The sequence below is a fragment of the Kribbella sp. NPDC059898 genome (genome assembly GCF_042730855.1).
Taxonomy (GTDB): Bacteria; Actinomycetota; Actinomycetes; order Propionibacteriales; family Kribbellaceae; genus Kribbella.
The window spans coordinates 1-112,309 of sequence record NZ_JBHWKR010000012.1 but is presented as its reverse complement, the minus strand read 5'-3'; the positions used below and the strand labels follow the sequence as shown (position 1 = coordinate 112,309).

The window sequence follows — 112,309 nt, the reverse complement described above, 5'->3', positions numbered from 1 at the left end:
CTCGCCGACGGTCGCGCCGTACGGCGATCCGTCCGGGGCCACGTCGTACGCCCAGTCCTCGATGCCGTCGAGGTCCTGGAGTACTTCCGGGAGCCGGTCGAGCGCGACGTCGGAGGCTGCGGCGACGCCGAGGGTGCTGAGCACTCCCACGGCCTCCAACGCGTCCTGCCCGTACCGCTCCACCAACTCCGCCGCCACCGGCGAAACCTCCGCCGGGTCGAGAATCTGCTGCGCTGCTGACCCCTCGATCACCAGGGCGTTCGCGGGCACGAGTTCACCGGCCGCATCCGGCAACACCAGATCCGACAACCACCACAACCCCTCAGCCTGCCCCACATCCCCACCAACCAACGCAAGCACCGCCTGCGCCACCGGAAGCGTCCCTTCGCCACCTGCGGCCACACCAGCCCCCACCGCGCCGCGCGCGTCCTCGGGAGCATCCGTAGGCAGTGCGTGGGGTGCGGGGTCGGGGGTTTGCCAGTCGTCGGTGGAGTGTTCGACGGCGGTGCGGACGGCGGGGTCTTCGAGGAGGGAGCGGGCGGTGGCGGGGAGGGCGCCGAGGCGTTCGAGGGTTGGGGACACGGCGTCGGGGTGGACGACGCGGACGCCGTACCGGCTGAAGGCTTCGAGGGTGGTGAGCGGGAGTTCGGGGCCGGGGAGGAGCAGGCCGCGGGCGCCCCGGACCAGGCGGCCGTCGGCGAGCGGGACGGGGAGGGTGCCGAGGGACTCGCGGACGAGCGGGTCGGTGACCATGTTCTCGAGGGACGTGTAGAGATTGCGCCACCAGGACGGCGGTTCCGCTCCCCCGAGCTGGTCGACGACCTCGGAGAGCTCGAGGCGTCGTACCTGCAGGGCATCCAGGGCTTGGCGGTACTCGCGACGGACGTGGATCAGACCTGGTACGAGCGGGGCGAGGACCTCGGCGAACAACTCGTCGGCACCCTCCACGACGACGGCACCGTCCGGCCGGACGACTGATCCGTCGACGGCTCGGAGAAGCGGCACGCAGGGCAGCACGGCGCGGATCGCGTCACGGAGCATCCGGTCGACCGCGCCTGCGGCGAGACCGGTCGGGACCAGGCGCAGTACGTCGTCACCTTCGTCGAACCGGCGGCGCAGGAGCTCGCCGTACGCCGTTGCCGCTTCCTGTACGAGGCGATCCGTCAGCGGGCCTTTCGCTACGTGCCGGCGAGTCGAGTCGAGCGGGAAGGTTGCCAAGAGCAACGCCGGCAGGGAGAGCGGTTCGTCGGTCGGGGTCGGTGCGTGGACCACCCCGGGTGCTGTTGCGGTGGTGTTCGGGAGGGCCCAGACGATCGACCAGGCGGGGCGGGTGCGTTCCTCGGTGGGGCGGTCGGCGAGGAGGGACTGGCGTTCGGCGGGGGTGAAGATGCCGGTGGTGCGGTGGATGTGCCAGCGGGACTCGGCGTTCTCGAGGGTCCGGTGGGTGTCCTCGGTCTCGATCTCGATGCGTTCCAGACCGGGGAGGGCGAGCAGGAGCGCGTCGTCGGCCTCGGCGAGGAGGCGGCGGACGAGCGCGACCGCGGCCTCGTCGCGGAGCGGCAGCAGTACGGCGGTGTCGTACCCGGCCGGCGGTTCACCCTCGGCGTCGAACGGAAGCCGCAGTACGGGAACCTGCCCGTCCCGCCGCCGTACCTCCGTCTCCAGCGAGGCCAGCTCCCCCACCGCCGCGGCGGTATCCGCCTTCGAGAACCGCACACCACCGGTCCGCGACAGAACGACGGGCTCATCCGTCACCGCCAGCACCGCCGAAAACCCCACCCCAAACCGCCCCACCACCCCGCCCCCCGCGCCCTCCGTGCCCACCGCCCTGGGCGGTTGGGGAGCATTTCCGCCCGATTCGGGACGAAAATCCTCCCCAACCGGGGCATCCGGCGGGGTGGCGTGGTGTTTGGCGGAGGCTCGGAGGGTTGCCAGGGACTGGACGCCTTCGGTGTCGAGGGGTGCGCCTGTGTTGGCTACTACGAGCGTGTTGTTGCGGAGCTCGTACAGCACCCGGCCGCGCACACCCTCCCGCAGCGCCGCGTCAGCCGCGTTCTGGGCAAGTTCGATCACCACGCGATCGGCGTACCCGCCGAGGGCCAGCTCCTCCTCGGCGTTCGCATCCTCCCGGAAGCGCACCGGCGCCGCCGCCCACCCCGCCAGTACCTTCTCGCGAATACCCGCCGTACCGAACACGTCGTCAGTCACGGCGGCAGGCTACTGGAACGGGCACCCCGGGTTCGGCGCGTCCTCCGACAACGGGCTGCCGGCCGGCAGCACATACAGCACATCCAGTACGAGCGGCTTCGTCCCGAGGTTGCGTCCGACGTGCACGTGATCCGATCCGCTCGGCTCGGTGAACGCCGCGCCGGTCCGGTACACCCCGTCCGTCGTGCAGTTCGACCCCGAGTGCGTCAGCGTCCCGGCCTTCACGAACGCGTACAGCGTCCCGTCGTGGAAGTGCCACCCGGTCGTACCGCCCGGCTGGATCGTGATCTCCCGCAGTACGTAGTCCGTCCGGCCGATCGTCGACTTGGAGATGATCGTCGCGGTCACGTCCGAGCTCGGCGTCGCCTCGGCGGCGGCGGGGATCAGCCCGATCGCCAGCCCACCGGTGGCCACGGCGGCCAGTACTCCCCGAGTGAACATGCTGTCCCCTTCGTTCTATTGTGATCCGGTGATCGCATCCGGCAGTCGGTACGTCGCGCTGGGCAGCTCGTTCGCGGCCGGGCCGGGGATCAGCCCGATCGTAGATCCGCCCGCGGGTCGTTCGGGCAACAACTACGCGCACCTGGTCGCCTCCGAGCTGGGCCTCGACCTGGTCGACGTCTCGTACTCCGGCGCCACCACCGCGCACCTGCTCGACACCCGCCAGAACGACGCACCGCCGCAGCTCGACGCGCTCACCCCGGACACCGCGCTGATCACGGTCACCTGCGGCGGGAACGACCTCGAGTACGTCGGTACGTTCCTGCGCGGCAGCTTCCTGAACACGATCGCCAAGCCCGCCACGATCCTCGGCCGCCGGGTCGCGAACCGGATCCGCGCGCGGGTCAGCTACCTCAAGGACGACGCGTCGTACCAGGCCGTCACCGACTCGCTGACCACCGTCGTCGAGCGCGCCCGCGAACGGTCGCCGGAGGCGCGGATCCTGCTCGTCGACTACCTCAGCCTGGTCGGTCCGGCGACCCGTCCGCGGCTCGACGTACCGCTCAACGAGGAGCAACTGCCGAGTATCGCGATGATGGCCGACGGACTCGCGGGCGCGTTCGCGAAGGCGGCCGCCGCGACCGGCGCGGACCTGATCGCCGCCTCCGCCGCGAGCCGCGATCACGCGATCGGCTCCGCGGAGCCGTGGACCACCGGGTTCACGCTGCTGCCGCCGAACCTCGGCGGTTTCGTCCCGTACCACCCGAACGCCGCCGGGATGCGCGCGGTCGCCGACCTGATCGTGGCGGCGCTGCGGACATGACGGGTACAAAGGTGCGCGAGGCAACGAACGCGGACGTCGAGGCGGCGGTCGACACGTTGACGCAGGGCTTGCTGGACTATCCGATGAGCCGCGCGTGCTTCGACCCGGACGGGTACGTCGACCGGCTCACGCGGTACCACCGGCTGTTCGTCGAGGCGATCGGGATCCCGCACGGCCGCGTCTGGGTGACCGACGACGTCCGCGCCGTCGCGATCTGGCTGCCGCCGGACCTGCCGGCCGAGGCCTTCGCCCCACACGCCGCCGAGTTCAAGGCACTCGCGGGCTCCAAAGCAGATCTCACCGCTGAGTACGGGCAGGCGATCGCGCTCTTCCACCCGCGCACCCCGTCGTGGCTGCTGGCGCTCGCCGCCGTCCACCCCGACCACCAACGCCAGGGCCTCGGCCACGCCGTCATCGAACCCGGCCTGGCCGCCGCCGACGCGGCCCACTCCCCCACCTTCGTCGAAACCCAGGACCCGGCAAACGTCGGCTTCTACGAGTCGTTCGGCTTCACAGTCATCGCCGAACTGGAACTCCCCCACAACGGCCCCATGCACTACGCCCTCTACCGCCCACCCCAACCATGAACACCCACGCGGCGCTTGGTACGTCGGACGAGCTGGTGCCCTGGTACGGCCGGTTCGGGTTCGCCGAGGTTGGGCGGGAGCGCAGCGCGGTGCTTACGAGCTGATCGTCCGCCAGCCAAGGATCCGGAAGCGCCAGACGCGCCGCCCATGGACCGGTGTCGGGCGATCGGCCCGGCGGCCGGCGGGCTGGCTGAGGCCGTGGGGGTGTTCGCGGCCGTCCTTCGCGAAGTGGCTGAGCGACACCATCAGGTTGAGGGGTTCCATCGGTCTGTCCTTTCTTGACGCCTACACAGGTACGTCGGACACGACCACCGGAACTTGACATCGTCCGGCTAGGAATCTTCCGCGCTCGCGATCACCAGCAGCCGAAGGAGCTCGTTCAGCTGCGTGCGCCGGGTCGGCGCCAGCTGGTGGATCAGCTCGTTCTCGACCCGCAGCATGTCGTCGATCCCCCGCTCCCACAGCTCGCGCCCGGCGGGTGTCAGCGTCGCCATCACCTTGCGCCGATCGTCGCGATCATGCGTGCGTTCGACGTACCCGCGCCGCTCGAGCGCATCGAGCCGGTTCGTCAGCGCCGCCGGCGACATCCTCAGCTGCCGCGCGAGTTCCCCGGGCGTCGCGCGGTACGGCGTACCGCCGCGACGCAGCATGTGCAGCGTCTTGAACTCCCACAGCTGCAGTCCGTACTCCGCCAGCACCGCCTCCCGCCGCCGCTCGAGGTACCGCGTCACCACTTGCAGGCGGACCGTGATCCCTTCGACGTCCCGGTCGAGGCCGGCCAGCTCCCCCGCCCAGAGCTCGACGTGCGTATCCACAAAGTCCTTCACCCGAAGAACTTTTCAGCAGCTGAAGGTTAGTTGTCAAATGTTTCGATGTCGAAATACCTTCGGACCATGAACCCCGTCGAAGCCGTCGTCACCGCCGCCACCAAACTGACGCTGGCCGGCCACTGGGCCGCCGCGACCGACCTCCTCGCCGCCACCACCTCCGACGATCCCGCCGAGCGGCAGGCCCTCGCGCTCGCTCGCGCCGCGGTCGCCGTCGACCACGACTTCGGGCAGCAGTCCGACCACGCCACGGCCGCACTGGCCGCCGTACCCGAGGACTCGTGGGATCTCGACCTGCTCAAGCTCCGCAAGGACTACGCGGACGCGCTCTTCCGTTCAGGTGACGGCGACCTCCGCGACCGCATGCTCACGTCGGTCAAGGACGCCCCCGACGACACCCGTCGCGCCGCCGCGAGCTTCTGGGCCGGCGCGATCGCCGACAACGTGTACGAGCAGCCCGTAGAGGCCATCGAGCACTACAACCTGGCGCTGGAACTGGGTGACGAGTTGACCAAGGCCCAGGCCCTGCGACACCTCGGCCACCACTCGCATGCGAGCGGCGACCTGAAGCTCGCCCGCGAACAGTGGGAGCAGTCAACCGAACTCCTGCAGAAGAACGGCCACCTGCGCCCGGCCCTCGCCCAGCAGGCCCACATGGCGATCCTGCTCCGCGACGAGGGCGACCTCGACGGATCGGCCGCGCTAGCGACCGAGGTGAACCGCTGGGCCCGTCAGCTCGGCGTCGGGTTCATCGTCGATCAGACCGAGGAGCTGATCGGGGAGCTGATGGTACGGCGAACTCCGCAGGAACGCCCGCGCTGAACGCAACCTGATCCGGCGAGCGATCGGGCGGCTCCAGCCCCACCGACCGCAACAGGCTGTCGGCGTCGAGGTCGGTCAACGTCGCGTCATGCAGGATCCACGGCGGATGCTCGTTCGGCAGGTACCAGGTGCGGCCGGCCCGGTGCACATGGAGACCCCACCGAGCGGTGAGGAAGTCCTCGAGCGGGCCGACCGGGATCCGTTCGCCCATGTCCACGCCGACGCTCACCTCTGCGTCGGCGCCGCGGACGGTCGAGCTGTAGTCGTGGTGGTTGCCGTCACGTACGTGCGACATCCGCGCCCAGCGGTACGGCAGCCCGAAGACGGTCCGCGCCGTCGCCACCACCGCGAGCCGGTCGGCGTCCAGGCTCAGGAACACGACACCACGCCGACCGGTCTCGTCGACGGAGTACAGCCGGATGTTCGTCTCCAGGAACGACCCGAAGTACGGAACGCCCGGACCGCGCAGCAGTCCGGTGCCGACCATCCGGAACGGGACCAGCCCGACGTACGTGCGTCCCTCGAAGGTGTCCGGGCGCGTCCCCGGCGGGAAGAAGTGCGCAACTGCCGCAGGCTCGAAAGCCCAATGCACAAAGGTCAGATCGAGCCACCGCTGCCGCAGGATCCGCGGTCGCGGCAACGGCGGTGCGTCCGGCCAGCTCACTCTGCGCTTGACCGGACCTCACAGCGCGGCCGCCCGTCGTTCAGCTCGCACACCATGAACCCGGCGGTGCCCGGCTTCCACGGCATGATCGCGTCGCCGCCGATCAGCGCGTCCAGCGTCTGCAGCTCGGGGTCCCGCTGCTCCGCATGATGCCGGTAGCCGGCCGCGCCCAGGGCGAGCGCGATCGCCATCCCGAGGAGGTTCACCTCGGTCGGCTGCTCCGGGACCGTGGTCCCGTCGACGGGCTCCAGCTTGATGCCGTGCTCCGGCACCTCGACGATCCGTGCAACGTACTTCATGACGTCGAGCGTAGCGGTCAGTCCGTGTCCGGTACTGCTTCTAGCGTCGAAGTATGGAGTTTCGAGCAGAGGTACCGCAGGCGGAGTTGGACGAGTTGCAGCGCCGGCTGGACGCGGCGCGCTGGCCGGATCAGTTGCCGGACGCGGGGTCGTCGTACGGCGTGGAGCTCGGACGGCTGCGGGAGGCGACCGAGTACTGGCGCACGTCGTACGACTGGCGGCGGTTCGAGAAGCGGATGAATACGTATCCACAGCACGTGACCGAGATCGACGGTCAACGGGTGCACTACACGCGGGCCGGCACCGGTACGCCCTTGTTGCTGCTGCACGGCTGGCCGGGAGCCGCCTCCGACTATCTGGAGGTGATCGACGCGCTCTCCCAGGACTTCACCGTGGTCGTGCCGACGATGCCCGGCTTCGGGTTCAGCGGCGTGACGACCACCAGCGGCTGGGGCGTCGACCGGATGGCGCGCGCCTGGATCACGTTGATGGAACAGCTCGGCTTCGAGCGGTACGGCGTCCACGGGTACGACTGGGGCGCCCGCATCGGCCCCGCCCTGGCGCGGCTCGTGCCGGAGCGGGTGATCGGCCTGCACCTCGACGGGTACTTCGTGTTTCCGCAGGGCGAGGAGCTGACCGAGGCCGAGCAGCAACGGCTCGGCGGCCTGGACCGCTGGCAGAACGAGCGGTCCGGGTACGCCGCGATCCAGGGCACCCGCCCGCAGACGCTCGCCTATTCGTTGCTCGACTCCCCCGTCGGGCAACTCGCCTGGAACCTCGAGTGGTACGACGACTACGGCCATCGGGAAGGTGCCATCGGCAACGACCACATCCTCGACACCGTGACGCTGACCTGGTTGACGCGGACCGCCGGCTCCCAGGCGCGCCTCTACCGCGAAGCGCAGTCGGCGTGGGGCGCGCAGGTCTCGTTCTGCCCGGTGCCCACCGGGCTCGCGGTGTTCCCGAACGACAGCACGGTCCGCAAACTCGTCGAGCGCGAGTTCGACGTCGTGCACTACACCGAGTTCGACCGCGGCGGCCACTTCGCGGCGCTGGAGGTCCCCGAACTCGTCATCGAGGACCTCCGCGCCTTCTTCGGCAAGCTGTAGTTACCGGACGCCGAGCAGGTGCTCCATCGCGAGCTGGTCCAGCTTCTCGAAGCCCAGACCGCGCTCGGCCAGCGCCTCCCGGTCGTACGTCGCGTTGCGGAGCTCGTCCAGCGACTCGCCCTCGCCCAGCGTCGGCTCGGACAGCTCCGCGACCCGCGCCGCGGCCAGCGCCTCGGCGACCTCCGGGTCCGCCCGGAACGCGAGCGCCTTCTCGCGCAGGATGAGGTAGTTCCGCATGCACGCGCGGGCCGTCTCCCAGACGCCTTCCTCGTCCTCGGTCCGCGGCGGCTTGTAGTCGAAGTGGATGTGACCCTCGTACGCCGGGTAGCTCCCGGACCCCTGGAGCGCGTCGACCGTCCAGAACGCCCCGCGCAGGTTCCCGGCCCCGAACCGCAGGTCCTGGTCGAACCGCGGACCGTGCTGCCCGTTGAGGTCGATGTGGTACAGCTTCCCGTGCCACAACGCCTGCGCGATCCCGTGCGCGTAGTTCAGCCCGGCCATCTCCTCGTGCCCGACCTCGGGGTTGATCCCGACCAGCTCCGGGTCGGCGAGATCGTTGATAAAGGCAATCGCATGGCCGATCGACGGCAGCAGGATGTCGCCGCGTGGCTCGTTCGGCTTCGGCTCCAGCGCGAACCGGATGTCGTACCCCTGCTCCCGGACATACGCGCAGAGCAGGTCCATCGACTCCTTGTAACGGTCCAGCGCCGCGCGGACGTCCTTCGACCCACCCGACTCGGCGCCCTCACGACCGCCCCACAGAACGTAGGTCGTGGCGCCGAGCTCGGCCGCCAGGTCGACGTTCCGCAGCACCTTGGCCAGCGCGTACCGCCGTACCTGGCGATCGTTCGCGGTCAGGCCGCCGTCCTTGAAGACCGGGTGGCTGAACAGATCGGTCGTCATCATCTCGACGCCCAGGCCCGTCTCGGCGAGCGCCTTCTTGAACCGCTCGAGCACCTGATCCCGGGTGCTGTCGTCCGGTACGACGTCCTGGTCGTGGAACGTCACCGCGGCGGCGCCGAGCTCCGCCAGCTTCTCGACCGTGTGGACCGGGTCCATCGCCGGGCGGACCGCCGTACCGAAGACGTCGACGCCCTGCCAGCCGACGGTCCACAGCCCGAAGGAGAACTTGTCGTCCTTGGACGGCGTGTAGTCGTTCATTGCGCAATCTCCTGCCATTGACGTGAGTTCGAACTGGCCTCGACCGCGGCCAGCACGCGCTGGACCTGCAGCCCGTCCGCGAACGACGGCGCCGGGTCGGTGCCTTCGGCGATCGCGGTGACCAGGTCGACTGCCTGATGGGTGAACCCGTGCTCGTAGCCGAGCAGGTGGCCCGGCGGCCACCACGCGGCGACGTACGGGTGGTCGGGTTCGGTGGCGAGGATCCGGCGGAAGCCCGCCGTCCTCGCGTCGTCCGCTGCGTCGTAGTAGTGCAGCAGGTTCATGTCCTCGAAGTCGAACGCGAGACTGCCGAGGCTGCCGTTGATCTCGATCCGGATCGCGTTCTTCCGCCCGGTCGCGAACCGCGTCGCCTCGAAGACGCCGAGCGCGCCGCCGCGGAACGTCGCCAGGAACACCGCGGCGTCGTCGACCGTGACCGGGCCGCGTTCGGTACCCGCCGTACCGGCCAGGCCCGAGTGCTCGGCCGCGACCGGACGCTCTCTCACGAACGTCTCGAGCCGCGCGGAGACCTCGCCGATCGTGTCGCCGGTGATGTACTGCGTCATGTCGACGATGTGCGCGCCGATGTCGCCGAGCGCGCCGGAGCCGGCCTTGGTCTTGTCCAGCCGCCAGGACAGCGGCGCCTCGGGGTCCGCGATCCAGTCCTGCAGGTACTGCGCGCGGACGTGCCGGATCGTCCCGAGCTTGCCCTCGGCAACGAACTGCCTCGCCAGCGCGATGGCCGGGACCCTTCGGTAGGTGAACCCGACCATCGACCGGATCCCCTTGGCCTTGGCCGCTTCGGCCGCGGCCGTCATCGCCTCGGCCTCCTCGACGGTGTTCGCGAGCGGCTTCTCACACAGCACGTGCTTGCCGGCCTCGAGCGCGGCGATCGCGATCTCGGCGTGGCTGTCGCCCGGCGTACAGACGTCGACCAGCTGGACGTCGTCGCGCTCGATCGCCTTGCGCCAGTCGGTCTCGGTCGCCTTCCAGCCGAGCTTGGCCGCGGCCGCCTGGACGGCGTCGGCGTTGCGGCCGCAGAGGACGTTCATCTCGGGTTCCAGCGGCAGGTCGAAGAAGCGCGGCGCGCTCCGCCAGGCCTGCGAATGGGCCGCGCCCATGAACGCGTAGCCGATCAGGCCGATGCCCAGGTTCGTCATGACTCTCCTAGCTGTGTCGGGTCGGCGAATACTTGGTCGAGACAGATCTGCGCGCCACCGCGCACCGCGGCCCCGAAGCCCAGGTCCGACCGGACGACCCGGCAGCCGCCGCCGTCCGGTGCGAGCACACGCTCGCGGAGCGCCTTCGCCAGCGGCGCTTCCAGCCACGGGCCGAGGACAGCGAAGTACCCGCCGAGCACCAGCACGGCCGGGTTGAGGATGTTCACCAGGATCGCGCCGCCGATCCCCAGCCAGGTGCCGACGTCGTTCAACGCGTCGAGGGTCCGTACGTCGCCCGCTTCGGCGCGCTCCACGATCGCGGCCAGCCGGCGCTCGACGTCCAGCTCCGGATCCCGGACCGGGTCGTCGGCGTCCGTTGCCTGGCGCAACAGTGCGGTCAGGCCGACGACGGTCTCCCAGCAGCCGGTCCGCCCGCAGCCGCAGGGCTGCCCGGCCGGGGCGACCGGCATGTGGCCGACCTCCCCGCTGTACCCGTGCGCGCCGCGGAGCAGGTGCCCGCCGGACACCACGCCGCCACCGACGCCCACAGCACCGGTCAGCAGGACGAGATCGTGCTCGCGCAGTTCAGCGTACGCCGCCAGCGTGGCGAGGTTCGCCTCGTTGTCGACCTGCAGCGGGTACGTCGGTTCGCCGAGGCGGGCGCGCATCTCCTTCGCCACGGAAAGGTCGTTCCAGCCGAGGTTCGGGGCGAGCTTCAGCTCACCGGTCTCACCTTCGACCAGCCCCGGTACGGCGAGCGTGACGCCGGCCAGTCGCCCGTCGCGGGCGTCCACCGCGTCGACGGCTTCCCGGACGAGGTCGGCGAACCGGTCGAGCGTCGTACCCGGACCGAGGTGCGCGACGTCCACCGGGACGCGCTTCTCGTGGACGACGTTGCCCTTCAGGTCGAGCGCGACGACGGCGAGGTACTCGACGTTGATCTCGGCGCCGATCCCGCAGACGCCCGTACCGTCGAGCTCGACCAGCTGGCCCGGGCGGCCGAGCGCGCGGCTGGAGTCGGCGGAGCCCTCGCGGAGCAGGCCGCGTTCGACGAGCTCGGCGACCAGGCTGCTGACGGTCGCCTTGTTCAGCCCGGTCTCCTCGGCGATCCGGGCGCGCGAGCGCGGGCCGAGCTCGTGCACGTGCCGCAGTACCACCGAGAGGTTGTTCCGCCGGAGCGCCACGTGGTCGGCGGCAACACCCCGGATCACCATCGCGCACACCCTCTCGGACTTTGTCTGTTGATCCAACAAACTAAGTTCAGCCAGACCGATCGTCAAGAGTTCCGGAACCGTGGACTTCTTGCAGGATTTTGTTGAGATTCGTACGCTCGCGGCACTCACTCTCCTGCCCGCCCCCTCCAGGAGCACACATGAAACTCACTCGCCGTACGTTCCTCGCCGGCACCACTGCCGCCGTCCTCGCCCCCTCCAGCACTGCATCAGCCGCCAGTTCGCCGGGCGATGTCGTCGGGAAGATCACGGTCGGCTACCAGGGCTGGTTCACCTGCGCCGGGGACGGGGCGCCGATCAACGGGTGGTGGCATTGGAGCCACGACTGGGGCCAGCCGCCGTCGCCGACGAACACCGCGCTCGTCAGCTGGCCGGACGTGCGCGACTTCGCGTCGACGTACCAGACCGCCTACCCGAACCTCGGGAACGGGCAGGGCGCCCGGCTGTTCTCGTCGTACGACCAGCAGACCGTGAACACGCACTTCCAGTGGATGCAGGAGAACGGCTGCGACACGGCCGCCCTGCAGCGGTTCAACCCGACGGGCGGCGAAGGCCCGACGCGGGACGCGATGGCAGTGAAGGTCCGGCAGGCGGCGGAACAGTACGGCCGGAAGTTCTACATCATGTACGACGCCAGCGGCTGGACGTCGATGCAGTCGGAGATGAAGGCCGACTGGACGTCGAAGATGAGCGCCTACACGGCGTCACCGGCGTACGCGCGGCAGAACGGGAAGCCGGTGGTGTGCATCTGGGGTTTCGGGTTCGACGACCCGAACCACACCTGGCCGCCGGACGTGTGCCTCGACGTCGTGAACTGGTTCAAAGGGCAGGGCTGCTACGTGATCGGCGGCGTACCGACCCATTGGCTGCCGGGGAACGAGGACTCGCGGCCCGGGTACCTCGACGTCTACCACGCGTTCAACATGCTGTCGCCGTGGATGGTCGGGCGGATCAGCGACCTGGCCGGCGCGGACCACTTCTACAACAACGTGAACCCGCAGGACCAGGCGGACTGCGACGCCCACGGGATCGACTACCAGCCGTGCGTGATCCCCGGGGACCTGCAGTCCGGGCACCGGCTGCACGGGGACCTGATGTGGCGGCAGTTCTACAACCTGACGCGGGTCGGCGTCCAAGGCCTGTACATCTCGATGTTCGACGAGTTCAACGAGGGCAACCAGATCGCGAAGACCGCCGAGACGTCGGCCTTCGTGCCGACCGGCTCCGGGATCCGCGCACTGGACGAGGACGGTACGGCGTGCTCCGCGGACTACTACCTGCGGCTGACCGCCGACGGCGGCCGGATGTTCAAGGGACAGGCGCCGGTGACCTCGATCCGCCCGACACCGCCGCAGGTCTAGAAGAGCTCCATGCTGTCGGCGGTGGCGGTGATGACCGGGTTGTCGAAGTACAGGCGGCAGGCGACCGCGTGGCCGGCGCAGGTGAGGAGTGCCGGGCCGGCCGCGTCGACGACCCGGTACGCGACCGGGTGACTGCAGCGCTCGACGTCGCCGACGTTCTCGCGGTGGCAGCCGAGGACGTGGCAGGTGATCGTGTCGCCGAGGTTCATCAGCGTCAGCCCGTGCTCGGGGCAGACGCCCCAGCCGACGCCGCACGCCTGGCCTTCGTTCGCGGCCAGCCGGACGAGCTTGCCCGCGGTCGCCTCCAGCCGGCTCGCCAGATCCCGGAACGTGGTCACCGCGTGGTCCAGGTCGCGCCGGAACCGTCGCAGCTCGACGGACTCCGGCATCGTCTGGGTCGCGGCCTGCAGGTCCTCGGCGAGCGTCATCGCCGCGACCGCGATCTCGTCGACCCGGACGGGCGTGTTGAACTGGCGCAGCGTCGTACCGTTCGGGTCCCGGGGCCGGTCGCGGACCTCCGACAGCCACTCGGACCGCTGTACGGCGTCCTCCGGCTGGCTGAGGTGGACCTCGCCGACACGCTGCCCGGACTGCCACTCGCCGGGCGGCTCGAGGTGAGTACTTGGTTGCGGAGCGTGACCGTTACCGGATCCGTTCGCCGGCACGGTCCCGTTCGCCGGGATCCGACTGTCCTCCGCTGTCCGCCCGTTCATACAGCCTCACTCGTCCCAGTCCCCTGTGATACCTCGGTGGCCGATCGTGCCATGGTTCCGGCACTCAAAACCAGAGGGAGAACAGCGGCGTCACGCACCGCGCCCCCGTCCTTGCGGACAGCAACGAACGACCCCCGATTACCGACATTCTTCCCGGTGAAGGGGCATCGAATCACCGCGACGGGGTTACACAACGCGATCTTTGCATTTCCGAACGGACGGTCGTCACGCTGTCGCTGTCAGCTGCTCGCGGAGGAACTCCACCGCCCGGTCGCGGGCGCGGTACGCCGAGTTCGGCGGGTTCTCGCGCAGGTCGCGGGTGAGCACCGAGTGTGCGCTCCGGGTGTATCCGTCGGCGTTCCCGGGCCCCGAGTCGAGCTCGATCACCTCGAGCGCGTCGCCCAGTTGCTCACGCAGCGTCGCGAACCGCTCGGCCGGCGCCATCCGGTCCCGGCTGAACCGGAGCCCGAGCACGCACAGCCCGTCGGTGCGTGTCCGTTCCTTGATCCTGTCGAGTTCTTGCTCCGACAGGCCGGGGTCGCGACGCAGTTTCGGGCTGACAGCGAACGGCGTCGACGGCTGGCTCAGCACCGGCGCCGTCACCACGTCCTCCACCGCGGTGGCCAGCGCGAACCCGCCGGTGAAACACATCCCGATCACCCCGACCCCGCGGCCCGGCGTCCGTCCGGCCAGGTCCGTCGCGACGGCCCGCAGGTACTTCGTGATCGGCCGCTCGGCGTTCGCCGCGAAGCACCGGAACTCCTTCGACACGCACAGCCGCGCGATCACTCCGAGGGTGTACGTCGCCGTCTCCGGGCGTCCCGGCGTACCGAACGGGGACGGGATCACGACCGTGAAACCGTTGGTGACGAGGTGTTCGCCGAACCCGGCGACCTCGGGCGTGAGACCGGGGATCTCGGGGATCAGGACGACGCCCGGGCCGTCGCCCTTCTCGAAACAGTCGAACGTCAGGCCGCCGCCGGTGAACGGCGCGCGCTTCCAGGAGGACAGCATGCCGAGGACTTTAGGGGTTGTAGTGCTGGATCGCGCCGCCCGCGGACAGGTCGACGAGGGTGTGCGCGAGGGCCTTCGCGTCCGCGAGGACTTCCTGGAGGTCCATCGTGGTGAGTTCACGAGCGCGTACGACGACCTGGCCGGCGACGAGGACCGTGACGACATCGGCGGCGCGGACGGAGTACACGAGGGCGGCGCGCGGGTCGTGGAGTGGCTGGTTGTGCGGCGCCCTGAGGTCGACGAGCGTGATGTCGGCCTGGTAGCCGGGTTCGAGTACGCCGGCCTTGCCTTCGAGACCGGCCGCGGCGGCACTTCCCCGGGTCGCGAGCCGGAGGGTGTCGGAGAGAGTCATCCATTCGGCGTCGTGCTCGCGTTGCTTCTGGGTGAGCGCGACCATCCGGATCGCCTCCCAGACGTCGAGCGTGTTGTGCACGGCGGCGCCGTCGGTACCGACCCCTACCGGCACGCCCGCCGCGAGCAGTCCTTTGATCGGCGTGACCTCGCCCATCGCGAGCTTCAGGTAGACCTTCGGGCAGGACGCCACCGCCGTACGGTCGGCGTACCGCTCCAGGATCGCCAGGTCTGGCTCGCGGATCCCGCAACCGTGGGCGATCAGCGCCCCGGCGTCGAGTACGTCCGTACGTTCCAGGACCTGGATCGGCGTCACCCCGTGCTTGTCGATCGACGCCTGCGTCTGCTCATCGGTCTCCGCCGCGTGCAGGTGGATGCGGAGGCCCTCGGCTCGCGCGACCTCCGCCGTACGCCGAAGATCGTCGTCGTTGACCGTGTACGTCGCGTGCGGTCCGAGGCTCGCGGTGATCCGCGGGTGCAACTCCCGCAGCTCCCGGGTGACGTCCAACGCCGCGTCCATGTCCTGCTTGGTGGACGAGAAGTACGTCGGCGCGAGGTCCGCGCGGATGCCCGCTTCGACCGCGGCCGCGGCGATCTGATCCGCGTGGAAGTAGTGATCCACGAACGTCGTCACGCCGCCCAGCAACATCTCCGCACACGCCAACCGGGCTCCCACCCGCACCCGCTCCGGCGTCAGATTCACCTCCATCGGCCAAACCCGCCGGTTGAACCAGTCCTCGATCGCCAGATCCTCCGCGGCGCCCCGCATCATCACCATCGGGCTGTGCGTATGCGAGTTGATCAGCCCCGCCACCGCCAACAGCCCACCACCATCCACCACCTCCGCGCCGACCACCTCACCACCCGTCGGCACGATCGCGACAATCAGGTCGTCCTCCACCCAAACGTCCCGCCCCTCCTCAACCCGGCACTCCCCCACCTCCGGCACCACCAGCACCGCCACATCCCGAACCACCAACCGCCCCATACCAACCTCCAGCCCATGAACCACCAGTCTCCCGAACCCACAGGTCCACCCGCGGCCGGCGGACCGTTCGGCAGCTACGGTCGTGCGGGTGGATGTGGACTGGAACGCTGAGGTTGTCGATCAGGTTGATGCGCATTGGCGGGAGCGGCTTCGGCCTCGGTTGGCGGGGCTGAGTGACGACGAGTACTTCTGGCAGCCGGTTGCCGGCTGCTGGACGCTGAGTCGTCGGGGCGAGAGTTCTGCGCCGATCTCCTTCGGGGGCGGTGAGTTCACGATGGACTACGCCGAACCGCCGCACGAGCAGGAACCGGTCACGACGATCGCCTGGCGGCTGGCGCACCTCATCGGAGGGTTGGCGTCGACGAACGACATCGACACCTACTGTTACGCAGGCACGGCCAGCGAAGCGCTGCGGCAGCTCGACGACGAGTACGCAAGCTGGCTGGACGGCGTACGTCGCCTCGGCATCGCCGGACTCGCCGCTCCGCAAGGTAAGCCGCCCGCCTTCGCCCACGCACCGATGGCGAAGAAGATCCTCTATGAGAACGTCGAACTCATCCACCACGGCGCCGAGATCTGCCTGCTCCGCGACCTGTACCTCCGGCTGGGTCCCGCTCAGTAGTCGGCGGCCTCCAGCGCCGCGGCGATCGGCTCGAGGAGCGCGATCAGTTCGTCGAGCTCGGCCGGCGTGAGTACGTCGTACGCGGGCGCCGCGAGTTCGTCTGTGAGCGCCTCGATCCGGCCTTTGAGATCACGCCCGGCCTCGGTGGAGCTGCCGGCGGGGTTCACCAGCCCGCGGTCGCGGAGACCGTCGACGACTCCGGCGAGCTGCGCCTTCGGCAGGTGATGGACCCGGCCGAACTCCTCCGCCCGCATCCCGGCGCCGAGCGCGGCCAGTACATGCGCCTCGGTCCCGCCGATCCCGTGCGCGACCAGCGCGATGTTGTGGCCGTCGCCCCGGTGCTCCCGCAGCAGCGTCGCCGCATGCCAGAGCTTCGCGACCGGCTCCTCCGGTACGTCGAGCGCCCGCAGACCGGCGTACAGCACACGGCCCTCGGTCGGCGCGCTGTATGCCGCCCGAGTCGCCAGCTCGGCGGCCCGCACCAGACCGGGTGAGCCGGCGAGTTCGTCTCCGATCAGCTGCCGTAGCGCCTTCGCGCTCCCCTGTTCGCGTACGGCGAGCGCGTCCTCGGGGGTGATCTTCCCCCAGACCCACGGAATGTGCCGCGCCACCTCGCCGTCGGCGAAGTTGTAGAACACCGAGTGCACCACCTCAGCCGGCGCCAGCCCCAGCGGCGCGGCCCGCCCCGCGAAGTACCCGTCCCAGTAGTTCCGCATGCCCACAGCCAGGAACTCCTCGTTCGGCACGTCCGAGAACGTGACGGTCCCGATCGGCTCGACGAACTCGAACATACGATGAACCTTCGCCTGCGGATGCGCCATCGCCACCATCTCCTTCACTCGCCCGGGCGCCCCCGCGGACACCCTCTCGCCCATGCGACGAACGCTCCACCCCGAATTCGACACCGGACGCGGAACCAGCACTCAGCCCGCACAGAACGGCCGGGCGAGCATCAGGTCGGCGTCCACCCGCCGCAACCCGGCGAACCCCCATGTGTTGACGCCCTCCAGGTCGACCTCCTCGCAGATGCGAACCGCCAGGTCGCGCAGAGACCGGGCGAGCCGTGCGTACTCGAGATGCGTGAGGTCGAGCCCCTCCGCGCCGTAGGCCTGCAGGAAGCGCACGGTGCCGGGCTCGCACAGGGCCGCGAACAGGTCGTGCTCACGGGGAGCCAGCGCCGCGTGCCCCCAGTCGAGCAACGCCGCGACTCGACCGTCGCGATCGATGAGGACGTTGTGAGGAAACAGGTCGTGGTGGCACACGACGTACGGAACGTCGACAGCGCGCGCCCGTTCGATGGCCGCTTCGAGCCGGTCGACCGCCGCTAGAACCTCGTCGCGACGACCAGCCAGCCAGGGGTGGTCGTGGCGATCACGCAGCGCCTCGATGCACCACTCGTGCAGCTCAGCCCGAGGCAGTGCGAGATCTGCGCTGTCGTGCACGGTGCGCATCGCGCGCGCGATGGCCTCGAGGTCGTCCCCGACGCGGGGCGCCCCTCGACGTACGGAAACAAGGCATAGTGTCGGCCGAGATGCTCGGCCGAGTACGAACCGTCGAGCGCCCGCTGAGCAGCCGGAACGGGCAAACCCCGCGCCGCCAACTCGGCCGTAAGAGCCAGTGCGGCATCACTGTCAGGCTCCTGACGCCATAGCTTCAAGAGCCAGCGCCCGTCGGTGAACACATCCGCCTCGAACCCACCCGGACGCGCCCGCAGCTCGCCCAACTCGTGACCGAACGCCTCACCGACCTGACCCGCCGCGGGCGGCGGCACCTGACTCCACATCGCTCCAGAACATCACCGCTCAGGGGTCAGCGTTGTCGGGGACAATGCTGGGATGCGTGTGGTTGTCGACGACGTGTCGCTCTACTTCGATGTCGAAGGCTGTGGCCTGACTGCTCAGGGAGACGCGATGCTCCCGCGACCGACGCTCCTCCTGCTGCACGGCGGACCAGGTGCGGATCACAGCCTGTTCAAGCCGGAGTTCTCGATCCTCGCCGACGTCGCTCAGGTGATCTACCTCGATCAGCGCGGTTCGGGCCGCTCCGACCACAGCAAGCCGGCGACGTGGACGTGGACGCGCTGGGCCGACGACGTCGCGGCGTTCTGCACTGCCCTCGATATCCGTGCCCCGGTGCTGGTGGGTTCCTCGAGCGGCGGCAGAGTCGCGATCGAGTGCGCCGCCCGGCATCCGGACCTGGTCGCCGGCCTAGTCCTGGAGAGCACGCTCGGCGTGCCCACCTCGCTCGAAGAAAGCCTCGAAGTCTTCGAGCGCCGCGGAGGGCAGGCAGCCCGCGACGCTGCCTCTAGATACCTCGGCGGCGACACCAGCCCTTCAGCAGCTCAGGCGTGGGCAGATCACGGATTGCCGTTGTACGCCGGCGCCTCTGACGGCGACATGACCTCGCGCAGGGCACGAGCGCTGATCAACGACGACGTTCAGGCACATTTCCGGGCGGGCGGATGCGGGCCTGCCGAAATCTCTGAAACTCTCGCAACCGCGGTGACCTGCCCGACTCTGGTCCTGGCGGGCGAAGACGATCCCGTATCACCCGCAGCAGCGGCCAGGCGTCTGCCGGCAATACTCACCAACACCGTCACCCAAGTAGAAGTACTGGCGGACGTCGGCCACGGAGTATTCCGCCAAGCACCACAGCAGGCCTTCAACGCCGTACGCACGTTCCTCCACAACCTCCCGACCACACCCCCCGCCGCCGAGGCCACAGCCCACACACGAGATCCGCAGGCATAGCACGCGCTCTGAAGCCTTTACGGCGATCCCCGCAGCGGCGCGGCCCGTCACCATTTCGGGGTGTGTGTGGCGATCAGTCGGTGCCCGATTCGTACCAGCTCGGCGCGTACGGACGCGGGTTCGAGGACTTGTACGCCTTCGCCGAGGTCGATCAGCTCACAAGCCGCCTCATGCACCGAACTGAAGGTCGCCCTGAACCGGCGTGCCGTGGGGTGCTGCCGTCGACCGGGCGGAGTTGAGTGTCTTCCGAAAGCGCTGTGATGACGCGGCCGAGATCCGCTGGGCGAACCTGAAACTCGACCTCGACGCGATTGCTCGAGCAGGGCATTGCAGATCGTTCGGCCTGCTCATATCGATCGGTCCTGCTCCGATCGTGTGCGCATCACGTTGGTTCGTCCGGCTCGCGCATCGGCCATTCGAGCGGCAGGGCCGCGAACCACATCACATCGATGCGCTTGCCCTGCCAGACGCTGTGTGCGCGCATCGTTCCTTCGTGCACGAACCCCGCTCGGCGGGCCACGGCGGCCGACGCTGCGTTGTCTGCCTCGACTGTCAGGAAGGCGCGAGCTGCACCGAGCTCGAACAACCACCGGGCGAGCAGAACCACCGCGCGAGTCGCGTACCCACGCCCTCGCACGCTCGGCCCAATCCAGTAGCCGAACTGCGCTACATCTTCCTTCGACCAGTCATCGACGCCGCAGCAACCGAGCAGGCCGCCAGAAGCTGCGTCCGTGATCGCGAACGCAACACCAGAGGGTGGCTCAGCCGCGCCGAACGCCCGCCACCTCGACGCGAACTCGTTGATGATCGCTTCGGCGTCCACGATCGAGAGCGGCGGAGCGGGCCGTCCGAGTCGATCGTGAGCCCCGTTGTAGCGCCGGATCGCTGGATCGGCGAATGCTTCCACCATGAACCCGGCGTCATCCCTCGACCACGCCCGGAGGGTGACTACGCCATCCGAGAGCGACACCACCGGAAGGTCAGCATCCGCTTCACACACGTCTGTCAGCTCCATCCATTCAGGTTTGACTCTTCACAGGTCGACCCTGGGACATTACGCCGAGCCTTCTCTGGACCAACCGCCGCCAGCCTCGGGTCCGCGTCAACGACACTCCGGACAACAACTCGCGGTCGACGGCGGCTACACACAGCGGATCCTCATGGGCAGACATCGTTACGGAAGGTCAAGGGAACATATGTTCGAGTCTCCGGTATGGTGGGGGTATGGGAGCTGATCTTCAGGGGTCCTTGTTCGGTGGGGTTGAGGAGCCGGCGCTTGGGTCGTTGGGTGGGGTGCGGCGGACCGAGTTGGGGCGTGGCGCTTGGGTTGATGTGTTGCCGGGGTGGCTTGCGGGGGCCGATGAGGTTTATGGGCGGTTGGCGAGTGAGGTGCCTTGGCAGGCTGAGCGGCGGCAAATGTATGACCGGGTGGTTGATGTGCCGCGGTTGTTGTGTTTTTACGGGGAGGATGCGGCGCTTCCGTTGGGCGTCCTGGATGAGGCTCGGGACGCGTTGAGTGCGTACTACGCGGACGAGCTGGGGGAACCGTTCCGTACGGCGGGGCTTTGTTTCTACAGGGATGGGAAGGACAGCGTCGCCTGGCACGGGGATCGGATCGGGCGGGGTGATCGCGAGGACACGATGGTGGCGATCCTTTCGGTTGGGGAGCCGCGGGTGCTGGCGTTGCGGCCTCGGCCGGGGAGTGGGCAGGCGGTCGGGTCGACCGTGCGGTATCCGCTCGGTCATGGTGACCTGATCGTCATGGGTGGTTCCTGTCAGCGCACGTGGGAGCACGCGATTCCCAAGGCGGCCGGGCATGTCGGGCCGCGGATCAGCATCCAGTTCCGGCCCAGAGGCGTCAGGTGAGGGCTGGGATGGGTGGTTCGTAGACGCCGTCTCTGGTGGCTACGTAGAAGCCGAGGAGGCGGATGCCGGCGGTTGTGCAGGTGTCCGTGGCGGCGGTGGCCCACTGGTCGTCGGCGTCGGTCGGACTGCCGGAGCCGGAGCGTCCGAGGGCGAGGACGATGGCGGTGCCGGGGGCTGTGCGGACGGCTTCGATGATGGGGCCGAGGGCGGTTTCGCAGAGGTCGGCCGGGGTCGGGCCGGGTGACGGGAGCTCGACGATCACGGTCGATCGGAAGCGGGCGTCGGAGCCGCAGAGGAGGACGGTGAGGGTGCCGCGGGCGCGGTCGCCGAAGCTGACCATCAGGTCTACGACGTTGGCGGTGAGCGCGGGGTCGGTGAGTGGTTGTTCGGGCCAGGTGGAGGGCAGCTGTTCGAAGCTCATGCCAGAAAAGATGCCGCGAATCGCACCCCGGATCCGAGTTATCCACAGACCAAAAGTGGCCCATCAACTGGACCCGGCAATGGACCGGAAGATTGGGCCGCACCGAGCCTAGGCTCAGGGTCATGAGCAGCAGACTTCTTCCCCCGGCCGGAGCGTCGCGGGACCTCGCGATGGCGCAACTGGCGAACTCGGTCGGCGACGGCGCGTTCGTCGTCACCTCGGCGTTGTACTTCACCCGCGTGGTCGGGCTCTCCACCGCGGAGGTCGGGCTCGGCCTGACGATCGCCTGGCTGGCCGGATTCCTGGCCGGCGTACCGCTCGGCAGCCTCGCCGACCGGCGCGGAGCCCGCGGTACTGCCGTCCTGCTCGCCCTCAGCACCGCGGCCGCCGTCGCCTCCTTCCTGGTCGTCAGGAGCTTCGCCGGATTCCTCGTCGCGGCGATCGTCTACGCCTGCAGCCAGACCGGCCTCACCGCGGCACGGCAGGCCTTGCTCGCCGGTCTCGTACAGCCGGAAGAACGGACCAGGATCCGCGCGTTCCTCCAGTCCACGGTGAACGCCGGGCTCGCGGTCGGCGCGCTCCTCGGCGGCGTAGCGCTGCGCTTCGACACGACAGCGGCGTACCTGATCGTCCTCGGGATCGACGCGCTGAGCTTCCTGGTCGCGGCCGCGCTGATCCGTCGGGTGCCGTCGATCCCCACCTCGATCCGTACCAAGGGTGAGCCCAGGCTCGCGGTGCTGCAGGACCGTCCGTACGCCGTACTCGCGCTGCTCAACGCGGTGATGCTGCTGTTCATGCCGCTGATCAGCCTGGTCGGCCCGCTCTGGATCGTCACCCGGACGCACGCTCCGAGCTGGGCCGTCGCGTCGCTGATGATCGTGAACACGCTCGGCGTCGCGTTCTTCCAGGTGCGGATCGCCAAGGCGGTAAGGGATCTGAGCACAGCCGCCCGTTCGGTCCGGTACGCCGGGATCGCGATGCTCGCCGCCTGCGCCGTGTTCGCGACCACCGCGGCCGACCTCGGCCCGGCGACGACCGCCGCCGTACTCGTGGCGGCCGCCGCACTGCTCACCGTCGGCGAGATGAAGCTCGCCTCCGGAGCCTGGGAGATCAGCTTCGGGCTCGCCCCGGCGGACAAGCAGGGGCAGTACCAGGGGTTCTTCGGCACCGGCCCCGCGATCGCCCGGATGCTCGGCCCGGCGCTGCTCACCACGGTGATCCTCGGGTGGGGTCCGATCGGCTGGATCGCGGTCGGCGCACTGTTCCTGGGGACCAGTTGCGCAACTGGTCCCGCCGTACGATGGGCTGCGCGGACGAGGGCCGTCACCGAGGACGCCACGCCGTCGCTGGTAGAGGAGAGCGCCGCCTGATGGAGATTCCCGGACTGGTCGAGATCACCACCCACGACGAGCTGCGCGAGGTCGTCCCGGCCCCGATCGGCGCTGCGGTCGCCAAGGAGCGCACGGAGCTGCACGACCTGGACCTGCTGTGGCTCGGCAACTCCCCGTTCTGCCTGATCGCGACGTCCGACGCCGACGGCACCTGCGACGTCTCCCCCAAGGGCGACCCGGCCGGCTTCACCAAGGTGCTGGACCGGAACACGATCGCGATCCCGGACCGGGCCGGCAACCGCCGCATCGACGGCTTCACGAACCTGCTCAGCAACCCGCACGTCGGGCTGATCTACTTCGTCCCCGGCCGCACCGACACGCTCCGGATCAACGGCCGCGCGCGGATCGTCAAGGAGGCGCCGTTCTTCGACGACATGGTGGTCAAGGGCAACCGCCCGCAGCTCGCGCTGCTGGTCGAGATCGAGCAGATCTTCCACCACTGCTCGAAGTCGTTCCTGCGCTCGCAGCTGTGGAAGCCCGAGACCTGGAACCCGGAGGCGATCCCGCGCCGGGCGGTGCTGTCGAAGACCTTCGAGCGCCCTGACGACGACCTGACGAACCTCGACGAGTACTACGGCCAGAGGTACGAGGAGTCGATCTACAAGGTCAAATACTGAAGTACTTCGGCGGGCGCAGGCCGAAGTACTCCGTGGCGACGATGACACCCGCCCCGGCGGCCGTCTACGGTTCATTGGTGTGACCGAACCTCTCGACGTCCCGGACCTCGGGGCACGGATCCGCCGCTACACGGTGCCGATCGGGCTGTCCGTGTTCCTGGTGATCGGGACGTTCGGCGCCGCCCGCGGCCAGACCGACCGGCACCAGCCGGACGCGTTCATGGTCGTACTGCTGCTGATCGCCGCACTGTCCCTGTTCTGGCGGAACACCCGGCCGGTGCCGGTGCTGTGGGTGATCGTCGGCGCGACGCTCGTCTACATGCTCCGCGAGTACCCGTGGGGACCGGTCGTGATCCCGTTCGTGATCGCGGTCTTCACCACGATCCGCCTGGGCCACCGAGTGGCCGGCTGGGCCGGGCTGATCTCGTTGTACGTCGGCCACGTCGGCGGCCGGATCATCCTCGGGCTCAACCAGGACGGCATCTACCAGGTGCTGCTCGTCGGCGCCTGCTTCTGCGTCCTCGGGTTCCTCGCCGAACTCTTCCGCGCGCACCGCGACCGCGTGACGGCGGCGGCGCGGACCCGTAAGGAGGAGGAGTTGCGCCGGGCCGGTGAGGAGCGGCTCCGGATCGCGCAGGAACTCCACGACGTCGTGGCACACCACATCTCGCTGATCAACGTGCAGGCGTCGACAGCCCTGCACTTGGCCGACCGTCAGCCCGAGCAGGCCGTCCCGGCGCTGGCCGCGATCAAGGACGCCAGCAAAGAGGCCCTGGTCGAACTCCGCTTGATCGTCGGCGTACTGCGCCAGTCCGGCGAGTCCGCCCCGCGTCAACCGGTCGCGGGCCTCGACCATCTCGACCACCTCGTCAGCCGTACGGCGCGCGCCGGGCTCGAGGTGCACAAGATCATCCACGGCGACCCCCGCCCGCTGCCGAGCGGCCTCGACCGCGCCGCGTTCCGGATCATCCAGGAGTCGCTGACGAACGTCGTACGGCACGCCCGGGCAACGTCCGCGACGGTCCGGATCCAGTACGGCGAGCAGGCGCTCGTGGTGCAGGTCGACGACAACGGCGAGTCCCTCACCACCCAGCCGAAGGAAGGCAACGGCATCTCCGGCATGCGCGAACGCGCCACCGCCCTCGGCGGCACCCTGACCGCCAACCGCACCCCCGCCGGCGGCCTCCGCATCATCGCGAACCTGCCGCTATAGGTTTCCTGTGAGTCCAGGGCGCCCGCCGCGGTGGATTCACAGAGTTCTCCCAAACCTTTCCCGGGGGTGCCTAGGTCGGGGCGTCAGGCTGCGGGTATGGCGACGATCGAGGTGCGGGGGGACCAAGCGGTACGGGCTCTGAAGTGGTGCTTCGTTCTCCGTTGAACCGGGGCAGGTGACGGGGTTTCTTGGGCCGAAGGGGCGGGGAAGTCCACGACGATGAAGATGATCATCGGGCTGGCGGCGCCGACCGCCGGGGCGGTGACGATCGGTGGGCGGCGGTACCGGGACCTGCCGGTGCCGTTGACCGAGGTGGGGGCGTTGCTCGACGCCGGCGCGGTGCACGGGGCGCGGACGGCGTACGACCATCTGTTGGCGCTTGCCGTGAGCAACGGTCTGCAGCGGCGGCGGGTCGACGAGGTGCTGGCCCGGATCGCGAGCGGGTGTTCGAACGGTTACCGCGCCGACCGGGCCTGCAAACACTCGGCGGGTGCGGGCTCCGGGCTCGCGATCGCACGGTCCATCGCTCGTGCACACGGCGGCGACCTCGCGGTCCACACCGCGCTCGGGCGCGGCGCGGTGTTCGCGCTGACGTTGCCGTTGCTGACCTCAGGGGAGCTTGACGTGGGAGGGGTTGAGGTCGGCGACGCTTGAGACGCCCAGTAGCGCCATCGTGCGGCGTGCCTCCTTGGTCAGGATCTCCGCGGCACGGGCGACGCCGCGCTGACCGCCGGCCATCAGGCCGTACAGGTACGCGCGGCCGACCAGGCACGCGTCCGCGCCGAGCGCGATCGCCGCGACCACGTCCGCGCCGGACATGATGCCGGTGTCCAGGTAGATCTCCGCGTCGCTGCCGATCGCCTTCCGGACGTCCGGGAGGATCCGCAGCGGTGTCGGCGCGCGGTCCAGCTGCCGACCGCCGTGGTTGGACAGTACGACGGCGTCCGCGCCCGCGTCGACGACCCGGCGGGCGTCCTCGACGGTCTGGATGCCCTTCACGATCAGCGGACCGTCCCAGATCGAGCGCAGCCAGTTGAGGTCGTCGATCGTCATCGTCGGGTCGAACAGCTTGTCCAGCAGCTCGGCGACCGTACCGTCCCAGGAGGACAGGGACGCGAAGGTGAGTGGTCGGGTGGTGAGCAGGTTCGCCCACCAGGCCGGGTGCATCGACGCGTCCAGCACCGTCTTCGCGGTCAGCGACGGCGGGATCGTGAACCCGTTCCGGACGTCGCGCAACCGGGCGCCGGCGACCGGTACGTCGACCGTCAGCATCAGCGCCTCGAACCCGGCGGCGGCCGACCGCTTCACCAGGTCCTCACCCGCGTCGCGGTCCTTCCACACGTACAGCTGGAACCACTTGCGGGCGTCCGGCGCGGCGGCCGCCACGTCCTCGATCGACGTCGTACCCATCGTGGACAGCGCGTACGGGATGCCGACGTCCTGCGCGACCTTGACGACCGCGCTCTCGCCCTCGTGGTTCATCATCCGGGTGAACCCGGTCGGCGCGAACGCGAACGGCAGCTCCGACCGCTTGCCGAGGATCGACGTACCGAGGTCGATGTCGGACACGTCCCGCAGGATCGACGGCTGCAGCTCCATCTCCGCGAACAGCCGGCGCGCCCGGCGCAGGCTGATCTCCGCCTCGGCGGCGCCGTCGGTGTAGTCGAAGACAGAGCGCGGCGTACGGCGCTTCGCGATCGCGCGGAGGTCCGCGATCGTCAGCGCCTTCTCCAGGCGCCGGTCGGTCGAGTTCACCGTGATCGGCTTCGGCCGCAGCAGCGGCTTCAACTCGGACCATTTGGGCAACTGGCGATCGGTCATCACAACTCCCGGCTGAATCTGTGGTCGGACCACACCCTACCCTGTGGTCCGACCACACAGATAGAGTCGTCCACATGAAGAACTACGAGCTGGTTCTGCGCCGGGTGGAGGCCGACCTGGCCGCGGGGCGGTTGCGGGTCGGGGGGCGGCTGCCCGGGGAGCGGGCGCTCGCGGAGCAGCTCGGGATCAGCCGGCCGTCGGTGCGCGAGGCGGTCCGGGTGCTGGAGGCGATGGGCGTGGTGCGGACCGCGACCGGGTCCGGGCCGGAGGCGGGCACGGTGATCGTCGCGGAGCCGGTGTCGCCGCTGACCGCCGTACTGCGGTTGCACCTGGCAACCAATCATCTGCCGATGGGCGACGTCGTGGAGACGCGGCTGCTGCTGGAGTCGTGGGCGGCGCGGGAGGCGGCCGGGCGGGAACTCGCGGTGGGTGAGCTGAAGGTGGCCGAGGAACTGCTCGACCGGATGGACGACGGTGGGCTGACGCCGGAGGAGTTCCATCTGCTCGACGCGGAGTTCCATGTCGCGTTGTCCGGGTTGGCGGGGAACGTGCTGATCGCGGCGGTGATGGCGTCGTTGCGGTCGGCGATCCACGGGTACGTGCTGGCCGCGGTGCCGAACCTGCCGGACTGGGAGGCGACGGTGGTCGGATTGCGGGCCGAGCACCGGGCGATCCTGGCGGCGGTGCGCGGCGGTGAACCGGAGCGCGCGGCCGAGTTGGTGGCCGCGCATATCCGGGGGTTCTATCGGGCGGCGCAGTTAGCAGGGTTTGACGGCGGTACGGCGGAGGCCGAGGATCACGATCGCGCCGACGACCAGGTGGAGTGAGGCGAGGCCGAGCTTCGCGCCGAGGCCGATGCCGTTGGTGAGCGGGCTGCCGAGGGACGTGACGCAGACGATCGTCGCGATGACGGTCCAGGTGGTGCGGGCGCGTCGGGTGCGGCGTTCGAGGATCGCGAGCAGGGCCCAGCCGAGGAGGCTGACGACGATCGTTGAGACGACCACCGCGGCGGCGCCGATGTGTTGGATGCCGCCTTGGCGGGCGGTGAGGGTGAGGCCGGCTACTGGGGCGAGCAGGATCCAGTCGGCTAGGGCGGCAACTGCCGCGATACCAACTACTCCGAATCTTCTACCTCGCACACCCAAAACTGGTGAGGTGGAAGCAGGAGCCGTTCCAGCCGACAGTTGACCGGCGGCGGGCTGGGCGGCGCTCGGTGTGGGGTGGGTGGGGGTTGGTGTGGGGTGGGGGGTGGGGTTGGTGGGGGTTGGCATTTGGGCTCCTTGGGGTGGTGGGTGATGGGGTACACCGTGGCTGGGTGGTGGCGGTTTCGGCATCGGTCGAGGGGCTGTGGGGGTTCTACTTTGGTTGGTGGTGGGGAGGGGTGGGGGCGCCTACGCTCGGGGCATGGACGAGTTGTGCGTGCCGCGGAAGCCGCCGAGGTGGGTGGAAGTGGTGGCGGTCGCGGCGATCGCGGTGCTGGTGGGGCTGACGATCGTCGGGCGGTTGCCGGACGCGGGGCATCGCAGGTTCCTGCCGTTGGACATCGTGATCGGGATCGCCTCGGTCGGGCTGATGCCGTTGGTGTTCCGCCGGCCGGTGCCGGGCGCGATCGCGGTCGCCGTCCTCGCGGCCTTCTCCCCCGCCGCGACGCCGCCGTCGACCGTCGGCACGTTGAACGTCGCCCTCCGCCAACCGCTCCGTACGTCGATCATGGTCGCCGCGATCGGCACCGCGAGCCATCTGATTCAGGGCCTCTGGCAACCGATCCACGGGCTCCCGTACTTCTGGTACGCGATCCTCGTCCTCGTCGTCCACGCCGGGCTGCTCGGCTGGGGCCAAGGCACCCAGGCACGCCAGCAGTTGCTCGCGTCGTTGCGCGACCGCGCCCTCAGGGCCGAGGCCGAACAGGGTCGCCGCGTCGCGGAGGCGCGGTCCCTGGAGCGGACGAAGATGGCCAGCGAGATGCACGACGTACTGGCGCACCGGCTGTCGCTGCTGGCGACGTACGCCGGTGCCCTCGAGTACCGTCCCGACTCGTCACCGGAGAAGCTGGCGAAGGCGGCCGGCGTCATCCGTACGGGCGTCCACCAGGCGCTGGACGAGCTGCGTGAGGTGATCAACGTGCTGCGGGACGAGGACGTGTACGAGGGGCGCCCGCAGCCGACGTTCGGCGATCTCCGGGCGCTGGTCGACGAGTCGCGCGAGGCGGGCAGCACGATCGCGTACGACGACCGGGTCGCGGACTCCACGTCGTTGCCGCCGGCAACCGGGCGGACGGCGTACCGGATCGTCCAGGAAGGGCTGACGAACGCCCGCAAGCACGCCGCCGGGTATCCGGTGACGGTGCTGGTCACCGGCCACCCGGGCGACGGGCTGCGGATCGAGCTGACCAACCCGGCGTCGAACGGTACGCCGTTGGTGCCGGGCAGCGGGACCGGTCTGGTCGGGCTGACCGAACGCGTGCAGCTCGCGGGCGGCACGCTCGACCACGGCAGGGAGCCCGGTGGCGCGTTCCGCCTCGAGGCCTCGCTACCGTGGCCTTCATGATCCGGGTACTGGTGGTGGACGACGACGCGTTGGTCAGGGCCAGCCTGGAGATGATGCTCGACGGCGCGAACGGGATCTCGGTCGTCGGCCAGGCCGCGGACGGCGACGAGGTGCCGGCCGCGGTCGACGCGCACTTCCCGGATATCGTGCTGATGGACCTGCGGATGCCGCGGGTGGACGGGATCGTCGCGACCCGGCGGCTCCGGGCCCGGTCGAATCCGCCGGACGTCGTCGTACTCACCACGTTCGACACCGATGAGAACGTGCTGCACGCGCTCCGCGCCGGCGCCAGCGGGTTCCTGCTGAAGGACACGCCGCCGGCCCAGATCGTCGAGGCGGTACGCCGGGTCGCGGCCGGGGACCCGATCCTCTCCCCCGCGATCACCCGCCGGCTGATGGACCGCGCCGCGACGCAGGCCGACGCGCACACGATCGCGCAGCAGAAGCTGGAGCGGCTGTCGCCACGGGAGTACGACGTGATGCTCGCGGTCGCGCAGGGCAAGGCGAACGCGCAGATCGCCACCGAGCTGTTCATGAGCCTCGCGACCGTGAAGGCGCACATCTCGCACATCCTCACCAAGCTCGAGCTCGGCAACCGCACCCAGGTCGCACTCCTCGCCCATGACGCGGGGCTGGCATAGGCTCCGATCCATGATTCGGGTGCTGCTGGCGGATGACCAGGCGTTGGTGCGGGCCGGGTTCCGGTCGTTGCTGAACGCCGAGGACGACATCACGGTGGTCGGCGAGGTCGCGGACGGGGCGGAGGCGGTCGTGGTCGCGCGGCGGGAGCAGCCGGACGTCGTGCTGATGGACATCCGGATGCCGGGGACCGACGGGCTGGAGGCGACCCGGCGGATCGGGGCGGACCCGGAGCTGGCCGGCGTACATGTGGTGATCCTGACGACGTTCGACCTCGACGAGTACGTGTTCGAGGCGTTGCGGGTCGGGGCGAGCGGGTTCCTGGTGAAGGACACCGAGCCGGTCGAGCTGCTGCAGGCCGTCCGGGTGGTCGCGCGCGGGGACGCGCTGCTGTCTCCCGGCGTGACGCGGCGGCTGGTGGCCGAGTTCGCGTCCCGCAGCCGGCAGCCGCACGCCAGCAGGGAACTCGACGTACTCACGGAACGCGAGAAGGAGATCGTCGCGCTGGTCGGCGAGGGCCTGTCGAACGACGAGATCGCCGAGCGGCTCGTGCTAAGTCCGGCGACCGCGAAGACCCACGTCAGTCGCGCCATGATCAAGCTCGGCGTCCGCGACCGCGCCCAACTCGTCGTCGTCGCCTACCAGACCGGCCTGGTCCGCCCGGGCTGGCTGGGTTGACCTTCCAGCTGGTCGAACCCGCAGGATCGCCTGCATGGAACAGATCATCGCAGCCGTCGAACTCGGCCGCACCGGCGACCGGGAAACCGCCCGCCACCAACTCACCGACCTGTGGGACAACTCCACCAACAGCCAGGAACGCTGCGCGATCGCCCACTATCTAGCTGATCTGCAGCACGACGTGAACGCTGAGCTCGAGTGGGACCTTCGGGCGCTCGAGTGCGTACAGGATGATGGTTGGCTGCCGTCGCTGCACCTGAACCTGGCGGATGACTACCGGCGGCTGGCACAACCTGAGCTGGCGAATGAGCACCTCGAAGCAGCACGTGAGCGTCTCCCCGAACTGCCCGAGGATGGTTACGGTCAGGTGATTCGGGCGGGGGTCGGGCATGTGGCGGACGCACTCAAGGCGGGCAGTGTGCAACCGCTGGCGTCGAATCCGAGTACCTGAGTACTCCTCGGGTGGTAGGCCGCGTCACTCCCCCGAGAGGACGCGCTGGGCAGGCCCCGACGGACACCCTTGAAGTATGGATGCGTTGGTTGAGGTCAGTGGGCTGACGAAGAGGTACGGCGACACCCTTGCGGTTGACGGTGTCGATCTGACGGTGTTGCCGGGTGAGGTGTACGGGTTCCTCGGGCCGAACGGTGCGGGCAAGACGACCACGTTGCGGATCCTCACCGGGCTGATCGCGCCGACGAGCGGCAGCGTCCGCGTGCTGGGCGGGCGCCCGGGTGAGGCCGACGTACTGGGACGGACCGGGTCGATGATCGAGTCGCCCGCGTTCTACCCGTACCTGTCCGGCCTCGACAACCTGCGGCTGCTGGCCGAGTACGCCGACGTACCGCGGCAGCGGATCGACGAGGTGCTCGAACTGGTCGACCTCACCGAGCGCGCCGCGGACCGGTTCTCGACGTACTCCCTGGGGATGAAGCAGCGCCTGGGGGTCGCGGCCGCGCTGCTGAAGGACCCGGAGCTGGTGATTCTGGACGAACCCACGAACGGGCTCGACCCGGCCGGGATGCGCGACATGCGGCGGCTGATCCGCGAGCTCGGCTCCGGCGGGCGGACCGTGCTGCTGTCCAGCCACCTGCTCGGCGAGGTGCAGCAGATCTGCGACCGGGTCGGCATCATCAACGCCGGCCGGATGGTTGCCGAGCACAACGTCGACGAACTCCGCGGCGAACAGGAACTCGTCGTCCGCGCCACCCCTGAGGACCGGGCGAAGACGCTGCTGGCGGGCTTCGGAACGGTCCATCGGTACGACGACACGCTGCGGCTGCAGGTCGATCCGCGGCGCGCCGCCGAGGTGAACCGGACCCTCGTCGAGGCCGGCGTCGAGGTCTCCGAACTGCACACCACCGAACGCGCCCTCGAAGACATCTTCTTCGAACTGACGAGCGAGGAGAAGGCCGATGTCGGGTAGCTACCGCGCGGAACTCCTCAAGCTCCGCAAGCGATCCGCCGTCTGGGTGCTGTTCGGCGCCGGACTGGTGCTGAGCCTCATCTTCGGCTACCTGCTGCCGTACCTCGCGTACGCGACCGGCGACAACACTCCGAGTACGACGGGAGTACCGCGAGCCGAGGTGCTCCGCGGGATGCTGCCGGCCCGCGTCATCGACAACACGATCGGCGGCTACCCGATCTTCGCCGGAGCGCTCGCGCTGGTGCTCGGCGCGATCGTGATCGGCGGCGAGTACACCTGGGGAACGCTGAAGACGGTCCTCACCCAGCGCCCGCGGCGGCTGACGATCCTGGCCGCGCAGTTCCTTGCCCTCGGCACCATGATCGCGCTCTGGGTGCTGGGGATCTTCGCCGCCTGCGCCCTGTGCAGCGTCGGCATCGCGGCCGCCGAGAACGGTGCGATGAACTTTCCAGGCGTCGTCGGCCTGGTCAAAGGCCTGGCCGGCGGCTGGCTGGTGCTGATGATGTGGTGCCTGGCCGGCGCCGTCCTGGCCGTTGCCTTCCGCAACGTTGCGCTGCCCATCGGTCTCGGCGTCGTCTGGATCCTCGGGATCGAGACGCTGCTGGCCGGCGTGGTCAGCAGCCTGCTGCCGGGCCTCAAATGGCTGGCCAACCTGTTGCCGGGGACGAACGCCGGCTCGCTCGTGTTCAGCGTCACCGGCATGGCCGCCGCCGACGCGCCACCCGGAGTACGGGACGCGGTCGGCGGCGGACGGGCCCTGCTGACCCTGATCGCCTACTGCACGGTCTTCGCAGGCCTGGCGGCCTGGACCATGCGGCGCCGGGACGTCACCTGATCCCGGCGTGCACCAGCGCGAGCTCGCAGAACATCGCGTTCGCCCAGGAGAACCACTCGCGGGTGAACTTCCGCGGGTCGTCGACGTCGAAGCCCTCGTGCATCTGCCCGGTTCCGCCGGTGGTGTCGCGGAGCAGTTCGAGCAGCCGCTGCCGCTCGTCGGCCGACGTACTCGAGATGCCCTGGACGGCGAGGGCGATGTGCCAGATGTACCGCGGCGGCGTGTGCGGGCTGCCGATGCCGGCGGCCGCCGTACCGCTGTAGTAGTACGGGTTGTCCGGGCCGAGCAGCAGCGACCGGGTCGCGAGGTACGTCGGGTCGTCCGCGGCGGCGTACCCGGTCAGCGGGATCGACAGCAGGCTCGGCATGTTGGCGTCGTCCATCAGCAACGACTCGCCCAGCCCGTCCACCTCGTACGCGTACACCCTGCCGTGCACCGGGTGGTCGACGGTCCCGTACTGCGTGATGCCCTCGTCGATCTCGGCCTTCAGCGCCTTCGCGCGGTCGGCCAGCGGCTCGTCCCGCAGTACCTCGGTGGCGATCTCCTGCAGGTACCCGAGCACCACCGACGCGAACATGTTGCCGGGCACGTTGAAGCCCAGCTCGGTCGCGTCGTCGCTCGGCCGGAACGCGCTCCACGACATCCCGGTCGGCCGCGTCAGCCGCCCACGGCCCTCCCGGACCAGCGTGTCCTCGGGCCGCTCGTCATGCCGCTGGAAGTGGTACGGCGACCGCGCCTCGTGGTCCTGCTCCACGGTCCACAGGTCGACGATCGCCTCCGCCGCGGCCCGGAACCGGTGGTCGATCACGTCCGCGCGGCCGGTGATCCGCCACAGCCGGTACGCCAGGTCGAGCGGGAAGCACAGCGAGTCGATCTCGTACTTGCGCTCCCACACCCACGCCGACATCTCGGTCTCGTCGGTGACGTGGCCCGCGCCGTTCGCCGCCTGATTGAAGGCGTTCGCGTACGGGTCGAGGACGACGTACTCCAGCTGCCGGTGCAGGACGCCGATCAGGACGTCCTGCAGGCCCGGATCGTCCTTGCACAGCAGCAGGTACGGGCGCAGTTGGGCGGCGGAGTCGCGCAGCCACATCGCCGGGATGTCGCCGGTCAGCACGAACGTGGTCCCGTCCGGCAACCGCTCGGCGACCGCGGGCAGGTTCTCCGCCATCGACCGCCGGAACATCTCCGCGATCACCTCGTCACCGGCGGCGTCGCGAACAGCGGCCGTGGCGCGGGCCAGGACCTCGGGGTCGATCATCAACACATCTACCTTTCACGGGGTGTCGGAACCATCAGACACCCCCTAGAGCGGGGTTGGGCGAGAAGGTCCGGTCGAGGACCAGGCTCGCGGCGCCGATCGCGCCGACATCGGTGCCGAGCGCGGTTCCGGTGACCTCGAACGGGTGCACCGCCTGGAGCAGGAACCGGCCGTCCAGCGCCGTGCGGACGGCGTCGTTCAGGACCGGAGCGAGGTGTTCCCAGTGCGGACCGCCGAACACCACGCGGTCCAGGTCGAGCAGGTTCGCGACGTCCTCGACCACCTTGGCGATCCGGACGGCCAACTGTACGACGATCTGCTGAGCCCCCGCAGCTCCGTCCGCGGCCAGTGTGCACAGCCGGGCGAACGCCTCGTCGACCGCCGGGCGGTCGTCCAGGTCGATGCCGTCGGCAAGTACTCCGGCGCGCACCGCCTGCTGCACGAGGTACCGCGGCTGGCTGGCCTCGCCGACGCAGCCGCGCCGCCCGCAGTAGCAGACCGGTCCGTCGGGGTCGACGATCACATGGCCGATCTCGCCGACGTTGCTGGACGACCCGCGCACCACCTCGTCGCCGATCACCAGCCCGGCGCCGACGCCGGTCCCGAGGTAGAAGAACACGAAGCTGCCGCCCTGCCCGGCCCACTTCTCCGCGGCCGCGGCGGCGGTCACGTCCTTGTCCAGGACGACCGGCAGACCGGTCCGCTCCTGCAACTGGTCGCACAGCGGGACGAGGTGCCAGGTCGACAGGTTCGGCGGATCCACCACCACGCCGCGGTCGACGTCGATCGGCCCCGGCGCGGCGATTCCCACGCCGCTGACCCGATCGCGGGGTGCGCCCGAGGACGCGATCACTTCCTCGATCGTCTTCGCGATCCCGTCGATCAGCAGGTCCGGGTCGTCGGCGTACTGGTCGACCGGCCGCCGCGCGACCACCTCACCGGTCAGGTCCAGCAGTACGACGGTGACGACGGACGGGTCGAGGTGGACGCCGACGGCGTACCGGCCGGCTGGTTCGAGTTCGAGGAGCGTGCGCGGCTTGCCGAGCCCGGCGCCGCGCAGTACGCCGGCCTCGCGGACCAGGCCGGCGTCGAGCAGCCGGCGGGCGATGTTCGAGATCGCCTGCCCGGACAGGCCGGTGGCTTCGGCCAGCTCGACCCGGCTGAGTTGTTCGCTGCGGCGGATCGCGTCCAGTACGACGGCGTCGTTGAACCCCCCGACGCGATCCAGGTTCGTCCCCCGTCTAGCCATTCGGCTCCGCACCCCACGGCTGCAGCCAGTCGTACTCGACTGTCGCGTCGCCGGTCCGCCACGCGCGAGGCGTGGTGTTCGTCAGCCAGTCCGCCGGCTCGATCCCACCCGGCGTACCACCGTCGAGCGCGAGCCGGATGCCGTCCCGCAGCACGCGGTCGATCTCCGCGGTCCGGGCCGCCGGGTCGATCGACAGGAACAGCGCCGTACCGGAGCGGGCGATCAGGTCGAGGTAGCGCGCGTTCAGCTCCCACGGCGTCTGCGGCGTACACGGGACGCAGTCGGCGTCGACGGTGAAGAACCGGTTGTGCTGCGGCAGCCGGAACGCGAGCGTGTTCACGCCCATCGTCCGGGTCCGCTCCCAGTCCCGGCCGGAGGTGTCGTCGCCGATCCGCTGGACGTCGACCAGCCCGGCGGCGAGATGGCCGACGGTGTTGCAGCCGATCACGGTCATGTCCCCCGCGGCGGTACGGACCTCGCGGTAGAAGTCGAGGACGATCTCCGCGGTGGTCCGGGCCGGGTCGTGGAACTGCCAGCCGTCGTCGGTCATCCGGGCGCCCATCGCGGGCCCGAAGTCGCCGAACACGTCGTACGTGCTGAAGTCGTGCTTGACCAGCTCGAAGCCCCAGTCCTTGAACCGGCGCAGGTCCGCCTTGATCCCGTCCACGACCTCCGGGTACGTCGGGTCCAGCGCGCGACCCGGCTTGTCGTGCGGGCCCTTCGACGCGAGCGCGCTCGGCTCGCGGACGAAGAGCGGCCGGAACCACAGGCCCGGGCGGGCACCGATCGCCTTGATCGCGGCCGCCGTACCGGCCATGTCGTCGAAGACGCCCGGCGTACCGCGGTCCCAGGGCCCGCCGGAGCAGACGCCGCCCGGGTACCAGCCGTCGTCGACGACGCTGAACGGTTTGACCGGGTGGCCGTCGGCGAGCTCGACGATCGTCGACGCGTCCTTGAGGACCGCCTTCTCGTCGAAGTTCTCGCCGTACGCGTAATACCAGTTGTTGGCGCCGACGACAGGCCCGGCCACCGGCGCGGGCTCAGGTCGCGCCGGTAGCCGGGTGCTCATGGAGGCGACCGCTGCGTTCAGGGTCTGCCAGGGTGTACCGGCGTCCTCGAATCGTCGCACGACCGCTGCTGTCAGCGTACGACCGCCCAGGTGAACAGGCCCGCCGCCGTTGCGCAGATCGAGCCACAACGTGAACCCGTCGCCGTCGACCGTCCAGGCGCAGAAGGCGTTCGGCTGTACGTCGACACCCAGGCCGTACGTGCCGGAGCTCGAGTGGACGAGGAAGTACCACGGCAGCAGCCGCTCGGGCTGCTGGTGCCGCCACTGCAGGTCGCCGTACGACCGCTCCCAGGCGTCACCGAGGATCAGCGCGTCAGCGGGCAACTTCTCCGACCAGCGCAGCGCCACCCGGGAGATCCGCTCGGCCGTGACCTCGACGGCACCGTCGTTCCACCGGACGTCGGCATCCGCGCGCGAGAGCGCCACCAAACCGTCCGAGGGATCCGTCTGGACGAAAACAGCGCTCGGCTCGTTCACCTGACTCCCTCGGGCGGATTAATTTCCCCAGAGACTTTAGTTAGTGCTTGTCAACGTGGTCAAGGCGATGATCAGGCGATCGACGTCCGACTGGTCGTTGTACGGCGCGAGGCCGGCGCGGACCGCACCTTCCGGGCCGAGACCGAGCAGCTTTGCCGGCTCGTAGGCGTAGAACGAACCGGCTGGGGCGTTCACCCCAGCGGCCGCGAGGTGCTCGGCGACCTCCGCCGGGGTGTGGCCGTCGAGCGTGAAGAGCAGGGTCGGCGTGCGGTGCGCGGCGTGGCCGTACAGCGTGACGCCGGGGATCGCCGCGAGCCGGGCCTCCAGGTCGTCGCGGAGCTCGTCCTCGTACGCCTCGACCAGGCGGAGCGAGTCGACGAGCCGCTCGCGGCGGGTGCCGCCGGAGCCACCCAGTCCGGCGATGAAGTCGACCGCGGCCGTCGTACCGGCGAGCAACTCGTACGGCAGCGTCCCGAACTCGAACCGCTCCGGTACGACGTCCGTCGCCGGCAGCAGCTTGTCCGGCATGAGCGTCTCCAACAGCTCGGGCCTCGCAGTCAGTACGCCGAGATGCGGGCCGAAGAACTTGTACGGCGAGCAGGCATAGAAGTCGGCGTACCGCGCGTCGATCGGCGCGTGCGCGGTCAGGTGCACGCCGTCGACGTAGATGAGCGCACCGGCCGCGTGCACCTGGTCGGCGATCCGCTGCGTGTCCGGGCGGGTGCCGAGCAGGTTGGAGGCGGCGGTGACCGCGACCAGGCGGGTACGGTCGGTGAGCAGCGGGGCGATGTCGTCGAGCTCGGAGGTCTCCGGGTCGAACCCGAGCCACTTGACCGTGGCGCCCGCGGCCTCGGCGGCCTGCACCCACGGACGGACGTTCGCGTCGTGGTCGAGGCGGGTGACGATCACCTCGTCGCCCGCTTTCGAGGTCTTGGCGAGCGTCCGGGAGAAGTCGTACGTCAGCTGGGTCATGCTGCGGCCGAAGACGATCCCCTGCGCGGTGGTCCCGAGCAGGTCGGCCATCGCCTCGCGGGCGCCGGCCACGATCCCGTCCGCGCGACGCTCGGCGGCGGTCAGCCGGCCGCGGTTCGCGAGCGCCGAGGTGAGGGTCTTCGCGACCGCGTCGGCGACCGGCTGCGGGGTCTGCGAACCGCCCGGCCCGTCGAAGTGCGCGGCGCCCTCGTCGAGCGCGGGGAACTGTTTCCGGACGGCGATCACGTCGAAGGCACTCATGGGCGTCATCCTCTCTCGCTCCTGACATCCGCCGCCAGCGGCTGCCCGAATACGGATATAGATACGCGAACTGTCGGTTCGGTAGTGCAGGATGTCAGGAGTGAGCACGCTGACGACTCCTGACAACGCGCCCGCTCGGGCGTGGGTCCCGAACATGCTGGCGCTGGCCGCCATCTGGGGCTGCAGTTTCCTGTTCATCTCGGTCGGCGTGCGCGAACTGCCGCCGCTCTACCTGGCGCTCGGCCGGGTGCTGGCCGGTTCCGTCGTACTGCTCGTGATCCTGGTCGTGAAGCGCGAGCCGCTGCCGCGGGACCTGCGGTTGTGGGCGCACTCGTTCGTGGTCGGGGCGATCGGGTCGGCGATCCCGTGGACGCTGTTCGGGTACGGCGAGGAGCGGATCCCGTCGCTGCTGGCCGGCATCTGGAACGGCATCACGCCGCTGATCGTGCTGCCGATCGCGGTGCTGATCTTCCGGACCGAGAAGTTCTCGGCGCAGCGTGGGGTCGGGCTGCTGATCGGGTTCCTCGGGATGCTCGTGGTGCTCGGGGCCTGGCGGGTGCAGAGTGGGGCGGACCTCGTCGGGCAGGGGCTGTGCATGCTGGCCGCGTTCTTCTACGGGCTCGCGATCCCTTACCAGAAACGGTTCCTGGCCGGTACGTCGCTGTCCGGTACGGCGTTGTCGACGGCGTTGTTGCTCTGCGCAACGGTCCAGCTCGCGGTGGTCGCGCCGCTGGTCACCGGCCAGGCACCGCCCGCGCCGTGGTCGCTGTCGCTGAAGGTCGTGCTGAGCGTGGTCGCGCTGGGGGCGCTCGGCAGTGGACTCGCCTTCGTCCTCAACATGCGCAACATCCGCCTGATCGGCGCCAGCCGCTCGTCGATGGTGACGTACCTGATGCCGGTCTTCTCGATCGTGGTCGGCGTCATCGTCCTGCACGAACACATCACCTGGTACCAACCGGTCGGCGGCCTCATCGTCCTCGCCGGCGTCGCCGTCTCCCAAGGCCTGCTCAACAACCTCCGCCGCAAACCAGCCGTCGCCGCGGCAACCACCTGACCACGCGGCCCCCCACCCACCCGGGGCGCGGACCTCCACCTGTCTCGGGCTAGGTGCGGCGGAGGTTGGGGACGGCGGCTACTGCTACGGCTACGAGGGCCAGGAGGGTGCCGGCGACTACTGGGGTGGTGACTGGCTTGTCGGAGACCGGGACGAAGAGGTCGATGAAGAGGCTGGCGATGAGTTGGCCGGCGATTGTGCCGAGGCCGAGGACGAAGACGCCGACTACGCGGACCACAGCGGCGGCCGCGCTGATGAAGATCACGCCGCACATGCCGCCGAAGTACAGCCACGGCTCGCTCGGCAACGCCTTCGGCGCCCCGCGGAACGCCAGGTCGACGACAAAGACCACCAGCAACGCGACGAACCCGACGAAGAAGTTCACCACCCCGGCAGCGACCGCGCCGTACGCATCCGACGACGCAGTACGAGCGACCCGCCCGTTGATGGCCTGCTGTACGGCGGTCCCGACGCCGGCGAGCGCGGGCAGGATCGCGAGCAGCAACCCGTCCGGGTGACTCAACTGCTCCGACACCGCGAGCGCGACCGCGACCAGCGCGACCGCCGCCCCGACGACCCGCAACGTGGTCAACGGCTGCGGACCCGCCGGACCGAACCCGAGACGGTCGACCACAAGACTGCTGATCGCCTGCCCGGCGACACCAGCCACCAGGAACACCGCGACGCCGATCACCGACACCGTGATCGACTGCGTCGCCACCAGGAACGCGCCCGCGACACCACCGGTGCACTGCCACCAGCGCAGACCGCCGTACCCGCGCATCGGCCGGCGGATCGAGCGCCACACAGTGCCGAGCCCTCGCCGTACCCCAGGAACGAACGCCGTGACGACGAGCAACACGAGCAGCCCGGTCCCGAACGAGATCAGCGCCGCCGGGATCCCGTCCCCCAGCTTGCCGCCGAGCTCCCCGTTGATCCGGGACTGCACCGCGACCAGCATCCCGATCCCGAACGCGGACGTCAGCCCGACCAGATGATGCTGCCGGGTCGAGCCCGCGGGGCGAGTGGCCGTCGTTGTCACAACACCATCATGACCGTTCGCCCAGTAGCGCCTGACACCAGGTCCGGACTATGAACGGCGGATCAGCGCCAGGTACATCGCGTCGGTCCCGTGCAGGTGCGGCCAGAGCTGTACGTCAGGACCGTCGCCGAGGTCGGGTACGCCGGGGAACAGCGGACGCGCGTCCTCGAGCGTCGCGTCGCTCCGCCCGCCGAGTACCGCCTCGACGACGGCGCGGGTCTCGTCCGGGTGCGGCGAACAGGTCACGTACGCGACCACTCCCCCCGCCCGAACCGAGTCGATCGCCGAGCCCAGGAGCGCCTCCTGCAGCGGCCGGAGCTCCTCGACGTCCTCCGGCGTACGGCGCCAGCGTGCTTCCGGGCGCCGCCGGAGCGCACCGAGGCCGCTGCACGGCACGTCGGCGAGCACCCGGTCGAACGAACCCGCCGACCAGGTCGGCTTGGTGCCGTCGCCGACGAGCACCGTGTGGTCGCCGGAGATCGCGCGGAGGTTCTGCCGGACCAGCTCGGCCCGGTGCTTGAGCGGCTCGACCGCCGTCAGCCGGCCGTCCTTCACCAGCGAGGCGAGCAGCGCGGACTTCCCACCCGGGCCCGCGCACAGGTCCAGCCAGTTCACGTCGTCCCCGTCGACCTTCGCCGACGCCAACGCGATCGCCACCAGCTGCGAGCCTTCGTCCTGCACGCCTGCCCGCCCGGTCGCGACCGCCTCGATCCGACCCGGGTCGCCGCCACCACCGAGCACAGCGCCGTACGGCGACCACCGCGCGGCTTCCGCCCCGGCAGCCACCAGCTCTTCCACGTCCGACAGCCCGGGCCGAGCCACCAGCGTGACCAGAGGCGGCTCGTTGTCCGCGACGAGCAACCGCTCCAGCTCGATCATGGCGTCCCCCTGCGGGGCGGCGCCCGGCCCGTCCGTGAGCGCACGGTCGAAGGCCTCGATCACCCAGCGGGGGTGGGCTTCCGCGATGGCGAGGTGACCCAACGGGTCGTCCTCCCAGCTCGGGGCGACCGTACCGATCCACTGCTCCAGCGTCCGCTGGCTGATCTTGCGGAGTACGGCGTTCACCAGGCCCGTGCGCTTCTGGCCGAGCACCGCACGGGTGAGCGTGACCATCTCCGACACCGCGGCGTACGAGTCGACCCGCATGTTCAGCAACTGGTGGCTGCCGAGCCGCAGCATGTCCAGCAGCTCCGGGTCCAGCTCGTCCAGCGGGCGTGACGCGCTCCGCGCGAGGAAGGCGTCGTACGTGCCCTGCCACCTCAGCGTCCCGTGCACCAGCTCCGTGCAGAACGCGGCGTCTCGCCCGGACAGGCGCGCCTCGCGGAGTGCCTTGTTGAGGGCGAGGTTCGCGTATCCGCCCTCGGCGGTCACCTGCCGGATCACCTGGTAGGCGACCCGGCGTACCCGATCCGGTCCCCGCTGTGGCCCGCGGTTCCGCGGCGAACGATCACTCACCCCAGGAGGTCCTCATCGGTCAACCGCACTCCACGCGCCCAGTCGGGCGCCGCCATCGGCTTCTTGCCCTGCGGCTGCACCGTCACCAGCTCGACCGCCTTGCTCCCGGTCCCGACCTTCACGGTGGACTTGGTCGCCTGCAGCTCCCCCGGCTTCAGCTCCTCGGACGTGAGCCGTACGGCGAGCACCTTCAGCCGCTCGCCGCGGAACGTCGTCCACGCACCCGGCGCCGGGTTGCACCCGCGTACCAGCCGATCCACCCGCTGCGCCGGCGCGTTCAGGTCCAGCTCGGCGTCCTCGACGGTGAGCTTCGGCGCCAGCGTCACCCCGTCGGCGGGCTGCTCGCGCGCCTCCAGTACGCCGGCCTCGATCCCGTCGAGCGTGTCGACCAGCAGCTTCGACCCGGACACGGCGAGCCGGTGCAGCAGGTCACCGGACGTGTCGTCGGGCCCGATCGGCTCGGTCAGTACGCCGTACACCGGACCGGCGTCGAGCGCCTTCACGATCCGGAACGTGCTCGCCCCGGTCACGTCGTCGCCGGAGATGATCGAGTGCTGCACCGGCGCCGCGCCACGCCAGGCGGGCAGCACCGAGAAGTGCAGGTTGATCCAGCCGTGCGCCGGGATGTCGAGCGCCGCCTGCGGCAGCAGCCCGCCGTATGCGACCACCGGGCAGCAGTCCGGCGCGATCTCCCGCAGCCGCGCCAGGAAGTCCGGGTCGCTCGGCTTCACCGGCTTCAGGATCTCCACCCCGCCGAGCTCCTCGGCGTACTGCGCGACCGGCGACGCGACCAGCCTCCGCCCCCGCCCGGCCGGCGCGTCCGGCCGGGTGACGACCCCGACCAGTTCGTGGCGACTGGCAACAATCGCCTCGAGCGCGGTGACAGCAGGTTCCGGCGTACCGGCGAAGACGACTCTCACAGACCGAATCCGTTCGTGGGGTGGGGCGAGACCTTGATCTGTGGGGGGCCGGAGAGGCCGGACCATTCGGCTTCGCGGATGGCCTTCATCGCGGTCTTGCGGGTCTCGCGGTCGAGACGGTCGACGAACAGGACGCCGTCGAGGTGGTCGGTCTCGTGCTGGATGCAGCGGGCCAGCAGGTCGGAGCCCTCGATCACCACGGGTTCGCCGTACATGCTGAAGCCCTTCGCGATCACCGACTGGGCGCGGCGGCAGTCGAACGTCAGGCCGGGGATCGAGAGGCAGCCCTCGGGGCCGAACTGTTCCTCGAGGGACAGCGAGAGCTCCGGGTTGATCAGGTGACCCAGCTCGCCCTCGACGTGGTACGTGAACACCCGGAGGCCGACGCCGATCTGCGGCGCCGCCAGGCCGGAGCCGGGGGCGTCCTGCATGGTGTCGGTGAGGTCCGCCACCAGGCGGCGCAGCTCGGCGTCGAAGTCGACGACCGGCTCGGCCTTGGTGATCAGGACGGGGTCGCCGAACAGGCGGATGGGTTGGACCGACACAGACACTCCACACGCTTCATGAACCGGGACCGGAACAGTTTAGTTGGCCCGCGCCGGAGATTCCCGGCGGGAGGCCCCTCCCGTTTGTTGCCACAAGCACGTACTGTGGTCCCAGGCGTACCTACAGTCACTGCCGTCACACGCCGCTCGGGAGACCCAATGCTCACAGCAGCACGGGGGGCAACTCTGGTCCTCCTGGGTGCACTGCTCGCCCAGGCACCCCTCACCGCCCAGGCCTACCAGCCAGACGACCCGCAGTTCCGTACTCCACCTGACACAGCACCCGCCGCCCAGCCGACCGCCGACCCCACCTCTGAGCCGACCGTGGTCCCCTCCACACCCAGCGGGACGCCGACGGCGAGCTCTGACGAACCGCCTGCGGCTCGGTCGTGGAGTGAGGTGGTGAAGGAGGTGACGGAGACCTCGCCCGGTGACGTGCAACTGCGGTCGGCGGACGTGTCCGCGCAGGCGTCGTCGATGCTCAGGTGCTTCAAGCTGGAGACCGAGAGCTACTGTCTCGGGCTCGGGTTCGTGGAGCAGGTGCCGACGGGTGCTCAGCGGCACGCGTTGATGGAGCAGCCGAGCCTGCGCGCCGCGGACGAGGCGAGTGCCGAGCAGGACATCCCCACGGGTGACCTGACGCCGGCCGCGTTCGTCGCGCAGCGGGCCGCGCTCCCGAAGAGCCAACGCGTCACCGCGGAGCTCGACGAGATGCAGGCCGCCTGGAACGGCCGCGACAAGGCCCGCGAACTCCGCGAACTCGCCGAGGCAAACACCCCACACCCCAACCCGGCACCAACCTCGGGCCCCACGCCAACCAGCACACCCACAGACACACCGACGACCCTGCCGAGCACCGTGGGGACGCCGACCGACACCCCTACCAGCACACCGTCAACTCCATCCACTCCGGCGGCGCCGGTGGTGGCGCCGGACTCGGCGTACATCATGAAGGGGTATCAGACGTCCCAGGAGAAGGGGTACTGGTGCGGTCCGGCGACGTTCCAGTCGATCGACTGGGCGGACGACAATCAGAAGGACACCCAGGCGTCCTGGGCGAAGGATCTCGGCTCGACCACCGGCGGTACGGCGATCTCGGCGATGGTGCAGCAGACGAACCTGAAGACCGGCTGGCCGAAGGCGGCCGGCAGCTACATCGTGCAGAGCGTCTCCACCTGGAACGCGCAGACCTTCCTCCAGGTGCACGAGAAGCACCTCGGCGTCTACAAGGCCCCGGTGATCGAGCACGTGCAGCTCCTCAAGCGGTACTTCCCGTACCTCGCCTTCAACCACAGCGGGCACTACCAGGTCGGCCGCGGCTACGACAAGAAGAACGGCACGATCGCGATCTTCGAGGTGTTCAACGAGCGCCGCTTCAACAGCCGCGGCAACGTCACCGACGGCCCGAAGAACGTCCCCGCCAGCGCCCTGTTCAACGCCACCCTGGCCAACTCCTTCCAGAACATCGGGCTGTAGATGCGTCGTCGTACCGTTGCCGTAGGCACCCTCGTCCTCCTCCTCGCGGGCTGCTCCACCAGCAAACCGGAAACCACCCCGACGCCGACCCCCACACCAACCCCGTCGAAACCAACAGACGTGGGTACGGCGATCCCCACCTGGACGAACGTCCTACGGCAACCGGTCGACGGCCAGCACCTGGTCACCCAGCAACGCCGGTACGTCGTCACCCGCGGCAGCGACGAGGCCGGTACGACGACCATCACCGACCGCACCACAAAGAAGGTCGTCGTCCGGCACGTCCCCGCCGCCGGGTTCGTGGCCCAGTCCCCTGTCGTGATCGACGACCGCTGGGCGCTGGTCGAGGACATCCGCTCCGACGGCCCGGACCCGCAGATCAAGGTGCTGCGTTACGACCTCACCACCGGCAAGGCGACGGCGCCGGCGATCCCGCCGGTGTCCGAGCCGGAGATCGGCGCGTACGACGGGACGTTCGCGTACAGCTCCACCGACGCGAAGAACCGCTCCTGCCTGATCGTCGCCGACCTCGCGACCCTGAAGTCCCGCACCGTCACCTGCGTCCCGGCCCCCGGGTACCTCGCCGATCCGGTGGTCTCCGCCGACGCCGTGACGTTCAGCGAGATCATCGCCCCGGAGACCGCGCGACGCTGCAAGCGCATCCGCACCGCGCCACTGACCGGCGGCACCTCCAAGCCGGTGCCCGCGGCAACGAACTGCATCCAGTGGAGCGGCGCCACCGTCCAGGGCGCGACGGTCTGGTCGGAGGTCGGCGCCAACGACCCCGACCAGTACCAGAGCAAGGCGTACGTCCGGGAGTCCGGCGACTCCCCCGCCCGCCGGCTCGGTACCGTCGTCACCGACACGATCCTTGCCTGCGGCAACTGGATCCTCTGGGAGACGCGCACGGTCGGCAGCACCGGCGAGGACCTGTACACGATCGACCGCTGGCGCCCCGGCCTGACCGAACCGCAGACCATGTACGCCGGAACACCCGGCGTCGCGCTCACCCCGATGACCTGCCAGGACAACACGATCTACGTCGAGGCGGCGTACCTCGCGACCACCCCGACGTACACCGAAACCATCTCGGCCGCCGTCTAACGCCGGGCGTGCCGGATCTTCAGCCGGCCGAAGCCGATCACGCCGGTGAGGCGGACCCGCGGGCCGTCGCCGGTGGAGCTCCGCGCGGGTTTGTACCGGGCATCCTTCCACTCGGTGTGTACGCCGTCGAAGTCGACGACCGCGTTCCGGGGCAGCGTGAGCTTGACGCCGCCGTGCATCACGTTCAGGTCGATGTCGACCGCGCCGTCCTCGAACTGCGCCTGCGACAGGTCGAGCCGGACCCGCCCGTACATCGACACGACCTTCAGATACCGCGGCAGCCGCCAGCCGCCGCGGCGGACGATCCGCCCGGACGCCGCGTTGATCGTCGACGTACTCCCCGCCGGCAAGGCCGGGAGGGCGGCGACGGCCATCTCCAGGTCGAAACGGGTCCGCGCCGACAGTACTTCGTCGAGCTGCTGCTCCATCTCGCCGTGCGTGAGGTAGCCGCCGGTGTACGCCGCCTGCACGCGTTCGACAGCCGCGTTGCGGTCCACGTCGCCGATCGCGGGCGAGCGGTCTTCGGAGGTCACCCGATCACTGTAGTGCGATGCCGCGGTCACGGAGCTGAGTGCGGAGGTTCGCGGCGCCGGTGAAGACCTCGGCGTCCAGGCCGACCGCCCGGGCGCCGTCGACGTTGTACGCCATGTCGTCGGTGTAGAACGTCCGCGCCGGGTCCAGCCCGAACCGCTCGATCAGGATCCGGTACATCTTCTCGTCCGGCTTCACGGTCTGCTCGACGCCGGACACCACCTCGCCGTCGAAGTGCGTGAGGACCGGGAACGCCTCCTTCGCCACCTGCCACTTCTCCGCGGAGAAGTTGGTCAGCGCGTACGTCGGTACGCCGGCGCGCTGGAGTTCCGCGAGTACGGCGGCGGTGTCCTCGAACACGCCCTTCACCATCCGCAGCCAGCCGGTGTCGTACGCCTCGATCCACTCGGCGTGCTCCGGGTGCAGGCTCGTCAGCTCCGCGACCGCCTCGGCCCATGGCCGGCCCTCATCCTGCTGGTGGTTCCAGGCCGGGGTCGCGACCTTGGTCAGGAAGTGCGTACGCGCCTCCTCGTCCGGGATCAGGTCGGCGTACAGGTACGTCGGACTCCAGTCCAGCAGCACCCCGCCGATGTCGAACACCACCACGTCGACCGTCCGCTCACTCATGCCCGCCACCTTACGAGACGGCGTTCGCTTGGGCGCGGGCGTGCAGGGCGGGTGCCAGTGAGTACTGGCCGACGAAGATCGCGACGCCGAGTACGGCGCAGCCGAGCCAGGTGACGGCCGGGCCGAGGTGCTCGAGCGCGTTCGTACCGGCGAGCGGGCCGACCACCGTGCCGACGCCGAACGCCATCCCGGACAGGCCCATGTACCGGCCGCGCAGATCGATCGGCGCGAGGTCGGCGAAGACCGCACCGATCACCGCCGCGAACCCGATCTCACCCAGCGTCCATACCACGACCGACGGCGCGTACCCCCACCAGCTGTGCACGACGGCGCCGACCCCGAAGCCGAGACCGACCACCAGCATCGAGGTCGCGAGCAGCTTCGGGCGGTCGAGCTTCACCATCCAGCGGGCGAGGAACGGCTGCACGAGCACGATCACCACGCCGTTCAGCGCGATCACCAGACCGTACGTCTTCGAGCTCAGGCCGTCGTCCGACATCGCGAGCGGCAGCGTCGAGTACCCCTGCATGTAGATCGTCGCGTAGCCGATCTGGATCAGGATCATCGCCACGAACACCCGGTCCCGGAGCGCGACGCCGAGCACCGGGCGGCGCGGCGTGCTCTCGTCGAGGACCGGGCGGCTCTCCGGGACGAGCGCCCAGATCACGGCGCCAGCGATCACCGACGTACCGGCGTTCAGCCAGAACAGCAGGCCGTACCCGACCGACGCGAGGACGCCCGCGCTGACGGTCGAGACCGAGAAGCCGAGGTTGATCGCCCAGAACAGCAGGCCGTACGCGCGGACCCGTTCGGTCGGGTCGAGCAGGTCCGCCACAGTCGCCTGGACGGCGGGCCGGAACAGGTCGCCGAGCAGGCCGACGAGGAACGCGCTCACCCAGATCAGTGCCATCTCGCGGGCCGAGCCGAGCAGGACCAGCGCGGCCGCCGTACCGAAGAAGCAGATCAGCATCGTCAGGCGGCGGCCGACCCGGTCGGCGAGGAATCCGCCGGCGAGCTGAGCGGTCACGGTGCCGGCGCCGACGGCGGCCGCGACCGCTCCCGCCGTACCAGCTGAGAGGTGACGATCGTGGGTGAGGTAGAGGACGAGGAAGGGTTGGACGAAGCTGCCGAGCCGGTTGACCAGCTGGCACACCCACAACGCCCAGAACGCCCGCGGAAGGGCGGTGGACCGGGGGTTGCCGACGGCGGTTGCGCTCATGGGACCAACTGTCCGGGGTCGCCCGGGCCTTGTCGACGATTAGTCTCAGGACTAATCTGGGCCGGTGATCACGATCAGGCTGAACGCCGCGGACGTCGGGCGGATCCGGTTCGCGCTGGCGCCGCTGTGGGAGACCATGACGAGTGTCCGGGCGCTGAGCAACAACACCGCGCGCAGCGTGCACGGCCCGTGGCTGCAGAAGGTCCGGCCCACCATCGAGGGCGACGACCTGACGTTGCTGAAGGCCCTTATCCCGCCGGTCGGCTACGTTCCGGACTTCCTCACACCGGCGCCGCCACGGCGGTCGACGAGCTTCGAGTCGGGCCTGGCCGCGGTTGCCGCCACGCCCGTCGACCTGGTGGTGGACGAGCTCGGCCGGCTCCACCACGACACGCCGCACCCGTTGCTGCCCGACCTGATCGCGCACCCGGCCGCCGGCCTGGAGCGGATCACGTCAGCTCTCGATTCGTACTGGCGGCGCGCGATCGAGCCCGACTGGCGCCGGATGCGCGCCCTGCTGCAGGAAGACCTCGCGTTCCGCCTCGACGAACTGGCGAGCGGCGGTCTGGAGCGCCTGTTCCGCAACCTGCACCCGTCGATCCACTACCGCAGCGACCGCATCGAGATCGACCGCCCGTACTGCTGCGACGGCGAACCGATGACCGGCCAGGGCGTCCTGCTCGTCCCGTGCGTCTTCACCTGGCCGGCCGGCCTGGCCGTCACCGGAGCACCCCACGTCCCGACGATCACGTACCCGCCGCGCGGGCTCGGCCGCCTGTGGGAGGACCGCCAGGACACCACCGATTCCCCGCTCGCGGACCTGGTCGGCCGGACCCGCGCCGCCATCGTCAGCCACCTCGACCTGCCGATGTCGACCACCCATCTGGCCAACCAGCTGGGCGTCTCCGCGCCGACCCTCAGCGTGCACCTCGGCATCCTCCGGAACGCAGGCGTGGTCGCCTCCCGGCGCGACGGGCGGACCGTCCTGTACCACCGCACCTCCCTCGGCAGCCAACTGCTCACGGCCTCGACCTCGCTGGCATCGACTGCCTAAGACAGCAGCCACACTTCGTGATCGAGGGCAGAGTCGCGGTCTGCCCACGCAACCGTGACCGGCCGGCGTAAAGACCGACAGGACCTATACGTCCACGACGCCCTCTGCACACCGTGCCTGAGCCTGGGCGGAACAAGCCGTGGACGTCTACGTCCTGTCGAAATTCACGCCCTCACCACATCCCGGCAACTGCTTGACAGGACCCGCGGCGATCGGCCAGATTGGCTGACGGCGCCGACCGGTCGCCGAGCCGTGGGACATCCGCCCCAGTCGGGGTTCCATCGGGCGAAGGGGAATCAGCCCTCTCGGTCGTTGCTGCCAGCAGGCCAACTCTGCACACCACGTCACTGGGGGACGAGGGTGTCGACGAGGAGGCTTGTCATGACGAAGGACGGCAATTTCAAGAAGGTCGTACGGCGGCACGCCGAGGAGACCGGCCAGCGGTACACCGAGGCGCTGACCGACCTCGAGGGCCTGAACGACCGCATCTACCACGAGCCGGACGGCGATCGGCTGCTCGCCCATCTCCGTGATCGCTACGGGATCGACGCGGTCGCGGCGACCAAGCTCAGCGTGCACAAGACGTACGTCTTCCGCATCGACCGGAACGACGGTCCCTCGTGGATCGCGCGGGCGTTCCCGCCGGCCCGGCCGCGCTCCGACGTCGAGGGCGATGCCGCCGTACTGCGATTTCTCGCCCAGCACGACTATCCCGCGGAACGGCTCGCGGTCGACGACGCGGTCTCCGACTTCGACGGCAGCGCGGTCCTCGTCACCGAATACCTCGAAAACACCCCGCTTCCGCCCGAAAAGGGGTTCGAGATCATGGCCGACCTCCTCGGACGACTGCATGCGCTGCCGTACGACGAGACCGTCAGCAGGCCAGGCGGGGCTAGTGGTGAGGACCCCCGCCGGATGGGGAAGCCGCGGCAGGATCTCCTGGCAGGGTTGGCGTTCCTGGACGCGGTGGACACAAAGGTCGGGGCGGCCGACCGCGAGCGTTTCCAGCGGCTTCTCGACCAGGTGCGTTCCGCGGACGACGCCGAGGGTCTGCCCGAGGGGCTGGTGCACGGCAACCTGCTGCATGCACCCGATCACGCAGTCGTCGGCAAGAACGGGCCGGTGGCAATCAACTGGAAGGCGTCCGGGCGCGGCGCTCGGCTCTCTGATCTCGCGTACCTCCTGTGGGGTACCGGGAACTGGGCGCCCACGCGGAGCACCAACGAGGAGCGCGTCGAGGCGGTTGTCGCGGCGTACCGTAAGCACGTCGAGCTGACCGACGAGGAGCTCGACCGGCTCGAAGGAGTCATGTACATCAGGCCGCTCTACCTGGTGTGCTTCGGCTACCGGCGCGACCTCACCAACGGCGTGCCGTTCGACGAGTGGTGGTTCCTCGAGCCAGCGGAGTACTTCACGACCACCGCGGCGGCGACCAGGAAGGCCTTCCGCCGGTAGGTCAGCCGAAGTTCGGTGGGTCGACCTGGAGGCGGACCGTGCCAGGGTTCTTCTTGGTGGTGCGGGCCGACTGGGCTTCCTTGAGGGAGCGGACCAGCGTGGCGCCGTGGGCGCGAGGGGTGCGGACCACGGCGCGCGCGGTCTCGTCGTCGACGTCGACCGGGCCCAGGACCTCGAGGCCGGCGGACGGCGGGATCAGGTCACGGAGGCGGGTGATCAGGTCGCTCACGGACTCGGGCGGGCCGGTGAGCTCGGCGAGTTTGGCGGCGGGCGCGAGGCGCGCGGTACGGCGTTCCTCGATCTCGCGGAGGGCGTATCCCTCCGGGCTCCAGCGGACGATCGCCTGCAGTGGAAGGGCGGACGGGTCGCCGACGAGGATCACCGGCGCGCCCGCGCGGACCAGGGCGGCCGCGTTGAACCAGCGGCGTACGGCCTCCTCGGCGGCCCGCAGGTCGGGGCGGGACAGCAGCAGCCAGGTGTCGAGCAGCAGCGCCGCGGCGTACCCGCCCTGGGCGACCGGCTCGGCGCCCGGCGTGCTCACGATCAGCGCGGGCGCGTCCGGCACGACGTCCAGCACGTTGTCACCACCCGACGTACGCACGACGACTCCGGGGAACGCGCGGCCCAGCTCCTCCGCCGTACGGCGGGCCCCGATGATCGCGGCGCGCATCCGGGTGTCGCCGCACTCCGGGCACCGGTGGTCCGCGGCCGGGCGCCCGCACACGCTGCAGCTCGCCGGCCCCGATCCCCCGGTCCGGCGCAACGTGCCGCCGCAGGTCGCGCACCGCGACGGCGCCCGGCAGGTCTGGCACACCAGGCTCGGCAGGTACCCGGCCCGCGGCACCTGGACCAGCACCGGCCCGGACCGCAGCCCTTCGCGCGCGATCTCGAACGCCCGGTGCGGCAACCGCGCCGCCCGCGCCGACGGGTCCCGGGCCAGGTCGTGGTCCGACTCCCCCGCGATGTGCACCGACGGCGCCGCCGCGCGGATCACCTTCCGGTCCGCGATCAGCTCGTGCGCGAACCCGGACTCGATCAGCGCCGCCGCCTCCGCGGACCGCGCGTACCCACCGAGCAGGGCCGCGCACTGCTGGCGGAAAGCCCGGAGCAGAAGGACTTCCCGGGCATGCGGGTACGGCGCGCGCGGCTCGGCGTACGACTCGTCGCCGTCGTCCCACATCGCCACCAGCCCGAGCTCCGCCACCGGCGCGAACGCCGCCGCGCGCGTCCCGATCACCACCCGCGCCCGCCCGTGCAACGCGGACAGGAACGCGCGATACCGAGCCGTCGGCCCGAGATCCGCCGACAGCGTGACGAACCCGGTCTCCCCCAGCACCGCTGTGCAGGCCGCCTCCAGCCGCTCCAGGTCCCGCGCGTCCGGCGCCAGCAGCAAGGCGCCGCGACCGGACGCGGCACACACGGCCGCCGCCTGCGCGAACGCGAGCGGCCAATCAGCCCCCGGTACGGCGGTCCACACCGCGCGCGGCGCCTCGCCCCGCGCGATCGCATCGAGGAAACCAGTCGGGTACGACGACCACTCGGAGCGGGACGTCGACGCCGGCGGCACCAGCGGCTGATCGCACCGCAGCGGCTCGTTCTCCACCTTCGCGTGCCGCGGCGGGACCGCCAGCCGCGTGACGTCCGCGAACACCCCGGCGTACCGGTCGGCGACCGCCCGGCACAGGTCCGCGATCTCCGGCGTCAGCACCTGCTCGCCGGACACCACCTTGCGGAGCCGCGCCAGCTTGCCGTCGTGATCGGACTCGGCCAGCCGCTCCAGCACGAACCCGTCCAGATCCTTGCCGGCAAACCGCACCTTCACCCGCGCACCAGGCTGCGCTGTCGCGGTCAGGTCGTCCGGGACGAGATAGTCGAACGGCCGGTCCAGGTGCGGGAGCGAGACGTCGACCGCGATCCGGGCCACCGGCAACGATTCGGTGATCGGCGCGGGCTCCTTGGTCCGCGACCGGCGAACGGTGTCCCGCAGCAGCATCAGCTGCTCGGGGGAATCTCCGTTCGATGTCACCGGGAAACTCTAGTCGGCCGGGGCGACACTCCGTCGGAGGCCGCCGCCGCACCTGTGGACAAACGAACGACCCGACCGCCCACGAGGGGGCAGCCGGGTCGCTAGGTAGCTACTTGTTGATCGCGGCCTTGAGGGCCTCGACCCGGTCGGTGCGCTCCCAGGTGAAGTCCTCGCCGGTGCGGCCGAAGTGGCCGTTCCGGGCGGTCTGGGCGTAGATCGGGCGGAGCAGGTCCAGGTCCCGGATGATCGCCGCCGGGCGCAGGTCGAAGACCTCGCGGACCGCCTCGGTGATCTTCGCGACCTCGACCTTCTCGGTGCCGAACGTGTCCACGTAGAAGCCGACCGGCGCGGCCTTGCCGATCGCGTAGGCGACCTGGCACTCGACCCGGTCCGCGAGGCCAGCCGCGACGATGTTCTTCGCCACCCAGCGCATCGCGTACGCCGCCGACCGGTCCACCTTCGACGGGTCCTTGCCGGAGAACGCGCCGCCGCCGTGCCGGGCCATCCCGCCGTACGTGTCGATGATGATCTTCCGCCCGGTCAGCCCCGCGTCGCCCATCGGGCCGCCGATCTCGAACCGGCCGGTCGGGTTCACCAGCAGCTTGTAGCCGGTCGCGTCGATGTCGAACTGCTCGAGCACCGGGTCCACGACGTGCTTCTTGATGTCCGGCGTCAGCATCGTGTCCAGGTTGATGTCCGCCGCGTGCTGGCTGGACACGACCACGGTGTCGATCCGGACCGCCTTGTCACCGTCGTACTCGATGGTGACCTGGGTCTTGCCGTCCGGGCGCAGGTAGGCGAGCGTGCCGTTCTTGCGGACCTCGGCGAGCTGCTCGGACAGCCGGTGCGCGATCGTGATCGGCAGCGGCATCAGCTCCGGCGTCTCGTTCGACGCGTAGCCGAACATCAGCCCCTGGTCGCCGGCGCCCTGCAGGTCCAGCGCGTCCTGCGACGCGGCCGAGCGCGTCTCGTACGCCGTGTCGACGCCCTGGGCGATGTCCGCGGACTGGCTCCCGATCGCGACCTGCACCCCACAGGACGCGCCGTCGAAGCCCTTCAGGGACGAGTCGTAGCCGATCTCGAGGATGCGCGACCGCACGATCCCCGGGATGTCGACGTACGCCGTCGTGGTGACCTCACCCGCGACGACGACCAGACCCGTGGTGATCAGGGTCTCGACCGCGACCCGGCTCTTCGGGTCCTCGGCCAGCAACGCGTCGAGGATGGAGTCGCTGATCTGGTCAGCGATCTTGTCCGGGTGACCCTCGGTCACGGACTCCGACGTGAAAAGGCGCCTCGCCACAGTTCTCCCTCGAATTCCTCGTGTGCCGCCCGGCTGATGGATCCGGCCGCGCGATCCCCCCAATGCACCGGCGGTTGGCGATGCATCTGGGAAGTATGCCAGCAGTTTCCCCCGGGATCCCGGCGACGCTCCGAATTCGTCCGGTATGCAAGACCAGCGACCATATTCTGGACGACTGGCCAGGTTTCAGGCGTGCGCGCCGACCGTCACGTCGCCGAGTGTGAGCGAGGGCGTACCACCGAGGATCGCACCCAGCCGGTCCACCTCGGCGTCGAGCAGCGTCCGGCGGCGCCGGTTCAGCGGAGTGAGCGCCTCGACCGTGACGTGCAGTGTCCGGCCGGCCTTCTTCTGGTGCCAGACGCCCGCGACGATGCCGTCGACGAGCAGGAGCGGGTAGTTCCCGGCTTGGCCGCGGGCGGTCGCACGCTCGAACGCCTTACCCGGGAAGAGCAGCTCCCGCGGGTAGCTGCCGACGCCGTACGCGTCGAAGTACGGCAGCAGCCGTACACCCTCGGCCCGCTCGTCCGGGAAGTCGCCGTCGCCCGGTGCATACCAAACCGTATGGTCTGCCAGCGTCGCGCGCGGCAGGTCGTCGAAGTACGGCTTGACCGTGGTCGGCGGCACGCTGAGCCACCGGGCGAACTGCTGCGGCGTCGCGGGACCGTACGAGTAGAGGTACCGATGCAGGAGCTCGGTGAGTGCCTTGTCCTGAGGCATCGGGTCGAACGGGCGCAGCCGGTGCGGATTCGAGTACGTCGTGAGCCGGCCGCGCACCGGCCCGTGACAGAGAACACCCGCGTGCGCGGCGACGTGAACGGCCTGCCGCCACCGCCAGGCGCCCTGGAAGGCGGGGATGGTCGGCGTACGAGCCCATTCACCGGTCCGCCGTACGACCTCCTCGGTCAGCTCGTCGACGGTCAGGTCGGCGTCCGCGAGCGCCTCGCCGATCGCGACCACCACCTGGTCGATCTCGTCCGGACTCATCCGGATCGGCTCCGGCTGCTGCCCGTTCCCCGGAAGCGCGGACAACGCCCCGGTCCACATCGGCAGATCCTCGAGCGGCAACAGATGCACGGTCCCCCGCGGCCCGAACGTCTTCACCAGCCCGTCGTCCCGTTGCACGCTCCCCCGATCCGCCCCCTCCACCCGCACCGCCACGGAAACCTCCCCCGCCGCCGCGATCTGCGCATGCGCCCCACACATCCCCCGCACCGCCTCCACCGCCGTACCAAACGCCTCCGTCAGCCCATGCCGCCGCATCCGCCGCGCAACCACAGCGCCCCAGGTGATCTCCATACCCCTGACCTTAGAGCGGAAAGCGGACAACCCTTGACCGCTTCCCCACCACCCCAACTCCCTCCCAGTCCCCACCACCCCAACCCCTTCCCATCACACACCGCCGCACCGCCCGTTACCGCCGGCCACTAACCCACCACCACGCACACCACTCGCCCGCCAGCCACCCGCCCGCCCTTACACATCCCGCCTACCGCTGCGCCGGCACTTTGAGAGGTGAACCCTCCGGCGTGCCCGTTCAATTGAGGGGTGAACCCTCCGGCATGCCCGTTCACCTGCGTCATGCGCCGAGTGAACAAGCAGATTCAGTGGTTCGCCTCCCATCAGCGGACCGCACACGGCCGGTCAGGCCGCGCGGCGGGCGCGGGCGAATGCTCTGTGGAGGTCTGTCAGCAGGCGATCCGGGTGGTCGAGGTCCGACCAGTCGGCACGTACAACCTGCAGGCCCTTCGCGCGCAACCGGTCCTCACGGATCTTCTCCTGCACCAGCACCTCGCCGGACGCGTCGGCGTACTTCAGCCTCCCGTCGAACTCGACCACGGTGTCGAACTCCACGAAGAAGAAGTCGACCCGAGCGACAAATCCGCGGGAATCCCCGAACTCGACCTGCAGCGCGGGCGCCGGCAGCCCGTGGTCGGCGAACAGCACCCGCAGCCGCGATTCACCGACCGATCCGGACCGCCGATCGCTGAACTGCAGCGCCGCGCGGGCAGTCGGGCCGCCCGGCCAGTATTCCGTTGCCTCGAGCAGCCGACGTACGTCGTCCTCAGCCACCGACCCGCTGCGCAAAGCGGCGTCGAAGCCGACGACCGCGGCTTGAAAGGACGTTGTACAAGCCGTCTCGAAGACCGCGCGAGCGACGGTGGTCGTGAGCAGACCTCCGACCAGAGTCAGGTCGGCGTTCGTCAGTTCACCGGCGTGGTGATGCACACCCGCGATCCTCCCGCTGGTGGTGTCGTCGCGCCGGGTGATGTGGACCCGCGTCAAGTCGAGCCCCCACAGCGGCAGCCCGTGGACGGCGACCGCAGACTGGTGGCTGACCGCGACCGCACTGCTCCGCCTCGAATTCACCACCGCGTGCACCTTTTGCACATGTTCCTGCCGGGCACGAGTCCACGGTTCCAGTGCGGACAGGTCCTGGTACTCGGCGTACTGACCGTGCCGGATGCGGACCCACCTGCCGTCCTGGAGGCGCTGACGGATCTGCGTTGGTGTGTAGCCACTGATTACAGCTTGGCGGCGACTGAAGATGCCGCCCTGGAGCGCGGCCATTACCGCGAGCTTCGAGTTCACATCACCAGAATGTGCACTCATCACCAACGGCCCGCGCCGCCGATCCACCCGGCTGTGGACAACCGTTTCAGAGGTTCACCACCGAAAGCGTCCGTTAACCATCCGCATGCGGCTTGTGAACAGGCACGCCGGAACGTTCACCTCCCAAATGGCCCCTGGGAAGGCGGCGGTGTACGGCGCGGCGGTGGGTACGGGCGGTGGGTACGGGCGGTGGGTACGGGCGGTGGGTACGGGCGGGGGTACGGGCGGGGGTACGGGCGGGGGTACGGGCGGAGTGGGTTAGGACCAGTGGGTGGCGACCAGGTTCCAGATGACGCCGGAGAGGGCGTCTTTTGAGCCGGAGGGGACGGGGAGGGCGGTGCCGGTGCGGTCGAGGATCACTGCTTCGTTGAGGTCGCTGCCGAAGACCTTGCCGCCGGAGACGTCGTTGACGACCAGGAGGTCGCAGCCCTTGCGTTCGAGTTTGGCGCGGCCGAGCTCGAGGACCGTGTGGTCGGTGTCGCCGGTCTCCGCGGCGAAGCCGACGATGACCTGGTCGGGGCGGGCGCGGTCGTGCGAGATCGTGTGCAGGATGTCCGGATTCTGCACCAGGCTGACCGCGGGGACGGCGCCGTCGGCGGTCTTCTTGATCTTGTGCTCGACGACGTCGGCGGGGCGGAAGTCCGCGACTGCCGCGGCCATCACGATCGCGTCGGCGTCGGCGGCCCGGCCGGTGATCTCGTCGTACAGGTCCTGGGCCGACACCACCGGCACCACCTGCACGCCGGCCGGGTCGGGCAGCTCGGAGTTGGCCGCGACCAGCGTCACCTTCGCGCCGCGGGCGGCCGCGATCCGGGCCAGCGCGTACCCCTGCTTCCCGGACGACGAGTTGCCGAGGTACCGCACCGGGTCGAGGTGCTCCCGGGTCCCGCCGGCGCTGATCAGTACGTGCTTCCCGGTCAGATCGGCCACCGACTGGCCGGCGGCGCGCGCCGCCTCGTCGGCGAGCATCAGCTGGCTGATCGCGAAGATCTCCGACGGCTCCGGCAGCCGCCCGCGGCCGGTGTCCGCGCCGGTCAGCCGCCCGACCGCCGGGTCGAGCACGGTGATCCCGCGCGACCGCAGCGTCGCGACGTTCGCCTGGGTCGCCGGGTGTTCCCACATCTCGGTGTGCATCGCGGCCGCGAACAGGATCGGGCAGCGCGCGGTCAGCAGCGTGTTCGTGAGCAGGTCGTCGGCCAGCCCGTGCGCCGCCTTGGCGATCAGGTTCGCCGTGGCGGGCGCCACCACGACCAGCTCGGCGGCCTTGCCGATCCGGACGTGCGGCACTTCCTGGACGTCGTCGAACGGGTCCGCGGTCACCGGCTTCCCGGACAGTGCCGCCCAGGTCGCTGCGCCGACGAACTCCAGCGCGGCCGCCGTCGGCACCACCCGGACGCTGTGCCCGGACTCGGTCAGCCGGCGCAGCAGGTCGCAGACCTTGTACGCCGCGATCCCGCCGCCGACGCCGAGGACGACGTTCGGCTTGTGCCTGGGCACGCCATCGGCCCCCGGCGCGCTCGGCGTACCGGGGGTCTGGTCACCGGTTGCGGACATCGTCGCGGACTCCGTTCCCGGTCGATCCTAGGGGGCTGCTACTCGGACTTCTCCGCGGCCGCGGCGGCTTCCGCCTCGGCCTCGGGGTCGATGTCGGTGCAGGTCAGCACGCCGTCGTTGATCTCGCGCATCGCGATCGACAGCGGCTTCTCCTGGACGTGCGTCTCGACCAGCGGTCCGACGTACTCCAGCAGGCCCTCGCCGAGCTGGGAGTAGTAGGCGTTGATCTGCCGCGCCCGCTTGGCCGAGTACAGCACGAGCTTGTACTTGGAGTCGGTGTGGGTGAGCAGGTCGTCGATCGGCGGGGACGTGATGCCGATGGCGACGGGCTGGTTGCCAGACAAGTTCAGCTCTTTCCAGAGATGGAGGGTGATCGAATCAACTTTACCAACTGATCGGCGGCCTCCCGAACCGAGGCGTTCACGATCGTCACGTCGAACTCCTTCTCGGCCGCGAGCTCCAGCACCGCGGTCTCGAGTCGGCGTTCGCGCTCCTCCGGCGTCTCGGTGCCGCGACCGACCAGCCGGCGCACCAGCTCGTCCCAGCTCGGCGGTGCCAGGAAGACGAACTGCGCCTCCGGCATCGTGTCGCGGACCTGCCGGGCGCCCTGCAGGTCGATCTCCAGCAGCGCGGGCCGGCCGCTGGCGAGCTTGTCGAGCACCGGCTGCCGCGGCGTACCGTACCGGGCCGCCTTGTGCACGACCGCCCACTCGAGCAGCTCACCGTCGGCGATCATCCGGTCGAACTCGGCGTCCGACACGAACAGGTAGTGCACGCCGTGCACCTCGTTCGGCCGCGGCTTGCGGGTCGTGGCCGACACCGAGATCCAGATGTCCGGGAACCGCTCGCGGATGTCGGCGGCGACCGTGCCCTTGCCGACCGCGGTCGGTCCGGCCAGCACGGTCAGTCGCGCCGGCGGCCGGTCACCGCTGCCGGCCGGAGCAGGGTCGTTCGGGTACGTGGTCATCGTCACACCAGTGTCCAACGAGCCAGTCAGGGTTTTGGTCTGGCTCACCCGGATCACTCGGCGAATTCGCGCTCGAGTGCCGCGATCTGGTTCGAGCCGAGGCCGCGGACCCGCCGGGTCTCGGAGATGCCCGCGCGCTCCATGATCTGCTGCGCCCGGACCTTGCCGACGCCGGGGATGCACTGCAGCAGCTGGCTGACCCGCATCTTGCCGATCACGTCGTTCGTCTGCCCCTCGTGCAGCACCTCCGTCGGAGACGCTCCCGAGTGCCGGATCCGGTTCTTGATCTCGGCTCGTTCACGCCGCGCCGCCGCGGCCTTGTCCAGAGCTGCCGCACGCTGCTCCGGAGTCAAAGTAGGAAGTGGCACCGTTTCACCTTGTCCCGTTGTATGGCTTCGCAAGGGAACCTAACACGGGTTCAGCCCGGCGATCGGCCGACGTCGGGTCGAGTCGTCAGTTCAGCTTGGGCAGGTCGACCTTGCAACTGTCCTTCGCCTGCCCCGAGATGTTCTTGTACGCCGTCATCACGGCGCCGGTCTGCTTGCCCAGCTTGGCCAGCTCGGCCTTGTCCGAACCGGCCCTCTTGGCCTTCTCGGCGAACGCCACGACCACGCCCCAGTCGTCCTTGACGTCCTTCGGCGCGGAGCCCTGGAGCTTCTTGGCCTGGTCCAGGATCTTCACGTAGTCGACCGGCTTCTGCGGGTCGACGTCGACCGCCTTGGCGGCGTACTTGGCCAGATCGACGCAGTACGCCTGGTCATCGCTACAGGCGGTCAGCAGACCGGCACCAACGGCGACGGTCGCGAGAACGGCGAGAGTCTTCACGGAAAGTCACGCTACTACCCGGCCGGGCCGGTGGGACGGAACGGGCAGAGCCGTCCCACCGAATGCACCCGCGGTGGATCAGTTGCCGGTGCTGTTCATGTCGATCTTGCAGGAGTCCTTCGCCTGCTTGGTGATCGCTTCCTGCGCCGCCTGGATCTTGGTCATGCCCTCGGTCTTGGCCAGCTCCGCCAGCTTGGTGGTGTCACCGTTGGCATCCTTGACCTTGCCGATGTAGTCGACGACGACCTTCCAGTCGTCCTTCAGGTCCTTCGGCGCCGACTTCTCGACCTTCTTGGACTCCGCCAGGATCTTGTCCAGGTCCGCGGGCTTCTTGGTGTCGAGGTTCTTGCCGGTGTCGACGTAGCTCTTCAGATCGTCGCAGTAGTTGCCACCCGAGCAGGCCGTCAGGGCGCCAACACTCATCGTCACAACCGCCGCGAGGGCTGCCAGCTTCCGCATCGTGTTCCTTCACTGTGTCACGCGGGAAGACCGTGGCTCCCCGTCCGCCGACACCTTTCCGAACGCCGGGGTCACCGCACGCTCCGGCGCGCCGTGAACAACATCGCACGCCGCGACTGGAACCCGTTTGTGACGTACTGCGTCAGCGCCGAAGGTGATCGCCACCGCGTTCGCGGACACGATCACGAGGATCGCGAACCAGTCGAGCACCGCCAACCGCTGATGCAGTACGACGAGCCCGACGAGCGCCGCGAGTACCGGGTTGACGCTCATGAACACCCCGAAGAACTGCGCCGAGACCCGCCGCAGCGTCAGTACGTCCACGAAGTAAGGGACTGCGGACGAGAGCACCCCGGCGGCCAGCGCGTACGTCGCGGCCGCGAGCGTCGCGGGGTGATGCATCAGTACGACGATGCCGACAGGTACGTAGGCCAAACCGGACAGGCCCGCCGCCGCGGCGGCACCTGTTGCGCCCGGCAACTCTCTTCCGACCTTGCGGTTCAGGAGGATGTAGAACGCCCAGCAGAGCGCCGCTAGCAGGCCCAACCCGACGCCCAGGTAGTCCGTTGTCGCTTGCGGGCGGGTGAGGAGGATGACTGCGGGGGCGGCGACGAGCGCGCAGACCAGGTCGAGAAGGCGCCGAGAGCCGAGCAATGCAACGGAGAGCGGGCCAAGGAACTCGAGTGTGACGGCCATGCCCAGGCCTACGCGGTCGATGGCTGTGTAGAGGGACAGGTTCATGACCGCGAAGACGGCGGCGAGCGCGATCACTGTGCGCCACTGGCGGGCGGTGATCGTGCGGAATCGCGGCCGGCCGACGGCGAGCAGCAGCAGCGCGGCGACCCACTGCCGGATCGCCACCACACCCGCCGGCCCGATCACCGGGAACGCCAGCGCCGCCACCGACGCACCGACCTGCGTCGACAGCCCGCTGCCGAGCATCATCGCCACACCGACCCACCGATCTCGCCTCACGCTCCCGAGGATCCGCTTCCGGAGGCCCGGCGCACAATGCGGCGTCCGGCGGATCTATACGCTGGAGTCATGGATATCCGGCAGCTGCGGTGCCTGGTGGAGATCGTGGACTCCGGCACCTTCACCGACGCCGCGATCGAGCTCGGGATCTCGCAGGCCGCGGTGTCGCGCAATCTGCTGGCGCTGGAACGCGAACTCGGGGTCCGCCTGCTGCATCGCACCAGCCGGTCGCTGACCCCGACCAGCGTCGGCGTTCGCGTCCTCGCCCGCGCGCGACACGTGCTGGCGGAGCTCGACGAGCTTGTCGCCGACGCGACCAGCGGGCACAGCCGGCTCCGCGTCGGGCATGCATGGTCGGCGTTCGGCAGCCACACGCGCGAGTTCCAGCGCCGCTGGGCGGCCGAGCATCCGGGCATCGAGCTGCAGCTGATCCGCACCAACACCCCGACCGGCGGCCTCGCCGAGGGCTTGTGCGACCTCGCGGTCGTCCGCAGCCACCTCGACCTCCGGCGCTTCGCGCACGTCCTGCTCACCCAGGAGCAGCGGTACTGCGCTCTGCCCGCCGACGACCCGCTCACCCGGAAACGGGCCGTCACGCTCGACCAGCTCCGGGACAGGACGCTCGTCATCGACCGGCGTACCGGAAGCACCACGGCCGATCTGTGGCCGGAGGACGCGCGGCCGGCGATCGAGTACACCCAGGACGTCGACGACTGGCTGGCCGCGGTGGCGTCGGGGCGGTGCGTCGGGATGACGCCCCAGGCCACGACGACGCAGTACCGGCGCGACGGCGTCACGTACCGGCCGGTGCGGGACGCGCCGCCGGTCGACGTACACCTGATCTGGCAGCGTGCGGACCCGCATCCGGCGACGCGGGCCGCCGTGGAGCTGCTCGGACGGCTCTACAGCAGCTCCACCAGCTGACGGCGGTCAGCGGGGCGCCAGAAGGCGTCGCGGACCTGCTCGATCCCGCCGACGCGCCAGCGCTCGAAGATCCGCAGGACGTCCGGGTCCTGGATCTGGGCGGTGAGCTCGCCGATGAAGTCGCCCCACAGGACCTTGAACGGCCGCCCGCACATCTGCTCCACGCCGAGCGTCACCGGTTCGGTGATCCCGAGCCGGTTGTGCAGCTCACCGACAGCGGCGTACACCGCCAGCAGCGCCTCCTCGCGCTCCTGCCACGTACCGGCGCGCAGCACCGCGCGCAGCAGCGGCTCCAGCGCCGGACCGCACGACAGCTGACGGAACGCCGTACCGAACCATTTGGAGTACGGCGCGTAGGTGCGCTCCAGCAGGAAGCACAGCTGCATCAGGTCGTGCACGAGCCGTGCCCCGATCAGCGACGAACCAAGCTCGTCGCCGACGTACCCGACGCGACCGACCAGGTTCATCTCCGGGTGCACGCGCCACCAGGCGACGAGCATCAGGTAACGCCAGAGTTCGTCCGGGTAGTACGCCAGCCGGTCACGGACCGCCTGCAGGCCGAGGTCGTCGTGGAAGACATCGCCCGCGGTGTGCTGGCGAAGGATCGACTCCGGAAAGGTCAACCAGTCCATCGGCCTCAGCTCGGCGTCGACGTCGAAGGACAGCTGCTTGCGGAAGTAGTCGCGGATCGTGTGCACCTCGACGAACGCGGCCCGTCCCTCGAACTCCGGCGGGACCTGCACCTCGAGATCACCGTCGGCGAACAGCAGCACGCGGGCTTCGCAGTTGTGGTCCGTCGACATCTCGTCGTCGAACCCGAGCACCTCCGAACCACGCCCCAGCAGCGCCGCACTGTGCGGCACCTCGACCTGCGGCCCCACGACGTCCCGGTAGAACCGCCTGCACATCTCCAGCCCCGAACCCATGCGACGAGGGTACTCAGTAGCCGAGGACCGCCCGGTACGCGTCGTTGGCGCGCTCGGCCGCGTCCTGCAGGGCCTTGGCGTCCGGGCCGGCGCCGAGGATCTCGCGGGAGCTGGACGGGACGACGTTGCGGACCGCCGTACCGAAGACCTTCGTCAGGCCCTCGGCGGTGCCGCCCTGGGCGCCGAGACCGGGGGCGAGCAGCGGGCCGCCGATGTCCAGGTTCTCCTCGGTCGAACTGATGGTCGCGCCAACGACCGCGCCGAACGAGCCGAGGCCGTCCGCGTCCGCGTTCAGCTCCCGCAGGCCGTCCAGTACGGCGCCTGCGACGGTAGAGCCGTCCGCCGTCCGGGCGGACTGGAACTGCGGGCCTTCCGGGTTCGACGTGAGCGCGAGCACGAACAGGCCGGCGCCCGCCTCCCGCGCCTCGTCGATCGCGGGCTGCAGCGAGCCGAACCCGAGGTACGGGCTGACCGTCAGCGCGTCACACGCCAGCGGGCCTTTCTCGGACAGGTACGCCGACGCGTAGCCGGCCATCGTCGTACCGATGTCGCCGCGCTTCGCGTCGATGATCACCAGCGCGCCGGCGTCACGGAGCCGGATCGTGGCCTGCTCGAGTACGGCGACCCCGGCCGAACCGAACCGCTCGAAGAACGCGGACTGCGGCTTGAACACCGCGACCCGGTCGGCGAGCGCGTCGACGACGCCGTACGTGAACGACGCCAGGCCCTCGGCGGTGTCCGGGAGGCCCCAGGCGTCCAGCAGGTGGGCGTGCGGGTCGACGCCGACACATAGCGGGCCGCGGGTGTCCATCGCCGCGCGCAGGCGCGCGCCGAAGGGTTTGTTGTTGCTCATGGCAAGCTCCTGTTGATCTGGCGGATCAGTCCTGGGCCGCGGTAAATCAGTCCTGTGTAGATTTGAACGAGGCTGGCGCCGGCATCGAACAACCTCAGCGCATCTGCCGGGTCGACGATCCCTCCCACACCGATGACAGGTAGTGCTCCCCCGGTCTCGTGGTGGATGTGAGCGATCACCTTTGCGGAGATCTCCGCCAAGGGTCTGCCCGAGAGGCCTCCGGTCTGCTTGGCCAGCGGGTGGGATTCGACGCCGGGGCGGCCGATCGTGGTGTTGGTGGCGATGATGCCGGCGACGCCGGTGGAGGTGCAGACCTGGAGGAGTTCGTCGATCGCCGTGGCGGTCAGGTCGGGGGCGATCTTCACCAGGATCGGCTTCGGGGCCAGGCCCGCGACGGTCAGGGCTTGTGCTTCGGCGTGGAGAGCGGTGAGGAGTTCCCTGAGGTGGCCGGCGTCCTGGAGTTCGCGGAGGCCGGGGGTGTTCGGGGAGCTGACGTTCACCGCGAAGTAGTCGCCGTACCGGTAGAGGCGACGGAGGGACGTCACGTAGTCCTCGACCGCCTGGTCCAGCGGGGTGACCTTGGACTTGCCGATCGAGATGCCGAGCGGGTAGCCGAGCTCGCCGTACGCCGCCAGCCGGTCGGCCAGGGCGGCGCTGCCGAGGTTGTTGAACCCCATCCGGTTGATGATCGCTTCCTGCTCGACCAGCCGGAACAACCGCGGCTTCTCGTTCCCCGGCTGTGGATGCGCGGTCACCGTCCCCACCTCCACGAACCCGAACCCGAGCGCCGGCCACGCCCGCAACGCCACCCCGTTCTTGTCCATCCCAGCGGCAAGCCCCACCGGCGACGGGAACCGCACCCCGAACACCGTGCGGGGTGCGGTCGAGCCGAGCAGGCGAGCGCCGGCGCGCGGGGCACCGGGGACGCGGCCGAGGAGGCGGAGGCCGGCGAGCGTCTGCTCGTGCGCGACCTCCGCATCTCCACGCCCCAACCGGTAAAGGACAGGCCGTACCACCCGCTCGTACAACGAACGGTCAGACACCGTGGATCCTCGGGATCCAGTCTTGGAGGGAGCGGACGGCGATGTCGCCGGCGCGTTGGGCTTCGATCCCTTGGACGGCGGCGGCCAGGCCCTGGACCGTGGTGATGCAGGGGATGTTGCGGGCGACCGCCGCGCTGCGGATCTCGTACCCGTCCAGCCGTGGCGAACCGCCCTGGGTGATGCCGATCGGGGTGTTGACGATCAGGTTGAGCTCGCCGTCCTGCACCATCTGGACGATCGTCGGCTCCCCGTTCGGCCCCGGACCCTGGCTGCTCTTCCGCACCGTGACCGCCTCGACCCCGTTGCGCCGCAGTACATCGGCCGTGCCCTCGGTCGCGTAGATCTGGAAGCCGAGATCCGCCAGCCGCTTGACCGGGAAGATCATGTGCCGCTTGTCCCGGTTCGCGACCGAGACGAACACCTTCCCGGCCGTCGGCAGCGGCTGCGACGCCCCCGCCTGCGACTTCGCGAACGCCGTACCGAACGTGTCGTCGATGCCCATCACCTCGCCGGTGGACTTCATCTCCGGCCCCAGCACCGTGTCCACCGACGCCCCGTCGATCGTCCGGAACCGGTTGAACGGCATCACGGCCTCCTTCACCGCGATCGGCGTCGACGCCGGCAGCGTGCCCCCGTCACCAACCGCCGGCAACAAACCCTCCGAGCGCAACGAAGCGATCGACGCGCCCAGCATCACCCGGGCAGCCGCCTTCGCGAGCGGCGTAGCGGTCGCCTTCGACACGAACGGTACCGTCCGCGACGCCCGCGGGTTCGCCTCCAGCACGTACAGCACGTCACCGGCCAGCGCGTACTGCACGTTCAGCAGCCCCCGTACGCCGACCCCCCGCGCGATCGCCTCCGTGGACCGCCGGATGTTCTCGATGTCGGCGTTCCCGAGCGTGATCGGCGGCAGCGCGCACGACGAGTCGCCCGAGTGCACGCCGGCCTCCTCGATGTGCTCCATCACGCCGCCGAGGAACAGCTCGTTCCCGTCGTACAGCCCGTCGACGTCGATCTCCACCGCGTCGTCCAGGAACCGGTCGACCAGCACCGGGTGCTCCCACGACCCGGAGCCGGCGCTCAGCCGGTCCAGCGCCGCGCTGAGCTCGGCGGAGCTGTACACGATCTCCATCCCGCGACCGCCGAGCACGTACGACGGCCGGACGAGCACCGGGAACCCGATCTCCTCCGCGACCTCGTGCGCCGCCTCGGCCGACATCGCCGTACCGTGCTTCGGCGCCGGCAGGTTCGCGTCCGCCAGCACCTTCCCGAAAGCACCGCGCTCTTCCGCGAGATGGATCGCCTGGGGCGACGTCCCGACGATCGGTACGCCGGCGTCCGCGAGCCGCTGCGCCAGTCCGAGCGGCGTCTGCCCGCCGAGCTGGACGATTACGCCCGCGACCGGTCCGGCCTGCATCTCGGCGTACACGATCTCGAGCACGTCCTCGCAGGTGAGCGGCTCGAAGTACAACCGGTCGGACGTGTCGTAGTCGGTCGACACCGTCTCCGGGTTGCAGTTCACCATGATCGTGCAGTACCCGGCGTCGCGCAGCGCCATCGATGCGTGCACACACGAGTAGTCGAACTCGATCCCCTGCCCGATCCGGTTCGGCCCGGAGCCGAGGATCAGTACGGCGGGGGTCTCGCGCGGTGCCACTTCTGTCTCCTCGTCGTACGACGAGTAGTGGTACGGCGTCTCCGCCTTGAACTCGGCCGCACACGTGTCGACCGTCTTGTACACCGGCCGGATCCCGAGCGCCTGGCGGACCCCGCGGACGACGTCCTCGGTCAGCCCGCGGATCTCGGCCAGCTGCAGGTCCGAGAACCCGTGCCGCTTCGCGAGCTTGATCACCTCGGGCGTCAGCCGCGGCGCGGCCGCGACCTGCAGCGCGGTCTCGTGGATCAGGTACAGCTGGTCCACGAACCACGGGTCGATCTTCGTGGTGTCGAAGATCTGCTCCGGGGTCGCCCCGGCCCGGATCGCGTCCATGATCGTCCGCAGCCGGCCGTCGTGCGGCGTCTTGATTGCCTCCAGCAACGGGCTGAGTTCGGCCGGCTGGCCGGCCCAGGAGAACCGGGCCTCCGGCTTCTCCAGCGAACGCAGGGCCTTCTGCAGCGCCTCGGTGTAGTTGCGGCCGATCGCCATCGCCTCGCCGACGCTCTTCATGTGCGTGGTCAGCGTCGCGTCCGCGGCCGGGAACTTCTCGAACGCGAACCGCGGCACCTTCACCACCACGTAGTCCAGCGTCGGCTCGAAGCTGGCCGGGGTCTGCTTGGTGATGTCGTTCGGGATCTCGTCCAGGGTGTAGCCGATGGCAACCTTCGCGGCGATCTTCGCGATCGGGAACCCGGTCGCCTTCGACGCCAGCGCCGAGGACCGCGACACCCGCGGGTTCATCTCGATCACGATCAGCCGGCCGTCGGCCGGGTTCACCGCGAACTGGATGTTGCAGCCGCCGGTGTCGACGCCGACCTCGCGGATGATGCCGATGGCCAGGTCCCGCATAACCTGGTACTCGCGGTCGGTCAGCGTCATCGCGGGCGCCACCGTGACCGAGTCGCCGGTGTGCACGCCCATCGGGTCGACGTTCTCGATCGAGCAGATGATCACGACGTTGTCGGCCTTGTCGCGCATCACCTCCAGCTCGTACTCCTTCCAGCCGAGGATCGACTCCTCGATCAGCACCTCGGTGGTCGGCGACGCGTGCAGCCCGGCGCCGGCGATCCGGCGCAGGTCGGCCTCGTCGTACGCCATCCCGCTGCCGACGCCGCCCATCGTGAACGACGGCCGGACGACCAGCGGGTACCCGAGCTGCTCGGCGGCGCCCATCACGTCGTCCAGCGTGTGACAGATCACCGAGCGCGCCACGGAGGCGCCGAGCTTCTCGACGATGTGCTTGAACGACTCCCGGTTCTCGCCGCGCTGGATCGCGTCCACCGACGCACCGATCAGCTCGACGCCGTACTTCTCCAGGACGCCGTTGTCGTGCAGCGCGATCGCCGCGTTCAGCGCGGTCTGCCCGCCGAGGGTGGCGAGCAGCGCGTTCGGGCGCTCCTTCTCGATCACCTTCTCGACGAACTCCGGCGTGATCGGCTCGACGTACGTCGCGTCCGCGAACTCCGGGTCGGTCATGATCGTGGCCGGGTTGGAGTTCACGAGCACCACGCGGAAACCCTCTTCGCGCAGTACCCGGCACGCCTGGGTCCCGGAGTAGTCGAACTCGCAGGCCTGGCCGATCACGATCGGCCCGGACCCGATGACGAGCACCGAATCGATGTCTGTACGACGTGGCATCAGGCCCGCCCCTCCATCAGCTCGACGAAGCGGTCGAACAGGTACGCCGAATCGTGCGGACCTGCTGCCGCTTCAGGGTGGTACTGGACCGAGAACGCAAGCACCCGGCCGTCGTGACCGGTCAGCTTGAGCCCCTCGACCACGTTGTCGTTGAGCGAGATGTGCGACACCTCAGCGGTTCCGTACGGTGTCTCGACCGTGCCGTCCAACGGCGCGTCGACGGCGAACCCGTGGTTCTGCGCGGTGATCTCGACCTTCCCGGTCGCGCGGTCCAGCACCGGCTGGTTGATACCGCGGTGCCCGTACTTCAGCTTGAACGTGCCCAGCCCGAGCGCCCGCCCGAACACCTGGTTGCCGAAGCAGATCCCGAAGTACGGCTTGCCGCGCTCCAGCAGCTCCTTGAGCAGCGTCGTCGGGTGCTCGGTGGTCTCCGGGTCGCCCGGTCCGTTGCTCATGAAGATGCCGTCCGGGTTCACCGCCAGCACCTCCTCGAGCGTCGCGGTCGCCGGGAGCACGTGCACCTCGATGCCGCGTTCGGCCATCCGCTTCGGCGTCATCGCCTTGATCCCGAGGTCGAGCGCGACCACGGTGAACCGGCGCTCACCATCGGCGGGCACGACGTACGGCTCGAACGTCGTCACCTCGGACGCGAGGTCGGCTCCGACCATCGGCGGCTGCTCGAGGACCTTCTTCAGCAGTTCGCCGGCGTCCAGGATCTCGGTGGAGATGCCGGCCCGCATCGCGCCGCGTTCGCGCAGGTGCCGGGTCAGCGCGCGGGTGTCGATCCCGGAGATCCCGACGATGTCCTGCGCCTTCAGCTGGTCGTCGAGGGACCGGGTGGCGCGCCAGTTCGACGGCACCCGGGCGGGGTCGCGGACGACGTACCCGGCGACCCAGATCTTCTGCGACTCGTCGTCCTCGTCGTTGATGCCGGTGTTGCCGATGTGCGGCGCCGTCTGGGTGACGATCTGCCGGTGGTACGACGGGTCGGTCAGTGTCTCCTGGTACCCGGTCATCCCGGTGGTGAACACCGCCTCGCCGAACGTTTCCCCGGTCGCCCCGTAGGACGTGCCGGCGAAGGACCGGCCGTCCTCGAGGACCAGCAGCGCCGGCTTCTGGGCGAGCTGACTCATTGTGCTCCGATCAGAGTCGAGATGGATTCGGTCAGGGCGGCGGTGTCGGCCTTGCGGCGGGGCCGGAACCCCGTGTCCAGCGAGCGGCCGTCGTGGGTCCAGGTGACCACCACCAGGCCGGACTTCTCCGCGGTCACCTTGCCGGCGATCCCGCGGTCGGTCCGGACGCCGGTGAGGTGGCCGACCGGGATGAACACGTCCGCCGCGCCCTGCCGGTGGAAGATCAGGCCGTCCGCGCTGACGGCCAGGTCCGCGATGCTGCGGACCCCGAGTTCGTGCACGGCGATCCGGTCCATCCAGTCGCCGGCGCTCGTCGTGGCCACGTACACGCCCTCGACGCCGCGCGTGTCGCTGTCAGGTGCCGAGGGCAACGGTGCCAGACCGGCCTGCCGGGCCTGGCGGTTCCGCCAGCCCCGGTACATCCCGAAGTACCCCGCCGCCAGCACCAGCAGCGTGCCGAGAATGCCCAGTGCGGCCTTCATCGGGTGAGCTCACCGTCCAGGACGGTCGGCACACCCCGCAGGAACGTCGCGACCACCTTGCCCGGCAGCGTCATCCCCTCGAACGGCGTGTTCCGCGACAGCGACACCGATTCCCCGGGTACGACGGTCCGCTCGACGCGCGGGTCGTACAGCACCACGTTCGCGGGCGCACCGACCTCGAGCGGCCGGCCGTGGTCCGCGATCTGCCCGATCGCGGCCGGCCGGTAGCTCATCCGGTCCGCGACCTCGGCCCAGGTAAGCAGCTCGGTGTCGACCATCGCGTGCTGTACGACGCTGAGCGCCGTCTCGAGTCCCGTCATACCGAACGCGGCCGCGCTCCACTCGCAGTCCTTGTCCTCGACCGGGTGCGGCGCGTGGTCGGTGGCGACGATGTCGATGGTGCCGTCGGCCAGGCCCTCGCGGACCGCCTCGACGTCCTCCTTGGTGCGCAGCGGCGGGTTCACCTTGTACACCGGGTTGTACGAGGCAGCCAGGTCCTCGGTGAGCAGCAGGTGGTGCGGCGTCACCTCGGCGGTCACCTCGAGCCCGCGGCGCTTGGCGGCGCGGACGATCTCCACCGAGCCCTTGGTGGACAGGTGACAGACGTGCAGCTTCGAGCCGACGTGCGCGTTCAGCAGGATGTCGCGGGCGATGATCGCCTCCTCGGCGACACTCGGCCAGCCGGTCAGGCCGAGGACGCCGGACAGCGCGCCCTCGTTCATCTGCGCGCCCTGGGTCAGCCGCGGCTCCTGCGCGTGCTGGGCGATCACACCGTCGAACGCCTTCACGTACTCGAGCGCGCGGCGCATCAGCGCGGCGTCCCAGACACAGTCGCCGTCGTCGGAGAACACCCGCACCCGCGCGGCCGAGTCCGCCATCGCGCCGAGCTCCGCGAGCTGCGTGCCCTTCCGGCCGACGGTGACCGCGCCGATCGGGTACACGTCGGCGTACCCGGCGTCCCGGCCGAGCCGCCAGACCTGCTCGACCACACCGGCGGTGTCGGCGACCGGGTCGGTGTTGGCCATCGCGAACACCGCGGTGAACCCGCCCTTCGCCGCGGCGCGGGTGCCGGTGAACACCGTCTCGGCGTCCTCCCGGCCCGGCTCGCGCAGGTGCGTGTGCAGGTCGACGAGTCCGGGCAGCGCGACCAGCCCGGCGGCATCGATCGTCTCGGCACCCTCGGGCTTGGACAGTCCGGTGCCGACAGCAACGATCTCGCCGTTGTCGATCAGCAGGTCCGCCACCTCACCGCCCAGTACGCGCGCGCCGGTGATCAGGTATGCGGTCATGCCTTCTGCTCCTCTTCGTTACTGCCCGACAACATCAGATAAAGGACGGCCATCCGGATGGCCACGCCGTTCGTGACCTGTTCGACGATCACCGAGCGGGTGGAGTCGGCGACCTCGGCGCTGATCTCCATGCCACGGTTCATCGGGCCGGGGTGCAGCACGATCGCGTCGTCCGGCAGTTGCGCCATCCGGTACCGGTCCAGGCCGTACCGGCGGCTGTACTCGCGGGCGCTCGGGAAGAACGCGTCGTTCATCCGCTCCCGCTGCACCCGCAGCATCATCACCGCGTCGCTCTTCGGCAGCACCGAGTCGAAGTCGTACGACGTGGCGCACGGCCAGTTGCTCATGTCGACCGGCAGCAGCGTCGGCGGGGAGACCACGGTGACCTCGGCGCCGAGCGTGGACAGCAGCAGGACGTTCGACCGGGCGACCCGGGAGTGCAGGACGTCGCCGACGATCGTGATCCGGCGGCCCTCCAGCGAGCCGAGGTGGCGGCGCATCGTGAACGCGTCCAGCAGCGCCTGCGTCGGGTGCTCGTGGGTGCCGTCGCCGGCGTTCACGACCGAGCCGGTCATCCAGCCGGACTTCGCCAGCAGGTGCGGCGCCCCGGACGAGCCGTGCCGGCAGACGACCGCGTCGGCGCCCATCGCCTGCAGCGTCAGCGCGGTGTCCTTGAGGCTCTCGCCCTTGCTCACGCTGGAGCCCTTGGCGGAGAAGTTGATGACGTCCGCGGACAGCCGCTTGGCGGCCGCCTCGAACGAGATCCGGGTCCGGGTGGAGTCCTCGAAGAACAGGTTCACCACGGTCCGGCCGCGCAGCGCCGGCAGCTTCTTGATCGGGCGGTCGGCCAGCGACCGCATCTCCTCGGCGGTGTCGAGGATCAGGTTCGCCTCGCCGCGGCTCAGGTCCGCGGCACTCAGCAGATGCTTCACTTCGCCCCCTTGTCGGCGATCAGTACGGCGTCTTCTCCGTCGAACTCCGTGAGGTGCACAGTGACGCGTTCCACAAGGGACGTCGGCAGGTTCTTGCCCACGTAGTCGGCGCGGATCGGCAGCTCCCGGTGGCCGCGGTCGACCAGGACGGCGAGCTGTACGGCGCGCGGGCGGCCGATGTCGCCGAGCGCGTCCAGCGCGGCCCGGATCGTCCGGCCGGAGAACAGCACGTCGTCGACCAGCACCACGACCTTGCCGTCGATCCCGTCCGCCGGGATGTCGGTGTGCTCGAGGCCGCGGGGAGGTTTCAGGCCGATGTCGTCGCGGTACATGGTCACATCGAGTGACCCTGTGGGCACGCTCTGCCCTTCTACCGCCTGGATCCGGGCGGAGACGCGCTCTGCCAGCGGTACGCCGCGGGTGGGGATGCCGAGCAGGACGACCGGGTCGGCGCCGCGGTTCCGCTCGAGGATCTCGTGGGCGATCCGGGTCAGTGCCCGGGAAATGTCGGAAGCGTCGAGGACCTCGCGGCTGCTGCGATTCGGCGGCTGCGTGATCTCGGGGTGCTCTGCGCTCTGGGCAGGGCTCATCGCTACCGTTCCTCCTTTCCTGCCTCTCTGGACAGGTCTTTAAAGGACGTTCGGACCGCTTGACATGGTAACCGAAGTGACACGCCGTCTTGACGCTGGCCTACGCTCCGGAATATTGTTACTCTGTGTAATCGAGGGGGGTTTCAAGACCCGGCCCGTTCCGGCAGGCCGGACCGAACGAAACTAGTTGGAGGGAAGAACCAGCGTGCCTAGCGAATACGCGAAGACACTGGGTGGCAAGCTACGCGCCATCCGCCAGCAGCAAGGACTGTCGCTGCATGGTGTGGAAGAGAAGTCCAAGGGTCGCTGGAAGGCGGTCGTCGTCGGCTCGTACGAGCGTGGCGATCGGGCCGTCACGGTCCAGAAGCTCGCGGAACTCGCCGATTTCTACGGCGTGCCGATCCGTGAGCTGCTCCCTGGAAACGCCAGCGCGGCCGCTGCGGCTGCCGCTCCGCCCCGGTTGATCCTCGACCTGGAGGCCCTGCAACACCTCGACGCGAGCGAGGCCGGTCCGCTGACGCGGTACGCGGCCACGATCCAGGCTCAGCGTGGGGACTACAACGGAAAGGTGCTGTCGATCCGTCAGGACGACATGCGCACGCTCGCGGTGATCTACGACGAGTCGCCGACGACGTTGACCGAGCGCTTCATCTCCTGGGGTGTCCTGAACCCCGAGGCGAAGGGTGACGTCGAGGAGTCGTCCGAGGCAGCCGGCGCCTGATCACCAGGTGAAGGCACTTGACGGTCGGGGCTTGTAGCAGCTGGCCCGCGGCCGCCCGCCTTCTCCACCTGCACCATCTCATCGCACTGCAGTACCCGCACAGAGCGGCCCGGGACCGTACCGAGACGGTCACCGGGCCAGGTAGCACCAGCAAGAAAGAGGGACTCGCCCCCTCGGGGTCTCAGAGACCCAGTGTCGGCTTCAGCTGCAGCAGTCTCGCCAGCAGCCCGTTCACGAACGCCGGGGACTCGTCGGTCGACAGGTCCCGCGCCAGCGCCACCGCCTCGCTCACCGCGACCACGTCCGGGACCTGGTCGTCGTACAGCAGCTCGTAGGCACCGATCCGGAGGATGTTCCGGTCGACGGCCGGCATCCGGTCCAGGGACCAGCCCACCGAATGCGTCTCGAGCAGTTCGTCGATCTGCTCGGCGTGCTTCGCCACACCCTCGACCAGCGCCACGGTGAACTCGTTCACCGGCGGGTCGTTGTCCGCCACCCGGTCGGCCAGGGTGCCGCCGACCGGCAGCCCCCTGACCTCGGACTCGAACAGCACGTCCAGCGCGCGCTTGCGGGCCTTGCTACGGGCAGACATGTTCGGTTGTCAGCTTTCGGTCGTCAGGAGTTGACGCGGCCGAGATAGTCCCCGGTCCGGGTGTCCACCTTGACCTTCTCGCCAGTGGTGAGGAAGAGCGGCACCTGGATGTCGTAGCCGGTCTCCAGGCGGGCCGGCTTGGTGCCGCCGCTGGACCGGTCGCCCTGCAGGCCGGGCTCGGTGTACTCGACGAGCAGCTCGACCGAGGCCGGCAGCTCGACGTACAGCGGGAGGTCGTCGTGCACGGCGACGATCGCGTCCTGGTTCTCCAGCAGGAAGTGCACGGCGTCGCCGACCACGTCCGGCTGCAGCTGGATCTGGTCGTACGTCGACTTGTCCATGAACACGTACGCGGACCCGTCGTTGTACAGGTACGTCATGTCACGCTTGTCGACCGTGGCCACGTCGACCTTCACGTCGGCGTTGAAGGTCTTGTCCACCACCTTGCCGGACAGCACGTTCTTCAGCTTCGTCCGGACGATGGCGCCGCCCTTGCCCGGCTTGTGATGCTGGAACCAGACGACGGACCACAGCTGCCCGTCCAGGTCGAGCACCATGCCGTTCTTGAGGTCGTTCGTCGTTGCCACGCGGGTATGCCCTTCGAATTCGATCAGCGGTCAGAGTGCGTCCGAGGTCCCAGCGCCGTAGCGAGCAGGTGCTCGGTGCGGTGCATCGGCGTGCGGGGGCGAAGGGTTCGATGCGGAGCATCGTGGCCTTTGCCCCCGTGCGGCGAGGTGCCGTGCCGAGTGCCGCGCAGCAGGCGGTGGGGCCTCGGACGCACTCTTACACCGGATTGTAGCGGTCACACCCGGTTTCCTCCGATTCGGCGGACCTCGGGTGGGCTTAGGCTGGCAGTCCAGACCGCGTGATGGGCAGGAGGCCGGGCGATGACGCAGTTCGTGATCTTCGTCGTGGTGATGATCGTGCTGAGCCTGATCACCAAGGCACGGCAGCAGTCCAACCGCGGCAACAACAACGCCAAGCAGGCCGCCCGCGTGCAGGCGCTGGTGCAGAAGATGCAGGCACAGCAAGGCGGCAACCAGCCGATCCAGTTCCAGGGGCAGTTCACCCAGGCCGCCGGCCAGGGCGGACCGCCGCCCGCGCCGCGAGCCGGGCAGCCGACGTTCCCGGCCCAGCCCGGGCTCCCGGTGCAGGCCGGGAGTCCGCAGGGCAGCCAGCAGGCCGCGGCCGTCCTCCAGCAGCTCCTACAGAGCGGCCGCCAGCCGGCCCGCCCCGGCGAGTGGGCTCCCCCGGGTCAACGGCCCGCGCAGCCGGTCGCGCCGTACCAGGCGCCCGGCCAGTTCCAGCCGGCCCAGTACCCGATGCAGTACAACCCCGGGCCCTACCAGCCGCCGTCGCACCGGCCGCCGCAGAACCACCTGCCCGCCACCAAGCAGGACGTGGACGCGAGAGTGCGCGAGCTGATGAACGCCGGCAACGAGGTCGGTGCCGTCCGGCTGCTCGGCGAGGAACGTGAGCTCGGCCTCCTCGAGGCCCAGCGGTACGCACGCTCCCTCGTCGCGCCGCAAACCTCGGCCACACAGGGGAAGGCGGACGAACCCGACGAGGACGACAGCCGGTACGTCGGCTCGGCGGCGTTCGCGGAGTCGATCTTCAACCTCGACGACCGCGACGAGAACGTCTGGGCGAGCGGCTGGGTGGACACGCCCGAGCCGGAGGACCGCTCCGACATCGACGAGCTCTGGCAGACCGTCAGCAACCCACCGCGGCCTACGCCTCCCACTGCACAGTGATGTAGCTGTGCCGTCGGGCGATGTGGAATCCCGGCGGTAAGGCGGCCCCTATGGCATGCACCTGGAACGTCGGATGCTGCCCCTGCCACAAGCGCAGCTGCTCAAGCACGCGGTCGATCAACACGTGAGCCTCTGGCCCGTGAGCACTGCAACCGAGCTCGACCTGCGACCTACGCCGCCCGGGCCGCCTCGACAAGTAGGCCAGGCTGTCCGCCGTCGCGACAGCCGCCACCCCTTCGCCATCCAGCACGCAGTACCCGGACAAGTTGCACGCCAGCCACAGGTACAGGTCCAGCAACGGCTCCTCACGATGCACCTGAAGCCCTGACCACTCCCGCTCCCGTCGCAGCTCCAGTACGTCGCCCTTCGGATGCGGCTCGTCCTCCTGGTCCTCGTCGTACGTCAGCCCGTCCTCGTACCGCTCGTAGTGCGCCCCCGCCCCCTGCATGCTGACGAACCCGCACATCGTCGTGGACCTGCTCTCCAGGTGCTCGTCCAGCAGGTCGAACGCCACCGACCGCGTCTGCCCGCGGACCCGCAGCGGTACGACGATGCGCCCGCCCGGCCGGAGCTGCCGCACCCACGCGGGCGCGACCTCCCACGCGGTCACAGTCACCACGATCCGGTCGTACGGCGCCCGCGCGGGATCCCCGAACTCGCCGTCGGCCTGGACGACGGCCACATCGCCGTACCCGGCCTGATCGAGGAACGCCCGCGCCCGCCGGGTCACGTCCGCGTCGATGTCGACCGTGGTCACCGCACCGTCCGGACCGGCCAGCTCCCGGAGCAGCGCGGCGTTGTAGCCTCCGGACCCGATCTCCAGCACCCGGTCCCCCGGCCGGATCGCGGCCTGCCGCAGCATCAACGCGATGATGCTCGGCTGCGACACCGAGCTGGTCAGCACCCCGGTCCGGTCCTGCTTCATCGGTACGACGTCGTCGGCGTACGCGACCTCCAACGGGACGTGCGGGACGAACAGGTGCCGCGGTACCGCCTGGAACGCCTCCGCGATCCGTGCGTCGTGGATCGTGCCAGCCGCGGTCAGGTGCCGGACGAGGGCCGTCCGCAACGAGTCCGCGCCGGCGCCGGTCATGATCAGTCCCGCTTGTCCCCGAGCGATTCCAGCAACGTCCGCAACAGCCCCGCCAGCTGGTCGCGCTCGGCCTTCGACAGGCCGGTGAGCAGTTGCGTCTCGGTGTCGACGTGGGTCGGCAGCACCTTGTCGATCAGCTCGAGCCCTTCCGGCGTCAGCGTCACCTGGACGCCGCGACGGTCGGTCTCGCTGGGCGCGCGGGTGACCAGGCCGCGGGCCTCCAGCCGGTCGAGCCGCTGGCTGATCGCGCCGGACGTGACCATCGACGAGTGCATCAGTCCGGCCGGGGTCAGGCTGTGCTCGGGGTTGCTGCGGCGCAGTGTCGCCAGTACGTCGAAGGACGCGCGGTCGAGGTCGTGCTTGGCGAAGTTCCGCCGGAGCTCGGCGTCGAACAGCGCACCGAGCCGGCTCATCCGGCCGATGATCCCCATCGGCGACGCGTCCAGGTCGGGTCGTCGCGCGCGCCACTGCTCGAGCACCAGGTCGACGTGATCTGCCATCCACTCAGCTTAGCGGTGAGAGATTTGAGTTTATCTTAGGGCTGAGATATTTTATCTTAGTGCTAAGCAATCGACGCACCCTCATCCTGCTGTTCACGGCGATCGCGCCGATGTTCTGGGGTACGACGTACCTGGTCACCACCGAGCTGCTCCCGCCGCACCGTCCGCTGCTGGCCGCGTTGTTGCGCGCATTGCCGGCCGGACTGTTGCTGGTCGCGATCACCCGCGTCCTGCCGCGCGGCAGCTGGTGGTGGCGCTCGCTGGTCCTCGGCACGCTCAACATCGGCGCCTTCAACGCACTGCTCTTCGTCGGCGCCTACCGGCTGCCTGGTGGCGTCGCTGCAACGGTCGGCGCCATCCAGCCGCTGCTTGTCGCACTGTTGTCCGCAGCACTGCTACGGCAACGCCTTTCTCTCCACACCGTGCTGACTGCGATCGCCGGCATCTTCGGCGTCGGCCTTCTGGTGCTGCGGGCGAGCGCACAGCTCGATGTGCTGGGCGTGCTGGCTGCCGTCGGCGGTGCGGTTGTGATGGCGTTCGGCGTCGTACTCAGCAAGCGTTGGACGTCGCCGGCTCCCCTACTGGCCACTACTGGCTGGCAGCTGGTCGCCGGTGGGCTCGTACTGCTGCCGATCACCTTCCTGGTCGAAGGATCGCTGCCTGACTTCACCCTGCGGAACGTTGCGGGCTACGCGTACCTCGCACTGTTCGGTTCGGCCGTCGCGTATGCCCTGTGGTTCCGGGGGCTCCGGGAACTCGCTCCTACCGAGGTCACGTTCCTGGGTCTGCTCAGCCCGGTCGTCGCGACCACGCTGGGCTGGCTGGTTCTCAACCAGCACCTGACTGCACTGCAGGCACTAGGCGGCCTCATCGTGCTGGCAGCGCTCATCGGCGCGCAGATCCGCCGTACGCCTGTCGCTACCGAGAAGACGCGAGTGCTTGTCGGATGAAGATCGGGTATTAGATCAAGCCCTGGCGCAGGGCATAGGCAACCGCGTGCGAGCGGTTCCGGAGTTGCAGGCGGCTGGTCACGGCGTGCAGGACGTTCTTGACCGTGCGCTCCGAGTAGGACAGCTCGCGGGCGATCTCCTGCGTATCCTTGCCGTCAGCAACAAGTCGCAGTACCTGCGTCTCGCGGTCGGAGAGGCCCGCGTTCGGCAGTCTGCTGACGGGCGGAGTTTGCCCGAGGAGGCGGCTCAACAGGTGCGTCGGCAGGCCCCCGTCACCCGCGGCGGCCGCCTGCACCAGGTGCACGATCCGGTCCGCGGTGGCTTCGGTACGACGCAGTACGCCGGACACGCCCAGCTGCATCGCCGTCATCAGCGCGTCGTCGTCGATCGAGCTGCCGATCACGACGATCCGGCGGCACCCGCGCTCCGTCGCGCCCCGCAGTACCTGCACCGCGACGCCGTCGAGGGCGTCGACGGCCACCACTGCGACCACGTCCGGACCAGGCTCGTCGGTCAACGAGAGCTCCGGGCTGCGCTCCAGCGCATGCACCAGCCCGAACTGCGACAACGGGTCAAGCGTCCGCACCCAGACCGGAATCGTCATCCTCGTCCCCCATCGCGCCGCAGAGTGATACCCACACTCAGCCTGATGCCCGATGAGGCACGTTGGTTACGAATCCAGCGAGGTCAGTGCGCGGAGTGCGAGCCGGTACGAGTCCAGGCCGAAGCCCGCGATGGTCCCGGTCGCCACCCCGGCGACGACGCTGGTGTGCCGGAAGTCCTCGCGGGTGGCCGGATTCGTCAGGTGGATCTCGATCAGCGGCGCGGTCCGCTGCGCGATCGCGTCCCGCAGCGCGTACGAGTAGTGCGTGAAGGCGGCCGGGTTCAGTACGACGGGAGTCCGGTCGTCGGCCGCCTCGTGCAGCCAGCCGACCAGCTCCGCCTCGTCGTCGGTCTGCCGGACGTCGACCTCGAAGCCCAGCTCCGCCCCGGTCTTCGCGCAGACGTCGGTCAGCTCGGCGAACGTCGTCGTCCCGTACTTCTCCGGCTCCCGCGACCCCAGCCGCCCGAGGTTCGGCCCGTTCAGTACCAGCACTCGCTTGCTCACGCCATCACCCTAGGGCATACCCTAGTCGCTCGAACGCCTGCTCGGCCTCGGCGACCGCGGTCGGGTAGCGGGCGTCGGCGGACTGGCCCCGCGAGATCGCCGACCAGTTCCGGTACGCGAGGATGCGACGGGTCGAGAGCAGCTGCGCGGCCAGCAGCTCGGCGTCCAGGTCACCGCCCAGCGCCTCGGCGAGGGCGCGCTCGTCGTCGTCCATGAACTCGCGCAGCCGGGTCGCGAGGGCCGGCGTACCGAAGACGAGGTTGTAGTAGGCAACGACCTGGGGAAGGTCGTTCAGCCCGGTGGTCGGCTCGCGGTTGGCGAGGCCGGTCAGGAAGTACGCCCGGAGCGCCGCGGCCGGCGGCTCCGCCGACGCCTCGACCACCCGGGCCGCCTCCCGCCGGTGGTCCTCGATCCGGTGCATGACCAGGTCTTCCTTGCTCGGGAAGTACTTGAACAGCGTGGGCTTCGAGACCTCGACGACGGCCGCGATGTCGGCCACCGGCACCGAGTAGAAACCGTGCTTGACGAACAGCGCGATCGCCGCCTCCGACAGGGCGTCGTGCGTCTGCTGCTTCTTGCGCTCGCGAAGTCCGGCCATGGCGCTATGTTAACCTAGGCAAAAGATTAACTCAGTTAAGGTTTTGAGGAGTCCCGATGCGAGACCTCGAGGAGGAGCGTGCGTACGCCGGCCACTGCCGGGCGGCGCTGCGTCGGATGGTCGCGGGCGCCCGCGAGAACGTCGCCGTCGGCGAGCACACCTGGGGCGACCGGTACACGGCCGAGCGGCTCGGGTACTACCTGAAGACGCTGGCCCGGGACATGGGCGAGGAGGGTGACAACCCGCCGTTCTTCGGCGTGATCTGCTACGGACCCGACGCCGGCGAGCACACCAGGCAGACCTACTACCTCGGCCGCAGGCACATCTCGGACGCGATCGGCCGCCCGCCGATGGTGATCGACTGGCGCGCGCCGGTGTCGGCCGCGTTCTACCAGGCGTCCGCCGTCGAGCCGCGCGGGATCGCCACCCGGCGCCGCTTCGGCTGGTCGGCGAACACGCTGACCAGCTTCGAGGACGAGCACCTGCGGAGCGGCGCCCCGCCCGGCGCGAGGTCCGGCGCGAGGCCCGGCGCGAGGCCCGGCGCGAGCGACCTGGTCCGGCGCGAGATCGAGCGCGCCCGGGTCGGCCCGATGCGGGACATCGTGGCGACCATCCAGCCCGAGCAGGACACGCTGGTCCGGACCGACCTCGACGTGTCGGTCTGCATCCAGGGCGCACCGGGCACCGGCAAGACAGCGGTCGGCCTGCACCGCGCGGCGTACCTGCTGTACGCGCACCGCTCCCGGCTCCAACGGAACGGCGTCCTGGTCCTCGGTCCGAACCAGGCGTTCCTGCACTACATCTCCGCGGTGCTACCGACGCTCGGCGAGGTCGACGTCGAGCAGACCACGATCGAGCGCCTGCTGGACCGCGAGGTCCGGGCGACCGACGAGCCGGCCGCGGCGGCGATCAAACACGACCTCCGGATGGCCGCCGTACTGCGGGACGTCGTGTACCGGCGGATCGGGCGGCCGGAGCAGGCCGTCGTGGTGGCCGACGAGTCGTACAAGTGGCGGGTGAACCAGCACGAGTTCGCGGAGATGGTCGCGGAGACGCGGGCCGACACGACGACGTACCTCACCGGCCGGGAGCGGGTGATCGCGCGGATCGTCGCCGCGCTGCAACGCCAGGCCGAGGCCCGCGGGCAGAACTGCAACAGCGTCTGGCTGCGGCGGATGGCCCGCGCTGTCACGCCGTACGTCGAGACCGTGTGGCCGCTGCTCAAGGCCGACGAGGTGCTCGCTTCCCTGCTGAGCGATCCTCGCGCGGCGGCAGCGCTGACGCCTCAGGAGCAAGAGGCGATCGCGTGGCCGCGGCCACGGAAGGTGAAGACGGCGCGGTGGACGGCGGCGGACGCGGTGCTGCTCGACGAGCTCGGTGCGCTGCTCGAACGCGGACCGACGTACGGGCATGTGATCGTCGACGAGGCGCAGGACCTCTCCCCCATGCAATGCCGGGCGATCGCACGGCGCAGCGACCACAACTCGATCACGGTGCTCGGCGATCTCGCCCAAGGTACGACCCCGTGGGCCGCCGCCGACTGGCGCTCACAGCTCACCCACCTCGGCAAGCCGACCGCCGAGATCGTTGCCCTGAGCACCGGGTACCGCGTCCCGGCCACCGTGGTCGAGCTGGCCAACCGACTACTTGGGGCCCTTGCCGTCGACGTGCCGCCGACGCACTCGTTCCGCTCGGACGGCGAGCTGACGATCACCCAGGTCGACGACCTCGCCGCCGGCTGCGTCGGCGCCGTACGACGGGCCCTCGTACCTGAAGGCTCGATCGGCGTGATCGCCGCCGACCACCAACTTCCTGCCCTCACCGACGCGCTCAAGGCAGCCGGGATTGAGGTGTCAGCCGCGGACGGCGACGGCCGGGTAGCAGCGGTGCCGGCGACGCTGGCGAAGGGCCTGGAGTACGACCACGTGATCGCGATCGAACCAGCCGAGATCATCGCCGCCGAACCCCGCGGCCTCCACCGGCTCTACGTCGTACTGACCCGCGCAGTGTCCCGCCTCGACATCCTCCACCACGACCCCGTACCACCGGAACTCAGCTGACCGCAGCTCGACCTCGCGGCGAACGCGGACGAGCAGCCGGAAATTGCTTAGATCGAACATTTGTTCTAATATAGGCACATGACCACAGAGTTGATCGGCGCGTGCGCCGCCCCGCGGAAGACTGCCTCGCCGCAGCCTTCCGCGGGCGGGCAAGGTGCTCTGGTGTCCGCAGCTCTGCTGTCCGCGGATCTGCTTGCAGACCTGTTGCCGCCTGATGACGCGTACGACACCGATTTCCTGGACGGTCTGCATGACATGGACGGTTCGTGTGTGCCGCGATATGTGGACGAGGAAGACGTTCTGTACGGCGACCTGCCGGCACTGTCACGTGTCGACGCCCGCGATTGGGAGGAGTGGGCCGGGGTCGAGCAGGACGAGGCCGAGCGGGTCATGCTGGAGCTGAAGGCACCGGCGTGGGTGTTCCTGCCGCCGGGAGCCGAATTGGCCGCGGAACTGGAGAGGCTGCGTCCGCAGTGCGAGTCGCCGGTCGCGTTGATCGAACTGATGAAAGCCGCGACCCGGATGGAAGCCTGGGCCGCCTCGGTCAGGACCACTGCGACAGCCTCGTTCGTCCGGCAACGCAAAGCCCAACTCGCCGAGGTTCCGCGCCCTGGCCAGGTCGACTCCTCGGGCCGCCCGATCGACCCCGAACGGTCCTGGGCCGCCGAGATCGGCGCCGCTCAGCACCTGTCCACGGCCACCGCCGCCCGGCACATCGACACCGCACTGCACCTGACCGGCACCCTGACCGCCACGCACCGCGCGCTGCGCTGCGGCGCCGTCTCGTTCTCCAAGGCACTGGCCATCTCCGAGGCCACCCGTGCGCTACCTGACGCCGCTGCCAAGGAAGTGGAAGCCCACGTGCTGAAGCGAGCCGCGGGACAGACCCACCGGAACCTCAACGAGTCCCTGCGCCGCCAGGTCGCCAAACACACCACCCGCGAAGACACCGACCGCCACCGTGACGCCGTCCGGGACCGCACCTGCAAGATCGTCCCGCTCCCGGACGGCATGGCCGGCCTGTGGGTCGTCCACACCGCCGACAAGATCCAGAGGATGTGGATCGTCATCCAAGCGATGGCCGACCTCGCCAAACGCGGCGCCCCCACCACAGCCAACGTCACAGTTGCGGCAGACACCCCCGCCACCACAGATACCACAGATACCACCCCGAACAGTGCGGCGGCGAGCGCGCCGGACAGCGGATCAGGCAGCGCGCCGGACGGCGCGTCAGGTCTGTGTGGCGGCGTACCCGCTCAGCGTCCCAGCACCAGCGGTTCTACTACGCCCACCCGAGCCACCGGTTCACCCGCTGCGGCCACTGCTGGAACTGAGGCAGGAACTGGAACCGACCCCACCATCGAAGCCCCACGACGACAACCTCCCGAACCCACCGATCCCGCCGGCCCCACCGATCCCGCCGATCCGGCCGGACCCACCGATCCGGCCGGACCCACCGATCCCGCCGATCCCGCCGATCCCGCCGGACCCACCGGACCCGCCGGACCCACCGATCCCGCCGGACCCACCGGTCCGGCCGATCCCGCCGGTCCGGCCGATCCTCCCCGTTCCGCGCGGGACGAACGGCTCGCGCCGCAACGGCGCGCCGACGTCGTCGCCGGCCTGTTCGACCACATGCTCCACAACGGCCTGGACTGGCTCGGCCGCCGGCTGCCCGACCAGCACCGCAGACGGCCCCACATCGAGATCACCGTCCCGATCACCACCTTGCTCGGGGCGGACGATGACCCCTGCGAACTTGCCGGCTACGGGCCCATTCCCGCCGAGATCGCCCGCCGCATCGCCACTGGCGGCACTTGGAGACGCTTGCTGACCGACCCCACCAACGGCACTGTGCTCGAGGCGTCCACCACCCGCCACGACCCCGGTGCGGTCGTCACCGAAACCCTGCTCGCCCGGCATCCCGTCTGCGTCTGGCCCGGCTGCAACCGGGCGTCGCGAGCGTGTGACCGCGACCACGGCACCCCGTTCGCTCGCACCGGGACGACCAGCCTGACCGGACTCGCACCGTACTGCGAGTATCACCACGTCATCAAAGACACCAGAGCATGGGGCTGGTCCACCACCAACCACTCCGACGGCTCAGTCACGCTCACCGCACCCACCGGCCATAGGTACACCACCGTCCCACCAGCTCGCGGACCTATCGCCAAACAAGCACCCCCACCAGCCGGGACGGCACACGGCCCGCCGCCCTTCTGAGATGAACTGACACGAACACCCAGTGACACCCGTGGTGAGGCACGGGTTGTAGCCACCGGGCAGACGCCCTGCAGACCCGTGCACCACCCATCTGCGGTGCCGACGGACGCTGCTGTGCATTCAGTTGCCCCGGCGGACCACGGTGCGTGTCTAGGGACCAGGGTGCGTGCCTAGGGACCACCGTGCGTGCCTTGGGACCACCGTGCGTGCCTAGGGACCACCGTGCGCGCCTAGGGACCACCGTGCGTGCCTAGGGACCACGGTGCTTGTCTAGGGACCACCGTGCGTGCCTAGGCGGACCAGGGTGCGCCGGGGCCGCCCATGCGGTGGGCGTAGGGGGTGCCGGGGGTTAGGGCGCCGCGGTGGATCGGGGTGTCGGTGAAGGCGGAGGCGTAGATGGCGGCGGCCAGTTCAAGGGTGTTGCGGGCCTCGGTCAGTGAGACCGGGAGCGGGTTGCCTGCGGACTTGGCGTCGAGGATCGCTGTCAGCTGGGCGGTGTGGCCGCTGGCGACGTCGGGGAGGTCGGTGGACCAGGCGGCGGTGACCTCGTCGTGGCCGGGGGCGGGAGTGATCGTCCAGTCGGCGTTCTGGTAGCCGTACAGGTGCTCCAGCTCGAGCGTCGCGTTCTCGCAGTCGAAGCGGAGTTGGGAGGTCTGCCGGGCGGAGACGAGCGAGTTGACGATCGAGGCGACCGCTCCGTTCTCGAACGTCACCAGCGCCATCGACACATCCTCGGTCTGGGTCGGACGGGCCTGCCGCGCCGCCAGCGCGGTCACCTTCTGCCACGGGCCGAGGATCGACAGCAGCAGGTCGTACTGGTGGATGCCGTGCCCCATCGTCGGCCCGCCGCCCTCGACGTCGAACGTGCCTCGCCACGGCGCCGCGAAGTACTCGTCGTCGCGGTACCAAACGGTGTTGCACAGGGCAACCAACGGTCGGCCGAGTACGCCGTCCGCGAGCAGCTCACGCAGCCGGACCGCGCCGGAGCCGAAGCGGTGCTGGAACACGCAGGCGATCTGCGCCGCGGACTTCTCCTCGGCCGCGATCAGCGCGTCGAACTCGTCCAGCGACAGCGTCGGCGGCTTCTCCAGGTACACGTCCACATCCGCCGCGAGGCACTCCGTCGCGAGCGGCACGTGCGTGCTGGGCGGCGTACACAGGTGAACCAGGTCGACCTGTCCGGTGGCCAGCAGCTCCGTGAGGGTCGAGTACGTCGCCGGGATGTTCCACTGCGCGGCGAACTCCTTCGCCCGGTCCAGATCGACGTCGACGGCCGCGACCAGCTCGGCCCGGTCCGCCAGCGCGGCCACGGCACCGGCATGCGCACCGGCGATCCCACCCGTGCCGACGATCGCGACCTTGCACTTCTCACTCATACGGGAAAGCCCTTTCCGAGGCGTCCCCAGCACCCTAACCGATCTCGCCGTACGCCGCGACAACAGGCTCAGGCCCGGCTACCCGAGCGACTTCGGTCTTGTCACCGGCACGACGGTGAGCAGATCGTCGAGGCCCTTGAAATCGTCCGGATTCGTCGTGAAGAGAGGGATGTCCTCGGCGATGGCGATCGAGGCGATCATCAGGTCTGCGACACGGCGCCGGGGCTTGCGCCCTACGCTGACGACAGCGGCACAAACCCGGCCGTAAACACGAGCATCCTCTGCGTCGAAGGGGATCGGGTCGAACTCGTTCTCGGCACGTTGCACAACGTCCATCCGCCGGGCACGCTCTGCGTGTTCGTCGTAGTCGTCCCGCTCGTGATTGCCGCGGACCTCGTGAGGGCCGGCCGAGAGCTCGGCGAGCGTGATGGCGCTGATGGCCATCTCCGACGGAAGCTCGGAGGGATCGATCCACTTACGCACCGTGCGGATCATCCAGGAACTGGGCGAAGGTGGCGTCCTGGTCTTCGCGGAAAGCTTCGACTGAGTAACCAAGGCTCGTCCGGGACATGGCTGCGAACTCGGCGCGCGGGACGAAGCGTCGCGACCGAGGCGAAGGGATCAGCGCGCCAATCCGGTGACCGTCACGCGTCATGGTGAAGGAGTGTCCGCGCTGGAGCGCGTCCATGATCTCTTCGGACTTCGTGCGCAGATCATGCTCTGTGACCTCATTCAGTCCGGCCACAGCACTCCAATCATTTCATCCGCACAGCAACCCCAGGAAGCGTTCTAACCGATCTCGCCGTACGCCGCGAGCAGGAGGCTGGGGTCGGGGGCCTCGAGGATGGTGGGTTTGGCGAGGGCGTCGAGGATGACGAAGCGGAGGCGGTCGGCGCGGGTCTTCTTGTCGAGTTTCATCGCGTCCTGGAGGTGCGGCCAGGCGTCGGGGCGGTAGCTGATCGGGAGGCCGAGGGACTCGAGTACGGCGCGGTGGCGGTCGGCGGTGGTGTCGTCGAGGCGGCCGGCGGCGCGGGCGAGTTCGGCGACGAAGACCATGCCGATGCTGATCGCGGCGCCGTGCCGCCACTTGTACCGTTCGACGCGCTCGATCGCGTGGCCGAGGGTGTGGCCGTAGTTGAGGGCCTCGCGGCCGATCGGGCCGCCCGCGGTGGTGGTCCGCTCGCGCAGGTCGGCGCCGACGGTGTCGGCCTTCACCTGGATCGAGCGGGCGATCAGCTCCGCGGTCGCGTCGTACGACGGGCTGGTGACCGCGGCCGGGTCCTTCTCGACGAGGTCGAGGATCACCGGGTCGGCGATGAAGCCGCACTTCACGACCTCGGCGAGGCCGCTGACGTAGTCGTTCTTCGGCAGGCTCTCGAGCGCGGCCAGGTCGCACAGTACGCCGGCCGGCTCCCAGAACGCGCCGACCAGGTTCTTGCCCTGGGCGGTGTTGATGCCTGTCTTCCCGCCGACCGCGGCGTCGACCATGCCGAGCAGGGTGGTCGGGATGTGTACGACCTTCACGCCGCGCAGCCAGGTCGCCGCGACGAACCCGGCCAGGTCGGTGGTCGTCCCGCCGCCGACGCTGACGATCGCGTCCGACCGCGTGAACCCGGCCTGCCCGAGGACGGACCAGCAGTACGCCAGCACCTCCGCGGTCTTGGCCTCTTCCGCGTCCGGGATCTCGATCGCGTGCGCGGTGAACCCGGACCCGGTCAGGTCGTCCCGGATCGCGTCCCCGGTCTCGCGCAGCGCCCGCGGGTGGATGACGGCGACCCGCTGCACACCTTCACCCAGCAGCCCCGGCAGTTCCCCGAGCAGGTTGTTGCCGATCACAACGTCGTACGGCGCGGCGGCCGCAACCCGGATCCTCATCCGAGGTGCTCCTGGATCTCGTTGGTGATTTCGTCTGGGGTTTTGTTGTCGGTGAGGACGGTGAGTTTCGCGACCTCGGCGTACAGGGGGCGACGGGCCTCCATCAGGTTCCGGAGTTGGGTGCGGACGTTGCCGAGGAGGAGCGGGCGGGCGACGCTGAGGCCGACGCGCTTGGTGGCCTCGGCCAGGCCGACGTCCAGGAAGACCACGGTGTGGCCGGCCAGGTCGGCGCGGGTTTCGGGGTTCAGGATCGCGCCGCCGCCGAGGGACAGTACCTCCCCCGCGTCCTGGAGCGCGGCCACGATCGCGGCCCGTTCGAGCGAGCGGAAGTGCGGTTCGCCCTCGTCGACGAAGATGTCCGAGATCGGCTTTCCGGCCGTCGCCTCGATGTCGGCGTCGGTGTCGCGGTGCGGAACTCCGAGCCGCTTCGACAGCAGCGCGGCGATCGTCGACTTCCCGGATCCGGGCGGGCCGACCAGGACGACGACGGGGCTCACTCCCACTCCCGCGGCGCGATGGTCTTCGGCAGATTCGCCAGGTACGACTCGTGGTTGCGCGCCGTCTCCCCGACCGAGTCGCCGCCGAACTTCTCCAGCGACACCTCCGCCAGCACCAGCGCGACCATCGCCTCGGCGACGATCCCGGCCGCCGGTACGGCGCAGACGTCCGAGCGCTGGTGGTGCGCGGACGCGGCCTCGCCGGTCGCGGTGTCGATCGTGCGGAGCGCCCGCGGCACGGTCGCGATCGGCTTCATCGCGGCCCGCACCCGGAGCGTCTCGCCGGTGCTCATGCCGCCCTCGGTACCGCCCGAGCGGCCGCTGGTACGGCGTACCGCGCCGTCCTCGGCGACGATCTCGTCGTGCGCCTGCGACCCCGGCGTCCGGGCCAGCTCGAAGCCGTCGCCGAGCTCGACGCCCTTGATCGCCTGGATGCCCATCAGCGCACCGGCCAGCTTGGAGTCCAGCCGGCGGTCCCAGTGCACGTAGCTGCCGAGGCCCGGCGGCAGACCGTCGACGACCACCTCGACCACGCCGCCGAGGGTGTCGCCGGCCTTCTGCGCGGCGTCGATCTCGGCGACCATCTGCTTGCTCGCGTCCGGGTCCAGGCAGCGCACCGGGTCCGCATCCAGCCGGGCGACGTCGCCGTACGCCGGGATCACGCCGTACGGCGCCTTGACCGTGCCGAGCTCGACGACGTGGCTGACGATCGTCACGCCGTACGCCTGCCGGAGGAACCGGGCGGCGACCTCGCCGAGCGCGACCCGGGCCGCGGTCTCCCGGGCGCTGGCCCGCTCGAGCACCGGGCGGGCCTCGTCGAACCCGTACTTCTGCATGCCGGCCAGGTCGGCGTGACCGGGCCGCGGGCGGGTCAGCGGGGCGTTCCGCGCCAGTCCGGCCAGCGTCTCGCTGTCCACCGGATCGGCGCTCATCACCTGCTCCCACTTGGGCCACTCGGTGTTGCCGACCTGGATCGCGACCGGGCTGCCGAGGGTCAGCCCGTGCCGGAACCCGCCGAGGAACGTCACCTCGTCCCGCTCGAACTTCATCCGGGCGCCGCGGCCGTAACCGAGCCGACGACGAGCCAGGGCGTCGGCCACGTCGTCCGTGGTGACCTCAACGCCTGCGGGAAGACCTTCGAGTACGGCGACGAGCGCTTGTCCGTGCGACTCGCCGGCGGTGAGCCAGCGCAGCATGCCCCGATTCTTTCACGCCGTACCCGACTGCCGGACAGCGGTCTCAGCGACAGGCGTTGCTGTCCTCGGTCGAGCCGGTCCGCACCGCGAGAACGGCGTTGAAGGTCTTGACGATCGGTGACGCCTTGCACGAGGTGCTGGCGCTGGCTGCCTGACCACCGGCGATCGCAGCGCCGGTGAGAGCTGTCGTGGCGAGCGCCGCCACGGCCAGGCGCCCGGCGGTACGACGGATTGCGGGGGTCATTGTCTGCTCCTTCTGAACCATCGGTTGCTTGTAACAACGACACTAGAAGGAACAGGCTCCGCACGAACTGGCCTCAGATCCCGTCTTGGGGGTAGCGCTGGCACCACCATCGATAGGGTCCTGGCATGACGCGGCAGGGAGAAGAGGCGTGGCGGGCGCGGGTGCGTGGGTGCTTGCTGGGTGGGGCGATCGGGGACGCGCTCGGCGGGCCGGTGGAGTTCCAGGACGGGCGGACGATCGTGGCGAAGTACCCGGACGGGGTGCGGAGCTACGTGGACGGCGGTCCGGGCTGGCCGCCGGGGACGATCACCGACGACACACAGATGACGCTGTTCACGGTCGAGGGGCTGATCCGCGCGGGCGTGCGGACCGACCGCGGGCTCGGCTTCACCGTTGGCGTCGTCCATGGCGCGTACGACCGCTGGCTCGACACCCAGACGCTGCCCGGGCCGAGCGGTGAGCGGAACGGCTGGCTACAGGGCGAGCAGTGGCTGTACGCGCGCCGGGCGCCCGGCAATACCTGCCTGACCGCGCTGACCGAGGCGCGCAAGGGCGGTCCGCGGATCCCGCAGTACGGCGGCCAGGCCGTCAACGACTCGAAGGGGTGCGGCGGCGTGATGCGGGTCGCGCCGTTCGGGCTGCTGCCGGCGGTGTTCCCGAAGGAGTGGGTGTTCGACAAGGCCGCGGAGGCTGCCGGGTACACGCACGGTCACCCGACCGGCAAGCTCGCCTCGGGAACGCTGGCCGCGATCGTCCGCGAGCTCTGCGACGGCGCCACGCTCGACGACGCGATCACCAACGCGACCGGCCTGCTGGTGGAGCACGAGGGCCACGAGGAGACCAGTACGGCGCTGAAGCTCGCCCGGCACCTGGCCGCGACCGCACCGGCCGGGCCGGTCACCGTCGAGCGTCTCGGCGGCGGGTGGATCGCCGAGGAGGCGCTCGCGATCGCCGTGTACGCCGCCCTCGCGTACCCGGAGCCGGACCAGTTCCTGGACGCACTCGCCCTGGCCGTCACGCACTCCGGCGACAGCGACTCCACCGGGGCGATCTGCGGGAACATCCTCGGCGCCCTGCACGGTGAGACGGCCCTCCCCGCAGAGCTCGTCTTCACCGTCGAGGGCCGACCGGCGATCCTCCAACTCGCCGACGACTTCGCGCTGGAGTTCACCCAGCAGCAACGCCTGCACGGCGACTACGGGCCGTTCACGGCCTGGACCACCCGTTATCCAGGGGGCTGAATCGACAGCTTGTGCTGGAACACGTTCCGCGGGTCCCACTTCGCCTTGAGCTGCTGCAGCCGCGGGTAGTTGCCGAGGTAGTACAGGTCGTGCCACGGTACGCCGGACTTGTTGTACGCCGGATCCGCCAGGTCGGCGTCCGGGTAGTTGATGTACGACCCGGCGTTGGTCGCGTTCGGCACCGGGGCACCGCCCGTGTCGCGGTAGATGTCGGCGTACACCTTGCGGGCCCAGCCGATGTGCGTCTCGTCCTGCTTCGGCTCCTCCCACGCCGCGGCGAGCACCATCTTCGCGACCACGTCCCGCTGCGCGGAGGCCGTGGCGTTCGACGGCACGGTGTTCACCTTGCCGCCGTACGGGACAAGCAGGATCGACGAGGCCGGGCCGTTGTACGACGTGTCGGTGAGCCCGCGGTACATCGCGTCGATCTGCGCGTCGGTGTAGCCCTTCTTCAGGTACCCGGCCTTGTACTTGCTCCGGGTCGGCGATGCGGTCTCGCCGATCGACCGATCCATCGTGAGGTGCAGGAACGGCCCGGCTGCGGGGATCTCCTGCGGCTGCACCGCCACGCCGGCCCCGATCGCGGCGTTGAAGTCCGCGAGCAGCTTCGCGGCGTTCGGCACGCTGGAGTCGAGCTGGGTGGAGAGCAGGAACTGCGACGCCCGGTAGTGCGTGAGGATGAACGGCGCGTACAGCGTGGCGTACGGCGAGTCCGGCGTGTTGTGCTGCTCGAAGAAGCCGAACCAGTTCCGGACCAGGCGGTGGAAGTCGGCCTGGGTGGTCTTCGACCAGTCGTACACCAGCACGCTGGAGAGCAACCCGGCCGGTGCCTTGGGCAACGACTCCTCCGGGGTCCGGCCGGTCGCGCCGGCCGACCGCATCAGGTACCGCACCACGACGCCGAAGTTCCCGCCGCCGCCACCGGTGTGCGCCCACCACAGGTCGCGGTACTCGTTGTCGCGGGTCGCCACCACCGAGCGCGCCCGGCCGCGGGCGTCGACGACCACGACCTCCACGCCGTACAGATGGTCGACGACCGAGCCGTACTTCCGCGACAGCGGCCCGTACCCGCCGCCGGCGAAGTGCCCGCCGACGCCGACGCCCAGGCAGCCGCCGCCCGGCACGGTCACGCCCCACCCGAAGAACAGTTCCTTGTACACGTTCTCGAGGATCGCCCCGGACCCGATCGAGAAGGCCCGGTACTGCGGGTCCCAGCTGATCTTGGTGTTCGCCGCCATGTCCAGCACGACCTCGACGTCGCTGCTGTCCACGAAGTCCTCGAAGCAGTGCCCGCCCCCGCGGACCGCTATCCGCTGACCGGCGCGGACCGCGTCCTGCACGGCCGCGACGGCGTCCGGCGGCGACTGGATCACCCGGACGTAGTCGGGTCTGCCGACGAAGCGCCGGTTCTGCCCGCGGGTGACGAGGTCCTGGTATCGCGCGTCGTCCGGGCCGATCCGGCGCCCGATGCTCGCGGCGACGGGCGCGGCGGACGCCGTACCGGGGATGGCGAGTGCTGCACCTGCGACTGCCGTTCCGGCCAACAGGCCACGACGACTGACTGGCATGAAGTTTCCCTCCCGAGATCGAATGCCTCGACCCTAGGAAAAGCGGGCGTGCCCGCACATCAACCATCTGGTGGAGTGCGGGACTCAGCTATCCGGCGTACAGCCGCTCCAACGGCACGCCGAGCAGGACGCCGCCGAGCGCGCCGACGAGCATGAACGGCCCGAACGGGACCATCTGCTTGCGGGTCATCACCCGCCCCACGATCAGCGCGATCCCGACCACCGCACCGAGGAAGAACCCGCCGTACAGCCCGGACACGAACTGGCCCCAGCCCAGCCATCCGAGCGCCAGCCCCAGCAGCCCGGACAGCCGTACGTCGCCGAACCCGACGCCGCGCGGGAACGCGAACCACAGCACGTAGAACACCCCGAACCCGATAGCTGCCGCGATCAGCGCCCGCCACAGCGAGCCCCACTCCCCCGTGCCCAGTGCCGCGCCCAGTAGCCCCAAACCGACTACCAGGTACGTCGGCCAGATGATGACCGACGGCAGGTACCGCGTCCGCGCATCGATGTACCCGAGCACCGCACCGGCAACAGCCAGCACCAACCAGGCGGGTAATACCGCGTCCAGGCCGAGCACCCAGCCCAGGATCGCGCCCGCGACCGCAGCCAGGCCGCCACACCAGTACGCCGCCCGCCGGCCCGCCAGCGACACGTACGGCGTCTTGGTCTCGCCCTCGTCCAGCACCGGCTCCGGGATGCGCCGCATCAGCCAGGGACCGAGCACGTACGCCGCCGGACCGCAGACGACTGCACCGATCCCGGCAGCGAGCAACGCGTTCTCAGCCGGCACGATCGTGCAGCCTAGCCTTTGGCCGCTGAGCGTTTCACCAGCACCCGCGCGAGAACCGCCGCGCCGCCGCCCAGCAGCAGGACGCCGACGAGGAGCACCAGAACCGTGCTGAGCAGCCCGTCGTTCTCGGTCACGTACGTGACGCGCTGGTACGGGTCGTCGTTCGCGGCGGGCGCGAACGTGAAGTCGTCGGTGATCCGGCTCGGGTCGCCGTACGACGCCGTGTACGCGGTCAGATAGTCCGCCGGCTTCGGCAGCGCCGCGTCGTCGACCCGGCCCGCGAACAGCAGCTGCGGTTTCACCCCGTCGTACGGCGTCTTGGTCGCGTCGACGCGGTGGTCGGTCGCGACGTACACGGTCACGGTCTGGGCGGTGGTCGCGCCCTTGCTCAGCCGCATCGGGTACACGATCCGCTCCGACGCGAACGTCAGCCGGAGCGGCGGCGTCGCGCCGTACATGCTCTCGCCGTCCTTCTTCGGCGCGAGCTTGACCGCGACGATCTCCCACTTCTCGGTCAGGTACGGCGTCAGGTTCGCGGCCAGCGTCGCCGGTACGACGTACCCGTTCGTGCCGAGCCAGTCCGTGACCGCCGTACCGCTGGTGCCGGTCAACCGGGTGACGGCGAACGGGCCGAGGACCATCTGCTGCTGGACGTTCACGCCGGACGCGGGCGCGGCGGCACCGACGCCGTTCCCGGAGTGGCCCATGATGCCGAGGTCGCGGAACGGCCAGTAGGTCTTCTTCACGACGCGCTTCGGCTGGATCATCCGGTCGAGCCGCCAGAACAGGTCGCTGTCGCCCAGCTCAACCTTCGCCGCGGACGGCACCGGCATGATCCACGCCGCCTTCTTCGACGCGCCGCGGACCGCCATCGACAGCGTGATCTCCTCGGTGCTGCCGGTGTGCTGGACCAGCGCGGTCTCGCCGTACGCCCGGGCCTGCGACTGCGCGTCCGGAAGGTACCCGCCGCATGCACACGCCCACGCGGGCGTCACCCCGGCCGCGACGAACCCGACCGCCAGTACACCTGCCACCACCCGCCAAAGCTTCACGGGCGGAAGACTAGATGGCGAACGGGCCGTGGAAGAAGTTCGCCGGATCGTACTTCGCCTTCGCCGACCGCAGCCGCGCCCAGCTCGCGCCGTAGTACGTGCTGACCGCGCGACCTGTCTCGAGGTAGTTGACGTACCCGCCCGCGGAATAGGCCCGCACCGCGCGGTGACCGTTCGCGATGAAGGTGCGAGCGGCACTGTTCTGCGACGACGAGTACCACTGCACCGTGCACAGCGCACTCCGCCACGCCCACGACGAACCGCCGGCCGGCTGCTTGGCCGCCTGCCCGCCGAGCGGGTCGAGGATCGCCGACGCCGGCGTCCCGGCCCGCGCCGCCGCCTTCACCGCACCGAGCAGCGCGCTGATCGCGGCCGCGTCCATCGGGCCTTTGAGTACGTCGGACCCGGCGAGGAAGCCCTGCCGCGGACTCGTCGTACCGCCGCCGAGGTACTTCACCGCCTCCAGGTGCGACTTCACCGAGATGGTCCGCGCGGACGCCTTCGCGCCGACGAACGACTCGAGCTGCGCGGCCGCCGCGTTCGCGTTGCCGGTGGTGGAGACGCCGAGCACGTGGACCGACAGCGTTCCGTTGCTCTTGGCATCGATGTGCAGGTTGCCCCAGGACGTGGTCGGCGCGGTCTGCGCGAACCTCTGCCAGCCGCGGACCACCGCCGCCGCCTGCGACTCCGGCCAGGTCAGCCGGAAGAATCCGAGCTTGGTCGCCGGGATCGTGCTGAACTGAAACGACGTGACGACGCCGAGGTTGCCGCCGCCGCTCCCCCGCAACGCCCAGAACAGGTCGGGCTCGGACGACGCGCTGACCGTGTGGGCCTTCCCGTCGGCGGTGATCACGCCCATCGACACGACCCGGTCGCAGGTCAGCCCGTACGTGCGGGTGTGGATCCCCATCCCGCCGCCGAGGGTCAGCCCGGCGACGCCGACGGTCGGGCAGGTCCCGGTCGGCAGCGAACGCCCGTACCGGTCGAGGAACGCGTGGACGTCGTACAGCCGGGCACCGGCGCCGACGGTGAGCACGCCGTTCGAGTAGCTCATGCTCTTCAGGCCGCCGACGTCGACCTGCATGCCGTTCGCGATCGTGGACGCGCCGACGTACGAGTGGCCGCCGCTCTTCGGCACCAGGGCGAGCTTGTTGGCGCGGGCGAAGAGGATCGCCTTCTGCACGTCGGACGGCGCGGCCGCCTTTACGACGGCGGTCGGGCGGACGCTGTCCCAGCGCGGGTTGAACAGCTGGTGGGAGGCGGCGTACCCGGACGAGGCCTGCAGGTACAGGCGGCCCTTGAGGGAGCGCGCGAAGGAGTTCCAGTTCGGCGCCGCGGTGAGCGTCGGGGCCGACGTGCTCGGGGTGCTGCTCGGCGTCGTGGTCGGGACGACCGTGCTGGGCGGCGGAGTGGTGGCAGTCGTCGGCGGCGTGGTGCTGGGCGGGGCCGAGGTGGCCGTGGAGCTGGGTGTCTGCGAGGGCGTCGTACCGCCGGCGTCCTTCGTGGCGTTGCCGCAGCCGGCCAGGGTGACGGCGGCTCCGGCGATCAGGACCGAACGACGGTCAAGCAGGCTCACGATCCCCCAGCTCCTCACGGGCAGCAGTCCTCATGGCCGCCAGCGGAGCCGGTGACCTACCCGTCATCATCTCCACCTGGAGGGTCGCCTGATGCACGAGGAGATCAAGTCCGTTCAACAGCTCTGTACCGATCCGGTGCGCCGCGATCGCGAGCCGGGTCGGCCACGGGTGGTACGCGACGTCGAACACCACCGGCGCCACCGCGGCGAAGTGCTCCGCCCACGGGTCCACCGCACCGCCCGGCAGCGTCGACACGCACAGGTCGAAGCCGCCGATCTGCTCCACCTGCGAGAAGTCCGCGACCGACGTACGGAGTCCCAACTCCGCCGCCAGGTCCCGCAGCCGCTCGGCCTTCGCGACGTCCCGCACCACGACGGTGACCTCGCTGACCTGCATCCCGCGCAACGCCGCCAGCGTCGACGCGGCAGTCGCACCGCCGCCCAGGACCACCGCGGTGTCGGCAGCGGTGATGCCCTGCTCCGCGAACGCGTTCACCAGCCCTGGTACGTCGGTGTTGTGGACGGACCGGGATCCGTCCGGCTCGAACAGCATCGTGTTCGCCGCACCGATCAGCCGCGCGACCGGGTCGACCGTGTCCGCGAGGTCGATCGCGACCCGCTTCAGCGGCATCGTCAGCGACAACCCGCGCACGTCCGCACCGATCGACGCCACGAACCCCGCCAGCTCGTCCTCCGCGACCTCGAACGCGTCGTACGTCCAGTCCATCCCGAGTGCGGCGTACGCGGCCCGGTGCATGGCCGGCGACAGCGAATGCGCGATCGGCGAACCGAGCACGGCGCAACGGGTCACGTCAGCACCGGTTCTTGTGGGCCTGGCACCACGTCTGCAGCTTCTTGACGTTCGCCTGGTGCTCGGCGGCGGTGCTGGCGAACGCGGTCTCGCCGGTGTCCAGGTTGACCAGCGTGAAGTACAGCCAGGAGCCCTGGGCCGGGTTGATCGCCGCACTCAGCTCGTCGCGGGTCGGCGAGTTGATCGGCGTCGGCGGCAAGCCCTTGTACAAGTAGGTGTTGTACTTCGACGGGTTCTTCCGCTGCTCCGGAGTGGTGAAGACGCCGCCGTTCCTGCCGACCACGTAGTGGATCGTCGAGTCCATCTGCAACTTCATCCCGGCCCGGATCCGGTTGTAGATGACCCGCGCGACCTTCGGGTAGTCCTGCTGGCGGTTGGTCTCGGCGCCGATGATGCTCGCCACGATCACCGCCTGGTACGGGTCCAGGCCCTTGCGGGCCGCGGTCTTCTCCAGGTTCAGCGAGGCGGCCGCCTTCGCATAGTTGGCCGTCATCAGCTTGAGCATCGTGTACGCCGTCGCGTTCTTCGGCACGTCGTACGTCCCCGGGAACAGGAAGCCCTCCGGGCTGTGCGCGTACGCCGGCAGACCGAGCATGGCCGGCTTGCCCAGCGCGGTCGCGGCCGCCCCCGCGGGCAGCTTCATCTTCGAGCCCTGCAGGATCATGGCGACCTCGGCCATGGTCTTCCCGGCCGGGACGCTGATCCGGGTCACCAGCACCGACAGCTGCGTGTTCAGCATCAGGTCGAGCGCGGCCTTCGCGGACATGTGCTTGTGCAGCGTGTACGTCGCGGCTTGCAGCTGCAGCGAGCGGGGATCGTCGCGGGCGACCCGCTCGAAGGCACGGGCGCTCTTCACGACCTCCTTCTTCTCCAGCGTGTCCGCGATCGACGAGACACTCTGGCCGGCGGTGATCTCGACGACCACCGTGCCGGCCCCCTGGCCCTGGTAGTCCGGCGCGGAGAAGATGCCCGCCAGCGCGTCCTTGCCCTTGCCGAAGCCGACCACGGCACCGGCGACCAGCGCACCGACGACGATCAGCGACACCAGGCCGGCGAAACAGCCGAACGCCCGGCGGCCGCGGGACCGGCGGCGGCTCGCCCGCCGCTCGACGCGGGTCTCGGCCCGCAGCCCGAGGCCGCTGCCGAGATCGTCGGCCTGCTGGTCCTCGCCTTCCACGTCTTGGTCCACCGATGGTCCGTTCACAGGGGCCTCCCGGGTGGGTTGCCGGTCTCGCGCTCGAAGTCGAGCGCGTGCTGGAGAATAACGACCGCCGCGGCCTGGTCGACCACGGCCCGTCGCTTACTGCCCTTCTTTCCCCGTTCCCGCAACATCCGTTCGGCGGTGACCGTGGTGAACCGCTCGTCCACCAGCCGCACCGTCGTCCCCGTGTTCGTCTCGCGCACCTTGTCCCGCACCTGCTCCGCCGTCTCCCGGATCTTCACCGCGGCCGGCCCCTCGCCCCCGGACAGGGAACGCGGCAGCCCGACCACGATCTCGAACGCCTCCAGTTCGGCGGCGAGTTCCGCGATCCTACCCAGATCGCCCGGTCCACGCCGTACGGTCTCCACAGGCGTGGCCAGGATGCCGTGCGGATCGCTGCTGGCGACGCCGATCCGGGCGTCCCCGATGTCCAGCGCGATCCGCACTCCGCGTCTCATCAGCGGTACTCCATGGAACTAGCCCGTGACCTGGTGCCCGATGGCGTGCTCGACGGCGCTCAGCGCGTCGTCCGCACCGGCCGCGTCGGTGCCGCCACCCTGGGCGACGTCGTCCTTGCCGCCGCCCCGGCCGCCGAGCTTCTCGGCCGCGACCCGGACCAGGTCGCCGGCCTTCAGCCGCCACTCGCGGGCGGTGTCGTTCAGCGCGACCACCACACCGGGCTTGCCGTCGTTCACGCTCAGCATCGCGACCACGGCCGGCTTGTCGTTCGCCATCCGGCCGCGGACGTCGAGGGCCAGCTTGCGCAGGTCCCCGCCGTTCACGCCGTCCGGCGCGCGGTGGCCGACGTACTGGACGCCGAAGACGTCCTTCGGGCTGCCCGCCAGCTCGGCCGCGGCCTGCAGCACCTGCGCGGCGCGCACCCGCTCGAGCTCCTTCTCGGCCGCCCGCAGCCGCTCCGACAGGTCCGCGACCTTGGCCGGCAGCTCCTCCGGACGGGTCTTCAGGTTCTCGCTGAGCAGCCGGACCAGCGCCCGCTCCTTGCCCAGGTAGCGCAGCGCCTCCATGCCGACGAACGCCTCGATCCGCCGTACGCCGGCACCGACCGAAGACTCACCGGTGACGGTCAGCGCGCCGACCTGCGACGAGTGCTTCACGTGCGTACCACCGCAGAGCTCGCGGGACCACGGGCCGCCGATCTCGACCACCCGGACCTGCTCGTCGTACGTCTCGCCGAACAGCGCCAGCGCGCCCCAGTCCCGGGCCTCCGGCAACGTCATGTACTGCGCGGACACCGGCAGGTCCTTGCGGACCGCGAGGTTCGCGACCTCCTCGATCTCCGACCGGGTGGCCGGGTCGAGCGCCGACGACCACGCGAAGTCGAGCCGCAGATAGCCGGGCTTGTTGTACGAACCGCTCTGCAGAGCGTTCGGGCCGAGCACCTGGCGGAGCGCCGCGTGCACGACGTGCGTACCGGAGTGCGCCTGGCAGGCGGAGATCCGCCAGTCGTGGTCGACCTCGGCGTGGACGTCGGTCCCGGGGCGCAGCACGCCCTCGAGGACCTCGACGCGGTGCACGATCAGGCCCTTCACCGGCCGCTGGACGTCCAGCACGTTGAGCTTCAGGCCGTCGCCGACGATCAGCCCCTCGTCCGCGATCTGCCCGCCGGACTCGGCGTAGAACGGGGTCTTCTCCAGCACGACCTCGACGGTCTCGCCCTGCTCGGCGAACGACGCCACCGCACCGTCGCGGAGCAGGCCGCGGACCTGCGAGTCCGTCGCCAGCTCCTGGTACCCGGTGAACTCGGTGACGCCCTTCTCACGGAGCTCCCGGTAGCCCGAGGTGTCCGCGTGGCCGGCCTTCTTGGCGCGCGCGTCGGCCTTGGCCCGCTCGCGCTGCTCCTTCATCAGGCTCTTGAAGCCTTCGGTGTCGACGTTCAGGCCCTGCTCGGCGGCCATCTCGACGGTCAGGTCGATCGGGAAGCCGTACGTGTCGTGCAGCTGGAACGCCTTCGCGCCCTCGAGCTGGTGCGCGCCGGACGCCTTGGTGTCGCGGACCGCGACGTCGAAGATCGTCGTACCGGCCGTGAGGGTACGGCGGAACGCCTCCTCCTCGGCGTACGCGACCTGGCTGATCCGGCCGAAGTCGGTGACCAGCTCCGGGTAGGACTTCTTCATCTGCTCGAGGCTCACCGGGAGCAGCTCGACCAGGCTCGGGTCCTCGTAGCCGAGCAGCCGCATCGAACGGATCGCCCGGCGGAGCAGGCGGCGCAGTACGTATCCGCCCTGCTCGTTGCCCGGGGTGACGCCGTCGCCGATCAGCATCAGCGCGCTCCGGACGTGGTCCGCGACCACCCGGAACCGCACGTCGTCGTCGTGCTCCGAACCGTACTTGCGGCCGGTCAGCTCCGAGGCCCGCTCGATCACCGGATAGATCTCGTCGATCTCGTACATGTTGTCGACGCCCTGCAGCAGGTACGCGACCCGCTCCAGGCCGAGGCCGGTGTCGATGTTCTTCTTCGGCAGCTCGCCGAGGATCGGGTAGCCGTCCTTGCCGCCACCCTCGCCGCGGATGTTCTGCATGAAGACCAGGTTCCAGAACTCCAGGTAACGGTCGCCCGCCTCCCAGTCCCGGTCGGCGCCGAACTCCGGGCCGCGGTCGATCAGGATCTCCGAACACGGGCCGCACGGGCCCGGGATGCCCATCGACCAGAAGTTGTCCTTCATCCCGAGCCGGACGATCCGGTCGTCGGGCAGCCCGGCGACCCGCTTCCAGATGTCGATCGCCTCGTCGTCCTCGTAGTACACCGAGGCGTACAGGACCGACACGTCGAAGCCGTACCCGCCCTCGTTCTGCGGCTTGGTCACCAGCTCCCAGGCGTACTCGATGGCCTTCTCCTTGAAGTAGTCGCCGAAGGAGAAGTTGCCGTTCATCTGGAAGAACGTGCCGTGCCGGGTGGTCCTGCCGACCTCGTCGATGTCGAGCGTACGGACACATTTCTGCACACTGGTCGCGCGCGGGTACGGCGGGGTCTGCTGGCCGACGAAGTACGGCACGAACTGGGCCATGCCGGCGACGTTGAAGAGCAGGTTCGGGTCCGGCGACGGCAGCGGCGCACTCGGCACCACCGTGTGGCCCCGGTCCTCGAAGTACTGCAGGAACCGCCGCCTGATCTCACTGGTTTCCATGGGTGTTACCGGTAGTCCTCACGATCGTTGGTGTTCTCGATGCCGAGCGCGTCCCGCAGCTCGGTCTCGCGCTCGGCCATGCCCTCGCGGACCTGGTCGCCGAAGTGCCGGACCGCGGCCGCCAGCTTGGCCGCGGACTCCTGGACACTCTCGGGCGCGAGGATCTGCGCCTTCTTCTTCAGTCTGGTGACGGCGTACACGCCGACGGCGATCCCGATGATCAGCCAGAAGATCCGCTTCACCGCTTCCGCGCCTTCCGCTCGGCCTTCATCTCGTCCTTGACGCGCTTCGACACGTCCTTGCGCTGCTGGTCGCCGAGCGCCTTGCGGACGCCGTACGTGAACGCGGCCGCCTTCACCAGCGGGCCGCCGGCGGTGGCCGAGAACAGCGACATCAACGCGGCCGCGTTGGTGGTCACGGTGGTCGCGTTGTCGGTGATCGTGTCCACCTTCGCCAGCTGGGCGTTGGTGGTGGCCACCGTGGTGGTCACCTCGCCGAGCAGCGGGACGCTGGAGTCGGAGACGCCCTTCACCATGATCCGGGTCTCGTCGAACACCTTGCCGAGCTTCAGGATCGGATAGGCCAGCAGGCCCACCAGGATGAGCAGCGCGCAGGCGGCTATCAGCCCCGCGACTTCACCGACGCTCATGGAAACGATCCACCTTCCGTAGCGACCTCGTGCGACCTAATGCCACCTTATGGACCGCCCGACCTTATCGCGCGGCCCTAGCGCACTCCGCTCCAGGACACCATCCCGCACATCACAGTCGCTCACCAAACCGGACCAACCACTCGGTGATCCCTTGAATACCGCGCGTTCCGGCGCTGGAGGGGGTCGTACCCGGAGTGGTGGAAGGGGTGGAGCCGGGGGTGGCGGGCGGAGTGGTCGACGGCGTCGTCGGCGGCGGCGTCGGCGGCGGCGTCGGTGTGGTCGGTGTGGTCGGCGGTGTGGTCGGTGTGGTCGGTCGGGTCGGCGTGGTGCTCGGCGGCGGGGTGGTCGGCCGGGCTGTCGTCGGCGCCTTTGTCGGGGTCTTCGTCGGGGCGCCTGTCGGGCCGGTCGTGGGTTGTGCGGTGGGTGTGGCTGGTGTGCCCGGCTTCGGGGTCGAGGTGGTCGCCGGCCTCGGGTCGGTGGTCGACGGCTCGGGGGCCGGGCGGGCGGGGCCGGGCGCCGAGGTGGACCACGGGGGCGCGAGGCCGGTGCGCGTCGGCGACGGGGTGCTGAGCGGGTGCAGCGGCCTGCCCACCGGGAGGGACGGCCGGTCGGTGGATCTCGACGTACCGGCGGTGCGTTCGACGCCCGGGGTCGACCGCGCGGTCGGCGCCTGGGCCGAGTCGTGCGGGCCGAGCGGGCCGAAGCACAGGAAACCGGCGAGCAGTACGGCACCTGCTGCGCCGGCGCTCAACTTCAGCACCGGCGGACGCCGACGGACATGCCGCGGACTGGACTGCCTCACAACCGAACCTTTCACCCCAGGCCGTCCAGCAGCCTACCGAGGTGAACGCCTCAATCGAAGCTCACCGTGAGTGCCTGAACGGCTCCGTCCGGCGCCCAGCGCAGCACCATCGTCCCGGAACCGCCGCCTGACCAGCGGAAACGCGCCAGCTCGGCACCGTCCTCGACCAGCTCCATGGTGTCGTCCGGCGGATTCTCCCGGTACGCCGCCGCGATCGCCGTCCGGCCTTCGAACGGTCCGACCGGTACGCCGACGAACGTCATCGTGGCGTCCGGGGCGAACCGTTGCGCGAACGTCTCCCAGTCGCCGCTCGTCACGGCCCGGTTGAACGCGGCCACGTGATCCGCCGGACGGCTCATTTTCGGTCCCGGAGGATCTTCCGGATCGCGGTCACCCGATCGGCGTACGACGCCTCGCCGCCGCGGCGGGTGGGGTTGTAGTAGTCGGTGCCGTCGATCACGTCCGGGGCGTACTGCTGCGGGAGTACGCCGCGCGGGTCGTCGTGCGAGTACTGGTACGACGAGCCGTGGCCGAGCTTCTTCGCGCCGGAGTAGTGCGCGTCCCGCAGGTGCGGCGGGACCGGGCCGACCTTGCCGGCCTTCACGTCCGCGATCGCCGCGTCCACGGCCACGATCACCGCGTTGGACTTCGGCGCCAGCGCGAGCGCGACGACCGCCTGCGCGAGGTTGATCCGCCCCTCCGGCATCCCGATCAGCTGCACCGCCTCGGCCGCCGCGACCGCGACCCCGAGCGCGGTCGGGTCGCCCATCCCGATGTCCTCGCTCGCGGAGATCACCAGCCGCCGGGCGATGAACCGCGGGTCCTCCCCCGCCTCGATCATCCGCGCCAGGTAGTGCATCGCGGCGTCCACGTCCGACCCACGGATCGACTTGATCAACGCCGACGCCACGTCGTAGTGCTGATCCCCCGCCCGGTCATACCGCACCGCCGCCCGGTCAACAGCCGTCTCCAACGTCACGAGATCAATCAGCGCCCGAGCCCCAACCGCGTCGTCGCGCCCGCCGTCCACCTCGTCGGGCTCGGCGTGCTCGTCCGCCTCGGCGGCGGGGGTTGGGGAGGGATGGGTCGCGGCCTGGAGTTTGAGGGTTTGTTCGTGTTTGGCGCGGGCTCCGCCGGCGGCGGCCTCGAGGTAGGTGAGGGCTCGGCGGGCGTCTCCGCCGGCCATTCGGAGCAGGTGGTCGCGGGCGTCGGCGGCGAGCTCGAACTCGTCGTTCAGGCCGCGCTCGTCGACCAGTGCGCGGTCGAGCAGCACCGAGATGTCGTCGTCGGTGAGGGACTCGAGGGTCAGCAGCAGGCTGCGGGACAGCAGCGGTGAGATGACCGAGAAGAACGGGTTCTCGGTGGTCGCGGCGACGAGTGTGACCCAGCGGTTCTCCACGCCGGGCAGCAGCGCGTCCTGCTGCGCCTTGGTGAACCGGTGCACCTCGTCGATGAACAGCACGGTCTCGACCGCGCCGCCCGGCCGGGCGAGATCGCGCCGCGCGCCGTCGATCACCTGCCGGACGTCCTTCACCCCGGCCGTCACCGCCGACAGCTCGACGAACTTCCGGTTGGTCTGGTGCGAGACGACGGCCGCGATCGTGGTCTTCCCGGTCCCCGGCGGACCCCACAGCAGCAGCGACATCGGCTGGTCGCCCTCCACCAGCCGCCGCAGCGGCGATCCCGGCGCCAGCAGATGCTGCTGCCCGACCAGCTCGTCGAGACTCCGCGGCCGCATCCGCACGGCCAGCGGAGCCGCCGTGTGGTCCGTGTCCGCGAGACTCCCGCCCCCACGGGCAGGCGCCGGCGCACCAGGAAGATCGAACAACCCATCACTCACCCCAGCAGCCTATCCAGCGCCACCGACAACCTCCGGAGCCACCGGCCGGTACGGCGGCTAGCGGGACGGACCGGTGCGGCGGTTGGTGGTGTCGCGGAGGGCGCGGAGGTCGCGGCGGGTGGCCGGGGGTGGGGTGTTCAGGGTGCCGACCAGGTCGTCACGGTCGAACACGACCTGGTCCTGGGCGGCCGGGTCGGGGACGGCGGCGGCTTCACGGTGCTCGCGGCGGAGCTGCCGGATATTGTTGAGGTACATCCCGCCCAGCGTGAGCTGGGACGCGATGCCCACCGCCGGCGGGAGCGGCATCGTGGCGGCCTGGATCCCCGCGCACAAGAGCAGATAGGGAGTTGTCAGCCGACTCTCCGCCCGGCGAAGCGCACTCTTGTCGCTCGCCCGCTCCTTGTTGCGGTCCAGGTTCGCCCGGTCGTCGATCAGCTGCTGTCCCTGCCGGACCAGGACGTCGGCGGCCTCGCGGAGCGGTTCGCTGACCCGGACCTTGGCACCCGACTCGACCACGTCGCGGAGCAGGCTCGCCCGGGCGAACCGGGTCAGCGATTCGGCCAGCCAGGTGTCGTCGTGCGACGGCTCGTTCGCGCGTCCGCCGTACGTCTGCTCGAACTCCTTCCGGAAGTCCGCGATGCCCTTGGCCGGGATCCGCCGGCCATTGTTCGCGGCCTCGCGCCGCGCCAGGCCGGACACGTCCCCGAGGTTGACTCCCCGGCCGTTGTCCGGGGCGATCGCCAGGTCGGACACCTTCGCCAGGAGCTGTTCCGCGTCGGTCCCCGACCGGTCCAGCCGTACGTCGTCCAACTCGAGCGCGTGCCACCAATGCGCGAACCGGTCCGCCGTACGCCGGGCCTTGTCCGGCATGTCCGCGGGGAGCGACCGCTCGTACCGGTCCATGGCCAGCAGCGCCTCGGTGGCGAACAGGTCCACCACCTGGCGAGCCGCGTCGACCTCGTCGCGGGTCGGCTCCCGCGTCCCCGCGCCGGTCCACTTCGCCACGAAGCCGCTCATGCCCGGCCGTCCAGCTCCGCCTGGACCCGTTCGATCGCCTCCGCCCGCCGCCGGAGCCCGGCGAACCGCTCGGACAGCGCGGCATCCGCTGACTCGAAGTCGGCGTCGTCCGCCGCGTCGTCCGGGACGTACCACCAGCGTTCGTCGTAGAAGGCCGGGCCGACCTCCATGCCGTCCATCATCGGCTTCGCCGCGCCGCTGTCGATCAGCCGGCGCATCCGGTCCTGCGCAACGTAGTCGGTCATCACCTGACTGTAGAGCGGCGGGGGGCGAAGACGCGGTGCCAGGAGCCGCTGCGGCGGAGGAGGACGAGGGTGGGGATCTGGAGGGCGACGATCGTGGCGACGGTGATCACCGGGTCGGTGGCGGGGACGACGGAGATCGGCAGGGTGTACGACACCACGATCCGGACGAGGCCGTCGATGATCGTCGCGATCCCCCACCACACGGTGATCCACTTCCACGCGTGCCGGAACCGGGCGTCGGTCTCCCACAGCTCGTCCATCAGCGCGGCCCGGGGCGCGAACATCGCGCGGGTGACGACGTACGTCATCGGCTGCGGGTGCCGCAGCGACCAGAGCGTGATGCCTGCGAACGGGAGGCTGATCCAGGCGTTGCGGACCAGCAGCAGCCGGGCGTCGCCGCCCACCACGGCGACGACCGTGCTGGCCACCATGCTCACCACGACGGCCATCCCGAGCAGGTCGGTACGCCGAGTTCGCACCAGGGACACCGCTGAACTGATCAGTCCCGGGACGACGCCGACGAGCAGTGCCGTCAGGTCGCTCGCCCCAAGTGCCTTGAGGCCGTAGTACAGAGCAAGCGGGATGGCGATGTCGATGACGAGGAGCCACGGGCCGCGATGTCTGGGCATGGGAAGAGGTTCGCCCAGGTCCGCGCCCGGCCGCATCGAGCCGACGGCTGTCCGCCCCTAGACCAAAGTCTGACGTCAGAACCGGAAGCGCCGACCAGGTCAGTCGGCTTTTCCGTTCCTGGGCTCATCATCCGGCTCCTCGTCGTCCCGGAGCTCGTCGGGAAGGTCGTCCTCGTCGAACTCCTCGGCGAGGATCTCCTCCGGCTCGGCGGCGGACTCCGGCTTGATCGCGTTCCGGAGCCGGCCGAGGATCCGGTCCGCCTCGGTGCCGAACGGGTTGTCGTTCACCAGGTACGTCCAGGTCGCGGTCGGCCGCGGAATCCCGCTGGCGTCCTCGTCCAGGCCGTCGGCGGTGATCTCGGCCGTCGTGAACGTCTCGACCGCGTCGTCCCAGGCGTCGGAGATCAGCGTGTCGAACGACGCGATCGCGGACTTGTTGAACTCGTCGATCGGCTTCAGGTGCACGATGCCGCCGGCCAGCGAGCGCAGGTGGATGCCCTCGCGCAGGTCCGCCAGGTACGCCAGGTGGTCGGTCCAGCGCCGGTCCAGGTGCCCCAGCGCGATCCGCCGCGCGGCGGCCTTCACCACGTCCTCACCGACCTCGTCGACGAGTTCGTCGTACCGCTCCTTGGCCCGCTCGGAGAGCTCGGTCGCGGCCAGGTCCTCGGTCAGCACCTGCTCGCGGGTCTCCAGCAGGATCGCGCGCTGCTGGCCGGTCAGCCGGTTGTACTGCCAGGTGGTCCGGTGCAGCTCGGCGTTCGCGCCGTCCGCGACCCGCTGGGCGTGCTCGAGCATGCCGGTCGACTTGCGGTCGGTGAGCCGGCCGGTCTCGTCCGGGTGCGGGCGCAGGCCCGACGACACGGAGTACCGGGTGACGAGCTCGTCGGCGAGCGACGCGAAGAACAGCGTGCCCCCCGGGTCGCCCTGCCGGCCGGCGCGGCCGCGCAGCTGGTCGTCGAGCCGCCGGGACGCGTGCAGGCCGGTGCCGATGACGTACAGCCCGCCGAGCTCGAGCGCCTTCTCCTTGTCGTGCGTCTCGTCCTTGCCTCCGAGCCGGATGTCGGTACCGCGGCCGGCCATCTGCGTCGACACTGTCACGGTCCCCGGTACGCCGGCCTCCGCGATGATGCCCGCCTCCTCGGCGTCGTTCTTCGCGTTCAGCACCACGTGCGGGATCCCGGCGGCCTCGAGCCGGTCGCTGAGCTGCTCCGACTCCTCCACGCTGTGGGTGCCGATCAGGATCGGCCGGCCGGTCTCGTGCACCTCGGCGATGTGCTCGACCAGCGCCTCGTTCTTCTGCTCGACGGTCAGGTACAGCCGGTCCTGGTCGTCCTTGCGGACGTTCGGGGTGTTCGGCGGTACGACGGCCACGTCGACCTCGTAGAACTCCTGCAGCGACTCGCCGACCACGACCGCCGTGCCGGTCATGCCGCACAGCGACTTGTAGCGCCTGATCAGGGACTGGACGGTGATGCTGTCGAGCACCTCGCCGGAGTCGCTGACCGGGACGGCCTCCTTCGCCTCGACCGCGGCCTGCAGGCCGTCGGGCCAGCGCTGCAGCTTCGCGACCCGGCCGCGGCTGTTGTTGATCAGGCTGACCTTGCCGTCGCGGACCAGGTAGTCGACGTCCCGGCGCAGCAGCACCTCGGCGTGCAGCGCGACGTTGACCTGGGTCAGCCGGTCCAGGTTCTCGTCGTCGTACAGGTTGAACCGCGGCCGCTCAGGCTCAACCGCGACCTCGGCCTCGTCGTCGTCCTTGGCCTCGTCGTCCTTGGCCTCGTCGTCCTTGGCCTCGTCGTCGACGTCTTCGTCCGAGGCTTCTTCGTTCACCGCCGCCGCTTCGCCGAGGGCTTCTTCGACCTTGTCGGTGCCCTTGTCGGTCAGCGCGACCGTCCGCCCGTCGCCGTCGATCTCGTAGTCGACCCCCGCGCGCAACGTCCGCACCAACTGCACCACGTCGTCGTCCAGCGCCTCGTTCCGGGTCGCGCCCGCCAGCACCATCGGCACCCGCGCCTCGTCGATCAGCACCGAGTCCGCCTCGTCGACCAGCGCCACGTCCGCCTCCGCGGTGACCCGGTCGGCAACGTCGGTCACCAGCCGGTCCCGCAGTACGTCGAACCCGATCTCGTTCACCGGGACGTAGCAGACCTCGGCCTGGTACGCCGCCCGCCGCTCCTCCGGCGTCGACGCCTGCCCGACGTGCGACACGGTCACCCCGAGCAGCTCGTACACCGGGCCCATCCACTCGGCGTCCCGCTTGGCCAGGTAGTCGTTGACCGCCAGCACGTGCACCTTGCGGCCGCCGAGCGCATACCCGGCGGCGGCGATCGCGCCGGCCAGCGTCTTGCCCTCACCGGTCGCCATCTCGACGATCCGGCCCTGCAGCATCGCCAGCGCGCCGACCACCTGGCCGTCGAAGGCGCGCTCGCCGATCGCCCGCTGGCCCGCGTCCCGGGCCAGCGCCAGGAACTCGATCTGCTCGTCCTCGTGCAGTCCACCGGTGGTGCGCAGTTCGGCGGCGGCCTCGGTGAGCTCTTCGTCGGTCAGGGAGAGGACCGATTCCTCCGCCTCGCCGACCAGCTGGGTGAGCCGTTCGTACGGGCCGAGATCGATCGAGCCGGGGCGCTGCAGCAGCCGGCGGAAGCGGGAAGCGATTTTCAGGGCCATGATGCAGGCAACGTACAGCGTTGACCGGTCGTTCCGCGCGTCAGGGTCGCCAGTGGTACGGCGTTGTAACGGTGACCGCGTGCAGCCCGAGTTTCTGCAGGATCGGGCGGGAGTCCGCGGACGCGTCAACACGCAGGAACTCGTACCCGCGGTCCTTCGCCAGGCGGGCGCGGTGCACGAGGAGAGCGGAGTACAGACCCTGCCGCCGCCACTCCGGCAACGTCCCGCCACCCCAGAGGCTGGCGAACCCCGTACCCGGATGGAACCGGACCCACGCGGCCGACACCACCGGACCGCCGGTGAGCACGTCCTCCACCAAGAACACCGACAATCGGTCCGGGAACATCCGCGCCTCCCCGGCCAGGTGGTCCACGATCCGCTCGGTGCCGTTGTGCCACAACGAGTCCGTGAGTACGGCGATCCGCGCGTAGTCGTCCGGCCCGTCCGCCTCCCGCATCCGCACCTTCGACGGCAGCGCCGACGGCCGCGCGAGCACCTGGTCCACCTCGCCGAGGATCAGCGTCTCCGGATCGTCCCGCACGAACCCGTGCCGCTCGAGCCGCTCCCCCACGTCGGCCGGCTCGTCGTACGCGTACGTCTTCCACTCGAACGCCAGCCCACGCTCCCGGAAGAACGCCACCTCGCCGGCGATCACGGCGTCCGGGTCGTCCCCGAGCCCCCGCGGCGCCTCGACGAACCCGGCGCCGTCCGGTCCTTCGACGTACGAGCGGTGCACGCCCCCGACGTGCTCCTGCTTCCAGCCCGGGATCGCATCCGCGTCGGGGAGCCGGATCCGGCGGTGGAAGACCTCGAGCAGCTCGTCAGGCGTCATCTACGCAGTCAACCAAGGACCTGTTCGCTGCGTCTAACAGTTTGTCCTGATAAGGGGGACCATCATGAAGATTCAGCACGTTGTCCCCAAGGCGATCCTCACCGCACTCGCCCTGCTCGCGGTGCCGGCGGCAGCTGCTGCCGGATCGTCCACCACCACTTGTCCCATCGGCTGGGGGTCCTTGCCCGAGACCAGCAGCCGGATGGTGCAGTCCCCGATCGCGGACGTCCGCGCCGGTCGGCACGCATGCTTCGACCGGATCGTCGTCGACCTGCACGGAAGGGCCGCCGGGTACGACGTCCGCTACGTCGGCACGGTCCGCCAGGAGGGCTCCGGGTTCGTCGTACCGCTGCGGGGTGGTGCGCGGTTGCAGGTCGTCGTCCGCGCACCGTCGTACGCTCCGCCGAAGCTGCCGAACGTCAACGGGTACAGCGCTCTCCGGCAGGTGGCGTTCGCCGGGAGCTTCGAGGGGCAGACGACGCTCGGGGTGGGTGTCCGGGCCCGGCTCCCGTTCCGCGTGTTCACGCTCGCGGGACCGGGCTCGAACACCCGTCTCGTGGTGGACGTCGCCCACCATTGGTAAGACCTACAGCTAGTTGCCTAGAGCACCCGGTTGAGCAGGTCGTAGAACGTGTTCGCGAGGACCAGTTCGTACGGGTCGCCGAGCAGCGCGCCGAGGTCCACCATGTCGGACGGGGACCACGACCAGGCGCCGATCAGGCCGGAGATGAACAGCGGCTTGGAACCGTCCCAGCTCGCGATCCGCTGGTCCAGCGCGGCCTTGAACTCGGCCGCCTTGCCGGGTGCACCCCAGCCGCCGGTGATCGGGATGCCGCCCTGCCGGGCGGTCAACGTGTCGCCGTCCCAGGTCTGCATGATCCCCTTGGTCGGCGTGTAGTCGGCGTACCCCTTGGCGATTTCCTCGGACAGCAGCACCCACGTGTTGTTCGCCCGGCCGCTGTACGCGTACACCTCCTCCAGTCCGGTACGGCGCATGAACGAGCCCGTCAGTTTCAGGTACTGCGTGAGCTCGTCGGGCGTCCACGACGCCGGATAGGTGTAGCCCGCGCCGGACGGGCCGCAGACCAGCAGGTCGTTGGCGGTCGAAGTCCGCTGGAAGTAGCTGTAGATGTTCGGCCCGGCCTCCACGAGCAGCGGGTCGATCGTCCAGTTGGTCGGCACCTGGCCGCGCTTCGGGTCGTCCCAGATCTCGCGCAACCGGCGCTGGCAGTACTGGATGTTGTCGCCCTCGCCGAACGTCAGCGTCAGGTAGACCTTGTTCTGCGGCTTGTCGATCCGACGGGTCGCCCGCGGCTTGTCGGAGATCGGCGACGCGAGCCCGGCGTGCACGGTGCCGTTCATGTAGAAGTCGGCCGCGACCACGGGCGAGCCGCCCTTCGACGCCAGGTCGACGCCGTCCCATTCACCGGAGACGTCGTTCGCGAACCAGCCCATGTACGGCGCCAGCGTCGGCCACTTCGCGTAGTGCTCGATCAGCAGGTCGCCCGTCGCACCGCCCGGTGGCAGCCAGCTCACCAGGGCCTTGGTGGCCACCACGTAGTCGCGGAAGTACGGGAACGGCTCGACGCGGGTCGGCGACGTGTCGGTGGCGCTGACCAGGTACTGGTTCCACATCTCCACCGTGACGACGAGGGACGTCGTACCGGCCGGCGGTGCGATCTTGTAGATCCAGTAGTTCCCGCCGTCGGCGAATCTGTTGGCCTCACCACCGATCGACGAGTGCGAGCCGTCGAACAGGTACGGCGCCTCCTCCGGTGTGTTCGGCTCGAACCGGGCGAGCTCGGTACCGTTCGCCGTGATCACGACGTGCCGCACCGACGCGCCCCACCCGTCGTCGGTGAACGAGTCCGCGAACCTGACGTACACGGCCTCCTTCCCGAGCTTGGCCGAGACGTCGAGGTTGTAGGTACCGCGGTTCGACGAGTCGCGGATCTGCTGCGTCTCGCGGGCGATCTCCAGCCACTGCACGCCCTCGACGTCGACCACCCGGGTCGGCGGGAGGCCGGCGAGCAGCTGCTTGGTGACCCGCGGGAACAGGTTGTCGAGCTGCCACCGGTACGTCTTCACCCGGTCGTCGTCGAACATCCCGCGCAGGTCCTTCACGATCTTCAGGCCGTACGCCTTCGCCTGGTCCGCGTTCGCGACCACGGAGTTCTCCAGCCCGGCGAGCGTCGTCGCGACGTTCAGCGAGTCCGGTACGGCGTCGTCGTACACGATCGCGCCCCGGACCCGGCCCCGGTACTTCGCGATCAGGTCCAGCGGATTCTTGTAGAGCTTCTTCGGCAAGCGCATGTCGGACAACCACTTGGCGTCCGGCACACTCTCGGTCCCGGTGTCGTAGATGAAGTACAACTCGGGCTCGGAACGGTTGACGACGCCTTGCAACGTTGTCAGCAGGGTCTGGTCTTCCCCACTGAGCTTGCTGACGTCGCCGTAATCCAGGTGTCGTGGGCGGTTGAACACCGGCAGCAGCCGAGCGGGGCTGCCGGACGTCGATGAATCTGCAGCATTTGCGGACAATGCGAAAGGCTGGACCAGCCCCGCGGTGACCGCACCGCTACCCGCCAGGAACGCACGTCTCGAAACCATCGCGACCACTCCCTGAGGTTGACATCGATGTCAAATCTGCCGGGAATGTAGCAACCCCAAGAGAGCGTGTACATAGCTCACGTTGGAATCGTTTCCGCCGATCGTGCGACAAGCGGCGGTGGGGGGGGGGGCCGCCAAGGGTGGGGAGGGGGACCCACCCCCGGGGCCGGGAGCGGCCGCGGCGGGGGGGGGGGGGGGGCGGGGGGCTGCGGGGGGTGTTACTTCCAGGGTGGGAACAGGGTCTGGATCAGGCCTGGAAGGTTGATCAGTGGTGTGGCCGGGAACGGCCACGGCCA

At 69.9% G+C, this 112,309-nt stretch carries 114 protein-coding genes and 1 pseudogene (1 of these 115 cut by a window edge); 33 read left to right on the top strand and 82 right to left on the bottom strand.

The features are described from left to right. A protein-coding gene (locus tag ACFV9C_RS31770; RefSeq protein ID WP_380199237.1) for a hypothetical protein crosses the window boundary here: on the bottom strand, positions 1–2,208 show its 5' portion. Its footprint begins 933 nt before the window's first position; the window shows 2,208 of its 3,141 coding nt (coding positions 1–2,208); it begins with the start codon at positions 2,206–2,208; its stop codon lies beyond the left edge, outside the window. Positions 2,209–2,217: 9 nt separating this feature from the next. Further along, positions 2,218–2,649, bottom strand: a complete 432-nt coding sequence (locus ACFV9C_RS31765; RefSeq protein WP_380199236.1) for a cupin domain-containing protein — start codon at positions 2,647–2,649, stop codon at positions 2,218–2,220. A 28-nt stretch (positions 2,650–2,677) separates the two neighbouring features. On the opposite strand from ACFV9C_RS31765, the gene ACFV9C_RS31760 reads away from it, so the two are divergent. Together ACFV9C_RS31760 and ACFV9C_RS31755 are read left to right on the top strand one after the other, a co-directional pair. Next, positions 2,678–3,472, top strand: coding sequence for an SGNH/GDSL hydrolase family protein (locus ACFV9C_RS31760; RefSeq protein ID WP_380199235.1), 795 nt, complete (start codon positions 2,678–2,680; stop codon positions 3,470–3,472). Beyond that, a complete protein-coding gene (locus ACFV9C_RS31755) occupies positions 3,469–4,059 on the top strand; it encodes a GNAT family N-acetyltransferase (RefSeq protein ID WP_380199234.1) in 591 nt (196 codons plus the stop codon). The genes ACFV9C_RS31760 and ACFV9C_RS31755 overlap by 4 nt, the downstream gene beginning before the upstream one ends. A gap of 93 nt (positions 4,060–4,152) precedes the next feature. Here the strand turns inward: ACFV9C_RS31755 and ACFV9C_RS31750 are convergent, their stop codons facing one another. Both ACFV9C_RS31750 and ACFV9C_RS31745 read right to left on the bottom strand, forming a co-directional pair. Then, entirely contained in the window at positions 4,153–4,323 is a 171-nt protein-coding gene (locus ACFV9C_RS31750; protein ID WP_380199233.1) for a hypothetical protein, read from the bottom strand. A 68-nt stretch (positions 4,324–4,391) separates the two neighbouring features. After that, entirely contained in the window at positions 4,392–4,886 is a 495-nt protein-coding gene (locus ACFV9C_RS31745; RefSeq protein ID WP_380199232.1) for a MarR family winged helix-turn-helix transcriptional regulator, read from the bottom strand. A 66-nt stretch (positions 4,887–4,952) separates the two neighbouring features. Here ACFV9C_RS31745 and ACFV9C_RS31740 point away from each other — a divergent pair, with 66 nt between their 5' ends. Then, positions 4,953–5,708: a hypothetical protein gene (locus tag ACFV9C_RS31740; RefSeq protein ID WP_380199231.1), complete on the top strand. Its 756-nt coding sequence runs from the start codon at positions 4,953–4,955 to the stop codon at positions 5,706–5,708. On the opposite strand, the gene ACFV9C_RS31735 is transcribed toward ACFV9C_RS31740, so the two are convergent. Both ACFV9C_RS31735 and ACFV9C_RS31730 read right to left on the bottom strand, forming a co-directional pair. Further along, complete coding sequence (locus ACFV9C_RS31735; protein ID WP_380199230.1) at positions 5,635–6,372, bottom strand: YqjF family protein; 738 nt, start codon at positions 6,370–6,372, stop codon at positions 5,635–5,637. The genes ACFV9C_RS31740 and ACFV9C_RS31735 overlap by 74 nt on opposite strands. Further along, positions 6,369–6,671 (bottom strand): hypothetical protein, encoded by a 303-nt coding sequence (locus tag ACFV9C_RS31730; RefSeq protein WP_380199229.1) that lies wholly within the window; start codon positions 6,669–6,671, stop codon positions 6,369–6,371. The genes ACFV9C_RS31735 and ACFV9C_RS31730 overlap by 4 nt, the downstream gene beginning before the upstream one ends. A gap of 53 nt (positions 6,672–6,724) precedes the next feature. On the opposite strand from ACFV9C_RS31730, the gene ACFV9C_RS31725 reads away from it, so the two are divergent. Beyond that, positions 6,725–7,780: an epoxide hydrolase family protein gene (locus ACFV9C_RS31725; RefSeq protein ID WP_380199228.1), complete on the top strand. Its 1,056-nt coding sequence runs from the start codon at positions 6,725–6,727 to the stop codon at positions 7,778–7,780. Here ACFV9C_RS31725 and xylA read toward each other — a convergent pair whose 3' ends face one another. Genes xylA through ACFV9C_RS31710 form a run of 3 tightly spaced genes read right to left on the bottom strand, consistent with a single transcriptional unit; the run spans position 7,781 to position 11,315 of the window. Further along, positions 7,781–8,941, bottom strand: a complete 1,161-nt coding sequence (gene xylA, locus ACFV9C_RS31720; RefSeq protein WP_380199227.1) for a xylose isomerase — start codon at positions 8,939–8,941, stop codon at positions 7,781–7,783. Then, a complete protein-coding gene (locus ACFV9C_RS31715) occupies positions 8,938–10,101 on the bottom strand; it encodes a Gfo/Idh/MocA family protein (RefSeq protein WP_380199226.1) in 1,164 nt (387 codons plus the stop codon). Before ACFV9C_RS31715 ends, xylA begins: the two co-directional genes overlap by 4 nt. Beyond that, complete coding sequence (locus ACFV9C_RS31710) at positions 10,098–11,315, bottom strand: ROK family protein (RefSeq protein ID WP_380199225.1); 1,218 nt, start codon at positions 11,313–11,315, stop codon at positions 10,098–10,100. The genes ACFV9C_RS31715 and ACFV9C_RS31710 overlap by 4 nt, the downstream gene beginning before the upstream one ends. A 158-nt stretch (positions 11,316–11,473) precedes the next feature. On the opposite strand from ACFV9C_RS31710, the gene ACFV9C_RS31705 reads away from it, so the two are divergent. Next, the gene (locus tag ACFV9C_RS31705) at positions 11,474–12,694 is read left to right on the top strand and encodes a glycoside hydrolase family 71/99-like protein (protein ID WP_380199224.1); all 1,221 of its coding nucleotides are present in this window, start codon (positions 11,474–11,476) and stop codon (positions 12,692–12,694) included. Here the strand turns inward: ACFV9C_RS31705 and ACFV9C_RS31700 are convergent. From ACFV9C_RS31700 to ACFV9C_RS31690, 3 genes are all read right to left on the bottom strand, one after another. Continuing rightward, on the bottom strand, positions 12,691–13,407 hold the full coding sequence (locus tag ACFV9C_RS31700; RefSeq protein ID WP_380199223.1) for a hypothetical protein: 717 nt from the start codon (positions 13,405–13,407) through the stop codon (positions 12,691–12,693). The genes ACFV9C_RS31705 and ACFV9C_RS31700 overlap by 4 nt on opposite strands. A 225-nt stretch (positions 13,408–13,632) precedes the next feature. Next, positions 13,633–14,421 (bottom strand): dienelactone hydrolase family protein, encoded by a 789-nt coding sequence (locus ACFV9C_RS31695; protein WP_380199222.1) that lies wholly within the window; start codon positions 14,419–14,421, stop codon positions 13,633–13,635. Positions 14,422–14,431: 10 nt separating this feature from the next. Beyond that, on the bottom strand, positions 14,432–15,760 hold the full coding sequence (locus ACFV9C_RS31690) for an amidohydrolase (protein ID WP_380199221.1): 1,329 nt from the start codon (positions 15,758–15,760) through the stop codon (positions 14,432–14,434). A gap of 88 nt (positions 15,761–15,848) precedes the next feature. Between ACFV9C_RS31690 and ACFV9C_RS31685 the strand changes: the two genes are divergently transcribed. After that, on the top strand, positions 15,849–16,382 hold the full coding sequence (locus ACFV9C_RS31685; RefSeq protein ID WP_380199220.1) for a DinB family protein: 534 nt from the start codon (positions 15,849–15,851) through the stop codon (positions 16,380–16,382). On the opposite strand, the gene ACFV9C_RS31680 is transcribed toward ACFV9C_RS31685, so the two are convergent. Continuing rightward, a complete protein-coding gene (locus ACFV9C_RS31680) occupies positions 16,376–17,173 on the bottom strand; it encodes a MarR family winged helix-turn-helix transcriptional regulator (protein ID WP_380199219.1) in 798 nt (265 codons plus the stop codon). The two genes, ACFV9C_RS31685 and ACFV9C_RS31680, sit on opposite strands and share 7 nt — an antisense overlap. Before the next feature lie 132 nt (positions 17,174–17,305). After that, a pseudogene (locus ACFV9C_RS31675) lies at positions 17,306–18,165 on the bottom strand (phosphotransferase enzyme family protein). Positions 18,166–18,217: 52 nt separating this feature from the next. Between ACFV9C_RS31675 and ACFV9C_RS31670 the strand changes: the two are divergent. Beyond that, on the top strand, positions 18,218–19,132 hold the full coding sequence (locus tag ACFV9C_RS31670; RefSeq protein ID WP_380199218.1) for an alpha/beta fold hydrolase: 915 nt from the start codon (positions 18,218–18,220) through the stop codon (positions 19,130–19,132). 47 nt (positions 19,133–19,179) lie between these two features. Here the strand turns inward: ACFV9C_RS31670 and ACFV9C_RS31665 are convergent, their stop codons facing one another. Together ACFV9C_RS31665 and ACFV9C_RS31660 are read right to left on the bottom strand one after the other, a co-directional pair. Next, positions 19,180–19,308 carry a hypothetical protein gene (locus ACFV9C_RS31665; RefSeq protein WP_380199217.1) on the bottom strand — a complete coding sequence of 43 codons (129 nt, stop codon included), beginning with the start codon at positions 19,306–19,308 and terminating at the stop codon, positions 19,180–19,182. A 206-nt stretch (positions 19,309–19,514) separates the two neighbouring features. Continuing rightward, positions 19,515–20,147 carry a GNAT family N-acetyltransferase gene (locus tag ACFV9C_RS31660; protein ID WP_380199216.1) on the bottom strand — a complete coding sequence of 211 codons (633 nt, stop codon included), beginning with the start codon at positions 20,145–20,147 and terminating at the stop codon, positions 19,515–19,517. A gap of 209 nt (positions 20,148–20,356) precedes the next feature. Here ACFV9C_RS31660 and ACFV9C_RS31655 point away from each other — a divergent pair, with 209 nt between their 5' ends. After that, positions 20,357–20,998 carry an alpha-ketoglutarate-dependent dioxygenase AlkB gene (locus ACFV9C_RS31655; RefSeq protein WP_380199215.1) on the top strand — a complete coding sequence of 214 codons (642 nt, stop codon included), beginning with the start codon at positions 20,357–20,359 and terminating at the stop codon, positions 20,996–20,998. Here ACFV9C_RS31655 and ACFV9C_RS31650 read toward each other — a convergent pair. Then, positions 20,991–21,419, bottom strand: coding sequence for a hypothetical protein (locus tag ACFV9C_RS31650; protein WP_380199214.1), 429 nt, complete (start codon positions 21,417–21,419; stop codon positions 20,991–20,993). The two genes, ACFV9C_RS31655 and ACFV9C_RS31650, sit on opposite strands and share 8 nt — an antisense overlap. A gap of 122 nt (positions 21,420–21,541) precedes the next feature. Between ACFV9C_RS31650 and ACFV9C_RS31645 the strand changes: the two genes are divergently transcribed. The 4 genes from ACFV9C_RS31645 to ACFV9C_RS31630 all read left to right on the top strand — a co-directional run bounded on the left by ACFV9C_RS31645 (position 21,542) and on the right by ACFV9C_RS31630 (position 25,294). Then, positions 21,542–22,789 (top strand): MFS transporter, encoded by a 1,248-nt coding sequence (locus tag ACFV9C_RS31645; protein ID WP_380199213.1) that lies wholly within the window; start codon positions 21,542–21,544, stop codon positions 22,787–22,789. Continuing rightward, positions 22,789–23,427, top strand: a complete 639-nt coding sequence (locus ACFV9C_RS31640; RefSeq protein ID WP_380199212.1) for an MSMEG_1061 family FMN-dependent PPOX-type flavoprotein — start codon at positions 22,789–22,791, stop codon at positions 23,425–23,427. The genes ACFV9C_RS31645 and ACFV9C_RS31640 overlap by 1 nt, the downstream gene beginning before the upstream one ends. Positions 23,428–23,506: 79 nt before the next feature. Then, complete coding sequence (locus ACFV9C_RS31635) at positions 23,507–24,640, top strand: sensor histidine kinase (protein WP_380199211.1); 1,134 nt, start codon at positions 23,507–23,509, stop codon at positions 24,638–24,640. Positions 24,641–24,859: 219 nt separating this feature from the next. Next, entirely contained in the window at positions 24,860–25,294 is a 435-nt protein-coding gene (locus ACFV9C_RS31630; protein WP_380199210.1) for an ATP-binding protein, read from the top strand. Here ACFV9C_RS31630 and ACFV9C_RS31625 read toward each other — a convergent pair. Continuing rightward, complete coding sequence (locus tag ACFV9C_RS31625; RefSeq protein ID WP_380199209.1) at positions 25,250–26,461, bottom strand: alpha-hydroxy-acid oxidizing protein; 1,212 nt, start codon at positions 26,459–26,461, stop codon at positions 25,250–25,252. The genes ACFV9C_RS31630 and ACFV9C_RS31625 overlap by 45 nt on opposite strands. Positions 26,462–26,535: 74 nt before the next feature. Here ACFV9C_RS31625 and ACFV9C_RS31620 point away from each other — a divergent pair, with 74 nt between their 5' ends. Further along, on the top strand, positions 26,536–27,288 hold the full coding sequence (locus ACFV9C_RS31620) for a FadR/GntR family transcriptional regulator (protein ID WP_380199208.1): 753 nt from the start codon (positions 26,536–26,538) through the stop codon (positions 27,286–27,288). Here ACFV9C_RS31620 and ACFV9C_RS31615 read toward each other — a convergent pair. Further along, the gene (locus ACFV9C_RS31615) at positions 27,220–27,600 is read right to left on the bottom strand and encodes a DUF6069 family protein (protein WP_380199207.1); all 381 of its coding nucleotides are present in this window, start codon (positions 27,598–27,600) and stop codon (positions 27,220–27,222) included. The two genes, ACFV9C_RS31620 and ACFV9C_RS31615, sit on opposite strands and share 69 nt — an antisense overlap. Positions 27,601–27,865: 265 nt before the next feature. Here ACFV9C_RS31615 and ACFV9C_RS31610 point away from each other — a divergent pair, with 265 nt between their 5' ends. From ACFV9C_RS31610 to ACFV9C_RS31585, 6 genes are all read left to right on the top strand, one after another. Further along, on the top strand, positions 27,866–29,008 hold the full coding sequence (locus tag ACFV9C_RS31610; RefSeq protein ID WP_380199206.1) for a sensor histidine kinase: 1,143 nt from the start codon (positions 27,866–27,868) through the stop codon (positions 29,006–29,008). Next, a complete protein-coding gene (locus ACFV9C_RS31605; RefSeq protein ID WP_380199205.1) occupies positions 29,005–29,649 on the top strand; it encodes a response regulator in 645 nt (214 codons plus the stop codon). Before ACFV9C_RS31610 ends, ACFV9C_RS31605 begins: the two co-directional genes overlap by 4 nt. Before the next feature lie 10 nt (positions 29,650–29,659). Beyond that, a complete protein-coding gene (locus ACFV9C_RS31600) occupies positions 29,660–30,325 on the top strand; it encodes a response regulator (RefSeq protein ID WP_380199204.1) in 666 nt (221 codons plus the stop codon). 34 nt (positions 30,326–30,359) lie between these two features. Then, the gene (locus ACFV9C_RS31595; protein WP_380199203.1) at positions 30,360–30,776 is read left to right on the top strand and encodes a hypothetical protein; all 417 of its coding nucleotides are present in this window, start codon (positions 30,360–30,362) and stop codon (positions 30,774–30,776) included. 76 nt (positions 30,777–30,852) lie between these two features. Next, entirely contained in the window at positions 30,853–31,749 is an 897-nt protein-coding gene (locus ACFV9C_RS31590; RefSeq protein WP_380199202.1) for an ABC transporter ATP-binding protein, read from the top strand. Then, positions 31,739–32,584: an ABC transporter permease gene (locus tag ACFV9C_RS31585; RefSeq protein ID WP_380199201.1), complete on the top strand. Its 846-nt coding sequence runs from the start codon at positions 31,739–31,741 to the stop codon at positions 32,582–32,584. The genes ACFV9C_RS31590 and ACFV9C_RS31585 overlap by 11 nt, the downstream gene beginning before the upstream one ends. Here ACFV9C_RS31585 and ACFV9C_RS31580 read toward each other — a convergent pair. From ACFV9C_RS31580 to ACFV9C_RS31565, 4 genes are read right to left on the bottom strand one after another with little or no spacing between them, the layout of a single operon-like run. Further along, positions 32,577–33,845, bottom strand: a complete 1,269-nt coding sequence (locus ACFV9C_RS31580) for a glycoside hydrolase family 125 protein (protein ID WP_380199200.1) — start codon at positions 33,843–33,845, stop codon at positions 32,577–32,579. The two genes, ACFV9C_RS31585 and ACFV9C_RS31580, sit on opposite strands and share 8 nt — an antisense overlap. A 34-nt stretch (positions 33,846–33,879) precedes the next feature. Continuing rightward, entirely contained in the window at positions 33,880–35,094 is a 1,215-nt protein-coding gene (locus tag ACFV9C_RS31575; RefSeq protein ID WP_380199199.1) for an ROK family transcriptional regulator, read from the bottom strand. Then, complete coding sequence (locus tag ACFV9C_RS31570) at positions 35,087–36,640, bottom strand: hypothetical protein (RefSeq protein WP_380199198.1); 1,554 nt, start codon at positions 36,638–36,640, stop codon at positions 35,087–35,089. Before ACFV9C_RS31570 ends, ACFV9C_RS31575 begins: the two co-directional genes overlap by 8 nt. A gap of 36 nt (positions 36,641–36,676) precedes the next feature. Next, complete coding sequence (locus tag ACFV9C_RS31565; protein ID WP_380199197.1) at positions 36,677–37,873, bottom strand: cysteine desulfurase-like protein; 1,197 nt, start codon at positions 37,871–37,873, stop codon at positions 36,677–36,679. Between the two features lie 100 nt (positions 37,874–37,973). On the opposite strand from ACFV9C_RS31565, the gene ACFV9C_RS31560 reads away from it, so the two are divergent. Further along, positions 37,974–38,927, top strand: coding sequence for a DMT family transporter (locus ACFV9C_RS31560; RefSeq protein WP_380199196.1), 954 nt, complete (start codon positions 37,974–37,976; stop codon positions 38,925–38,927). Positions 38,928–38,976: 49 nt separating this feature from the next. On the opposite strand, the gene ACFV9C_RS31555 is transcribed toward ACFV9C_RS31560, so the two are convergent. Genes ACFV9C_RS31555 through def form a run of 4 tightly spaced genes read right to left on the bottom strand, consistent with a single transcriptional unit; the run spans position 38,977 to position 42,889 of the window. Then, positions 38,977–39,969, bottom strand: a complete 993-nt coding sequence (locus tag ACFV9C_RS31555; RefSeq protein ID WP_380199195.1) for a DMT family transporter — start codon at positions 39,967–39,969, stop codon at positions 38,977–38,979. 48 nt (positions 39,970–40,017) lie between these two features. Next, on the bottom strand, positions 40,018–41,424 hold the full coding sequence (locus ACFV9C_RS31550) for an RsmB/NOP family class I SAM-dependent RNA methyltransferase (protein WP_380199194.1): 1,407 nt from the start codon (positions 41,422–41,424) through the stop codon (positions 40,018–40,020). Continuing rightward, entirely contained in the window at positions 41,421–42,344 is a 924-nt protein-coding gene (fmt, locus tag ACFV9C_RS31545) for a methionyl-tRNA formyltransferase (protein WP_380199193.1), read from the bottom strand. The genes ACFV9C_RS31550 and fmt overlap by 4 nt, the downstream gene beginning before the upstream one ends. Next, a complete protein-coding gene (def, locus tag ACFV9C_RS31540; protein ID WP_380199192.1) occupies positions 42,341–42,889 on the bottom strand; it encodes a peptide deformylase in 549 nt (182 codons plus the stop codon). Before def ends, fmt begins: the two co-directional genes overlap by 4 nt. Positions 42,890–43,291: 402 nt before the next feature. Here def and ACFV9C_RS31535 point away from each other — a divergent pair, with 402 nt between their 5' ends. Together ACFV9C_RS31535 and ACFV9C_RS31530 are read left to right on the top strand one after the other, a co-directional pair. Continuing rightward, positions 43,292–44,365, top strand: a complete 1,074-nt coding sequence (locus ACFV9C_RS31535; protein WP_380199191.1) for a C39 family peptidase — start codon at positions 43,292–43,294, stop codon at positions 44,363–44,365. Then, entirely contained in the window at positions 44,366–45,469 is a 1,104-nt protein-coding gene (locus ACFV9C_RS31530; RefSeq protein WP_380199190.1) for a hypothetical protein, read from the top strand. On the opposite strand, the gene ACFV9C_RS31525 is transcribed toward ACFV9C_RS31530, so the two are convergent. From ACFV9C_RS31525 to ACFV9C_RS31515, 3 genes are read right to left on the bottom strand one after another with little or no spacing between them, the layout of a single operon-like run. Continuing rightward, positions 45,466–46,002, bottom strand: coding sequence for a DUF1707 domain-containing protein (locus ACFV9C_RS31525; protein WP_380199189.1), 537 nt, complete (start codon positions 46,000–46,002; stop codon positions 45,466–45,468). The genes ACFV9C_RS31530 and ACFV9C_RS31525 overlap by 4 nt on opposite strands. A 4-nt stretch (positions 46,003–46,006) precedes the next feature. Further along, positions 46,007–46,627 carry an HAD family hydrolase gene (locus ACFV9C_RS31520; RefSeq protein ID WP_380199188.1) on the bottom strand — a complete coding sequence of 207 codons (621 nt, stop codon included), beginning with the start codon at positions 46,625–46,627 and terminating at the stop codon, positions 46,007–46,009. A 10-nt stretch (positions 46,628–46,637) separates the two neighbouring features. Next, a complete protein-coding gene (locus ACFV9C_RS31515) occupies positions 46,638–47,846 on the bottom strand; it encodes an MDR family MFS transporter (protein WP_380199187.1) in 1,209 nt (402 codons plus the stop codon). A gap of 64 nt (positions 47,847–47,910) precedes the next feature. Between ACFV9C_RS31515 and ACFV9C_RS31510 the strand changes: the two genes are divergently transcribed. Continuing rightward, positions 47,911–48,900, top strand: coding sequence for an ArsR/SmtB family transcription factor (locus ACFV9C_RS31510; protein ID WP_380199186.1), 990 nt, complete (start codon positions 47,911–47,913; stop codon positions 48,898–48,900). Between the two features lie 381 nt (positions 48,901–49,281). Further along, positions 49,282–50,355 carry a phosphotransferase enzyme family protein gene (locus ACFV9C_RS31505; protein ID WP_380199185.1) on the top strand — a complete coding sequence of 358 codons (1,074 nt, stop codon included), beginning with the start codon at positions 49,282–49,284 and terminating at the stop codon, positions 50,353–50,355. Position 50,356: 1 nt separating this feature from the next. Here the strand turns inward: ACFV9C_RS31505 and ACFV9C_RS31500 are convergent, their stop codons facing one another. From ACFV9C_RS31500 to ACFV9C_RS31450, 11 genes are all read right to left on the bottom strand, one after another. Continuing rightward, on the bottom strand, positions 50,357–52,381 hold the full coding sequence (locus ACFV9C_RS31500) for a primosomal protein N' (protein WP_380199184.1): 2,025 nt from the start codon (positions 52,379–52,381) through the stop codon (positions 50,357–50,359). Between the two features lie 109 nt (positions 52,382–52,490). Then, positions 52,491–53,684, bottom strand: a complete 1,194-nt coding sequence (gene metK / locus ACFV9C_RS31495; protein WP_380199183.1) for a methionine adenosyltransferase — start codon at positions 53,682–53,684, stop codon at positions 52,491–52,493. Positions 53,685–53,870: 186 nt separating this feature from the next. Then, positions 53,871–54,980: a winged helix DNA-binding domain-containing protein gene (locus tag ACFV9C_RS31490; protein WP_380199182.1), complete on the bottom strand. Its 1,110-nt coding sequence runs from the start codon at positions 54,978–54,980 to the stop codon at positions 53,871–53,873. A gap of 345 nt (positions 54,981–55,325) precedes the next feature. Then, positions 55,326–56,273 (bottom strand): type IV toxin-antitoxin system AbiEi family antitoxin domain-containing protein, encoded by a 948-nt coding sequence (locus ACFV9C_RS31485; RefSeq protein ID WP_380199181.1) that lies wholly within the window; start codon positions 56,271–56,273, stop codon positions 55,326–55,328. 279 nt (positions 56,274–56,552) lie between these two features. Continuing rightward, a complete protein-coding gene (gene coaBC / locus ACFV9C_RS31480; protein WP_380199180.1) occupies positions 56,553–57,848 on the bottom strand; it encodes a bifunctional phosphopantothenoylcysteine decarboxylase/phosphopantothenate--cysteine ligase CoaBC in 1,296 nt (431 codons plus the stop codon). Between the two features lie 38 nt (positions 57,849–57,886). Continuing rightward, the gene (rpoZ, locus tag ACFV9C_RS31475; RefSeq protein WP_209695034.1) at positions 57,887–58,192 is read right to left on the bottom strand and encodes a DNA-directed RNA polymerase subunit omega; all 306 of its coding nucleotides are present in this window, start codon (positions 58,190–58,192) and stop codon (positions 57,887–57,889) included. A 2-nt stretch (positions 58,193–58,194) separates the two neighbouring features. Then, positions 58,195–58,815, bottom strand: coding sequence for a guanylate kinase (gene gmk, locus ACFV9C_RS31470; protein ID WP_380199179.1), 621 nt, complete (start codon positions 58,813–58,815; stop codon positions 58,195–58,197). A 53-nt stretch (positions 58,816–58,868) separates the two neighbouring features. Next, complete coding sequence (gene mihF / locus ACFV9C_RS31465) at positions 58,869–59,183, bottom strand: integration host factor, actinobacterial type (protein ID WP_141851332.1); 315 nt, start codon at positions 59,181–59,183, stop codon at positions 58,869–58,871. A gap of 85 nt (positions 59,184–59,268) precedes the next feature. Then, complete coding sequence (locus ACFV9C_RS31460; protein WP_380199178.1) at positions 59,269–59,640, bottom strand: hypothetical protein; 372 nt, start codon at positions 59,638–59,640, stop codon at positions 59,269–59,271. A gap of 78 nt (positions 59,641–59,718) precedes the next feature. Continuing rightward, a complete protein-coding gene (locus ACFV9C_RS31455; RefSeq protein WP_380199177.1) occupies positions 59,719–60,099 on the bottom strand; it encodes a hypothetical protein in 381 nt (126 codons plus the stop codon). A 9-nt stretch (positions 60,100–60,108) separates the two neighbouring features. After that, a complete protein-coding gene (locus ACFV9C_RS31450) occupies positions 60,109–61,074 on the bottom strand; it encodes a DMT family transporter (RefSeq protein ID WP_380199176.1) in 966 nt (321 codons plus the stop codon). Between the two features lie 69 nt (positions 61,075–61,143). On the opposite strand from ACFV9C_RS31450, the gene ACFV9C_RS31445 reads away from it, so the two are divergent. Next, positions 61,144–61,998 carry a LysR family transcriptional regulator gene (locus tag ACFV9C_RS31445; RefSeq protein ID WP_380199175.1) on the top strand — a complete coding sequence of 285 codons (855 nt, stop codon included), beginning with the start codon at positions 61,144–61,146 and terminating at the stop codon, positions 61,996–61,998. Here ACFV9C_RS31445 and ACFV9C_RS31440 read toward each other — a convergent pair. Genes ACFV9C_RS31440 through pyrR form a run of 9 tightly spaced genes read right to left on the bottom strand, consistent with a single transcriptional unit; the run spans position 61,977 to position 72,541 of the window. Then, positions 61,977–62,924: a DUF4037 domain-containing protein gene (locus ACFV9C_RS31440; RefSeq protein WP_380199174.1), complete on the bottom strand. Its 948-nt coding sequence runs from the start codon at positions 62,922–62,924 to the stop codon at positions 61,977–61,979. The two genes, ACFV9C_RS31445 and ACFV9C_RS31440, sit on opposite strands and share 22 nt — an antisense overlap. Before the next feature lie 13 nt (positions 62,925–62,937). Beyond that, positions 62,938–63,777 (bottom strand): orotidine-5'-phosphate decarboxylase, encoded by an 840-nt coding sequence (gene pyrF / locus ACFV9C_RS31435; protein WP_380199173.1) that lies wholly within the window; start codon positions 63,775–63,777, stop codon positions 62,938–62,940. After that, entirely contained in the window at positions 63,774–64,820 is a 1,047-nt protein-coding gene (locus ACFV9C_RS31430) for a quinone-dependent dihydroorotate dehydrogenase (protein ID WP_380199172.1), read from the bottom strand. The genes pyrF and ACFV9C_RS31430 overlap by 4 nt, the downstream gene beginning before the upstream one ends. Then, positions 64,813–68,115, bottom strand: coding sequence for a carbamoyl-phosphate synthase large subunit (gene carB, locus ACFV9C_RS31425; RefSeq protein WP_380199171.1), 3,303 nt, complete (start codon positions 68,113–68,115; stop codon positions 64,813–64,815). Before carB ends, ACFV9C_RS31430 begins: the two co-directional genes overlap by 8 nt. Then, positions 68,115–69,248 carry a glutamine-hydrolyzing carbamoyl-phosphate synthase small subunit gene (gene carA, locus ACFV9C_RS31420; protein WP_380199170.1) on the bottom strand — a complete coding sequence of 378 codons (1,134 nt, stop codon included), beginning with the start codon at positions 69,246–69,248 and terminating at the stop codon, positions 68,115–68,117. Before carA ends, carB begins: the two co-directional genes overlap by 1 nt. Beyond that, the gene (locus tag ACFV9C_RS31415; protein ID WP_380199169.1) at positions 69,245–69,730 is read right to left on the bottom strand and encodes a hypothetical protein; all 486 of its coding nucleotides are present in this window, start codon (positions 69,728–69,730) and stop codon (positions 69,245–69,247) included. Before ACFV9C_RS31415 ends, carA begins: the two co-directional genes overlap by 4 nt. Beyond that, on the bottom strand, positions 69,727–71,019 hold the full coding sequence (locus ACFV9C_RS31410; RefSeq protein ID WP_380199168.1) for a dihydroorotase: 1,293 nt from the start codon (positions 71,017–71,019) through the stop codon (positions 69,727–69,729). The genes ACFV9C_RS31415 and ACFV9C_RS31410 overlap by 4 nt, the downstream gene beginning before the upstream one ends. Then, a complete protein-coding gene (locus tag ACFV9C_RS31405) occupies positions 71,016–71,951 on the bottom strand; it encodes an aspartate carbamoyltransferase catalytic subunit (protein WP_380199167.1) in 936 nt (311 codons plus the stop codon). Before ACFV9C_RS31405 ends, ACFV9C_RS31410 begins: the two co-directional genes overlap by 4 nt. Continuing rightward, the gene (pyrR, locus tag ACFV9C_RS31400) at positions 71,948–72,541 is read right to left on the bottom strand and encodes a bifunctional pyr operon transcriptional regulator/uracil phosphoribosyltransferase PyrR (RefSeq protein WP_380199166.1); all 594 of its coding nucleotides are present in this window, start codon (positions 72,539–72,541) and stop codon (positions 71,948–71,950) included. Before pyrR ends, ACFV9C_RS31405 begins: the two co-directional genes overlap by 4 nt. Positions 72,542–72,746: 205 nt before the next feature. Here pyrR and ACFV9C_RS31395 point away from each other — a divergent pair, with 205 nt between their 5' ends. Continuing rightward, positions 72,747–73,262 carry a transcriptional regulator gene (locus ACFV9C_RS31395; protein WP_141851350.1) on the top strand — a complete coding sequence of 172 codons (516 nt, stop codon included), beginning with the start codon at positions 72,747–72,749 and terminating at the stop codon, positions 73,260–73,262. Positions 73,263–73,443: 181 nt separating this feature from the next. Here the strand turns inward: ACFV9C_RS31395 and nusB are convergent, their stop codons facing one another. Both nusB and efp read right to left on the bottom strand, forming a co-directional pair. Then, positions 73,444–73,854: a transcription antitermination factor NusB gene (gene nusB / locus ACFV9C_RS31390; protein WP_380199165.1), complete on the bottom strand. Its 411-nt coding sequence runs from the start codon at positions 73,852–73,854 to the stop codon at positions 73,444–73,446. 23 nt (positions 73,855–73,877) lie between these two features. After that, complete coding sequence (gene efp / locus ACFV9C_RS31385; RefSeq protein WP_380199164.1) at positions 73,878–74,441, bottom strand: elongation factor P; 564 nt, start codon at positions 74,439–74,441, stop codon at positions 73,878–73,880. 300 nt (positions 74,442–74,741) lie between these two features. Between efp and ACFV9C_RS31380 the strand changes: the two genes are divergently transcribed. Beyond that, complete coding sequence (locus ACFV9C_RS31380) at positions 74,742–75,608, top strand: hypothetical protein (RefSeq protein WP_380199163.1); 867 nt, start codon at positions 74,742–74,744, stop codon at positions 75,606–75,608. Here the strand turns inward: ACFV9C_RS31380 and fxlM are convergent. Both fxlM and ACFV9C_RS31370 read right to left on the bottom strand, forming a co-directional pair. Next, complete coding sequence (gene fxlM / locus ACFV9C_RS31375; protein WP_380199162.1) at positions 75,586–76,701, bottom strand: methyltransferase, FxLD system; 1,116 nt, start codon at positions 76,699–76,701, stop codon at positions 75,586–75,588. The two genes, ACFV9C_RS31380 and fxlM, sit on opposite strands and share 23 nt — an antisense overlap. Positions 76,702–76,703: 2 nt before the next feature. Further along, positions 76,704–77,201, bottom strand: a complete 498-nt coding sequence (locus ACFV9C_RS31370; protein WP_380199161.1) for a MarR family winged helix-turn-helix transcriptional regulator — start codon at positions 77,199–77,201, stop codon at positions 76,704–76,706. A gap of 59 nt (positions 77,202–77,260) precedes the next feature. Here ACFV9C_RS31370 and ACFV9C_RS31365 point away from each other — a divergent pair, with 59 nt between their 5' ends. Next, positions 77,261–78,151, top strand: a complete 891-nt coding sequence (locus tag ACFV9C_RS31365) for an EamA family transporter (protein ID WP_380199160.1) — start codon at positions 77,261–77,263, stop codon at positions 78,149–78,151. Between the two features lie 10 nt (positions 78,152–78,161). Here the strand turns inward: ACFV9C_RS31365 and ACFV9C_RS31360 are convergent, their stop codons facing one another. The 3 genes from ACFV9C_RS31360 to ACFV9C_RS31350 all read right to left on the bottom strand — a co-directional run bounded on the left by ACFV9C_RS31360 (position 78,162) and on the right by ACFV9C_RS31350 (position 79,857). Continuing rightward, the gene (locus tag ACFV9C_RS31360) at positions 78,162–78,755 is read right to left on the bottom strand and encodes a response regulator transcription factor (protein ID WP_380199159.1); all 594 of its coding nucleotides are present in this window, start codon (positions 78,753–78,755) and stop codon (positions 78,162–78,164) included. A 66-nt stretch (positions 78,756–78,821) separates the two neighbouring features. Beyond that, positions 78,822–79,259 carry a type II 3-dehydroquinate dehydratase gene (aroQ, locus tag ACFV9C_RS31355; protein WP_380199158.1) on the bottom strand — a complete coding sequence of 146 codons (438 nt, stop codon included), beginning with the start codon at positions 79,257–79,259 and terminating at the stop codon, positions 78,822–78,824. A gap of 4 nt (positions 79,260–79,263) precedes the next feature. Then, the gene (locus ACFV9C_RS31350; protein WP_380199157.1) at positions 79,264–79,857 is read right to left on the bottom strand and encodes a TetR/AcrR family transcriptional regulator; all 594 of its coding nucleotides are present in this window, start codon (positions 79,855–79,857) and stop codon (positions 79,264–79,266) included. A 56-nt stretch (positions 79,858–79,913) separates the two neighbouring features. Between ACFV9C_RS31350 and ACFV9C_RS31345 the strand changes: the two genes are divergently transcribed. Continuing rightward, positions 79,914–81,917, top strand: coding sequence for a HelD family protein (locus ACFV9C_RS31345; protein WP_380199156.1), 2,004 nt, complete (start codon positions 79,914–79,916; stop codon positions 81,915–81,917). A 78-nt stretch (positions 81,918–81,995) separates the two neighbouring features. Then, on the top strand, positions 81,996–84,140 hold the full coding sequence (locus ACFV9C_RS31340) for a DUF222 domain-containing protein (protein ID WP_380199155.1): 2,145 nt from the start codon (positions 81,996–81,998) through the stop codon (positions 84,138–84,140). 290 nt (positions 84,141–84,430) lie between these two features. On the opposite strand, the gene ACFV9C_RS31335 is transcribed toward ACFV9C_RS31340, so the two are convergent. From ACFV9C_RS31335 to ACFV9C_RS31305, 7 genes are all read right to left on the bottom strand, one after another. Then, positions 84,431–85,516, bottom strand: a complete 1,086-nt coding sequence (locus ACFV9C_RS31335; RefSeq protein WP_380199154.1) for a Gfo/Idh/MocA family protein — start codon at positions 85,514–85,516, stop codon at positions 84,431–84,433. Positions 85,517–85,594: 78 nt separating this feature from the next. Further along, positions 85,595–86,011 carry a type II toxin-antitoxin system VapC family toxin gene (locus ACFV9C_RS31330; protein WP_380199153.1) on the bottom strand — a complete coding sequence of 139 codons (417 nt, stop codon included), beginning with the start codon at positions 86,009–86,011 and terminating at the stop codon, positions 85,595–85,597. Continuing rightward, the gene (locus tag ACFV9C_RS31325) at positions 85,992–86,261 is read right to left on the bottom strand and encodes a prevent-host-death protein (protein WP_380199152.1); all 270 of its coding nucleotides are present in this window, start codon (positions 86,259–86,261) and stop codon (positions 85,992–85,994) included. The genes ACFV9C_RS31330 and ACFV9C_RS31325 overlap by 20 nt, the downstream gene beginning before the upstream one ends. Before the next feature lie 44 nt (positions 86,262–86,305). Continuing rightward, the gene (aroB, locus tag ACFV9C_RS31320) at positions 86,306–87,391 is read right to left on the bottom strand and encodes a 3-dehydroquinate synthase (RefSeq protein ID WP_380199151.1); all 1,086 of its coding nucleotides are present in this window, start codon (positions 87,389–87,391) and stop codon (positions 86,306–86,308) included. Then, a complete protein-coding gene (locus ACFV9C_RS31315) occupies positions 87,388–87,888 on the bottom strand; it encodes a shikimate kinase (RefSeq protein ID WP_380199150.1) in 501 nt (166 codons plus the stop codon). Before ACFV9C_RS31315 ends, aroB begins: the two co-directional genes overlap by 4 nt. Further along, on the bottom strand, positions 87,885–89,084 hold the full coding sequence (aroC, locus tag ACFV9C_RS31310; RefSeq protein ID WP_380199149.1) for a chorismate synthase: 1,200 nt from the start codon (positions 89,082–89,084) through the stop codon (positions 87,885–87,887). The genes ACFV9C_RS31315 and aroC overlap by 4 nt, the downstream gene beginning before the upstream one ends. Positions 89,085–89,127: 43 nt before the next feature. After that, entirely contained in the window at positions 89,128–89,328 is a 201-nt protein-coding gene (locus tag ACFV9C_RS31305) for a hypothetical protein (protein ID WP_380199148.1), read from the bottom strand. A gap of 125 nt (positions 89,329–89,453) precedes the next feature. Here ACFV9C_RS31305 and ACFV9C_RS31300 point away from each other — a divergent pair, with 125 nt between their 5' ends. Continuing rightward, entirely contained in the window at positions 89,454–90,569 is a 1,116-nt protein-coding gene (locus ACFV9C_RS31300) for an ADP-ribosylglycohydrolase family protein (protein WP_380199147.1), read from the top strand. Here ACFV9C_RS31300 and ACFV9C_RS31295 read toward each other — a convergent pair. From ACFV9C_RS31295 to ACFV9C_RS31250, 10 genes are all read right to left on the bottom strand, one after another. Continuing rightward, entirely contained in the window at positions 90,554–92,137 is a 1,584-nt protein-coding gene (locus ACFV9C_RS31295) for an FAD-binding protein (protein ID WP_380199146.1), read from the bottom strand. The two genes, ACFV9C_RS31300 and ACFV9C_RS31295, sit on opposite strands and share 16 nt — an antisense overlap. An 88-nt stretch (positions 92,138–92,225) precedes the next feature. After that, the gene (locus tag ACFV9C_RS31290) at positions 92,226–92,933 is read right to left on the bottom strand and encodes a prepilin peptidase (RefSeq protein ID WP_380199145.1); all 708 of its coding nucleotides are present in this window, start codon (positions 92,931–92,933) and stop codon (positions 92,226–92,228) included. Positions 92,934–92,944: 11 nt separating this feature from the next. Next, positions 92,945–93,985 carry a DUF2330 domain-containing protein gene (locus ACFV9C_RS31285; protein ID WP_380199144.1) on the bottom strand — a complete coding sequence of 347 codons (1,041 nt, stop codon included), beginning with the start codon at positions 93,983–93,985 and terminating at the stop codon, positions 92,945–92,947. 10 nt (positions 93,986–93,995) lie between these two features. Beyond that, positions 93,996–95,561 carry an FAD-binding oxidoreductase gene (locus tag ACFV9C_RS31280; RefSeq protein WP_380199143.1) on the bottom strand — a complete coding sequence of 522 codons (1,566 nt, stop codon included), beginning with the start codon at positions 95,559–95,561 and terminating at the stop codon, positions 93,996–93,998. Further along, positions 95,548–96,372: a shikimate dehydrogenase gene (locus tag ACFV9C_RS31275; protein ID WP_380199142.1), complete on the bottom strand. Its 825-nt coding sequence runs from the start codon at positions 96,370–96,372 to the stop codon at positions 95,548–95,550. The genes ACFV9C_RS31280 and ACFV9C_RS31275 overlap by 14 nt, the downstream gene beginning before the upstream one ends. Before the next feature lies 1 nt (position 96,373). Continuing rightward, entirely contained in the window at positions 96,374–97,561 is a 1,188-nt protein-coding gene (gene mltG, locus ACFV9C_RS31270) for an endolytic transglycosylase MltG (protein WP_380199141.1), read from the bottom strand. Between the two features lie 11 nt (positions 97,562–97,572). Further along, on the bottom strand, positions 97,573–98,031 hold the full coding sequence (gene ruvX / locus ACFV9C_RS31265; protein ID WP_380199140.1) for a Holliday junction resolvase RuvX: 459 nt from the start codon (positions 98,029–98,031) through the stop codon (positions 97,573–97,575). Between the two features lie 18 nt (positions 98,032–98,049). Continuing rightward, positions 98,050–100,719 carry an alanine--tRNA ligase gene (gene alaS / locus ACFV9C_RS31260; protein ID WP_380199139.1) on the bottom strand — a complete coding sequence of 890 codons (2,670 nt, stop codon included), beginning with the start codon at positions 100,717–100,719 and terminating at the stop codon, positions 98,050–98,052. A 5-nt stretch (positions 100,720–100,724) separates the two neighbouring features. Next, positions 100,725–100,961 (bottom strand): DUF6167 family protein, encoded by a 237-nt coding sequence (locus ACFV9C_RS31255; RefSeq protein WP_209695005.1) that lies wholly within the window; start codon positions 100,959–100,961, stop codon positions 100,725–100,727. Continuing rightward, complete coding sequence (locus ACFV9C_RS31250; protein ID WP_380199138.1) at positions 100,958–101,368, bottom strand: DUF948 domain-containing protein; 411 nt, start codon at positions 101,366–101,368, stop codon at positions 100,958–100,960. Before ACFV9C_RS31250 ends, ACFV9C_RS31255 begins: the two co-directional genes overlap by 4 nt. Before the next feature lie 209 nt (positions 101,369–101,577). On the opposite strand from ACFV9C_RS31250, the gene ACFV9C_RS31245 reads away from it, so the two are divergent. Next, complete coding sequence (locus tag ACFV9C_RS31245; RefSeq protein WP_380199137.1) at positions 101,578–102,243, top strand: hypothetical protein; 666 nt, start codon at positions 101,578–101,580, stop codon at positions 102,241–102,243. On the opposite strand, the gene ACFV9C_RS31240 is transcribed toward ACFV9C_RS31245, so the two are convergent. The 7 genes from ACFV9C_RS31240 to ACFV9C_RS31210 all read right to left on the bottom strand — a co-directional run bounded on the left by ACFV9C_RS31240 (position 102,224) and on the right by ACFV9C_RS31210 (position 109,403). Then, a complete protein-coding gene (locus tag ACFV9C_RS31240) occupies positions 102,224–102,532 on the bottom strand; it encodes a nuclear transport factor 2 family protein (RefSeq protein WP_380199136.1) in 309 nt (102 codons plus the stop codon). The genes ACFV9C_RS31245 and ACFV9C_RS31240 overlap by 20 nt on opposite strands. Next, complete coding sequence (locus tag ACFV9C_RS31235; protein ID WP_380199135.1) at positions 102,529–104,013, bottom strand: replication-associated recombination protein A; 1,485 nt, start codon at positions 104,011–104,013, stop codon at positions 102,529–102,531. The genes ACFV9C_RS31240 and ACFV9C_RS31235 overlap by 4 nt, the downstream gene beginning before the upstream one ends. Positions 104,014–104,070: 57 nt before the next feature. Beyond that, the gene (locus ACFV9C_RS31230) at positions 104,071–105,030 is read right to left on the bottom strand and encodes a hypothetical protein (protein ID WP_380199134.1); all 960 of its coding nucleotides are present in this window, start codon (positions 105,028–105,030) and stop codon (positions 104,071–104,073) included. Next, complete coding sequence (locus ACFV9C_RS31225; RefSeq protein WP_380199133.1) at positions 105,027–105,275, bottom strand: hypothetical protein; 249 nt, start codon at positions 105,273–105,275, stop codon at positions 105,027–105,029. Before ACFV9C_RS31225 ends, ACFV9C_RS31230 begins: the two co-directional genes overlap by 4 nt. Further along, positions 105,275–105,904 carry a VC0807 family protein gene (locus ACFV9C_RS31220; protein WP_380199132.1) on the bottom strand — a complete coding sequence of 210 codons (630 nt, stop codon included), beginning with the start codon at positions 105,902–105,904 and terminating at the stop codon, positions 105,275–105,277. The genes ACFV9C_RS31225 and ACFV9C_RS31220 overlap by 1 nt, the downstream gene beginning before the upstream one ends. A gap of 99 nt (positions 105,905–106,003) precedes the next feature. Next, positions 106,004–108,571 carry an accessory Sec system translocase SecA2 gene (locus ACFV9C_RS31215; protein ID WP_380199131.1) on the bottom strand — a complete coding sequence of 856 codons (2,568 nt, stop codon included), beginning with the start codon at positions 108,569–108,571 and terminating at the stop codon, positions 106,004–106,006. Between the two features lie 40 nt (positions 108,572–108,611). Continuing rightward, complete coding sequence (locus ACFV9C_RS31210) at positions 108,612–109,403, bottom strand: GNAT family N-acetyltransferase (protein WP_380199130.1); 792 nt, start codon at positions 109,401–109,403, stop codon at positions 108,612–108,614. A gap of 64 nt (positions 109,404–109,467) precedes the next feature. On the opposite strand from ACFV9C_RS31210, the gene ACFV9C_RS31205 reads away from it, so the two are divergent. Next, positions 109,468–109,986, top strand: a complete 519-nt coding sequence (locus tag ACFV9C_RS31205; protein ID WP_380199129.1) for a hypothetical protein — start codon at positions 109,468–109,470, stop codon at positions 109,984–109,986. A gap of 17 nt (positions 109,987–110,003) precedes the next feature. On the opposite strand, the gene ACFV9C_RS31200 is transcribed toward ACFV9C_RS31205, so the two are convergent. Next, positions 110,004–112,013 (bottom strand): GxGYxYP domain-containing protein, encoded by a 2,010-nt coding sequence (locus ACFV9C_RS31200; protein ID WP_380199128.1) that lies wholly within the window; start codon positions 112,011–112,013, stop codon positions 110,004–110,006. Positions 112,014–112,309 lie beyond the last annotated feature (296 nt).

Coding starts and splice junctions, on each gene's coding strand:
- ACFV9C_RS31715 (WP_380199226.1), bottom strand. CDS start 10,101: ATGACGAACCTGGGCATCGGCCTGATCGGCTACGCGTTCATGGGCGCG.
- ACFV9C_RS31225 (WP_380199133.1), bottom strand. CDS start 105,275: ATGACCGACTACGTTGCGCAGGACCGGATGCGCCGGCTGATCGACAGC.
- ACFV9C_RS31370 (WP_380199161.1), bottom strand. CDS start 77,201: ATGGCAGATCACGTCGACCTGGTGCTCGAGCAGTGGCGCGCGCGACGA.
- ACFV9C_RS31595 (WP_380199203.1), top strand. CDS start 30,360: ATGGAACAGATCATCGCAGCCGTCGAACTCGGCCGCACCGGCGACCGG.
- ACFV9C_RS31240 (WP_380199136.1), bottom strand. CDS start 102,532: ATGAGCCGTCCGGCGGATCACGTGGCCGCGTTCAACCGGGCCGTGACG.
- ACFV9C_RS31585 (WP_380199201.1), top strand. CDS start 31,739: ATGTCGGGTAGCTACCGCGCGGAACTCCTCAAGCTCCGCAAGCGATCC.
- ACFV9C_RS31660 (WP_380199216.1), bottom strand. CDS start 20,147: ATGGAGCTGACAGACGTGTGTGAAGCGGATGCTGACCTTCCGGTGGTG.
- ACFV9C_RS31695 (WP_380199222.1), bottom strand. CDS start 14,421: ATGCTGTCCTCCTGGAAGCGCGCGCCGTTCACCGGCGGCGGCCTGACG.
- ACFV9C_RS31590 (WP_380199202.1), top strand. CDS start 30,853: ATGGATGCGTTGGTTGAGGTCAGTGGGCTGACGAAGAGGTACGGCGAC.
- ACFV9C_RS31200 (WP_380199128.1), bottom strand. CDS start 112,013: ATGGTTTCGAGACGTGCGTTCCTGGCGGGTAGCGGTGCGGTCACCGCG.
- carA (WP_380199170.1), bottom strand. CDS start 69,248: ATGAGTCAGCTCGCCCAGAAGCCGGCGCTGCTGGTCCTCGAGGACGGC.
- ACFV9C_RS31680 (WP_380199219.1), bottom strand. CDS start 17,173: ATGTTCGAGTTCGTCGAGCCGATCGGGACCGTCACGTTCTCGGACGTG.
- ACFV9C_RS31360 (WP_380199159.1), bottom strand. CDS start 78,755: ATGACGATTCCGGTCTGGGTGCGGACGCTTGACCCGTTGTCGCAGTTC.
- ACFV9C_RS31520 (WP_380199188.1), bottom strand. CDS start 46,627: ATGAGTGAGCGGACGGTCGACGTGGTGGTGTTCGACATCGGCGGGGTG.
- ACFV9C_RS31750 (WP_380199233.1), bottom strand. CDS start 4,323: ATGGAACCCCTCAACCTGATGGTGTCGCTCAGCCACTTCGCGAAGGAC.
- ACFV9C_RS31610 (WP_380199206.1), top strand. CDS start 27,866: ATGGACGAGTTGTGCGTGCCGCGGAAGCCGCCGAGGTGGGTGGAAGTG.
- gmk (WP_380199179.1), bottom strand. CDS start 58,815: ATGACCACGTACCCGAACGACCCTGCTCCGGCCGGCAGCGGTGACCGG.
- ACFV9C_RS31230 (WP_380199134.1), bottom strand. CDS start 105,030: ATGAGCGGCTTCGTGGCGAAGTGGACCGGCGCGGGGACGCGGGAGCCG.
- ACFV9C_RS31250 (WP_380199138.1), bottom strand. CDS start 101,368: ATGAGCGTCGGTGAAGTCGCGGGGCTGATAGCCGCCTGCGCGCTGCTC.
- pyrF (WP_380199173.1), bottom strand. CDS start 63,777: ATGAGCAACAACAAACCCTTCGGCGCGCGCCTGCGCGCGGCGATGGAC.
- ACFV9C_RS31740 (WP_380199231.1), top strand. CDS start 4,953: ATGAACCCCGTCGAAGCCGTCGTCACCGCCGCCACCAAACTGACGCTG.
- fxlM (WP_380199162.1), bottom strand. CDS start 76,701: ATGACCGGCGCCGGCGCGGACTCGTTGCGGACGGCCCTCGTCCGGCAC.
- ACFV9C_RS31625 (WP_380199209.1), bottom strand. CDS start 26,461: ATGACCGATCGCCAGTTGCCCAAATGGTCCGAGTTGAAGCCGCTGCTG.
- ACFV9C_RS31600 (WP_380199204.1), top strand. CDS start 29,660: ATGATTCGGGTGCTGCTGGCGGATGACCAGGCGTTGGTGCGGGCCGGG.
- aroC (WP_380199149.1), bottom strand. CDS start 89,084: ATGCTGCGCTGGCTCACCGCCGGCGAGTCGCACGGACAAGCGCTCGTC.
- ACFV9C_RS31630 (WP_380199210.1), top strand. CDS start 24,860: ATGAAGATGATCATCGGGCTGGCGGCGCCGACCGCCGGGGCGGTGACG.
- ruvX (WP_380199140.1), bottom strand. CDS start 98,031: ATGAGACGCGGAGTGCGGATCGCGCTGGACATCGGGGACGCCCGGATC.
- ACFV9C_RS31305 (WP_380199148.1), bottom strand. CDS start 89,328: ATGACCCCCGCAATCCGTCGTACCGCCGGGCGCCTGGCCGTGGCGGCG.
- ACFV9C_RS31565 (WP_380199197.1), bottom strand. CDS start 37,873: ATGAGTGCCTTCGACGTGATCGCCGTCCGGAAACAGTTCCCCGCGCTC.
- ACFV9C_RS31650 (WP_380199214.1), bottom strand. CDS start 21,419: ATGAGCTTCGAACAGCTGCCCTCCACCTGGCCCGAACAACCACTCACC.
- ACFV9C_RS31220 (WP_380199132.1), bottom strand. CDS start 105,904: ATGCCCAGACATCGCGGCCCGTGGCTCCTCGTCATCGACATCGCCATC.
- xylA (WP_380199227.1), bottom strand. CDS start 8,941: ATGAACGACTACACGCCGTCCAAGGACGACAAGTTCTCCTTCGGGCTG.
- ACFV9C_RS31725 (WP_380199228.1), top strand. CDS start 6,725: ATGGAGTTTCGAGCAGAGGTACCGCAGGCGGAGTTGGACGAGTTGCAG.
- ACFV9C_RS31700 (WP_380199223.1), bottom strand. CDS start 13,407: ATGAACGGGCGGACAGCGGAGGACAGTCGGATCCCGGCGAACGGGACC.
- ACFV9C_RS31530 (WP_380199190.1), top strand. CDS start 44,366: ATGCGTCGTCGTACCGTTGCCGTAGGCACCCTCGTCCTCCTCCTCGCG.
- ACFV9C_RS31295 (WP_380199146.1), bottom strand. CDS start 92,137: ATGCCAGTCAGTCGTCGTGGCCTGTTGGCCGGAACGGCAGTCGCAGGT.
- ACFV9C_RS31300 (WP_380199147.1), top strand. CDS start 89,454: ATGACGCGGCAGGGAGAAGAGGCGTGGCGGGCGCGGGTGCGTGGGTGC.
- ACFV9C_RS31705 (WP_380199224.1), top strand. CDS start 11,474: ATGAAACTCACTCGCCGTACGTTCCTCGCCGGCACCACTGCCGCCGTC.
- ACFV9C_RS31410 (WP_380199168.1), bottom strand. CDS start 71,019: ATGACCGCATACCTGATCACCGGCGCGCGCGTACTGGGCGGTGAGGTG.
- ACFV9C_RS31655 (WP_380199215.1), top strand. CDS start 20,357: ATGGGAGCTGATCTTCAGGGGTCCTTGTTCGGTGGGGTTGAGGAGCCG.
- ACFV9C_RS31640 (WP_380199212.1), top strand. CDS start 22,789: ATGGAGATTCCCGGACTGGTCGAGATCACCACCCACGACGAGCTGCGC.
- ACFV9C_RS31710 (WP_380199225.1), bottom strand. CDS start 11,315: ATGGTGATCCGGGGTGTTGCCGCCGACCACGTGGCGCTCCGGCGGAAC.
- ACFV9C_RS31515 (WP_380199187.1), bottom strand. CDS start 47,846: ATGAGCGCAACCGCCGTCGGCAACCCCCGGTCCACCGCCCTTCCGCGG.
- nusB (WP_380199165.1), bottom strand. CDS start 73,854: ATGTCTGCCCGTAGCAAGGCCCGCAAGCGCGCGCTGGACGTGCTGTTC.
- ACFV9C_RS31415 (WP_380199169.1), bottom strand. CDS start 69,730: ATGAAGGCCGCACTGGGCATTCTCGGCACGCTGCTGGTGCTGGCGGCG.
- ACFV9C_RS31335 (WP_380199154.1), bottom strand. CDS start 85,516: ATGAGTGAGAAGTGCAAGGTCGCGATCGTCGGCACGGGTGGGATCGCC.
- ACFV9C_RS31765 (WP_380199236.1), bottom strand. CDS start 2,649: ATGTTCACTCGGGGAGTACTGGCCGCCGTGGCCACCGGTGGGCTGGCG.
- ACFV9C_RS31605 (WP_380199205.1), top strand. CDS start 29,005: ATGATCCGGGTACTGGTGGTGGACGACGACGCGTTGGTCAGGGCCAGC.
- ACFV9C_RS31490 (WP_380199182.1), bottom strand. CDS start 54,980: ATGGAGATCACCTGGGGCGCTGTGGTTGCGCGGCGGATGCGGCGGCAT.
- ACFV9C_RS31205 (WP_380199129.1), top strand. CDS start 109,468: ATGAAGATTCAGCACGTTGTCCCCAAGGCGATCCTCACCGCACTCGCC.
- ACFV9C_RS31620 (WP_380199208.1), top strand. CDS start 26,536: ATGAAGAACTACGAGCTGGTTCTGCGCCGGGTGGAGGCCGACCTGGCC.
- aroB (WP_380199151.1), bottom strand. CDS start 87,391: ATGAGGATCCGGGTTGCGGCCGCCGCGCCGTACGACGTTGTGATCGGC.
- ACFV9C_RS31455 (WP_380199177.1), bottom strand. CDS start 60,099: ATGCGGAAGCTGGCAGCCCTCGCGGCGGTTGTGACGATGAGTGTTGGC.
- ACFV9C_RS31445 (WP_380199175.1), top strand. CDS start 61,144: ATGGATATCCGGCAGCTGCGGTGCCTGGTGGAGATCGTGGACTCCGGC.
- ACFV9C_RS31645 (WP_380199213.1), top strand. CDS start 21,542: ATGAGCAGCAGACTTCTTCCCCCGGCCGGAGCGTCGCGGGACCTCGCG.
- ACFV9C_RS31330 (WP_380199153.1), bottom strand. CDS start 86,011: ATGATCCGCACGGTGCGTAAGTGGATCGATCCCTCCGAGCTTCCGTCG.
- ACFV9C_RS31440 (WP_380199174.1), bottom strand. CDS start 62,924: ATGGGTTCGGGGCTGGAGATGTGCAGGCGGTTCTACCGGGACGTCGTG.
- ACFV9C_RS31575 (WP_380199199.1), bottom strand. CDS start 35,094: ATGGCTAGACGGGGGACGAACCTGGATCGCGTCGGGGGGTTCAACGAC.
- ACFV9C_RS31350 (WP_380199157.1), bottom strand. CDS start 79,857: ATGGCCGGACTTCGCGAGCGCAAGAAGCAGCAGACGCACGACGCCCTG.
- ACFV9C_RS31380 (WP_380199163.1), top strand. CDS start 74,742: ATGACGCAGTTCGTGATCTTCGTCGTGGTGATGATCGTGCTGAGCCTG.
- ACFV9C_RS31505 (WP_380199185.1), top strand. CDS start 49,282: ATGACGAAGGACGGCAATTTCAAGAAGGTCGTACGGCGGCACGCCGAG.
- ACFV9C_RS31340 (WP_380199155.1), top strand. CDS start 81,996: ATGACCACAGAGTTGATCGGCGCGTGCGCCGCCCCGCGGAAGACTGCC.
- ACFV9C_RS31580 (WP_380199200.1), bottom strand. CDS start 33,845: ATGATCGACCCCGAGGTCCTGGCCCGCGCCACGGCCGCTGTTCGCGAC.
- carB (WP_380199171.1), bottom strand. CDS start 68,115: ATGCCACGTCGTACAGACATCGATTCGGTGCTCGTCATCGGGTCCGGG.
- ACFV9C_RS31755 (WP_380199234.1), top strand. CDS start 3,469: ATGACGGGTACAAAGGTGCGCGAGGCAACGAACGCGGACGTCGAGGCG.
- ACFV9C_RS31690 (WP_380199221.1), bottom strand. CDS start 15,760: ATGGGGCGGTTGGTGGTTCGGGATGTGGCGGTGCTGGTGGTGCCGGAG.
- alaS (WP_380199139.1), bottom strand. CDS start 100,719: ATGGAAACCAGTGAGATCAGGCGGCGGTTCCTGCAGTACTTCGAGGAC.
- ACFV9C_RS31215 (WP_380199131.1), bottom strand. CDS start 108,571: ATGGCCCTGAAAATCGCTTCCCGCTTCCGCCGGCTGCTGCAGCGCCCC.
- ACFV9C_RS31345 (WP_380199156.1), top strand. CDS start 79,914: ATGCGAGACCTCGAGGAGGAGCGTGCGTACGCCGGCCACTGCCGGGCG.
- pyrR (WP_380199166.1), bottom strand. CDS start 72,541: ATGAGCCCTGCCCAGAGCGCAGAGCACCCCGAGATCACGCAGCCGCCG.
- ACFV9C_RS31670 (WP_380199218.1), top strand. CDS start 18,218: ATGCGTGTGGTTGTCGACGACGTGTCGCTCTACTTCGATGTCGAAGGC.
- coaBC (WP_380199180.1), bottom strand. CDS start 57,848: ATGTCCGCAACCGGTGACCAGACCCCCGGTACGCCGAGCGCGCCGGGG.
- ACFV9C_RS31210 (WP_380199130.1), bottom strand. CDS start 109,403: ATGACGCCTGACGAGCTGCTCGAGGTCTTCCACCGCCGGATCCGGCTC.
- ACFV9C_RS31730 (WP_380199229.1), bottom strand. CDS start 6,671: ATGAAGTACGTTGCACGGATCGTCGAGGTGCCGGAGCACGGCATCAAG.